This is a genomic window from Pseudomonas sp. HY13-MNA-CIBAN-0226 (assembly GCF_040310305.1).
Lineage (GTDB): Bacteria > Pseudomonadota > Gammaproteobacteria > Pseudomonadales > Pseudomonadaceae > Aquipseudomonas > Aquipseudomonas gregormendelii.
Genome location: NZ_JBEOPS010000008.1, coordinates 114,267 through 223,261, shown reverse-complemented (window position 1 = coordinate 223,261; position 108,995 = coordinate 114,267). Strand labels below are relative to the sequence as shown.

At 58.5% G+C, this 108,995-nt stretch carries 103 protein-coding genes and 1 pseudogene (1 of these 104 only partly in view); 63 read left to right on the top strand and 41 right to left on the bottom strand.

What is annotated here, in order from left to right; all coding sequences use genetic code 11:
* Window positions 1-146: 146 nt before the first annotated feature.
* From AAEZ05_RS11420 to AAEZ05_RS11400, 5 genes are all read right to left on the bottom strand, one after another.
* A complete protein-coding gene (locus AAEZ05_RS11420; RefSeq protein WP_350647422.1) occupies window positions 147-1,766 on the bottom strand; it encodes a DUF4145 domain-containing protein in 1,620 nt (539 codons plus the stop codon).
* Between the two features lie 28 nt (window positions 1,767-1,794).
* Window positions 1,795-2,619 (bottom strand): GIY-YIG nuclease family protein, encoded by an 825-nt coding sequence (locus tag AAEZ05_RS11415; protein ID WP_350647420.1) that lies wholly within the window; start codon window positions 2,617-2,619, stop codon window positions 1,795-1,797.
* Window positions 2,620-2,692: 73 nt separating this feature from the next.
* On the bottom strand, window positions 2,693-3,577 hold the full coding sequence (locus AAEZ05_RS11410) for a restriction endonuclease (RefSeq protein WP_350647418.1): 885 nt from the start codon (window positions 3,575-3,577) through the stop codon (window positions 2,693-2,695).
* A gap of 23 nt (window positions 3,578-3,600) precedes the next feature.
* Complete coding sequence (locus tag AAEZ05_RS11405) at window positions 3,601-4,071, bottom strand: hypothetical protein (RefSeq protein ID WP_350647416.1); 471 nt, start codon at window positions 4,069-4,071, stop codon at window positions 3,601-3,603.
* Between the two features lie 22 nt (window positions 4,072-4,093).
* Window positions 4,094-4,837 (bottom strand): abortive infection family protein, encoded by a 744-nt coding sequence (locus AAEZ05_RS11400; RefSeq protein ID WP_350647414.1) that lies wholly within the window; start codon window positions 4,835-4,837, stop codon window positions 4,094-4,096.
* Window positions 4,838-4,989: 152 nt separating this feature from the next.
* On the opposite strand from AAEZ05_RS11400, the gene AAEZ05_RS11395 reads away from it, so the two are divergent.
* From AAEZ05_RS11395 to AAEZ05_RS11385, 3 genes are read left to right on the top strand one after another with little or no spacing between them, the layout of a single operon-like run.
* A complete protein-coding gene (locus AAEZ05_RS11395; RefSeq protein WP_350647412.1) occupies window positions 4,990-6,501 on the top strand; it encodes a site-specific DNA-methyltransferase in 1,512 nt (503 codons plus the stop codon).
* Between the two features lie 2 nt (window positions 6,502-6,503).
* Window positions 6,504-9,143: a DEAD/DEAH box helicase gene (locus AAEZ05_RS11390; protein WP_350647410.1), complete on the top strand. Its 2,640-nt coding sequence runs from the start codon at window positions 6,504-6,506 to the stop codon at window positions 9,141-9,143.
* A gap of 46 nt (window positions 9,144-9,189) precedes the next feature.
* Entirely contained in the window at window positions 9,190-9,807 is a 618-nt protein-coding gene (locus tag AAEZ05_RS11385; RefSeq protein WP_350647408.1) for a hypothetical protein, read from the top strand.
* Window positions 9,808-10,102: 295 nt separating this feature from the next.
* On the opposite strand, the gene AAEZ05_RS11380 is transcribed toward AAEZ05_RS11385, so the two are convergent.
* Entirely contained in the window at window positions 10,103-10,978 is an 876-nt protein-coding gene (locus AAEZ05_RS11380; protein ID WP_350647406.1) for a WYL domain-containing protein, read from the bottom strand.
* A gap of 117 nt (window positions 10,979-11,095) precedes the next feature.
* On the opposite strand from AAEZ05_RS11380, the gene AAEZ05_RS11375 reads away from it, so the two are divergent.
* The 4 genes from AAEZ05_RS11375 to AAEZ05_RS11360 all read left to right on the top strand — a co-directional run bounded on the left by AAEZ05_RS11375 (window position 11,096) and on the right by AAEZ05_RS11360 (window position 12,829).
* Complete coding sequence (locus tag AAEZ05_RS11375) at window positions 11,096-11,305, top strand: hypothetical protein (protein ID WP_350647404.1); 210 nt, start codon at window positions 11,096-11,098, stop codon at window positions 11,303-11,305.
* Window positions 11,306-11,692: 387 nt separating this feature from the next.
* The gene (locus AAEZ05_RS11370; RefSeq protein ID WP_350647402.1) at window positions 11,693-11,980 is read left to right on the top strand and encodes a hypothetical protein; all 288 of its coding nucleotides are present in this window, start codon (window positions 11,693-11,695) and stop codon (window positions 11,978-11,980) included.
* Window positions 11,981-12,236: 256 nt separating this feature from the next.
* Window positions 12,237-12,449 carry a hypothetical protein gene (locus tag AAEZ05_RS11365; protein ID WP_350647400.1) on the top strand — a complete coding sequence of 71 codons (213 nt, stop codon included), beginning with the start codon at window positions 12,237-12,239 and terminating at the stop codon, window positions 12,447-12,449.
* A complete protein-coding gene (locus tag AAEZ05_RS11360) occupies window positions 12,446-12,829 on the top strand; it encodes a PM1101 family membrane protein (RefSeq protein WP_350647398.1) in 384 nt (127 codons plus the stop codon). Before AAEZ05_RS11365 ends, AAEZ05_RS11360 begins: the two co-directional genes overlap by 4 nt.
* 102 nt (window positions 12,830-12,931) lie before the next feature.
* On the opposite strand, the gene AAEZ05_RS11355 is transcribed toward AAEZ05_RS11360, so the two are convergent.
* Complete coding sequence (locus tag AAEZ05_RS11355) at window positions 12,932-13,507, bottom strand: hypothetical protein (protein WP_350647396.1); 576 nt, start codon at window positions 13,505-13,507, stop codon at window positions 12,932-12,934.
* Window positions 13,508-13,861: 354 nt separating this feature from the next.
* On the opposite strand from AAEZ05_RS11355, the gene AAEZ05_RS11350 reads away from it, so the two are divergent.
* Complete coding sequence (locus tag AAEZ05_RS11350; RefSeq protein WP_350647394.1) at window positions 13,862-14,035, top strand: hypothetical protein; 174 nt, start codon at window positions 13,862-13,864, stop codon at window positions 14,033-14,035.
* Window positions 14,032-14,313 carry a hypothetical protein gene (locus AAEZ05_RS11345; RefSeq protein ID WP_350647392.1) on the top strand — a complete coding sequence of 94 codons (282 nt, stop codon included), beginning with the start codon at window positions 14,032-14,034 and terminating at the stop codon, window positions 14,311-14,313. Before AAEZ05_RS11350 ends, AAEZ05_RS11345 begins: the two co-directional genes overlap by 4 nt.
* A 551-nt stretch (window positions 14,314-14,864) precedes the next feature.
* Here the strand turns inward: AAEZ05_RS11345 and AAEZ05_RS11340 are convergent.
* Window positions 14,865-15,146, bottom strand: a complete 282-nt coding sequence (locus AAEZ05_RS11340) for a DUF3077 domain-containing protein (protein WP_350647390.1) — start codon at window positions 15,144-15,146, stop codon at window positions 14,865-14,867.
* 401 nt (window positions 15,147-15,547) lie between these two features.
* Between AAEZ05_RS11340 and AAEZ05_RS11335 the strand changes: the two genes are divergently transcribed.
* The 5 genes from AAEZ05_RS11335 to gltS all read left to right on the top strand — a co-directional run bounded on the left by AAEZ05_RS11335 (window position 15,548) and on the right by gltS (window position 19,376).
* On the top strand, window positions 15,548-15,781 hold the full coding sequence (locus AAEZ05_RS11335) for a type II toxin-antitoxin system HicA family toxin (protein WP_350647388.1): 234 nt from the start codon (window positions 15,548-15,550) through the stop codon (window positions 15,779-15,781).
* On the top strand, window positions 15,778-16,110 hold the full coding sequence (locus AAEZ05_RS11330; RefSeq protein ID WP_350647386.1) for a type II toxin-antitoxin system HicB family antitoxin: 333 nt from the start codon (window positions 15,778-15,780) through the stop codon (window positions 16,108-16,110). Before AAEZ05_RS11335 ends, AAEZ05_RS11330 begins: the two co-directional genes overlap by 4 nt.
* A gap of 315 nt (window positions 16,111-16,425) precedes the next feature.
* Window positions 16,426-17,151, top strand: coding sequence for an IclR family transcriptional regulator (locus AAEZ05_RS11325; RefSeq protein WP_045058764.1), 726 nt, complete (start codon window positions 16,426-16,428; stop codon window positions 17,149-17,151).
* A 20-nt stretch (window positions 17,152-17,171) separates the two neighbouring features.
* On the top strand, window positions 17,172-18,110 hold the full coding sequence (hutG, locus tag AAEZ05_RS11320) for a formimidoylglutamase (protein WP_045058763.1): 939 nt from the start codon (window positions 17,172-17,174) through the stop codon (window positions 18,108-18,110).
* Between the two features lie 57 nt (window positions 18,111-18,167).
* On the top strand, window positions 18,168-19,376 hold the full coding sequence (gltS, locus tag AAEZ05_RS11315) for a sodium/glutamate symporter (protein ID WP_045058762.1): 1,209 nt from the start codon (window positions 18,168-18,170) through the stop codon (window positions 19,374-19,376).
* A gap of 212 nt (window positions 19,377-19,588) precedes the next feature.
* Here the strand turns inward: gltS and AAEZ05_RS11310 are convergent, their stop codons facing one another.
* The 3 genes from AAEZ05_RS11310 to AAEZ05_RS11300 form a co-directional block, all read right to left on the bottom strand.
* Window positions 19,589-19,879 carry a class I tRNA ligase family protein gene (locus AAEZ05_RS11310; protein WP_205891871.1) on the bottom strand — a complete coding sequence of 97 codons (291 nt, stop codon included), beginning with the start codon at window positions 19,877-19,879 and terminating at the stop codon, window positions 19,589-19,591.
* A gap of 112 nt (window positions 19,880-19,991) precedes the next feature.
* Window positions 19,992-20,579 (bottom strand): cupin domain-containing protein, encoded by a 588-nt coding sequence (locus tag AAEZ05_RS11305; RefSeq protein ID WP_045058760.1) that lies wholly within the window; start codon window positions 20,577-20,579, stop codon window positions 19,992-19,994.
* A 49-nt stretch (window positions 20,580-20,628) separates the two neighbouring features.
* Window positions 20,629-22,590 carry an oxidoreductase gene (locus tag AAEZ05_RS11300; protein ID WP_350647382.1) on the bottom strand — a complete coding sequence of 654 codons (1,962 nt, stop codon included), beginning with the start codon at window positions 22,588-22,590 and terminating at the stop codon, window positions 20,629-20,631.
* Window positions 22,591-22,867: 277 nt separating this feature from the next.
* On the opposite strand from AAEZ05_RS11300, the gene AAEZ05_RS11295 reads away from it, so the two are divergent.
* The 16 genes from AAEZ05_RS11295 to AAEZ05_RS11220 all read left to right on the top strand — a co-directional run bounded on the left by AAEZ05_RS11295 (window position 22,868) and on the right by AAEZ05_RS11220 (window position 42,540).
* A complete protein-coding gene (locus AAEZ05_RS11295; RefSeq protein WP_350647380.1) occupies window positions 22,868-24,148 on the top strand; it encodes an OprD family outer membrane porin in 1,281 nt (426 codons plus the stop codon).
* Window positions 24,149-24,188: 40 nt separating this feature from the next.
* On the top strand, window positions 24,189-25,487 hold the full coding sequence (locus tag AAEZ05_RS11290) for a Xaa-Pro dipeptidase (protein ID WP_122837832.1): 1,299 nt from the start codon (window positions 24,189-24,191) through the stop codon (window positions 25,485-25,487).
* Between the two features lie 103 nt (window positions 25,488-25,590).
* Window positions 25,591-26,238, top strand: a complete 648-nt coding sequence (locus tag AAEZ05_RS11285) for a TetR family transcriptional regulator C-terminal domain-containing protein (RefSeq protein WP_045058756.1) — start codon at window positions 25,591-25,593, stop codon at window positions 26,236-26,238.
* A 92-nt stretch (window positions 26,239-26,330) separates the two neighbouring features.
* Window positions 26,331-27,047: a response regulator gene (locus tag AAEZ05_RS11280; RefSeq protein WP_350647377.1), complete on the top strand. Its 717-nt coding sequence runs from the start codon at window positions 26,331-26,333 to the stop codon at window positions 27,045-27,047.
* Window positions 27,048-27,052: 5 nt separating this feature from the next.
* Window positions 27,053-27,826, top strand: coding sequence for a substrate-binding periplasmic protein (locus AAEZ05_RS11275; RefSeq protein WP_350647375.1), 774 nt, complete (start codon window positions 27,053-27,055; stop codon window positions 27,824-27,826).
* Complete coding sequence (locus AAEZ05_RS11270; RefSeq protein ID WP_350647373.1) at window positions 27,823-30,081, top strand: ATP-binding protein; 2,259 nt, start codon at window positions 27,823-27,825, stop codon at window positions 30,079-30,081. The genes AAEZ05_RS11275 and AAEZ05_RS11270 overlap by 4 nt, the downstream gene beginning before the upstream one ends.
* Window positions 30,082-30,289: 208 nt before the next feature.
* Window positions 30,290-31,702 (top strand): amino acid permease, encoded by a 1,413-nt coding sequence (locus tag AAEZ05_RS11265; RefSeq protein WP_350647371.1) that lies wholly within the window; start codon window positions 30,290-30,292, stop codon window positions 31,700-31,702.
* 289 nt (window positions 31,703-31,991) lie between these two features.
* The gene (locus AAEZ05_RS11260; RefSeq protein ID WP_225569018.1) at window positions 31,992-32,783 is read left to right on the top strand and encodes an enoyl-CoA hydratase/isomerase family protein; all 792 of its coding nucleotides are present in this window, start codon (window positions 31,992-31,994) and stop codon (window positions 32,781-32,783) included.
* A 45-nt stretch (window positions 32,784-32,828) separates the two neighbouring features.
* Window positions 32,829-33,989: an acyl-CoA dehydrogenase family protein gene (locus AAEZ05_RS11255; protein ID WP_350598569.1), complete on the top strand. Its 1,161-nt coding sequence runs from the start codon at window positions 32,829-32,831 to the stop codon at window positions 33,987-33,989.
* Window positions 33,990-34,007: 18 nt separating this feature from the next.
* The gene (locus AAEZ05_RS11250) at window positions 34,008-36,107 is read left to right on the top strand and encodes an acetate--CoA ligase family protein (protein WP_205891881.1); all 2,100 of its coding nucleotides are present in this window, start codon (window positions 34,008-34,010) and stop codon (window positions 36,105-36,107) included.
* A gap of 10 nt (window positions 36,108-36,117) precedes the next feature.
* Complete coding sequence (locus tag AAEZ05_RS11245; protein WP_045058802.1) at window positions 36,118-37,725, top strand: 5-guanidino-2-oxopentanoate decarboxylase; 1,608 nt, start codon at window positions 36,118-36,120, stop codon at window positions 37,723-37,725.
* Between the two features lie 37 nt (window positions 37,726-37,762).
* Entirely contained in the window at window positions 37,763-38,953 is a 1,191-nt protein-coding gene (locus AAEZ05_RS11240; RefSeq protein ID WP_350647368.1) for a pyridoxal phosphate-dependent aminotransferase, read from the top strand.
* Window positions 38,946-40,358, top strand: a complete 1,413-nt coding sequence (locus tag AAEZ05_RS11235; RefSeq protein ID WP_350647366.1) for an aldehyde dehydrogenase family protein — start codon at window positions 38,946-38,948, stop codon at window positions 40,356-40,358. Before AAEZ05_RS11240 ends, AAEZ05_RS11235 begins: the two co-directional genes overlap by 8 nt.
* 34 nt (window positions 40,359-40,392) lie before the next feature.
* On the top strand, window positions 40,393-41,097 hold the full coding sequence (locus AAEZ05_RS11230) for an NAD(P)H-dependent oxidoreductase (protein ID WP_045058746.1): 705 nt from the start codon (window positions 40,393-40,395) through the stop codon (window positions 41,095-41,097).
* A 93-nt stretch (window positions 41,098-41,190) separates the two neighbouring features.
* Window positions 41,191-42,117, top strand: coding sequence for a LysR substrate-binding domain-containing protein (locus tag AAEZ05_RS11225; RefSeq protein WP_045058745.1), 927 nt, complete (start codon window positions 41,191-41,193; stop codon window positions 42,115-42,117).
* Between the two features lie 57 nt (window positions 42,118-42,174).
* Window positions 42,175-42,540: a 5-carboxymethyl-2-hydroxymuconate Delta-isomerase gene (locus AAEZ05_RS11220; RefSeq protein ID WP_045058744.1), complete on the top strand. Its 366-nt coding sequence runs from the start codon at window positions 42,175-42,177 to the stop codon at window positions 42,538-42,540.
* Between the two features lie 82 nt (window positions 42,541-42,622).
* Here the strand turns inward: AAEZ05_RS11220 and AAEZ05_RS11215 are convergent, their stop codons facing one another.
* The gene (locus AAEZ05_RS11215) at window positions 42,623-43,555 is read right to left on the bottom strand and encodes a LysR family transcriptional regulator (protein ID WP_350647363.1); all 933 of its coding nucleotides are present in this window, start codon (window positions 43,553-43,555) and stop codon (window positions 42,623-42,625) included.
* An 89-nt stretch (window positions 43,556-43,644) separates the two neighbouring features.
* Window positions 43,645-44,829 carry a cyanate transporter gene (locus tag AAEZ05_RS11210; protein WP_350598583.1) on the bottom strand — a complete coding sequence of 395 codons (1,185 nt, stop codon included), beginning with the start codon at window positions 44,827-44,829 and terminating at the stop codon, window positions 43,645-43,647.
* Between the two features lie 383 nt (window positions 44,830-45,212).
* On the opposite strand from AAEZ05_RS11210, the gene AAEZ05_RS11205 reads away from it, so the two are divergent.
* The 5 genes from AAEZ05_RS11205 to AAEZ05_RS11185 all read left to right on the top strand — a co-directional run bounded on the left by AAEZ05_RS11205 (window position 45,213) and on the right by AAEZ05_RS11185 (window position 51,035).
* Window positions 45,213-46,595 (top strand): glutamine synthetase family protein, encoded by a 1,383-nt coding sequence (locus AAEZ05_RS11205; RefSeq protein WP_350647361.1) that lies wholly within the window; start codon window positions 45,213-45,215, stop codon window positions 46,593-46,595.
* 167 nt (window positions 46,596-46,762) lie between these two features.
* Window positions 46,763-48,412, top strand: a complete 1,650-nt coding sequence (locus AAEZ05_RS11200; RefSeq protein ID WP_045058740.1) for a phosphoethanolamine transferase — start codon at window positions 46,763-46,765, stop codon at window positions 48,410-48,412.
* A 152-nt stretch (window positions 48,413-48,564) separates the two neighbouring features.
* On the top strand, window positions 48,565-49,698 hold the full coding sequence (rnd, locus tag AAEZ05_RS11195; RefSeq protein WP_205891888.1) for a ribonuclease D: 1,134 nt from the start codon (window positions 48,565-48,567) through the stop codon (window positions 49,696-49,698).
* Entirely contained in the window at window positions 49,695-49,988 is a 294-nt protein-coding gene (locus AAEZ05_RS11190; protein WP_008036150.1) for a YcgL domain-containing protein, read from the top strand. The genes rnd and AAEZ05_RS11190 overlap by 4 nt, the downstream gene beginning before the upstream one ends.
* 114 nt (window positions 49,989-50,102) lie before the next feature.
* Window positions 50,103-51,035 carry a D-2-hydroxyacid dehydrogenase gene (locus AAEZ05_RS11185; protein WP_045058738.1) on the top strand — a complete coding sequence of 311 codons (933 nt, stop codon included), beginning with the start codon at window positions 50,103-50,105 and terminating at the stop codon, window positions 51,033-51,035.
* Window positions 51,036-51,128: 93 nt separating this feature from the next.
* Here the strand turns inward: AAEZ05_RS11185 and AAEZ05_RS11180 are convergent, their stop codons facing one another.
* The gene (locus tag AAEZ05_RS11180; protein WP_350647359.1) at window positions 51,129-51,722 is read right to left on the bottom strand and encodes a nitroreductase family protein; all 594 of its coding nucleotides are present in this window, start codon (window positions 51,720-51,722) and stop codon (window positions 51,129-51,131) included.
* Window positions 51,723-51,884: 162 nt separating this feature from the next.
* Here AAEZ05_RS11180 and AAEZ05_RS11175 point away from each other — a divergent pair, with 162 nt between their 5' ends.
* Together AAEZ05_RS11175 and AAEZ05_RS11170 are read left to right on the top strand one after the other, a co-directional pair.
* The gene (locus AAEZ05_RS11175) at window positions 51,885-52,334 is read left to right on the top strand and encodes a YcgN family cysteine cluster protein (protein WP_045058736.1); all 450 of its coding nucleotides are present in this window, start codon (window positions 51,885-51,887) and stop codon (window positions 52,332-52,334) included.
* Between the two features lie 26 nt (window positions 52,335-52,360).
* On the top strand, window positions 52,361-53,590 hold the full coding sequence (locus AAEZ05_RS11170) for a hypothetical protein (RefSeq protein WP_350647357.1): 1,230 nt from the start codon (window positions 52,361-52,363) through the stop codon (window positions 53,588-53,590).
* A gap of 58 nt (window positions 53,591-53,648) precedes the next feature.
* On the opposite strand, the gene AAEZ05_RS11165 is transcribed toward AAEZ05_RS11170, so the two are convergent.
* The 4 genes from AAEZ05_RS11165 to AAEZ05_RS11150 form a co-directional block, all read right to left on the bottom strand.
* Complete coding sequence (locus tag AAEZ05_RS11165) at window positions 53,649-54,026, bottom strand: YgaP family membrane protein (RefSeq protein WP_045058734.1); 378 nt, start codon at window positions 54,024-54,026, stop codon at window positions 53,649-53,651.
* Window positions 54,027-54,118: 92 nt separating this feature from the next.
* Window positions 54,119-54,589, bottom strand: a complete 471-nt coding sequence (locus AAEZ05_RS11160; protein WP_045058733.1) for an RNA methyltransferase — start codon at window positions 54,587-54,589, stop codon at window positions 54,119-54,121.
* Between the two features lie 120 nt (window positions 54,590-54,709).
* Window positions 54,710-55,084 carry a YajD family HNH nuclease gene (locus AAEZ05_RS11155; RefSeq protein WP_045058732.1) on the bottom strand — a complete coding sequence of 125 codons (375 nt, stop codon included), beginning with the start codon at window positions 55,082-55,084 and terminating at the stop codon, window positions 54,710-54,712.
* A gap of 50 nt (window positions 55,085-55,134) precedes the next feature.
* Window positions 55,135-55,821, bottom strand: coding sequence for a spermidine synthase (locus AAEZ05_RS11150; RefSeq protein WP_045058731.1), 687 nt, complete (start codon window positions 55,819-55,821; stop codon window positions 55,135-55,137).
* A gap of 106 nt (window positions 55,822-55,927) precedes the next feature.
* On the opposite strand from AAEZ05_RS11150, the gene AAEZ05_RS11145 reads away from it, so the two are divergent.
* Window positions 55,928-56,218 carry a hypothetical protein gene (locus tag AAEZ05_RS11145; RefSeq protein WP_045058730.1) on the top strand — a complete coding sequence of 97 codons (291 nt, stop codon included), beginning with the start codon at window positions 55,928-55,930 and terminating at the stop codon, window positions 56,216-56,218.
* 150 nt (window positions 56,219-56,368) lie between these two features.
* Here AAEZ05_RS11145 and AAEZ05_RS11140 read toward each other — a convergent pair whose 3' ends face one another.
* On the bottom strand, window positions 56,369-58,423 hold the full coding sequence (locus tag AAEZ05_RS11140; protein ID WP_045058729.1) for a S9 family peptidase: 2,055 nt from the start codon (window positions 58,421-58,423) through the stop codon (window positions 56,369-56,371).
* A gap of 214 nt (window positions 58,424-58,637) precedes the next feature.
* Here AAEZ05_RS11140 and AAEZ05_RS11135 point away from each other — a divergent pair, with 214 nt between their 5' ends.
* The 3 genes from AAEZ05_RS11135 to AAEZ05_RS11125 are packed head-to-tail and all read left to right on the top strand — an operon-like array spanning window position 58,638 to window position 60,498.
* Window positions 58,638-59,135 (top strand): hypothetical protein, encoded by a 498-nt coding sequence (locus AAEZ05_RS11135; protein ID WP_045058728.1) that lies wholly within the window; start codon window positions 58,638-58,640, stop codon window positions 59,133-59,135.
* A gap of 32 nt (window positions 59,136-59,167) precedes the next feature.
* Window positions 59,168-59,944, top strand: coding sequence for a class II glutamine amidotransferase (locus AAEZ05_RS11130; protein WP_045058727.1), 777 nt, complete (start codon window positions 59,168-59,170; stop codon window positions 59,942-59,944).
* Between the two features lie 11 nt (window positions 59,945-59,955).
* Window positions 59,956-60,498: a DUF2937 family protein gene (locus tag AAEZ05_RS11125; RefSeq protein WP_045058726.1), complete on the top strand. Its 543-nt coding sequence runs from the start codon at window positions 59,956-59,958 to the stop codon at window positions 60,496-60,498.
* A gap of 126 nt (window positions 60,499-60,624) precedes the next feature.
* Here AAEZ05_RS11125 and AAEZ05_RS11120 read toward each other — a convergent pair whose 3' ends face one another.
* The 3 genes from AAEZ05_RS11120 to AAEZ05_RS11110 all read right to left on the bottom strand — a co-directional run bounded on the left by AAEZ05_RS11120 (window position 60,625) and on the right by AAEZ05_RS11110 (window position 63,905).
* Window positions 60,625-61,803, bottom strand: coding sequence for a vWA domain-containing protein (locus AAEZ05_RS11120; RefSeq protein WP_045058725.1), 1,179 nt, complete (start codon window positions 61,801-61,803; stop codon window positions 60,625-60,627).
* A 32-nt stretch (window positions 61,804-61,835) separates the two neighbouring features.
* Window positions 61,836-62,681, bottom strand: coding sequence for an AAA family ATPase (locus tag AAEZ05_RS11115; protein WP_045058724.1), 846 nt, complete (start codon window positions 62,679-62,681; stop codon window positions 61,836-61,838).
* Window positions 62,682-62,828: 147 nt separating this feature from the next.
* On the bottom strand, window positions 62,829-63,905 hold the full coding sequence (locus AAEZ05_RS11110; protein ID WP_350647354.1) for a DUF748 domain-containing protein: 1,077 nt from the start codon (window positions 63,903-63,905) through the stop codon (window positions 62,829-62,831).
* Window positions 63,906-64,032: 127 nt separating this feature from the next.
* Here AAEZ05_RS11110 and cysK point away from each other — a divergent pair, with 127 nt between their 5' ends.
* Together cysK and AAEZ05_RS11100 are read left to right on the top strand one after the other, a co-directional pair.
* Complete coding sequence (gene cysK / locus AAEZ05_RS11105) at window positions 64,033-65,007, top strand: cysteine synthase A (protein ID WP_045058722.1); 975 nt, start codon at window positions 64,033-64,035, stop codon at window positions 65,005-65,007.
* A 290-nt stretch (window positions 65,008-65,297) separates the two neighbouring features.
* Window positions 65,298-66,236 (top strand): aspartyl/asparaginyl beta-hydroxylase domain-containing protein, encoded by a 939-nt coding sequence (locus AAEZ05_RS11100; protein WP_350647352.1) that lies wholly within the window; start codon window positions 65,298-65,300, stop codon window positions 66,234-66,236.
* Window positions 66,237-66,381: 145 nt separating this feature from the next.
* Here the strand turns inward: AAEZ05_RS11100 and AAEZ05_RS11095 are convergent, their stop codons facing one another.
* Window positions 66,382-67,275, bottom strand: a complete 894-nt coding sequence (locus AAEZ05_RS11095; protein ID WP_350598602.1) for a DMT family transporter — start codon at window positions 67,273-67,275, stop codon at window positions 66,382-66,384.
* A 129-nt stretch (window positions 67,276-67,404) separates the two neighbouring features.
* On the opposite strand from AAEZ05_RS11095, the gene aceK reads away from it, so the two are divergent.
* The 3 genes from aceK to AAEZ05_RS11080 all read left to right on the top strand — a co-directional run bounded on the left by aceK (window position 67,405) and on the right by AAEZ05_RS11080 (window position 74,678).
* The gene (aceK, locus tag AAEZ05_RS11090; RefSeq protein ID WP_350647350.1) at window positions 67,405-69,126 is read left to right on the top strand and encodes a bifunctional isocitrate dehydrogenase kinase/phosphatase; all 1,722 of its coding nucleotides are present in this window, start codon (window positions 67,405-67,407) and stop codon (window positions 69,124-69,126) included.
* Window positions 69,127-69,319: 193 nt separating this feature from the next.
* On the top strand, window positions 69,320-73,231 hold the full coding sequence (gene hrpA / locus AAEZ05_RS11085) for an ATP-dependent RNA helicase HrpA (RefSeq protein ID WP_045058718.1): 3,912 nt from the start codon (window positions 69,320-69,322) through the stop codon (window positions 73,229-73,231).
* 325 nt (window positions 73,232-73,556) lie between these two features.
* A complete protein-coding gene (locus AAEZ05_RS11080) occupies window positions 73,557-74,678 on the top strand; it encodes a beta-ketoacyl-ACP synthase III (protein WP_350598609.1) in 1,122 nt (373 codons plus the stop codon).
* A 241-nt stretch (window positions 74,679-74,919) separates the two neighbouring features.
* On the opposite strand, the gene AAEZ05_RS11075 is transcribed toward AAEZ05_RS11080, so the two are convergent.
* A complete protein-coding gene (locus AAEZ05_RS11075; RefSeq protein WP_045058716.1) occupies window positions 74,920-76,236 on the bottom strand; it encodes a putative porin in 1,317 nt (438 codons plus the stop codon).
* A gap of 281 nt (window positions 76,237-76,517) precedes the next feature.
* On the opposite strand from AAEZ05_RS11075, the gene AAEZ05_RS11070 reads away from it, so the two are divergent.
* On the top strand, window positions 76,518-77,642 hold the full coding sequence (locus AAEZ05_RS11070) for a GNAT family N-acetyltransferase (RefSeq protein ID WP_205891899.1): 1,125 nt from the start codon (window positions 76,518-76,520) through the stop codon (window positions 77,640-77,642).
* Between the two features lie 15 nt (window positions 77,643-77,657).
* On the opposite strand, the gene aqpZ is transcribed toward AAEZ05_RS11070, so the two are convergent.
* From aqpZ to AAEZ05_RS11045, 5 genes and pseudogenes are all read right to left on the bottom strand, one after another.
* The gene (aqpZ, locus tag AAEZ05_RS11065; protein WP_045058714.1) at window positions 77,658-78,353 is read right to left on the bottom strand and encodes an aquaporin Z; all 696 of its coding nucleotides are present in this window, start codon (window positions 78,351-78,353) and stop codon (window positions 77,658-77,660) included.
* Window positions 78,354-78,648: 295 nt separating this feature from the next.
* Window positions 78,649-80,481, bottom strand: a complete 1,833-nt coding sequence (locus AAEZ05_RS11060) for an ABC transporter ATP-binding protein (protein WP_350647347.1) — start codon at window positions 80,479-80,481, stop codon at window positions 78,649-78,651.
* An 81-nt stretch (window positions 80,482-80,562) separates the two neighbouring features.
* Window positions 80,563-81,120, bottom strand: a complete 558-nt coding sequence (locus tag AAEZ05_RS11055; RefSeq protein ID WP_205891902.1) for a peptidylprolyl isomerase — start codon at window positions 81,118-81,120, stop codon at window positions 80,563-80,565.
* A gap of 3 nt (window positions 81,121-81,123) precedes the next feature.
* Window positions 81,124-81,929, bottom strand: a pseudogene (locus AAEZ05_RS11050) (alpha/beta fold hydrolase).
* Window positions 81,930-81,943: 14 nt separating this feature from the next.
* On the bottom strand, window positions 81,944-82,867 hold the full coding sequence (locus AAEZ05_RS11045) for a PA3225 family LysR-type transcriptional regulator (protein ID WP_205891904.1): 924 nt from the start codon (window positions 82,865-82,867) through the stop codon (window positions 81,944-81,946).
* A gap of 49 nt (window positions 82,868-82,916) precedes the next feature.
* Between AAEZ05_RS11045 and AAEZ05_RS11040 the strand changes: the two genes are divergently transcribed.
* From AAEZ05_RS11040 to AAEZ05_RS11005, 8 genes are all read left to right on the top strand, one after another.
* Window positions 82,917-83,231, top strand: a complete 315-nt coding sequence (locus AAEZ05_RS11040) for a hypothetical protein (protein WP_045058709.1) — start codon at window positions 82,917-82,919, stop codon at window positions 83,229-83,231.
* Window positions 83,232-83,469: 238 nt separating this feature from the next.
* Entirely contained in the window at window positions 83,470-84,069 is a 600-nt protein-coding gene (locus tag AAEZ05_RS11035; RefSeq protein WP_350647343.1) for an FMN-dependent NADH-azoreductase, read from the top strand.
* Window positions 84,070-85,063: 994 nt separating this feature from the next.
* Window positions 85,064-85,462: a hypothetical protein gene (locus AAEZ05_RS11030; RefSeq protein ID WP_045058706.1), complete on the top strand. Its 399-nt coding sequence runs from the start codon at window positions 85,064-85,066 to the stop codon at window positions 85,460-85,462.
* A 426-nt stretch (window positions 85,463-85,888) separates the two neighbouring features.
* Window positions 85,889-87,754, top strand: coding sequence for a copper resistance system multicopper oxidase (locus AAEZ05_RS11025; RefSeq protein WP_350647340.1), 1,866 nt, complete (start codon window positions 85,889-85,891; stop codon window positions 87,752-87,754).
* Window positions 87,755-87,763: 9 nt separating this feature from the next.
* A complete protein-coding gene (locus tag AAEZ05_RS11020) occupies window positions 87,764-88,678 on the top strand; it encodes a copper resistance protein B (RefSeq protein WP_350647338.1) in 915 nt (304 codons plus the stop codon).
* A 75-nt stretch (window positions 88,679-88,753) separates the two neighbouring features.
* Complete coding sequence (gene copC / locus AAEZ05_RS11015; protein WP_045058703.1) at window positions 88,754-89,140, top strand: copper homeostasis periplasmic binding protein CopC; 387 nt, start codon at window positions 88,754-88,756, stop codon at window positions 89,138-89,140.
* A gap of 3 nt (window positions 89,141-89,143) precedes the next feature.
* The gene (gene copD / locus AAEZ05_RS11010; protein WP_350647336.1) at window positions 89,144-90,082 is read left to right on the top strand and encodes a copper homeostasis membrane protein CopD; all 939 of its coding nucleotides are present in this window, start codon (window positions 89,144-89,146) and stop codon (window positions 90,080-90,082) included.
* 343 nt (window positions 90,083-90,425) lie between these two features.
* A complete protein-coding gene (locus AAEZ05_RS11005) occupies window positions 90,426-91,292 on the top strand; it encodes a carboxylate/amino acid/amine transporter (RefSeq protein ID WP_045058701.1) in 867 nt (288 codons plus the stop codon).
* A 63-nt stretch (window positions 91,293-91,355) separates the two neighbouring features.
* On the opposite strand, the gene AAEZ05_RS11000 is transcribed toward AAEZ05_RS11005, so the two are convergent.
* Window positions 91,356-92,654, bottom strand: coding sequence for a mechanosensitive ion channel family protein (locus AAEZ05_RS11000; protein ID WP_205891905.1), 1,299 nt, complete (start codon window positions 92,652-92,654; stop codon window positions 91,356-91,358).
* A gap of 193 nt (window positions 92,655-92,847) precedes the next feature.
* Between AAEZ05_RS11000 and AAEZ05_RS10995 the strand changes: the two genes are divergently transcribed.
* Window positions 92,848-94,194, top strand: a complete 1,347-nt coding sequence (locus tag AAEZ05_RS10995) for a DEAD/DEAH box helicase (protein ID WP_045058699.1) — start codon at window positions 92,848-92,850, stop codon at window positions 94,192-94,194.
* Window positions 94,195-94,252: 58 nt separating this feature from the next.
* Here AAEZ05_RS10995 and AAEZ05_RS10990 read toward each other — a convergent pair whose 3' ends face one another.
* A complete protein-coding gene (locus AAEZ05_RS10990; protein WP_045058698.1) occupies window positions 94,253-94,528 on the bottom strand; it encodes a hypothetical protein in 276 nt (91 codons plus the stop codon).
* Between the two features lie 86 nt (window positions 94,529-94,614).
* Window positions 94,615-95,346: a DUF899 domain-containing protein gene (locus AAEZ05_RS10985; protein WP_350647333.1), complete on the bottom strand. Its 732-nt coding sequence runs from the start codon at window positions 95,344-95,346 to the stop codon at window positions 94,615-94,617.
* Between the two features lie 172 nt (window positions 95,347-95,518).
* On the opposite strand from AAEZ05_RS10985, the gene AAEZ05_RS10980 reads away from it, so the two are divergent.
* Window positions 95,519-95,908, top strand: a complete 390-nt coding sequence (locus AAEZ05_RS10980) for a transcriptional regulator (RefSeq protein ID WP_122837886.1) — start codon at window positions 95,519-95,521, stop codon at window positions 95,906-95,908.
* Window positions 95,909-96,056: 148 nt separating this feature from the next.
* Here the strand turns inward: AAEZ05_RS10980 and AAEZ05_RS10975 are convergent, their stop codons facing one another.
* The 3 genes from AAEZ05_RS10975 to AAEZ05_RS10965 form a co-directional block, all read right to left on the bottom strand.
* Window positions 96,057-96,926: a DUF6279 family lipoprotein gene (locus AAEZ05_RS10975; protein ID WP_045058695.1), complete on the bottom strand. Its 870-nt coding sequence runs from the start codon at window positions 96,924-96,926 to the stop codon at window positions 96,057-96,059.
* Window positions 96,927-97,025: 99 nt separating this feature from the next.
* Window positions 97,026-97,742: a TorF family putative porin gene (locus AAEZ05_RS10970; RefSeq protein ID WP_350647330.1), complete on the bottom strand. Its 717-nt coding sequence runs from the start codon at window positions 97,740-97,742 to the stop codon at window positions 97,026-97,028.
* 204 nt (window positions 97,743-97,946) lie between these two features.
* Entirely contained in the window at window positions 97,947-98,135 is a 189-nt protein-coding gene (locus AAEZ05_RS10965) for a PFL_1563 family small protein (RefSeq protein ID WP_177328536.1), read from the bottom strand.
* Window positions 98,136-98,486: 351 nt separating this feature from the next.
* Here AAEZ05_RS10965 and AAEZ05_RS10960 point away from each other — a divergent pair, with 351 nt between their 5' ends.
* Both AAEZ05_RS10960 and AAEZ05_RS10955 read left to right on the top strand, forming a co-directional pair.
* Window positions 98,487-99,323: a CvfB family protein gene (locus AAEZ05_RS10960; protein WP_045058693.1), complete on the top strand. Its 837-nt coding sequence runs from the start codon at window positions 98,487-98,489 to the stop codon at window positions 99,321-99,323.
* Window positions 99,324-99,366: 43 nt separating this feature from the next.
* Window positions 99,367-99,759: a DUF2177 family protein gene (locus AAEZ05_RS10955; protein WP_045058692.1), complete on the top strand. Its 393-nt coding sequence runs from the start codon at window positions 99,367-99,369 to the stop codon at window positions 99,757-99,759.
* A gap of 4 nt (window positions 99,760-99,763) precedes the next feature.
* On the opposite strand, the gene AAEZ05_RS10950 is transcribed toward AAEZ05_RS10955, so the two are convergent.
* Window positions 99,764-100,945, bottom strand: a complete 1,182-nt coding sequence (locus AAEZ05_RS10950) for an MFS transporter (RefSeq protein WP_045058691.1) — start codon at window positions 100,943-100,945, stop codon at window positions 99,764-99,766.
* Between the two features lie 101 nt (window positions 100,946-101,046).
* Here AAEZ05_RS10950 and ptrR point away from each other — a divergent pair, with 101 nt between their 5' ends.
* Both ptrR and AAEZ05_RS10940 read left to right on the top strand, forming a co-directional pair.
* Window positions 101,047-101,940, top strand: coding sequence for a putrescine utilization regulator PtrR (gene ptrR / locus AAEZ05_RS10945; RefSeq protein WP_045058690.1), 894 nt, complete (start codon window positions 101,047-101,049; stop codon window positions 101,938-101,940).
* A 139-nt stretch (window positions 101,941-102,079) separates the two neighbouring features.
* Window positions 102,080-102,208, top strand: coding sequence for a PA1414 family protein (locus AAEZ05_RS10940; protein ID WP_003184145.1), 129 nt, complete (start codon window positions 102,080-102,082; stop codon window positions 102,206-102,208).
* Window positions 102,209-102,627: 419 nt separating this feature from the next.
* On the opposite strand, the gene AAEZ05_RS10935 is transcribed toward AAEZ05_RS10940, so the two are convergent.
* The 4 genes from AAEZ05_RS10935 to speB form a co-directional block, all read right to left on the bottom strand.
* Complete coding sequence (locus AAEZ05_RS10935; RefSeq protein ID WP_205891911.1) at window positions 102,628-104,007, bottom strand: sodium:solute symporter family protein; 1,380 nt, start codon at window positions 104,005-104,007, stop codon at window positions 102,628-102,630.
* A gap of 146 nt (window positions 104,008-104,153) precedes the next feature.
* A complete protein-coding gene (locus tag AAEZ05_RS10930) occupies window positions 104,154-105,674 on the bottom strand; it encodes a purine-cytosine permease family protein (RefSeq protein WP_350647327.1) in 1,521 nt (506 codons plus the stop codon).
* A gap of 54 nt (window positions 105,675-105,728) precedes the next feature.
* Entirely contained in the window at window positions 105,729-106,151 is a 423-nt protein-coding gene (locus AAEZ05_RS10925; protein WP_350598630.1) for a YybH family protein, read from the bottom strand.
* Window positions 106,152-106,160: 9 nt separating this feature from the next.
* Window positions 106,161-107,111, bottom strand: coding sequence for an agmatinase (gene speB, locus AAEZ05_RS10920; protein ID WP_045058686.1), 951 nt, complete (start codon window positions 107,109-107,111; stop codon window positions 106,161-106,163).
* 263 nt (window positions 107,112-107,374) lie between these two features.
* Between speB and AAEZ05_RS10915 the strand changes: the two genes are divergently transcribed.
* Both AAEZ05_RS10915 and AAEZ05_RS10910 read left to right on the top strand, forming a co-directional pair.
* Window positions 107,375-108,268 carry a LysR family transcriptional regulator gene (locus AAEZ05_RS10915; RefSeq protein ID WP_045058685.1) on the top strand — a complete coding sequence of 298 codons (894 nt, stop codon included), beginning with the start codon at window positions 107,375-107,377 and terminating at the stop codon, window positions 108,266-108,268.
* A gap of 4 nt (window positions 108,269-108,272) precedes the next feature.
* Window positions 108,273-108,869 carry a tRNA-uridine aminocarboxypropyltransferase gene (locus tag AAEZ05_RS10910; protein WP_350647325.1) on the top strand — a complete coding sequence of 199 codons (597 nt, stop codon included), beginning with the start codon at window positions 108,273-108,275 and terminating at the stop codon, window positions 108,867-108,869.
* 76 nt (window positions 108,870-108,945) lie between these two features.
* Here AAEZ05_RS10910 and AAEZ05_RS10905 read toward each other — a convergent pair whose 3' ends face one another.
* On the bottom strand, window positions 108,946-108,995 hold the 3' portion of the coding sequence (locus AAEZ05_RS10905) for an HlyD family type I secretion periplasmic adaptor subunit (protein WP_045058683.1). 1,324 nt of this gene lie beyond the right edge of the window; 50 of the gene's 1,374 nt are visible here — the last part of the coding sequence; its start codon lies off the right edge, out of view; its stop codon occupies window positions 108,946-108,948.

The window sequence follows — 108,995 nt, the reverse complement described above, 5'->3', positions numbered from 1 at the left end:
GACTGCCTGGCCGGATGAGCGTGGAACGAGTGGCCGGATGTTGGTGGACTGGGTGGCCGGATGGCGTGGAATGCGCATTTACGTCAAGCATTTGGTTGTCCTTTAGCAAAAATGTACGGTTAGCTGTCTCTCAGATCTCTCAGATCTCACTGTCCATGACATAGCTTGTATTTCTTCTCAGAGCCGCAAGCACACAGTTCGTTTCTACCTTGCTTTGGATGGTCTTGTGAGATTCCTAGCGTTCTCAAATGACCCGAAATATCTTTTCCGGCACTGTGCTTTTTGGAAATATCCATAATCATTTCCATACGCTCTGCTCGGTTTTTGTATGGGTAGCCTTGGTCGTCATAATATGCCGAGATTATCAATGCAGCTTCGATGAGCTTAGGTTTGTTAATCAGTTTCGGAATCGACTGACGAATCTCAGTGATGGTTTTCCTGCCAAGCGTGGCAGACTCCTTGGAGAGATCTGAACCTGCAGGTTCGCTCTCAAAGCACTCTTGGAACAACGACGCTGCGACCATCATACCTTCTAGCCCCGGTTCGAATTCCAAGAGGTATTTCGCATAGCTGACCCGTGCATCGTTTTGAAGGGCAGGGACGTGCAGACAGTGGTTTAGGTAGTTCTTGGCGACTTCGATTTTGAAAGCAGTTGTTTGCCCGCTGGTAATGGCGTGAGCTAGGACAAACATCGCTTTTGGGTGGAACTGCTCTGCTGATTTAGCAAGCCACTCGAAGGCAAGTTCATCGTTTGGCTCCACGCCCATGCCGGTTGCATAGCAATTTGAAAGGTAGAACTGACCCTGTGGGTAGCCAGCCTCTGCCGAACGGACTGAACACTCAAAAGCCTTCTGCTTGTCCAATGGCGTTCCCCAGCCATTGGCGTGCATTTCTGCCAGTTCAGCGAGTGCTACTGGGTGATCAAGTTGAGCAGCTTCGGTGAAGTTGTACAGGGCTTCTGGAAGATCTACATCAAAACCGTGCGATCCATATCGTAGGTAAATACCTAGCTGAACCTGAGCTTCGGCGTAGTCCATTCCGGCAGATCGAGCGATGCAGCCTTGACCCATGCCTACCAATGACTTGTCTTGACCATTGGCAAGCGTCATACCGTATTCATAGAGGCTTTCGCGATGGTCTTGATGCTGGGCAAGCTTGAACCACATCTGAGCCTGTTCTAGGTACGAGTGGTACTCACGACCCAAAAAACCATGTCCGATTTTTCGAATGTCATCGTCGTATTTTGCAGCTCTGCCTTGGAAGTACCTGCCTGCGAGGTACTGAGACTCTGCATCACCTTCTACCATCGCCTTGTAGCTCATGGTTTGGAGGAAATCACCGACAGGCTCAGTGACCTCATAGGTAGGGACAGAGGCGGTTCCATGCATGAGCTGATAAGCGTGTTCGAGAAGGTTCAAGCAGTCCTTGATGGATGACTTGGTGATTTCAAGCTTCTCTGCATCTGTTAAATTGTATTTTTCAGGGTGTGCGCCGATGTTGCCGTTTTTTCTGACTGAGGTTAGGGAATCAGCAACGTCGAAATTAATTAGATGGGATCTTTTTAGCTTGCCAATTTTGTGGTCAAGGTCTTGCCAAAGGTCGATTTCGGCTGAGGTGCAATTTATTATAATGTTGCAGATGACCACTGCCAGCGAACGCTGGTTTATCAACGAGTGCTCAGGAAGGTCAACGAGCCGCGATTTCGCTTTGCGGTAAAATTTCCCAGCTTCGGCAGAAATGCTGTCTGCGAATTCGTAGTCATTCATTTTTATATTCCTCGATTCTGGAAACCAATCAATTGCCGTTCAGACCACTGTCGCGGGTGAGAAGGCGGCGCTTCCAATGAATTTCCTTCAACATCATTTCTTCCTTCCCTGTGTGTTTGTCTGCGATTTCAAGAATGCTGAACCTGAAATTCTCCGCGAAATCCTTGCCACGCTTGGTGTGCAGATCCCTGATGCGTGTGTTCCCGCCATGACCACTGTTCGCGTAGTTCGACCATCGATCCCATAGCCCACCTGTGCCAGTGGCTGAACCAACGTATAGCTGTTCTTCACCCTTGATGCGGTCGGAGATCAGGTAGACGCCTGCAACACTAGAAAGGGCTGTCTGCCATGACTCCAAGCCTTGTTTAACGATTATTTTTAGTTCTCGATGGCTTACGTCTAAGTCCTTGAAACCGGGGAATCTACCTACGGTCATCGGCTTTTCTAGAATCGACGAAACGACCATGGTGGGAGCGCAGGTTTTGAGATAGATATAGTTGGCTCGGGATTTCTTGTAATGCAACACCAGTCTACCCACCAGTTCCTCAAACTCGGGCAAACGGCTGTAATCGTAGATGTAATCGAAGCCGTTGCGTGTTGGGACTTTTCGATTAATTTTGAGGGAATCATACACACCAGCCAGTAGCCACTTCCGCGTACCCGGAATCTCCAGTAAGCCAATCACATATTTACATTCGAAATTCTTCTTCGTCTGCCACGACTGCCATTTGTCGAATCTGCCCTCAAGGTAAACGTCCATCGGGTGTTCATGCCCGTTATGTTGAGCCAGATGAACCTTCGTGTTTTTCAGTGTGAGGGACGGAAGGTAATTGTTTAACAGTTTCATCAGCATGAGGTGGCTCAGGTGGGTTTGTGGACGGCAATCGCTAAGTATTCAGTTGATTTGCATTGGGAATCATGCTTAATCATTTCAAAAAATCAAGCAATTGGTTGTCAGTCATAAGTTTTACGCCGGTGGAATGTGCTAGATCTTCTGCAGATTTAGTGAAGCCAGAATTCGAAACGACGAAAGCCATATCTGCCTTGTAGTGCTTTTGAGCTGCATACGCTTCCTGTACCGCTGAGTTCCCAATAGCAGCTTTATGATATTTAGTTTGTATTACGATATGGATTGGACCTTTTGTAAGTAGGAGATCCGCGCCTTGATCGCCTGTCGCTTTGGTCAATTCTGCTGACCATGATGTTTCAGTGTTAATAAGGGTAGCGATTTTTGATTCATATTCACTCCCAGAAATATCTAATGGTGTGCCTTGGTATTCCTTTCTGTTTAACTCAATGTACGCATTTAAATTTATATGCATAGCTTGCAATATTTTGGCTTTGTTCACTACCGTCCAAAAAATAAAATTCATTTTAGAGGTTTCGAACGATTGGAAATTATCCTCTGATAACTGATCTATTATTCCATTAATATATGGTTCTATTTTGCTTTTGTAATAGCTTTCAAGGTAAGAGTTCCAGTTCGTATTTACTGTTTCGCCAAATTCGTCTGTTCGAATTAACCTATCTTTCTTTGCTAATAAGACTGGTATGTGGTTTTCAAGCTTCTGTGATGCGGTTTTGAAAGCCGCGACGTATACCCCCAAGTTATATAGGAAGTTTTCATCAAGCTTGATTAATCCTAGAAAAATCTGATCGGGTTCAAAACTTTGACTATCAGTAAAACCATACGTCCATCCGCTTCCTTTTGTCGCTTGAATTCGGCTGATGGCATCGTTTCTAGGACCGATGCTTTCCACAGGTAAATCGCCACTATCGATAAGTTTTTGAAATTCTTCTTGCAAATTCATGTTTAAACTTTCCTTATAAGATTTTATGAAGCTTTTTTCGCAAGCTGATGGACGGCGACTGCCAAAGATTCACTGGATTCGCGCAGGGAATCAATGTCTAGATTCAATGATGGTTGGTTGATGCTTTTGAACGTCATACACGCGATTTCTTGAAGGATCTGAGGCTCTGCAGACTTGGTGATGACGTGGCTAATCGCAAGAGCCAGGTCTTGCTGTGATTCGTAGGTATAGACCTGAGTGCGAGCCTGACGAAGCCTGATGAGGGATCGAGGCTGATGACGCTCTACTGTGAAAGGCTGAGATAACACTCGCCTTGTCAGGCGGTAAGCGATGCTGGATATGACGTGTCCCGTCGCCTCTGGATACTGGCTGATGAGACTGAGAGTGTGGGAGGGTAGAGCATCGAAACCAGTTTTTGCCGGTTTGTCGTTTGGATAAAATGTTAGATAGAGACGATACATCGCGTCTTCAAGGTCGATCAGTCCGTTGTCCATTTCACGCTCCTTGTGTCAGTGCTCAGTCCGCTGGTGGCGCTTTAGCTTCCCAAGTGCTCAACAGGTAAAGGGCTAATGAACCGGCGAGATTCACTGCCAATTCCGCATGGCGGGGTGCCGGTTTGACGCCTGCTTTTCCTGTGCCGTGGGAATCGCTCAGTCGATTCCTTAAAGCCCCCAATCCTTCTACCACGGATGTGCAGCCGCCAAGGATCTGCTTGAAAACCTTCTCAGTGTGTTGGGATGGAGCAAGGTTGAGCAATTCAGCGGTTTGGCGGTACAGCTTGTTGAGGTCTGGCGTCTCGTCATACTCGGTCTCGGCTTCTTCCAAGATGTGCTTGCAGACAGATTCAAGAAGAGTACGCGCCATCGTGATTGCGCCTTCTGGATCTGTGGTTCGTCTCTCCAATGATTTGGTCCAAGCGACTCTCACATGCTCAGAGTCGAAGCGCTCAATCGCACCAGTGACCACATGATCTGCTGGTGATGAACCACCTTTCTCAACATAGTCGAGCAACGGGCGAAATTCGTCCCATAGGTAGGTCCGGCGTTCGGCATAGGTGCCGTACTTGTTCTTGATGAACTGCCAGAACTGACCAAGGCTGCGGCAGGTGTTCACGCATCGAGGCACCATCGTGGCAAGGGTAGGGTCATCCAGAATGGCGCGTCTGAGCATTAGATACGCCGTATCGTCCTCGTTACTGCCTGTAGCCTGTGAAACCAGAATGTTCTGGAGCGCTTCTGCTTCTTCGGATAGTGGATGCATTTCTGACCCTGTTACGCACTGAGAATTGGGCAACCCTTGCCCAGTCTATAGCATACCGGCGATCCGCTATCAGGGGGCTTTGGCGATGGCTAGCCGTCACCTAAAACGGGTAAAGTAGGGGATTGATTTTGCCGTCCTTGGAACCCTTCTGAATGCCTCTACTGTCTTGGTTCAACCGTGATGCCGACCTGACGCGGGCTGCCCTTGCGCCTTATCGTCTGCTTGAGCCGGTTGCTGAACTATCTCATGGAGAGCCGGACTCTCCGAACATGCTGATTGAAGGCGACAACCTCGACGCGCTGAAAGCGCTTCTCCCGTACTACGCCGGTCAGGTGAAATGCATTTTCATAGATCCACCGTACAACACGAAATCCGCCTTCGAACGCTACGATGACAACCTAGAGCATTCGAAATGGCTGTCCATGATTTATCCCCGGCTGGAGCTTCTACGAGAGCTGATGAGTCAGGAAGGATCAATTTGGATAACAATCGACGACAACGAAGCTCATTATTTGAAAGTCATTTGCGATGAGATTTTTGGTCGTAAAAACTTCATTGCCGAAATCATCTGGCAAAAACGTACCTCCCGTGAAAACCGTGCGGCGGTTGGCTCATCCCACGACACCATGCTGGTCTACGCCAAAATGGAAGCGTCGAAGTGGAAGAAATACAGAAACCTTCTTCCTTCCAACGATAAGGGCTACGGGAATGCTGACCAAGATCCTCGCGGTCCTTGGCGATCCATTCCTTTTTCAGCGCAGGGATTCCGACCTAATCAGATGTACCCAATCACCAGCGACTCAGGTGACGTTCATCTGCCTCCGAAAGGTAGGTGCTGGGGCGCGGTGGAGTCGGTATTCAATCGTTATCGTGCCGAAGACCGTGTTTACTTTCCAAAAGACGGCAAGGGTAAACCTCGCTTAAAACGCTTCCCTTGGGAAGACGAAGGTCTTGTTCCTATGACGTTGTGGCATGCCATTGACGCTGGAACGACCGAAGAGGCGAAGAAAGAAATTTTGGCTCTGTTTCAGGATGTAGAAGCCTTCGACACTCCGAAGCCTGAACGCCTTTTGAGGCAGGTTTTGGAAGTGGCAAGCAAGCCCGGTGATTTGGTACTGGATAGTTTTCTAGGATCAGGCACCACTGCTGCGGTTGCACACAAAATGAAGCGTAATTGGATAGGCATTGAAATGTCAGCCAACGCTCGGCTTTTCTGTGCCCCTCGACTGCAGCAGGTTGTTAACGGGGAGCAAGGTGGTATCTCCGAAGCGTTGGGTTGGATTGGTGGGGGAGGCTACCGATATTATAAATTGGGTGTTCCCGTTTTCGATGATTCAGGATACATCCGAGAAGGCATTTCCTTCGAGCAATTAGCCGCTCACGTATGGTTCGCAGAAACCGGTACTGCTCGTTCATCATCCGCTGAGAAATCTCCATTTCTCGGTGAGCACCATGGCACGTCCTATTACCTTCTGTTCAACGGCATTCTCGGGGATCTGACTGCGGCAGGCGGAAACGTCCTGACTAAGCGCATTCTCAAAGCTTTGCCTAAGACTGATGGTCCTATGGTGATTTACGGAGAGGCGTGCGCTATTCCATCTGAGCTTCTTCTGGAATCAAAAATCACCTTTCGGCAAACCCCATACGACATTAAGGCTCGCTAATCATGGCTCTCACGTTAAAGCTGTACCAGACCCGTGCATTGTCGAGCCTTGAGAAATTTCTCGACGTGGCACGTTTGGAAGGACCGTCAAAAGCATTCGAGCAGACCGTTGATGTAGGGCTGGTCAGCGATTACAAATTGATGCCGGGTTTGCCTGAAATCCCATACGTTTGTCTACGCATTCCTACGGGCGGCGGGAAGACGGTGATGGGTGCCCACATCATCCAAATCTGTGGCTCATCCTACCTAGAGCGTCAGTACCCTGTTGTTCTCTGGATGGTGCCAACGACCCAGATTAAGACCCAGACCATTGAAGCTTTTCGCGACCATCGTCACCCGTATCGGCAAGAGCTTGATGATGCTTTCGGAGGTCAGGTTGCGATTTTCGATGTGGCAGAATTCACGCGAATCCGTCCAGCGGATCTGGTCACAAAAGTCTGTGTGGTTATCTCCACTGTGGCTGCACTGCGTGTCGATAAAGAAGAGGGACGAAAGGTCTACGAGCATCATGAGGATCTAGAGGGTCATTTTACTGGATCTGCCAAACAGCTCGAACGCCTCGACAAAGGAAAGGACGGGAAAGCCGTTGCCTCCTTCGCAAACCTGCTCAAGCTTCATGGCCCATTGGTCATCATGGATGAGGCGCACAACGCGACTACGCCTCTTTCGTACACTGTATATGAGCGTCTTGGTCCAAAGGCAGTGGTGGAGCTTACAGCCACCCCTGATGTCTCCAGCTCGAACGTACTAGTCAGTGTTTCTGCATTCGAGTTGAAAGCAGAAAACATGATCAAATTCCCTGTGATTCTAAAAGAGCACAACGGGGAATGGCAGGTTGCAGTCAGCAGTGCCGTAGCACGGCGAAAAAGCCTCGCCAAAACGGCGCTGGATGAACCTGAGTACATTCGCCCAATCTTGCTCATACAGGCTGAAAACGCCAAGAGTGAAGCCACTGTTGAAGAGGTCAAACGGCATCTCATCGACACTGATGGTGTGGACGAAAAAGCGATTGCTATCGCGACTGGCACAACTCGGGAAATTGACGGAATCGACTTGTTTGCCAATGACTGTCCAATCGAAGTCATCATCACCAAACAGGCTCTGAAAGAAGGCTGGGACTGCTCCTTTGCCTACGTCTTTTGCTCTGTAGCTCAGGTGAAATCTGACAAGGATATTCAACAGCTTCTTGGACGTGTTCTGCGCATGCCGTATGCGGTCCCTCGTCGTCAGGAAGCGATGAGCAAAGCGTATGCACATGTCACTACGGATACCTTTGGACGTGCTGCAGGTGAGCTTACCCAATCGCTCATCAACATTGGGTTCAACCCAATGGAAGCTGCTGCCGCCATCCGAAAAGAGAAGACTCCTGAGCTGGCATTACAAGGTGGTCAGGTGGGTACTCCTGACCTTCCTGTTTCTAGGGTCGTTGTGGCAAAGGCTCCTGACTTTTCGAAGATTCCTGAGCGTGACCATGAGCGGGTTCTGTTCGTGCTTGATGCTGACGGACCTGGCGGAGTAGTTGAGTTAAAAGACGAACTCGATCTACTAACCGTTGAAGCCATCGTTTCGACAGTCTCAGGCAAGGATAAAAAGGCTGCAGTCGCTGCTGAGGTAGAGAGGCATCAGCAAGCAACGGTGGCTGCCAAAGCCCCGAGTGAAAGGGGTGTGGTGTTTCAGGTTCCACGCCTTTACTCGGTCGAGCAAGGTGAGCTTGAACTTGTTGACCGTGGCGCGCTTTCCGCATCGTTTAGCTGGGATCTGCTGTCGTCTCCACCTGACCTTTCATCCTTCCGGTTTGACGAATCAAGCATGACGTTTGAGGTGTATCTCGATGATAGGACGGTCCAGTTCCAGAACGTCAAAGACGATGTGGGTACGTACCTGCCGGGCTTCGCGCAGGACCGCACAGCATCAGATTTAATCGGCTGGTTAGATCAGGAGATTCGTGAGCCATCGATAAAGCAGCCCGTTCTTCGTGAATGGCTACGTCGGTGTGTGGCTGGTCTGATTGAAAACAGAGGCTTCTCGCTTTCTCAGCTCCTGAAAGGTCAGTTCATCCTGAGAAGAAAGCTTGGCGAACAGTTGTTGCTTGCAAAGAAGAAAGCATATGACCAAGGGTTCCAGCAGGCGCTATTCCATGAAGATTTAGAGCTGGTTACTTCATCCGAACCGGATCATGCATTCACCTATCCAGCGGACATGGCCCTGTACCCGGCTACCTCTTATTACGCAGGGTCATTCAATTTTAAAAAACACTACTACCCGTTTCCGGGCATGCTTCCTTGGAAAACACCTAAGGGAGAAGATGCTGAGGAATATCTCTGCGCTCAGGCGATTGAGTTATTGGATGAAGTCGATATTTGGGTGCGAAATCTGGTACACGCGACCCAGTTCTGGATGCCAATGGCTACCCAGCGTACCTACCCTGACTTTGTCGTCCGACTCAAGGATGGTCGGCTGCTGATTGTGGAGTACAAAGGCGGGGATCGTGTCAGCAATGACAACAGTAAAGAGAAGCGGATGGTCGGAGATCTCTGGGCTAAAAAATCAGGCGGAAAGGGTCTCTACTTGATGGCTCAACTCAAAGACGAGCAAGGGCGTGGTGTGCGTGAGCAGCTCCTGAATGCCATTGGTAAAAACTGAGTTTTGCTTTAATCGTAAACGATGAGTACAGGGAAGGTAGTGGAACATGGCTTACGTTTTGGATGTGTTTCTGACCTTTATTATGAAATCTGTAAAGGGGTTTTTCTACGCTATCGCTTTCGTGTTTGTTGCTCTTTTCTTGTTTGGGACGTGGCAGCTTGCCAAGGACTATACGATTTCAGTGACCCTAGTGTGCGGCATGATATTCGGGTTCTTCGCGATTGCTTCTGGACTTAATCCTTCGTCGTTAGCGCGTAGCCAGACGTGGATACGTCATGGCGATGGGACACTTGCTGGAATCTTCTTGCTGGTCGGAGTGCTCGTCGTGCTGGGTTACAAGGGTTATGGCGTTTACCAGCGTGACCACGATCCCTATGAGAAGCTGGTGAACCTAGCCAAGGCAGAGCCACCTATTCCAAAGCCAGTCGCTTCCAGCACCACTCAGTACCCAACATCTACGGCTTCTATCGCTGCTCCTGCAGTCGCACAATCTGGACCGTCATGCCAGCAGTTGGGAATGATGTATGGACGTGCCTCTGTGAAGGGAATGCGTGGTGAGTACGTGAACCCTGCTGAAGATCCTGAGATTCCGCCTCGTTGCCAGAATCAGGCGTCTACCAATGCCGGTATACGTGCCGGCATCGAAAGTGAGTCGCGTCGGTAGAGCCGCATCGCATGGCAAAAAACCGGCTTTATGGGACGTAACCTACGCCTGTCGTAAGGGCTCGAAAGAACACTCGCCTATGCAGGCGGTAGGCGCTACACGCTAGCAGGTACGATGTCGCCTCATAAGATTTGCTAGTGAGACTAATAGTGTGTCGTAGAAGAGCATCAAATCCAGATTTCACAGCTTGAACTGATAGGTAGGACCAAAGACACAGGGGATACATCTTGTCTTCTACGTCTATCGCCGTCACCAGAAAATGGCCGATGCTTTCTTAGAACATTGAGCTGGAGCATCAGTCATGCATGAGCCAAGGCCTCAAATCTTTGAGATTGGCTACAACGATCTGCTGGGCCTCCGGGCTTGTGGCTAGGTTCTTAGGGTCAATCTGGTAACGCTGCAAAACATACTTCACCAACGCCTTGCGGCTGGGCACCACCAGTTGGCTATCAATCATGCCGAAATCTGCTTCGATGATTGCCTGCTGTGGAGCGTCCAATCGCTTATCAGGAATGATGATTACCGGGATTTCTGAATTCCAGTCTTCATCCAACTCGCGGGTATTTTCCGACAAATCAAGTAGGTCCGGCTGACCTCGCAGGCGGCTGAGCACGAAGTCGCGGTATTGACCGTTCTTCTCGCAATACGCCCGCACATGCCAGCGCATCCCCGTGTAAACCAGAGTGTGAGGCGCTATGAGGCGGGTTTCCACATTTGGGGTATTAAGTGAAACGTACTCGGTTTCTAGTCGCAAGCCGTCTCGGCACGCCTTGAGCAACGGTCGCAAAATCTCGGGATGAATGGGTCGGTCCGGCACTTCCAGAACCTTGGTGTGAGCATATGCCAGCGCAAGCCCTTCGATGTGTTGGGCGCGTTCGTTATTTTGATAAAGCAGGTGCAAATAGGCACTGGCGCTGTCGTCAATGAACCTAGGTTCGAAGAATTTGCTGGGTACGTAACCCTTAAGCTTCTTGTCATATGTAAGGTTTTTAGGCGCATGGTCACTGATGTAGGTGTTGATGTCCTTGGAGGCTTGCTGTCGGCTGATGCCAAAGCTCTGCATCAGGTGCCCCGTGGTCAGCCTGCCTTCCCACCATGCTACGGTTTCGATCAAACGATAGCGAAGTGCCAGATCCCAGCGAACTTGCGTGATGTCTTTCGTGCGTTTCATGAGCCACCATGTGCTTGATTGCTTTACCTGTATAAGTCTACATCCTAGACGTGTCGTCAAACACTACATATCGTGATCCTGTCTTCGAGATTGCTCGGACTCACTAAGGAAGTAGATATGAACGCGTTGGACGCTATAACCACAGGGGCTTTGGTGTTGATGGTGGCAATCACGGTGGTGCTGGTTTTGCAGTACATAAAGCTGCGAGATGTCTGGCAAATGCTTCTTGGCTGCAAGGCAGCTTGCCGCTGGGCTCGGATTTGGGAAGCCGAAAACAAAGAGCTACGCTCGGCGCTGCGGGCAGAGAAAGCTCATGTAGAGCAGTAGAACAGGAAATTGGTCTTGCTGCAGGACCTGATTCCAATTGCTCAGGAGCGCAGCTGACATGCCGATAAAACCGAAGGCTCTCACTTTCATTTGCGGTGGATGCGGTTGGAAGAAAACCGTAGCCCCTAAAAGCGATGCCTTAAAGCCCGGAGACAGGTTTAGCCATTGCCCGAAATGTGGAAGCGGCGATCTCTCAATCAGGCGAGCTACCGGATGGGAAAAGCTCTGGATTGGAATCTGGCTTGAAAACTAGAACCTTCGATAGTGGGTGAGTGTTGAGGGATTTCTTCTAATTGGGCGAAGCTGAAACGCTCAAGAAATTATGAGACCGGGTACGTCTGTTCGAGTTTGAGCAGTACGGACATCCGGCTAGGACTCAGGCGGATCATGGGTATCATTTTTGGGGCCATTATTATTTTTGTTGTGCTGATCGCTTTGGTCGGCGTTGTGACTGAAGGGGCAAAGGGTGTCAGCTCACGGGTAATTCGTCCTTATGTAGGGCTGCTGCTGATCGCCGCTCTGATAGCCGTTATGGGCTTGATGCTAGGGTGGATGTTTCGCGGTATCGAAGACTATTTCCTGATGACGGCAAAAGGATTAGCAATTTTTACGGGCGTAATCTTGTGCCTGCACCTGATTGCCGTTATTGCCAAGCAGATTTTCGCTGCAGACTAACTTCGTTAGGCTCGATGCCAGATACAGATTGCAGACCCTTATCGCTAGGGAAAAAATGGCCCTTGCTGCCATTGCACTGCGCTATCTCGTTATCACATCCTACTTTGTTCACCTAATCACCTCTAAATCTGGCGAACTGGGTAGCAGCAACGCAGTTGTGATTTAGGGTTAAAGAACGGGAGCAAGCAGCCGATAAAACAGGCACAGGAGCTGAAAGCATATTTGTATACGAAACACAATGCCAAGGATGTGAAAGATGATTATTATTGTAATCGCTGCAATTATCGCAGCTGTGATTGTATTCAAGCTACTGCTTCCGCTATTGGGACAAATGGTCGGCGTCGTGATTGGCGGCGTTCTATTAATTGGCGCTATAGCTTTGTGCGTAGCTTTTCCACCCATTATTATTCTCATAATCATCGCAGGATTTTTTATGGCAGGTACAAAAAAATCCAAGGAGAAACAATGAGCGTTACGACAGAAGCCGAACTAGCAGATGCGGTAAACCGAAATGAAGACACCATCATAATTGAAGGTGATCTTGCAAAAAAAACTGTTCGGATTAAAGCTACAGGAACGGTTGCATGGGTCGTTGCGATTGGCTCTATCGGCATAGTTTTTTATGGTGTTGTCGCTACGCTTGGCACAGGAGGCGCAGCTGCACCAATTGCTACCGTAGGATTTGCTACTGGATCTGCCGCTGCAATTAGCGTTCTAGGGGCGGCAGCAACCACTGCCGCTATATCCATGGCAGTTTCTGTGAGAAGCCTCAGCGTACTGAAGAAACTTAGGGGCAATTATAAGATAGCGATTAACTCAGGAGATAAAGTTACGCTTAAGCGATGCTGATCTGCTAATGTATTTTCCTGAGTTTTGTAAGCTAATCGAGCACCGCCTGCAGCCGAAAGTTTTGTTGGCTACAGGCGGGATTTTATGACTGACTGAGCGTTTTTACGGCTTGTATTTCACTTCGAATACAGCCACCGCCATATGCTTTTCCTCACGCTTGGCATCATCCTTAGCCCAATGTGGCACTGTCTGGTATTTCTTCAGCTCATAGCTGATTTTACCTCGCGCACGCGGAAACTCTGCGCGGTGCTCAGCTTCTTGACTGGCAAGCATGGTCTTCAAGCCGTTTTCTGTCTTCTTCGTAGTAAATACAAGATAGTTAGTAACCAGCCTTGAATCCTCTCGAACTGTATTGCTTACATATGAAAGACGCACCAAATCTTCGTACAGATGAGAATTTCGAGACCCACGCTTAAACTCTATTACATGAACCGGCACACCTCTGCGCCCGGTGCGAAGGACCAGATCGAATCGACCGTTGCCACGCAATTTTTCATTGCTTAAAAGGTCATTTATCTCATCCTCGCTCACGCCTGCATCAATCAGTGTTTCTTTGACAGAAGCTTCGAGACGATAACCAAAGTTAGTGAACGAGTCAGCGAAATGGCGGGCGACATGAACAGCCATAAAATATTCCGGCATCCGGCTTAGTGGCATGTCACAGTGTTCGCGTGCCATTTCGCTCGCGTGGGTTAAGGCCTCTATGATTGCGTTTAGACGCCTATTCGATGAAGATTTTAGCAGTGATCCGGTCAATTGATTCTCCTTTAGATGCATCGTGCTACCGAGTGGATTGCAATCGGAATAGCATTACCAAATGTAGATCGGCAGTCGTCGTGTTTTCATGAGTCGGTGGTGGAAATAGCTTTCAGGCAAATGAGCAAGGCTGGAGGGGCAGGGTGTCAAATCCAAAAGTAGCCTAAGAATTTTTTGCTCCACGATCAAGTTTTGAATTTTGCAGCCGATATTGTGTAATTCTCCGCACGCTCGCCTTCTAGTAGCGTTCGGGTAGCATTGAGGGGAGATGAAGGTATGTGGGATAAATTGTTTTCGCTATTTGCTGCTTTGTTAAACATGTGGTCAAAGCTGAGTGAAGAAGATAAGCAAAAAATTATCAGCGCCATTGTAGATACCTTTACGGATTTCTTCCGTAAACAATATCAATCTTCCCAAGAAAATTCAGGCAGTGAAGAGAAAACCGTATGAATATTCTTGAATATTTGGTAAGCAGATCAGGATCGACGGTCTTAAATCGGACACTGAACGGCGTTGAATCCGCAGTAAACGTTGCCACGATTGGTTCGCTTGGAGAATCAAAGGCTGGTAAATTTGCTCACGATGTTCGAGCTTTGGTTTCAAGTGATGAGTTTGTTACTCAATTAAGCGAAGATATCGGTGAGCCAATACCAGCAGAGACTGAAGATGAATATGTAGAGCGTGCAAAACAGAAAATGCGCGATCTGCTTATGGCAAAGCTGAAATAGAGGAAGTATTTTCTTCGGTGAGTATAAACCGGCATTAAGTCGGTTTTTTATTGCCTGCCGAAAAGAGGTGTAGGAAGGTTTTAAAAGAGGGTGCCTGTACGTGAAATCTGGTGTGTTGGTGGACACTGAGAGCCACACAATCGGTCTGAGCGCGCAGAGCGTCTAAGTCGTTATTCAGGGATGGCTGGTTGACCGTCTCGAACGTCAAGCTCGCGAGCTGGTTGAGGATCTGGTGATTGGATTTGCTGGTGATGACTGTCTGAATCGCAAGAGCCAGGTCTTGCTGGGACTGGAAGGTGTGGACGTGTGTCTGTGCAGGACGAAGCCTCATGAGGTTGCGTGGCGTGTACGTCTCTATGGTGTATGGGTTAGAAAACACTCGCCTTTGCAGGCGGTAGGCGCTACTCGCCAGTCGGTCTGCTGTCGCCTCCGGGAATCGTCTGATGAGTCTGTTGGTGTGTACGTGAAGAGCATCAAACCCAGTCTTCACAGCTTGATCTGAGGGGTAGAATCTCAGGTAGAGGAGGTACATCAGGCGCCTGTAGCTACGATTAATCGGTATTCACCGGTGGCCACCTCCGCAACACCTTATGTACATCATCCACCACTGCTTTGCTCATGGTGGTCAGGTGGTGAGCTGCCCAAGCGTTTCTATCTGTCTCCTTGTCATTAGCAGCGTTGGCAGTCAACAGCTTGGCCAGGTACAACAGATCAGAAGCTTGGGCCAGAGCATTACCAATAGGAACGCCGGGGTTTACGCGAAACAGCGGCTGGTTGTCGCAATAGTGGAACGGAGTGAGGCCAATGGTCGTCAGTTCGGGTTTGTCGCTCATCTGCCACCTCCTTCAATGAGAGAGGTGAGAGCGAGCAGAGAGGCTTGATAGGATTTGGAACTGCGTGGAGGGGAAAGACTTCGTTTGTGCGGATTTACAGTTTCCATGTCTAGCTCCGTGACTTGGGGAGCGCAACTCGTCGGGTTACCAAGCCCGATCGCTGGATTTCCAGCGACCTCATGAGGGTATACCGATGCCCCTCGCGCCATCAAGACGCTAGCCTGCTCAAACACACAGCAAAGCAGATTCGTACGCAACTCTCGGATTTTGCCTACAACTACGCCGAGAGTCACCCCGATATGCTTAGGACCTAACAAGACGGTCGAAAGCCGAAGCAAAAAACGCCGACTTTCAACTTATGGAAAAGTGGTGTTTTTGCGCATGCGGTAGGGCGGCAGTTCATGCATCAGCGAGGTTACAAGCTGCTGCCCACCAACACTCTGGAGTGGGCCCGGGTCGAATCCTTGCTGGTCGCAGCTGGCGCCAGGATCGTTGAGGGCAGCGGGTCGCGGGTACGCTTTGAACTCAACGGTGTGGTCGGGACTTTTCATCGGCCGCATCCGGGCAACGAAGCAAAGCCCTACCAGGTGCGGGATGTTCGGGCTTTTCTTGAACAAGCAGGAGTTAACCCGTGAACGTTATGAATTATCAGGGCTACGCTGCCCGGAACGAATACAGCGATGAAGACGGCCTTTTTGTAGGTCACATTGCTGGCATTAGGGATGTCGTTGGGTTTCACGGCGAATCGGTCGGCGAGCTTCGCTCAGCATTTGAAGAGGCAGTCACAGACTATCTGGAAATGTGCGCCAAGCTCGGCCGCGCACCGCAGAAACCCTATTCGGGAAACCTGAGTTTGCGTCTCGCTCCAGCGCTGCACGCGACAGTCGCTGTAAAAGCACAGCTTGCTAACAAGAGTATCAATCAGTGGGTAGCTGATGTTCTTGATCGTGAAGCACGTGTCTGACGAGTCTTCTTCCCAGTGGTGAGCCGCAAGGCTCGCTCAAATTTATCATCGTCCAATTCAGAATCTCGTTGATCCAGAATGATCTCCTCGGCTTGTTTGAAAGCTCCACGGCCTCCATTCGATAAAAAGGTCCCTGTTTTTTTTCTCCTGTCCGTCCCCCCGCTGTGTTTTTCGCTCCCACATTTTTATGCTTGCAAGAATGCGAATGAGCGACCGCTGATCGTTATATGGCCGATTGTTCCCACTGAGTGGGAAACCTGTTTCAGTTAATGAGAAACATCGTGCCACCATGCAGGCAATAGCATGGGGCCAACAATGAACTACAACACGCCAACCGATCGCTTGCTGCAAATCCTCGTAACCTTGGGGCAGTCCGGTGAGGCGATCTCCGCCAAAGAGCTGTCCGAGCAGCTGGCCCAGCCGCTCAGCAGCATCTATCGCCATCTTAAAACCCTCCTGCGCTGGGGCCTGGCCGAAGAAAACGGCCACGGCCGCTACTTGCCGGGGCCTGCCTGTTTGCAACTGGCCAAAAAGTTCGACCGCGAAGCGGTGTTGGTGACGTTGGCCAAGCCCGAGCTCAAGCGCCTGGCCGAGCAAACCCAGGAAAGCGTTGCGTTAATGGTGCCCAGTAACGGTCAGGCCATTTGCATTGAGCTGATCGACAGCCCGCAACCGCTGCGCTGCTGCTACCAAAAGGGGTTGGCGCAACCATTGCTGGTGGGCGCTTCGGCGCGGGTGTTGCTGGCGCACATGGATGAGGCGCAAAGCCTGTCGGCGCTGCTGGCCCAAGGCGTCGACAGCGGCGAAGTTGCGACCTATCAGCGCAGTTTTGCCGAGATCCGGGCTGCCGGTTACGCCGTGAGTCAAAGTGAAATCGACGACGGCATCTGGGGGGTCAGTGCGCCTTTGATCGACAGCCGCGACCGCCTGCAAGGCGCTATCAGCCTCATGGCCCCTGCCTTCCGGGCTCAACAGCGCACTGAACGCCTGATCCGCTGGACCCGTGATGTGGCGCTGCGTCTGAGCGCCCGGCTCGACTGAATTTGACTGGAGTTTCAAACATGACCGTTGTTCCTGACATGCCATTGTGGACGGGTCGCATTGACGACGCCGAAGGGCAAGGCGCGCTGCGCTGGCACCAATGGGTCAAACCCTTTGCGCAAAACCAGCCTGCGGGTGTCGCACTGGTTGGTTTGGCCTGTGATGAAGGGGTCAAACGCAACCAGGGCCGCACCGGTGCACGCCAAGGCCCGACAGAACTGCGCAAGGCTTTAGCCAACCTGGCGTGGCACGGCCACGCGCCGCTGTATGACGCCGGCGATGTGAGTTGTACCGACAGCAACCTCGAAGGCGCACAGCAGAGCTACGCCCACCACGTCAGCGAGTTGCTCGACCAGGGACATTTACCGCTGGGGCTGGGTGGTGGCCATGAAATCGCTTTTGCAAGTTTTAGCGGTCTGGCCGATCACTTGCGCAAACGCACGGCGAAGGCCCGTATCGGTGTACTTAATTTCGACGCGCATTTTGACTTGCGCCTTGCCGAACAAAGCAGTTCAGGCACTCCTTTTCGCCAGATCGCCGAGTATTGCCAGCGCGCTGAAATGCCCTTCACTTACGGCTGCCTGGGTGTTAGTCAGCTCAACAATACTCAGGCACTGTTCGAGCAGGCGCAGCGGCTGAATGTGCGTTTTCGCCTCGACCGTGAGATGAACAGCTGGGACGTTACCGCCTGCGAAAGATTCATCGATGATTTTTTGCAAGACGTCGATTACCTCTACATGACCATCTGCCTCGATGTTCTGCCCGCTAGCCAGGCGCCCGGCGTCAGTGCGCCGTCTGCCCATGGCGTGGACATGCAAATCGTCGAGCATCTGGCGCGCTATGCCAAAGCCAGCGGTAAATTGCGCATGGCCGACATCGCCGAACTCAACCCCAGCCTTGATATCGAAAACCGAACCGCCCGCATTGGCGCGCGTCTGCTCGCAAGCCTGATTGATTAAGTTTTCCGAAAATCCCTGAAACCACTTGTTAAATCATAAGAAAAAGAGAAATTCGCCATGCTGACATTCGAACTGGATGCGCTGAGTACCCTTGCTCTCGCGTTGCTTCTCCTGGGCTTGGGTGCACAACTGAAAAAACGCAGTTACTGGCTGCGCCAACTGTGTGTTCCCGCACCGGTGATTGGCGGCTTTGGTTTTGCCCTGCTGATTTGGCTGCTACGCAGCCAACAGTGGCTGAACCTGACCCTCGACACCAGCTTGCAAACCCCGTTGATGGTGGCTTTCTTTACCACTGTCGGCCTGGGCGGAAGCCTGGGCTTGCTGCGTAAAGGCGGCAAGTTACTGTTTATCTACCTGGGGGCGTGCTGGGGCTTGGCGCTGGTGCAGAACGTAGTCGGCGTAAGCGTTGCCAAACTGTTGGGTATTGATCCGTTACTGGGAATCATGGCCGGTGCGGTGTCCCTGGAAGGCGGTTTTGGTGCGGCGGCGGCTTTCGGCCCGATTGCTGAAAACCTCGGTGCCGTCGGCGCGACTACTGCGGCGCTGGCGGCCGCGACCTTTGGTATGGTGGCGGGCGGTTTGTTGGGTAGCCCGCTGGCGCGCTGGTTGATTGAGCGCAACAAACTCACGGTTAAAGCGGAAGCGGTGGGCAGCCTGAAGGCGTTCGAAGACGTGGTCCATAACCCGCCTGCCGCGCTGGATGCACCGACCCTGTTGCGCTTGTTGACCTGCATCGTGGTGATCATGGTCCTGGGTTTCTGGCTGGGCACCAGCTTGCAGCAGCACTTGGGCATTGTGTTGCCCAGCTATGTGGGCGCGATGTTTGTGGCGATTATTTTGCGCAACCTCAATGACCGCAGCCAGGCGATCGACATGCCGGACCATGCTGTCAGCACCATTGGCGACGTGTGTTTGGGCATGTTTCTGACCATGGCCATGATGAGCCTTAAGTTCTGGGAGCTGGAAAAGCTGGGATTGCCGCTGCTGGTGATCCTGGTGGTACAAGTGGTGATCATGATTTTGCTGTGCGTATTCGTTTTGTTCCGCCTGTTTGGCCGTAACTACGACGCTGCCGTCCTTTGCGCAGGCTTCATGGGGCACGGGCTGGGCGCTACACCCAACGCCGTGGCCAACATGGGGGCTATCTGTGACCACTACAAAGTGTTCTCGTATAAAGCCTTCATCATCGTGCCGTTGTGCGGCGCCGTGCTGATCGACATTGTGGCCATCCCGATGATCACCTGGTTTATCAACGCCTTCAGCTAGAGGGCGGTCTCATTTGGACTGAGCGGGTGAAGTGCGTAACCTCCAGTCGATTTGGAGCAGCGGATGAGCCGCCATCGGCTATTTAATGATGATTAGTGGGAGCGGATGATCGAGGTGTTACTGCCGGTGATAACCGTCAGTTTGTCGACGCGGTAAATCCGATACCGCGTACGTCACCTCAGCCTGAATATCAACTCCAGTTCGGCTCAAACCTAATGAGCGCAGAGAAAATTCACGACCTGATTCGGCACATAGATCACCTTGGTTACTGCACGCCTTTCAAGGGCCTCGATGACTTTGCCCCGAGCCATATCGACGTCGACCAACTCCTCACCGGTCCCCTCCGGAAGATCATCCACATACTTGCCGTTAATGTAGATTCGTGTCGCCTTGACCGGGCGCACTCGAGCTTGGGGCCATGGTGCAGAGTCAATAGTATCGTAGCCCAACTGCTCCCAGATCTCAGAGCAGACGTGCGGAGCAAAGGGGAACAGGGCCTTCACAAAGTCAGCGCCAATTCGTTCGAAAAAATGTAGGAAAAACTCCCCGGCCTCCATTCAAAAAAAAGCCCCAAAGCTAATCAAACTTCGAGGCCTCTTCATCTCAAACATCCCATCAAAACGTTGGCGGCGTAATCACCCAAATCACCACCGCATCCACCTCTCCGGGATTGCCATACCGATGCGGCTCCTGACTCGAGAAGCTGAAACTGTCTCCCTCGCTCAGCAGAAAATGCCGTTGCCCAACCCACAACTCAAAACGCCCCGACAACAGATACCCGGCTTCTTCCCCCTCATGGCTGTAACTCTGCTGGCTATAAGTGCCAGGCGGAAACCGTGAATGCAACATCTCCAGTTGCCGATTCGGCTGCGGGGTCAGCAGTTGGTCGACGATTCCATCCTCGTAATGCACGCTCATCCGCGTGTTCTTGCGCACCACCACGCCGTGGTCTTCCGGGGCGGTGGCGGCTTCGCTGGCGAAGAACCACTGGATGGTCACGCCCAGGCTGCGGGCGATGTTGAAGAGGGCGGGGATGGAAGGGTAGGCGAGGTTGCGTTCGAGTTGGCTGATGTAGCCAGCGGTCAGCTCGCTCATGTTCGCCAGCTCGGCCAGGGTCATGCCCCGGCGTTTGCGCAGGCCGCGGATTCGGGTGCCGAGAAAACTGGGCTCTGGTGCGGCGCTGTCTTTACTGCCGTTGCTCATGCGTACTCCAGGCCGGGGTTTGGGGGAAAACCCCGGAGTATAAACAGGCTCAAAGCGCCCAGGCGACTTTCAAACCTTCGTAGATGGCCTCTTCGGCAGTGCGCGGCGCCAGGCAGTCACCGATCCGGCGAAACTCCACCAGGCCTTGCAGTTCTGCGCCCAGGGTGTCGACCGGTTGATGACCCTGGCAGAGCACCAGGGTGTCGATATTTTCCAGCAACATCGGCTCGCTGCTCGCGGTGTGTTGCAGGTAGACGGTGCTGTCATCGCAGCCGTAGAGGCGGGCGTAGGGGGTGATGGGGATACCCAGTTTGTGCAGTTCGCCGGCCAGTTGGTCGCGCACGTACAGCGGCAGGTTTTCCCCGCAATGGGTGCCGTTGACTGCCAGGTGCACCTGATGCCCGGCGCGCACCAGGCGCTCGGCGATGCCGGGGCCGATCCAGTCGCAGCGCCAGTCCACCACGACCACCGAACGACCTATCTGTACTTCATTACGCAGCACTTGCCAGGCGTCCACCACCTGCAGTTCGCCGCCACGCTCGAAGGTTGGCCAATAGGGCTCGGCGCCAGTGGCGATGATCACCAGGTCGGGGCGCTCGCGCTCCACCAGGGCGCGGTCGACCCGAGTGTTGCGCACCACCCGTACACCCGCCAGTTCCATCTCCCGCTGCAGGTTGGTGCTGGCCCCGCCGAACTCGCTGCGTCGCGGTAACAGCTGCGCCAGCAGCACCTGGCCGCCGAGTTGCGCTGCCGCTTCATAGAGGGTGACCTCGTGCCCGCGCTGGGCCGCTACCGCAGCGGCTTTCATGCCGGCCGGCCCGCCGCCGGCAATCATGATGCGCTTGCGTTGGCCGGTAGTTTGCCGGTTGCCGAAGATCAACTCGCGCCCGGTTTCCGGGTGCTGGATGCAGGAGATCGGCAAGCCTTTGTGGAAGTGGCCGATGCACGCCTGGTTGCAGGCGATGCAGGCGCGCACGTCTTCTACACGGCCGCTGTCGGTTTTGTTGGGCATTTGCGGGTCGCAGATCAGCGCGCGGGTCATGCCGCAGACGTCGGCCTGACCCCGGGCCAGGATCAGCTCCGCTTCCTGGGGCTGGTTGATGCGCCCGGTGACGAACAGCGGGATGGACAGACCGGCCTTGAAGGTTCCGGCTTCCCTGGCCAGATAGGCCGCTTCGATCGCCATGGGCGGCACGATGTGCACGGCACCGCCCAGGGATGCAGAAGTACCGGCGACGATGTGCACGTAATCCAGGCTGGTTTGCAATGCCTGCACGGCGAGCAGCGATTCGTCCTCGGTGAGTCCTTCCGGGTCGCGCTCGTCTGCGGAAATGCGCAGGCCGATGATGAAGTTTTCATCGGTACTGACCCGCACAGCAGCGATGATTTCCCGTAGCAAGCGCAGGCGCTGTTCCAGCTCGCCGTTGTAGCCATCGGTGCGGCGATTGACTCGCGGGTTGATGAACTGCGCGGGCAGATAACCGTGACTGGCGACCACCTCCACGCCGTCGATCCCGGCTTGAAACAGGCGCCGCGCCGCTGCCGCGTACCCGGCGACAATCTCGTCGATCATGGCTTGATCCATTGCCCGTGGCATCACCCGAAACCGCTCGTTGGGCACCGCCGAAGCTGAATAGGCCACCGCCAGCAGGCCGTCGCTGGACTCCATGATTTCCCGCCCAGGGTGGAAGATCTGCGACAGCACCACCGTCCCGTGCGCATGGCAGGTTTGCGCGAGCTTGCGGTAGCCCTCAATGCAGGCGTCATCGGTGGCCATCAACACGTGCGAGGTGTAACGCGCGCTGTCGTGCACACCCGCCACCTGCAGCACGATCAGCCCGGCCCCCCCTGCCGCGCGCGCCTGGTGGTAAGCGATCAGTTGATCATTGACCAGGTTGTCGGTGGGCATCGAAGTGTCATGTCCGCTGGACATGATGCGGTTTTTCAGGCGTTTGCCGCGTAGCAGCAGGGGTTCGAACAGGTGCGCGAAAGCGGGGGACGAGGTGCTCATGGTGGGGCTACTCCAGGCGGCCTGAAGCCGAAAGGGCCGGTTTTCGGCGTTATTATTTTTCTATAAGAATTTACCTTCAGTAAAAAATCAATAGTTTTGTTTACTGGATGTCGACTGGAAGCAGATGTAATGCCGATGTTACAAATCCGTTACTTCGATTGCGCAAGGCGAGCAATTCTCAACATATAAATTCTATTAATGGCAATGACAGGGTGCCTACCATTGGCCGGTACAGGCATTTGCAGAAAACAATAATAATCAAACTCTGAGGCCTACAATGAAGCTGCGTTCACTATTGGGTGTGGTTGTTCTGTCGGCATCTGGAAGTTATGTAAAAGTGCAGGCAGAAGATGTGGGCGAAGGATTGGTCGAGGGTGGCTCGGCAACTATTACCGCTCGCAATATGTATTTTAATCGTAACTCACTCTCGCATTATCCCGATGCCCGTGGTTGGGGGCAGGGTTTCCAGATGGATTACCAGTCCGGATTTACTCAAGGTGACGTCGGCCTTGGGCTGGATGCAAGTGCCTATACTGCCTACAAGCTGGATGGCGGTCGCGGTACGGTTGGCACGGGAATGTTTCCTGCTGAGGGGGATCGCGAAAGAACCGAGTCTGCGACACTCAACGCTTCGGTAAAGATGAAGTGGTCTAGCACTGTCATAAAGTATGGCGATCTGCGCCCATACAATCCGGTATTTGCGACTCCCGATTTACGCCTGATGCCGATGACCACCCGTGGCATACAACTGTTGAGTGATGATATCGACAAAGTCAGCATCGATATCGGGCATTTCCATTCCACCAGAGGTTATACCAGTACAGGTCACGACGGTGGCTTCATGGCGGGTTACGCCGGGGTGGACAGCGGCGATGTCGATTATGCAGGCTTCACCTACACGCCAGTAGAGCAGGGCGGCGTCGGCTTCTACGTGTCCCGGGCGCAGGACTTGTGGCGCCAGTACTATGTCAATGGCAACTATAGCTTTGTCCTGACTGCGGAACAGACTCTCGGCGTTGACTTCAACCTCTATCGATCACTGGATCAGGGCCAGGCCAATGCCGGCGATATCAATGTCAGCGCCTGGTCGTTGGCGACGTCCTATGCCAATGGCCCGCATACGCTGACGCTGTCTTATCAAAAGATCCATGGAGGTCAGCCATTTGATTATCTGATGGCTTCCGATGGGACTTACATGGACTCGATCTATCTGGCCAACTCTTCGCAATACGGGGACTTCAATGGCCCTGGCGAACAGTCAGTCGGCCTGGCCTATGAATATGATTTTGGTTCTACGGGTGTTTTACATACCACGCTGGGCTTCAAGTATATCTATGGATTTGATATCGATAATGAGCAAGTTGATCCGGACGGGTTGTACGCTTACTTCGCTCATTCGGATAAGCAGATAGAGCGAGACGTCGATATTAAAACCGTTGTTGAAGCGGGCCCGCTGAAAGATTTGTCGGTTCGGGTGCGTTACGCCGAACATGCCTTTACCGGTGACAGTGTTAAACAACTGCGGATCATCACTCAATACCCGATCACTATTTTTTGATGTGCGTTCATCCGTCCAATAACAATAAAAGAGGTATCCCATGAAGCTCTCGAGTATCGCGTTGGCTGTAACCCTCTCGTCGCTGTCGTTGTCCGCACTGGCCGACACGGTCTACATCCATGCCGGTCGCCTGGTGGACGTGGAGCGCGGCAAGGTGCTGACGGACCAGCGCATCAAGGTCGATGGCGAGCGCATCGTGGCCGTTGAGCCCTGGAGTGCACCGCCGGCTGACAGCACCGTTATCGACTGGTCGGGCAAGACTGTGCTGCCGGGCCTGATCGACATGCACACGCATATCGCCGACTGGGACATGACCAACAACGTTGCCGAACCCCTCCTGCATTCTGCCCAGGACTACGCGCTGCTGGGCGCCAAACATGCCTATCAGACCTTGCGCGCAGGGTTCACCACGGTCCACGACGTGGGGACCTACCGCGCGTTTACCGACGTCTCGCTACGTGATGCGATCAACGCCAATCAGGTGCTGGGGCCGCGGATGAATGTAGTCGGCGCTTATCTCTCAGTAGCGGGTGGCGGCGGTGAGGTGACGGGCCTGGCACCGGGCATCACGGTGCCGGACGATATGCGGGTGGGCGTCTATCGCGATACCAATGACGCAAAACTCAAGACCCGGTACCTGTTCCAGCACGGCGTCGACACCATCAAGATGGTCGGTACGGGCGCCGTATTGGCCGAAGGCACCGAGCCTGGCCAGATGGAAATGACCGAGGACGAAATGCGCGCGGTAGTGCAGGAGGCCAAGGTGCACAAGAGCTATGCGACCGTGCACGCCCATGGCGCCGACGGCATCAAGGCGGCTATCCGCGCCGGCGCAAAATCCGTGGAGCATGCCTCGCTGCTGGACGATGAAGGCATCAAGCTGGCCAAGGACAACGGCACTTATCTGGTCATGGATATCTACAACGGAGACTTCATCGACAAGATCGGGCGCGAGGAAAAGTGGCCGGAAAGTTACCTGCGCAAAAATACCGAAACCACCGAAGTACAGCGTGAAGGTTTCCGCAAGGCGGTCAAGGCCGGTGTAAAAATCGCCTATGGCACCGATGCCGGGATTTACCCGCACGGCAAAAACGCCCGGCAGTTCGCCTACATGGTCAAGTACGGAATGACCCCAATGCAGGCGATTCAGTCCGCCACCGTGGTCGCCGCAGACCTGCTCAATTGGCAGCAGGACGTAGGCGCTGTCAGTGTCGGTCGCTTTGCCGACATGATCGCGGTCGAGGGTGATCCGCTGGCTGACATTGCGATCCTGGAGAAAACCCCGGTGGTCATGAAGGGCGGCGCGATTGTTCCGCCTGACGTGCTGCCGGGTATGTAAAGCAGCGCGACGTCTGGAGTCGGCGAGGGCAGTTGCTGTACAGTCGTTCAGCTTTTGAATGGCTCGTACAGGGCTCAACCCTCGCCTCCAGGAAGGTCGTGCAATGACTCAGGAAGTCCGATTCTCCAGAATGGCGCCGGAACTGCGCAAAACCAATCTCATCGAGGCCACGCTCGTGTGCCTGCAGCGCCATGGCTTCCAGGGCGCGTCGATCCGCAAGATTTCCGCCGAGGCCGGTGTATCGGTCGGGCTGATCAGTCATCACTATTCCGGCAAGGACGAGCTGGTCGCCGAAGCCTATCTGGCGGTGACCGGCCGCGTCATGGCACTGCTTCGCGCGGCCATGGAACAGGCCGCGCCCAATGCCCGTGAACGTTTATCGGCGTTTTTTCGCGGCTCGTTTTCCGCCGAACTGCTCGACCCGCAACTGCTTGATGCCTGGCTGGCGTTCTGGGGCGCGGTCAAGACGGCAGAAGCGATCAACCTCGCCCACGAACAGTCCTATGGCGAGTACCGGGCCATCCTGCGCAAGGTGCTCAACGAACTGGCGGAGGAGGAGGGCTGGCAACAATTCGATTGCGACCTGGCTGCCATCAGCCTCAGCGCCTTGCTCGACGGCTTGTGGCTGGAATCGGGTCTCAACCCCGGGACCTTCACGCCGGAGCAGGGCATGCAGATCTGCGAAGCCTGGGTCGACGGTTTGCAGGCCGGTGGTCGGCAGCGATTCACTTTGCAGACGACGGGCTGTTGATCGATCGTTCAGTAGTGGCTACTCTCTGCCTCCAGTGGTAACCACAACTCTAATAAGAAACACGCCTTCGGGCATACGCGGGACACCTAGCGATGACTCCTCGGGTATTGATCGTCGACGACGATCCGTTGATTCGCGAACTGCTGCAGGCCTACCTGTCCCAGGAAGGTTATGAAGTGCATTGCGCCGCCACTGCTGAGTTGGCCGAGACCTTCCTGGCGAGCCAGAGCGTCGACCTGGTGATGCTCGATATCCGCCTGCCGGGCAAGGATGGCCTGACCCTGACCCGGGAGCTGCGGGTGCGTTCGGAGGTCGGGATCATCCTGATCACCGGGCGCAACGATGAAATCGATCGCATCGTGGGCCTTCAGTGCGGCGCCGATGACTATGTGATCAAGCCGCTTAATCCGCGGGAACTGGTGTCCAGGGCGAAGAACCTGATTCGCCGGGTGCGCCACGCCCACACGCCACATCCTGTTGCTGCGGTTGCCCGCCCGGTCAAGCAATTCGCCGCCTGGGCGCTGGACACTGATCGTCGGCGGTTGATCGACCACAGCGGCAGTGAAACCCTGCTGACCCATGGCGAGTACCAGTTGCTCAGCGTGTTTCTGCGCAACAGCGGGCACACCTTGAGCCGGGATCAGTTGATGGACCAGATCCGCAACCGCGAATGGGTGCCCAACGATCGCTCCATCGATGTGCTGGTGGGACGCTTGCGGCGCAAGTTGCATGACGACCCGGCCGAGCCTGAACTGATCATCACCATCCACGGTGCCGGCTATCTGTTTACCGCCAGCGTCGCGGCCTGAGCGGCATGTGGCGCGGGATCTGGTTGTTGTTGATGCTGGCATCCACCGGTGTGACGGCTGCGCAAAAAATTCGCTATTGCGATTACCCGGTCTACCCGCCGATCTCCTGGAGCGACGGCAAACAGATACGCGGGCTCGCTCCCGGCGTGGTTAAAAAACTGTTCGGGCAATTGGGCTACGAGGTCGAGCTCGTCGAGCTGGATAACTGGAATCGCTGCGTGCTGGATGCCGTTGAAGGTCGGGTGGATGTGGTGCTGGCCTATCGCACTGCAGAGCGTGAGCAGGCCCTGGCTTTTTCGACGGTGCCGGTACTGCGCGAGGAAGTCGCGGTGTTCATCAATCGCCGGCACCCGGTAACAATAGATCGGCTGGAGGACCTGGCGCACTACCGTGGTGGTTTCCTGTTCGGAGAAAGTTATGGCGAGACGTTCGACCGCTTTGTCGACCAGCACCAGAACATCGAACGGGTCTCTGATAGCCAGCAGAACTTTGGCAAGTTGATCCGCGGCCGCATCGACTTCGTCGTCTCCGAGCGGCGCACCGGGCAAATGCGCGTCGATACCCTGCCGGGCACCCAGGACATCGTGGCCCTGGCCGATTCCTTTGGTGTGGATTACCTGCGAGTGGCCGTGTCGCGGCGTTCGCCCCTGGCCAGTCGCATGGTCGATATCAATGCGCAGTTGCAGCACATGGTCGATTCGGGCGAGATCGACCGCTTGCTTCACGAGAGTGAGGTCATCTACCGCGACACGCTCCAGCAACCGGCGGATCGACCATGATTCGGGCCCGGCCCGGCGGCCTGTTGCGGCGCCTGCTGCTGTTTATCCTGTTTTTCAGCCTGTGTTTTACGGTGCTGGCGAGCAGCGTGCAGCTGTACTTTGAGTATCGACGCGAGATGCGCGAAATCGACTCGCGCATGGAGCTGATTCGCGCCGGCTACCTGGCCAGCCTGGAGCGCAGTCTGTGGGACCTGAACCAGGATCAGCTCAACGTGCAGTTGCGCGGCCTGGTGGACTTTTCCGACGTGGCGCGCGTGCGCCTGATCAGCCCTGATTTCGATCTGCTGCAAGGCACTGCCGAGCCGGTCGGGCCGCTGCGAATAGAACGTTTTGCCCTCGACTACCAGCCGCCATCGGGGGCGGTGCGTCATTTGGGGCAACTGGAGGTCACCACCGACCTGGGGGCGGTGCATGAGCGCCTGTACACCACCGGGCTGACCAGCCTGCTGTGGATGAGTGTGTTTCTGTGCGGCCTGGCGGTGGTGCTGTCGGGGTTGTTTTATCGCCTGGTTACTCGCCACCTGCAAGTCATGGCCGAGTTTGCCCGGCGCATCGCTGCGGGCGATTCCCACGAGCCGTTACGCCTGGACAAGCGTCGCCGTGCGGACGAAGACGAAGACGAAATCGACACCGTGGCCCATGCTCTGGACGACATGCGCCGGGCCATTCTCAGTGACATCGACCGCCGCGAAAGCGATCGGCTGGCGTTGCAGGATAACCGTGACGAACTGCTGCGAATGGTCGAGCGGCGCACCGCCAGCCTGATGCGCGCCAAGGATGAAGCGGAAGCGGCCAACCTCGCCAAGTCGCGTTTCCTTGCCACCATGAGCCATGAGTTGCGCACCCCGCTCAACGGCATCCTCGGCATGGCCGAACTGCTGCGCGATGCGCCGCTGGACGCACTCGGCGGCAAGCGGCTGGATGCGCTGTACAAAGCGGGCGAAGGGTTGCTGTCGATCCTCAATGAAGTGCTGTATTTCGCCCGGCTGGAGGAGGGCGCCAGCCATCCGGAGGCAGTGGAATTCTCGCTGCGGCAATTGCTTGATGAGGTAATGACACTGCTCGAACCCCGCGCGCTGGGCAACGACACGATCCTGCAATGCTACATCGACCCACGGGTAGCGCAGCGGCATCACGGCGCCGAACAATTCCTGCGCCAGGTGCTGAGCAACCTGCTGGCCAACGCCATCAAATTCACCGAGGGCGGGCAGGTCAAGGTGGAGGTAGCGCTGTTGCCTGGCGCCCCTGGACAACGGCTGCGCGTCAGCGTTACCGACGACGGCATCGGCATCGCGCCGGCGATGCAGCAGAAGATTTTTGAGCGCTTCACCCAGGCCAGTGAAGAGGTGGCGCAGCGCTTCGGCGGCACCGGCTTGGGGCTGGCGATCAGCAAGCATCTGGTGGAGCAATTGGGCGGGCGTATCGGCGTGGACAGCGAGGTCGGGCGCGGCAGTTGTTTCTGGTTCGAACTGGCGCTGCAAGCGGCCAACGGCGTGGCACCCGTTGCGGCAGACAGTGTTGCAGGGCAGGCTTTGCGCATTCTGGTGGTCGAGGACGTGGCGCTCAACCGCGAGGTGGTCGAGGGCCTTTTGCTGCGCGACGGGCATCAGGTCTGGTTAGCCGAGGACGCCGAGCAGGCATTGGTTCAATGTGCCGCGCGGTCTTTCGATCTGATCTTGCTCGACGTGCACCTGCCCGGCATCAGCGGCGTCGAGCTGTGTAAACGGCTGCGCGACACTCCGGGGCCGAATCGCCACAGCCGCCTGTTTGCCCTGACGGCCAGTGTGCAGCCGGCCCTGGTTCGCGGTTACCTGGATGCCGGCATGGACGGCATCCTCGCCAAGCCCCTGAAACTCGACACTCTGCGCCAGGCGCTGGCTGACCAGGCCCCCGTAGCCACTTCGCCACTCGATGACGCGGCCATGGATTGGCCGCTGCTGGAAACACACCGTACTTTGCTCGGTGAACAGAAACTGCTGGGATTGTTGAAGGTGTTGCGCGACTCGATTCAACAGCATAGCCATGCACTCGCCGAAGCGATCACGGCAGACGACTGCACCGAGGTCGCGCACCTGGCCCACCGCCTGGCTGGCAGCAGCGACTCCCTGGGATTTCGCGCGTTGGCCAACGTCCTGCGCGCATTGGAGCAAGCCGCAATGATCAACGATGAGGCTGCGTTACGCGGGTTGGCGCCGCAGGTGCACGAGCAGCTGCGGTGCTCGCGACAGACCCTGGCAGGCCTGTTGCAGGCCTGACGTACAAGTTTGTTACGACTTTTTACATCTTTGATCCTCAGGTTCAACTCGAACTTACATGCCTTTCCAATAATCGACGCAACCGCCACAGCGCGGTCTTCGAAGCTTATTGGAGATAATAATAATGAACTGCCGTAAAGCTCATCCTTCCTCGCGCCATGACGTCCTGTCAGCCGCCGCGCACCGCGCCGACTGCTGAGGTGCCGACATGAGCGAATCAATCGACCGCCAAGGTATCCACCTGACCCGCGCCCTGAAAAGCCGGCACATTTTCATGTTGTCCCTGGGAGGTGTGATCGGCACCGGGCTGTTCATGGGCTCCGGCGTGACCATCAACCAGGGCGGCCCGGTCGGGGCGATCCTGTGCTACCTGGTCGCCGGCTTCCTGATGTACCTGGTGATGGTCTGCCTCGGTGAACTGTCTGTGCAAATGCCGGTGTCCGGCTCGTTCCAGACTCACGCCACCAAATTCATCGGGCCCGGCACCGGCTTCATGATCGGCTGGGTCTACTGGATGAGCTGGGCCACCACCGTGGGGCTGGAATTCACCGCAGCGGGCATGTTGATGGAACGCTGGTTCCCGACCGTGCCGATCTGGTACTGGTCAGCCTTGTTCGTCGCGGTACTGTTCGGCCTTAACGCCCTGGCGACCCGTGCGTTCGGCGAAGCGGAATACTGGTTTTCCGGGATCAAGGTTGCTGCGATTCTGGGGTTCATCGTGGTCGGCGTGCTGGTGATCTTCGGCGCCATCCCGCTGACCAGTGGCGAGCCGGCGCCGATGATGACCAACCTGATTGGCGACTCACTGTTCCCCAACGGCCTGTCAGCTGTGTTCGCAGTGATGATGACCGTGGTGTACGCGTTCCAGGGTTGCGAAATCATGGGCGTGGCGGCTGGCGAAACCGATCAGCCGGAGAAAAGCATTCCCCGTGCGGTTCGCAACGTGGTGTTTCGCGTATTGATCTTCTACGTGCTGGCGATCGTGGTGCTCTCGGCCATCGTGCCCTGGCAGCAGGCCGGACTGATGGAGAGTCCGTTCGTGCAGGTGTTCGATATGGTCGGTATTCCCTACGCTGCCGACCTGATGAACTTCGTGATCCTGACGGCGATTTTGTCGGTGGGCAACTCCGGGCTGTATGCCTCGACGCGCATCTTGTGGGCAATGTCCAAGACCGGCATGGCCCCGAAAAGCTTCTCGCCATTGAGCAAGCGCGGCGTGCCGTTGCGGGCGTTGAGCATCACCCTGTGCTTTGCGCTGGTGTCGCTGATGACCAGTTTTGTCGCCGCCGATACTTTGTTCATGGTGCTGATGGCGGTGAGCGGCATGTCGGGCACGGTGACCTGGATTGTCATTGCCCTGGCGCAGTACAAGTTCCGCAAGGCCTACCTGCGTGATGGCGGCAAACTGAGCGATCTTAAATACCGTGCGCCCTGGTTTCCGCTGATTCCGCTGACGTGCATTGTGTTGTGCTGTTCGTTGTTTGTGTTCCTGGCACTGGACGAGACGCAACGGCCTTCACTGTATTGGGGCGGTGGCTTTATCGCGCTGTGTTACAGCGCTTACTTCCTGATTTATCGCAAGCGTCAGGGGGTGTTGGCGCCGAGCTTGCCGTCTGTTTGATGGCTTGAGGCGGACAAAGAACGCGACGGGTGACCGTCGCGTTTTTTTGTTTCAAGGCTGCGAACACGGTCATTCTCGCTGTAATGGGCAGGGGCATGTGCCCAGTTGTTCAAAGTTGTAACAAGCGCAGCCTTCTAGCCCGTTAAATAATCAATAAATCTATATATATCAATTAGATAATAAGAATTTAGCTCGATCTAGCCACCAATTGCCGCCTTACTGAACACTCGTTTAGTATGGCCTCAGTCGCATCACCTCATTCCAATCAAAAATAATCCGAGGCCCCGCAATGACTACTCAACCTTCACTGCTCAGCCAGGTCGAAGCAGGCGTTGCCTGGATCACCCTCAACCGCACGGCTCAGCGCAACGCCCTCGACATCCCGACCCTGAAAAACCTGCACGCCCTGCTGGACGAATTCAACGCCGACCCGGCCGTTCGCGTTGTCGTGCTGACCGGCAGCGGCCGCAGCTTCTGCGCCGGGGCGGACCTCGCGGAGTGGGCCGAAGCCGAAGCCCGTGGCGATCTGGAAACCTATGGCTGGACCGAAACCGCCCATGCCCTGATGAGCCGTCTGTACAGCCTGGAAAAACCCACCATCGCCGCCATCAACGGCACTGCTGTCGGCGCCGGCATGGACCTGACCTTGTGCTGCGACCTGCGCCTGGCCGCGCAGTCGGCGCGGTTCAAGGCTGGCTACACCAGCATGGCGTACTCCCCGGACGCCGGTGCCAGCTGGCACTTGCCCAGGTTGATCGGCACCGAACAAGCCAAGCGCCTGCTGTTCCTCGATGAACTGTGGGGTGCAGATCGGGCCCTGGCCACCGGGCTGGTAGGCGAAGTGTGCGCCGATGAACAACTGCTCGACGTCGCCGGCGAACTGGCAACGCGCCTGGCCAACGGCCCGACCTTCGCTTTCGCCCAGACCAAGAAACTGATGCGCGAAGGCGCCCAGCGCGACCTGCCACAGCAACTGCAAGCCGAACTGGCGGCCGGCCTGCTGTGTGGTCGCAGTGAAGACGGCGCAGAAGCGTTGCGGGCTTCCGTGGAAAAACGCCCGGCACGTTTCGTCGGCAAATAAGCCTGCACCACCCTCATACCCCGTGAACGAACAACAGGTAGCACCATGAATTTCCAACTGACCCAAGAACAAGAAATGTTGGTGGAAGCGGTACGCAGCTTTGTCGCCAAGGAACTGCTGCCCCACGAGGAAGCGGTCGACCGCGCAGACGAAGTCTCCCCTGAGTTGGCGGCAGAGATTCGCGGCAAAGCCATCGCCGCCGGTTTCTATGCTTTCAACATGCCGGAGGAGGTCGGTGGCGGCGGGCTCGACTACCTGTCCCAGGCGCTGATAGAGCGTGAGCTGTCAAAGGTTTCGTGGGCGCTGCACGTGTTCGTCGCACGGCCTTCGAAGATCCTCATGGCCTGTACGGGCAGCCAGATCGGCGACTACCTGCTGCCTTGCATCCAGGGCGAGAAAATCGACTGCTTCGCCCTGACCGAACCCGGTGCCGGGTCCGACGCCAATGCGATCAAGACCCGCGCCGTGCGCGACGGTGAAGACTTCGTCCTGAACGGCAGCAAGCACTTCATCAGCCACGCCGGGCACGCCGATTTCGCCATAGTCTTTGCGGTTACCGACACCTATGAACACAACGGCCGCAAGCGCAACGCCGTGACTTCGTTCCTGGTGGATCGCGACACCCCGGGCATGACCATTCGCCGCGGCCCCAAGTGCGTGAGCAACCGCGGTTACCACACCTTCGAAATGTTCTTTGACGACTGCCGGGTGCCGGCCAACAAAGTGCTCGGCGAAGTCGGCAAGGGTTGGGAAGTGGCCAACGCCTGGCTTACGGCCGGCCGGGTGATGGTCGCCGCCAACTGCGTCGGCCAGGCCCAGCGCGCACTCGACGTATCGCTGCAATGGGCGGCGGATCGCAAGCAGTTCGGCCAGCCGATCGGCACGTATCAGGGTATCTCGTTCAAGCTTGCCGATATGGCCACGCAGATCCGCGCGGCGGAACTGCTGACCTTGCATACCGCGTGGAAAATGGACCAGGGCACCATGACCGATGGCGAAGCCGGCATGGCAAAACTGTTCGCCAGCGAAGTGCTCGGACGCACCGCCGATGAGGCGGTGCAGATATTCGGCGGCATGGGCCTGATGGATGAAGGACCGGTGGAGCGCATCTGGCGTAACGCGCGGATCGAGCGCATCTGGGAAGGCACCTCGGAAATCCAGCGGCACATCATTTCCCGTGAACTGCTGCGGCCGCTGTTGCGCTGATCGTCCTGGAGAATTCCCATGTCGCAGACTATTCGTGACAACCTCAAGCGCCTGCTTGCCCCACGCCATTTGGCATTCGTCGGCGGTCGCAGCATGGCCCGTGCGCTCAAGCGCTGTGCCGAAGGCGGCTACCAGGGGCAGATGTGGCTGGTGAACCCGCAACATGAAAGCCTCGAAGGTGTGCCCTGTGTGCGCAGCATTGCCGAGCTGCCCTGTGGCCCGGACGCGGTGTTCATCGCGACCAATCGTGAGCTGACCCTCACCGCCGTGGCGCAGTTGGCCGCGAAGGACGCGGGTGGTGCGATCTGCTACGCCTCCGGGTTCGCCGAGACCGGGGCGCAAGGCCAGGCCTTGCAGCAACAGCTGCTGCAGGCAGCCGGCCAGATGGCCTTGCTCGGTCCCAATTGCTACGGCCTGCTCGACTACTTGCACAGCTCGGCCCTGTGGCCGGTGGCTCATGGCGGCAAGCCAGTGGAGAAGGGCGTCGCCGTGCTGACCCAGAGCGGCAACTTCGCCTACAACCTGTCCATGAGCGACCGTTCACTGCCGGTGGCCTACATGGCATCGGTGGGTAACCAGGCGCAACTGGGCGTCGCCGAATTGATGGACGTATTACTCGATGAGCCGCGGGTCACGGCCATCGGCCTGCACCTTGAAGGGCTGAAGAACGTGCCGGGTTTCGCCCGCGCCGCGCACAAGGCGCTCGAAAAGGGCATTCCGATCATCGCGCTGAAAACCGGCGTGTCGCAGATCGGTGCCGAACTGGCCCTCAGTCACACCAGTTCGCTGTCAGGTTCCGATGCGCTCTACGACAGCCTGTTTGCACGCTTGGGCGTCATCCGGGTCAGCGGGCCGGTGAGCTTCGTCGAAACCCTCAAGGCCGCCGCTTGCGGAAAACTCCCCGCGGGCGACAGCCTGATCGCCCTGGCCTGTTCCGGTGGTGACGCTGGCCTGATTGCCGACTACGCCGAACGCAATGACCTGACGTTGCCCAAGCTCGACGAGACCCAGCGTGAAGAACTCGCGCAGGTGCTGCCCAGCTACGCCAACCTGGTCAATCCGCTGGATTTCACCACTGCGATCTGGGGTGACGGCGAAGCCTTGAACCGCATGCTCGACAGCGCCCTGCGGACCGAGGCCGACGCGGCCATGCTGGTGCTCGATTATCCGGCGGAATCGACCGGTGAACGCAAGGAATGCGACCTGTTGCTTGAGCTTTATTGCGCCGCGCTGGTGCGTCACGGCAAGACCGGTTTTGTCACCTCGGCGTTCCCCGAGCTGCTGCCGGCCAGCGCCCGCGAGCGCCTGCATGCCCAGGACGTGGCGGCGCTGCAAGGGGTCGAAGATGGCCTGGCCGCCTGGGGCCGCATTGCCGGTTATCAGCGTAATCGCCAGGCACTGCTGGCGCTCGGCGAGTCGGCACTGGTACCGCTGTGCCCTCGAGCTTTGACGGGTGAAGGTCGCCTGCTCAACGAGTGGGATTCGAAACAGGCGTTGCGCGCATTTGGCCTGCCGACGCCCAACGGTGTGCTGAGCACGCCGGCGAATGCACTGGTCGATGCCAATGGGTTGGGTTACCCGCTGGTGCTCAAAGCCGTCAGTGCACAACTGCCCCACAAAACCGAGGCCGGTGCGGTCGCGCTCAATCTGAAGGACGCCGCCGCCCTGAGCGCCGCGTTGCAAAAAATGCACGCGAGCATCGCCGATTACGCTCCGCACGTGCCCTTCGATCAGGTGCTGCTGGAACCCATGGCCACGCCGCCCCTGGCTGAACTGATTGTCGGCATCAAGCGCGAAAATGACTTTGGCCTCGCGTTGGTTATCGGCGCCGGGGGCATTTTGGTGGAGCTGCTCAAGGACAGTCGCAGCCTGCTGCTGCCGACCACCGACGGCGCCATTCGCCGCGCGGTGCTGAGCCTGCGCAGCGCCGGTTTGCTGCAAGGTTTTCGCGGCCGTGAAGCGGCCGACCTGGACGCGCTGGTGGCGGCGATCCGCGCCGTGGCGGACTACGCCTGCGAAAACGCCGACGCCCTGCTGGAACTCGATGTGAACCCATTGTTGGTCGGCGCCCACGGCACGACTGCGGTCGATGCGTTGATTCGCCTCGGCCACGAGTGAGGATATGAACATGCAAACCAAGACATTGACCGGTGGCCAGGCCCTGGTGCGACTGCTGGCCAACTACGGCGTCGACACCGTGTTCGGCATTCCCGGCGTGCATACGCTGGAGCTGTATCGGGGCCTGCCGGGCAGCGGCATTCGCCATGTGCTGACCCGGCACGAACAGGGTGCCAGCTTCATGGCTGACGGTTATGCCCGGGTCAGCGGCAAACCGGGCGTGTGCTTCATCATCACCGGGCCGGGCGTGACCAATGCGGCGACCGGCATCGGCCAGGCGTACGCCGACTCGATTCCGATGCTGGTGATCTCCAGCGTCAACCACACGGCCAGCCTCGGCAAGGGCTGGGGCTGTCTGCACGAAACCCAGGATCAGCGCGCCATGACTGCGCCGATTACCGCGTTCTCAGCGGTGGCGTTGAGTGCCGAGGACCTGCCCGAATTGATCGCCCGCGCCTATGCCGTGTTCGATAGCGAACGCCCGCGCCCGGTACACATTTCGGTGCCGCTGGACGTGCTGGCGGCGCCAGTGAATCGCGACTGGAGCAACGACGTGGTGCGGCGTCCGGGACGCGGACCGGCCTCGAACACGGCCATGGAACACGCCGCGACCAAGCTGCAAAACGCCAAGCGACCGATGATCATTGCCGGTGGCGGCGCCCTTCACGCGACGCAGGAGCTGCAAACCATCAGCACCCGACTGGCCGCGCCGCTGTTCACCAGCGTCGCCGGCAAAGGGCTGTTGCCACCGGATGATCCGCTCAACGCCGGTTCGAGCCTGTGCGTCGAGCCCGGCTGGAACCTGATCGCCGAAGCCGACGTGGTGTTGGCGGTCGGTACCGAAATGGCCGACACCGATTTCTGGCGCGAGCGCTTGCCGTTGACCGCCGAACTGCTGCGGGTGGACATCGATCCGCGAAAATTCAACGACTTCTATCCCTGTGCGGTGGCCCTGCAAGGCGACGCGCAACAGACGCTCGCCGGCCTGCTGGAGCGTCTGCCCGCCACCGTCCGTGATGCCAACGCAGCAATCGCCAGCGTCGCGAAACTGCGTGATGCGGTGAAGAACAGCCACGGCCCGTTGCAGTCGATTCACCAGGGCATTCTTGAGCGCATTGCCGCCGAGCTGCCGGACAACGCCTTCATCAGCACCGACATGACCCAGTTGGCCTACACCGGCAACTACGCCTTCAACAGCCGCGCCCCGCGCAGCTGGTTGCACCCAACCGGCTACGGCACCTTGGGCTACGGCCTGCCGGCCGGCATCGGCGCCAAGTTTGGCGCGCCCAATCGGCCGGGCCTGGTGCTGGTCGGCGACGGTGGTTTCCTCTACACCGCGCAGGAACTGGCGACGGCGGTCGAGGAACTGGACAGCCCGCTGGTCGTGTTGCTGTGGAACAACGATGCCCTGGGGCAGATCCGCGACGACATGCTGGGCCTGGACATCGAACCCATCGGCGTGTTGCCGCGCAATCCGGATTTCGCCGCCCTCGGGCGCGCGTTCGGCTGCACCGTCACCCAGCCGCAAAGCCTGGCCGAGTTGCAGACCGATCTGCGCCATGGCTTCAAACGCAACGGCGTCACCCTGATCGAGCTCAAGCATGCCTGCGCGCATTGATTTTCATTTTTTTGGGCTTTTTTAAAAGGAGCAGGCCATGCGTTTTTCCGATCTGACCCAACGAATCGCCGGTGACGGCGCCGCCGCGTGGAACATCCATTACCGCGCGCTGGCGCTGCAGGAACAGGGCGAAGACATTCTGCTGTTGTCCGTGGGCGATCCGGATTTCGACACCCCGGTGCCGATTGTCCAGGCGGCCATCGACAGCCTGCTTAATGGCAACACTCACTACGCCGACGTGCGCGGCAAACGCACCCTGCGCGAAGCCATTGCCAGGCGGCACCAGCAACGTAGCGGCCAGGCGGTGTCGGCCGACCAGGTCACGGTGGTTGCCGGTGCCCAGTGCGCGCTGTTTTGCGTGGCCCAGTGCGTGCTCAATCCAGGCGATGAAGTGATAGTCGCCGAGCCGATGTACGTGACCTACGAAGCGGTGTTCGGGGCCTGCGGTGCGGTGGTGATCCCGGTGCCGGTGCGGCCCGAGAATGGCTTCCGGGTATTACCCGAAGACGTTGCGGCGCGCATCACCCCGCGGACTCGCGCGCTGGCGCTGAACAGTCCGCACAATCCATCTGGCGCCAGCCTGCCGCGCACCACCTGGCAGGCATTGGCCGGGCTGTGCATCGACCATGACCTGTGGTTGATTTCCGATGAGGTCTACAGCGAATTGCTGTTCGAGGGCGAGCACGTCAGCCCGGCCAGTTTGCCGGGCATGGCCGAGCGCACCGCGACGCTCAACAGCCTGTCGAAATCCCACGCCATGACCGGCTGGCGAGTCGGCTGGACGGTGGCGCCGCCGGCGTTGGCGCAGCACCTGGAAAACCTCGCGCTGTGCATGTTGTATGGCTCCCCCGAATTCATTCAGGACGCTGCCGTGGTGGCGCTGCAAAGCAACCTGCCGGAGTTGCAGGCCATGCGCGATGCCTATCGCCAGCGACGCGATTTAGTCTGCGCCAGCCTTGCCGACTGCCCCGGCGTGCGCCCCCTGATGCCCGATGGCGGGATGTTCGTGATGGTCGACATACGTGAAACCGGGCTCAGCGCCCAGGCATTCGCCGACCGTCTGCTCGACCGCCATGGCGTCTCGGTCCTGGCCGGTGAAGCCTTCGGCCCCAGTGCCGCCGGGCATATACGCCTGGGCCTGGTGGTGGGGGCAGAACACCTGAGTGACGCCTGCCAGCGCATCGCCCGCTGCGCCAGTGAACTGATGGAGACCCGACACTATGCATGATTACACAGCGCTGTTTATCGATGGCCGCTGGCAGGCGCCCTCAGGGCAGGGCGTCGCCCAGGTGATCAACCCGGCGACCGAGACAGCCGCCGGTTCAGTGCCGCTGGGCGATGAACGGGATGTCGACAACGCGGTAGCCGCGGCTCGGCGTGCTTTCGGTTCATGGTCTTGCACACCTTCAAGCGTGCGCGCCGGCTACATCCGCGCGCTGGCCGGGCAACTGCGCGAGCGTGCCGACGAAATGGCCGCAGTGATCACCGCGGAACTGGGCATGCCGGTGCAGTGGTGCCGTGCGGTCCAGGTGGACGGGCCCATCGAGGGGCTTGAGCAATACATCGAACTGGCCGGCCTGATGGATGAAGTCCGCGAGGTCGGCAACTCATGGGTGGTGCGCGAGGCGGTGGGCGTTTGCGCGTTCATCAACCCTTGGAACTACCCGCTGCATCAGTTGATCGGCAAACTGGCACCGGCGCTTGCAGCCGGGTGCACGGTGGTGGTCAAGCCGAGCCAGGAAACACCGCTGCATGCGTTCTTCCTGGCGCAGATGATCGAGGAAATCGGCTTGCCTGCGGGGGTGTTCAACCTGGTCAGCGGGCCGGGTGCGAAAGTCGGAGAAGCGCTGGCCAGGCATCCGGACGTGGACATGGTGTCGTTCACTGGCTCCACCGGCGCTGGCGTTCGTGTGGCCCAGGCGGCGGCGCCGTCGGTCAAGCGCGTGTGCCTGGAACTGGGCGGCAAGTCGCCGCTGCTGATCGCCGAGGATGCCGACCTGGCCGCAGCGGTGCGCTATGGCGTTCAGGACGTGATGATCAACTCTGGCCAGACCTGCACTGCACTGACCCGCATGCTGCTGCCGGCGAGCCGTTACGCCGAGGCTGTGGAAATCGCCATCGCCGAGGCCCAAAGCTTGCGCATGGGGGATCCGCTGGACCCGCAGAGCTTCCTTGGGCCGATGTGTTCTGCGGCCCAGCGGCGCACCGTGCGCGACTACATCCAGATCGGCCAGCAGGAAGGCGCACGGCTGGTGCTCGGTGGCGAGACTGACGAATTCGAGCGCGGGTTCTACGTCAGTCCGACGCTGTTCGCTGACGTCGACAACCGCATGCGCATCGCCCAGGAAGAAATCTTCGGGCCGGTGCTGTGCCTGATTCCGTACGCCGATGAAGCGCAGGCGGTCCAAATGGCCAACGACTCGCCTTTCGGCCTGTCCAGCGGCGTCTGGACCGGCAACCGGGAGCGGGCCCTGGGGTTGGCGCGGCAGCTGCGTGCCGGGCAGTGTTTTCTGAACGGCGCGGCGTTCAACTATCAGGCGCCATTCGGTGGCTACAAACAGTCAGGCAATGGTCGTGAATGGGGGGAGGAAGGACTTAACGAATTCGTCGAAGTGAAGGCGATCCAGGTATGACTCCCCCCAACGTGCCAGCATTCAAGGAATACCCATGAAAGTATTGATCGTTCACGCCCATCCCGAACCCAACTCGTTCACCGCAGCCCTGCGTGACCAGGCTGTCGCGACACTCCAGGCCCAGGGGCACGAGGTCAAGGTCAGCGATCTGTACGCGATGAACTGGAACCCGGTGGCCAGCGCCGATGATTTTTCCTCGCGGGACAATCCCGACTACCTGGTGTACGCCCTGGAGCAACGCCTGGGCGTCAAGAGCCAGTCCCTGGCGCCGGATATCCAGCAGGAACTCGACAAACTGCTGTGGGCTGACCTGCTGATCCTCAACTTCCCGATTTTCTGGTTCTCCGCACCGGCCATGCTCAAGGGCTGGATCGATCGGGTGCTGGTGTCCGGCGTGTGTTATGGCGGCAAGCGTTTTTACGACCAGGGCGGTTTGAGCGGCAAGAAGGCGCTGGTGACAGTCACCCTCGGCGGGCGCGAGCACATGTTCGGCGAGGGCGCGATTCACGGTCCGCTGCAAGACATGCTGCGTCCTATCCTGCGCGGCACCCTGGCCTACGTCGGCTTCGACGTGCTGCAACCCTTTGTCGCCTGGCACGTGCCTTACATCAGCGACGAGGCCCGCAAGGGTCTCCTGCACGATTACCAGCAGCGCCTGGAGCACCTGAGCGACGAGCAACCACTGACGTTCCCGCGCCTGGCGCAGTTCGATGAGGCCCTTTATCCGCTACCCGTGTGAGTGCAAGTCACGCCGCTGGCGTTCATGCCGATGGACGCCAGGCCCCAGGTCTTTCTACACTGCCCGCAGTTCAGGGGGACAAGGGGGCAATGGATGAATCGCAATGAGCTACGCAAGGCCGACATCAACCTGATGGTGGTGTTCGAGACATTGATGCTCGAACGCAACGTCACGCGGGTTGCCGAGAAGCTGTTTCTCGGTCAACCGACCATCAGTTCGGCGCTCAACCGCCTGCGCACGATGTTCAACGACCCATTGTTCATTCGGGTCGGCCATCGCATGGAACCCACCGCACGCGCCGAAGAGTTGATCAAGTATCTTTCGCCGGCCCTGGATTCGCTGTCGATCGCCCTGAGCCTGACCCACGATTTCGATCCCGCAGTGAGCACCATGACCTTCCGCATCGGCCTGTCGGATGACGTCGAATTCGGCCTGCTGCCGCCGCTGTTGCGGGCCCTGCGCCAGGAAGCGCCGAAAGTGGTGTTCGTGGTGCAGCATGTCGACTACTGGCGCATTCCCGACTTGCTGGCGTCTGGCGACATCACTGTCGGCATCAGCCAGACCCGCGGCCTGCCGGCCAACGCCAAGCGCAAATTGCTGCGGCACATCCAGCCCAGCATCCTGCGCGCCGATGCGTCCGACACCCCGCTGACCCTGGACGAATACTGCGCGCGTCCCCACGTGCTGGTGTCCCACACCGCCAACGTCAGCGGCTACGCCGATGAATGGCTGGCAGAGATCGGCCGCACCCGCCAGGTCGTGCTGTCCGTGCCGCAATACAGCTCCTTGCCCGCGCTGTTGGCCGGCACCGACCTGATCGCCAGCCTGCCGGACTACGCGGCCGAAGCCATGGCCGCGTCCGGTGCACTGTTCAAAGAGCCATTCCCGTTCAAGACTCCGACCCTCGACCTGTCGATGGTCTGGCTCAGCCACGTCGACACCGACCCGGCCGAACGCTGGCTGCGCAAACGCCTGGAAACCTTCATGAGCGCGACCGATCTTATGCCCCCAGCGCCGTGAGCCCGCAAACTCTGTGCTATACGTACGACCCTCCCGCCACTCCAAAGAGCATTCGACATGCCCCACCTGCACATGGAATACACCGCCAACCTGCCAGGCCTGAACGCCGACGTCGCCTTGATCCGGCTGAACAACACCTTGGTGGGCTCCGGCCAGTTCGCTGCCGAATTCGACATCAAAAGCCGCGCGATCAAAGTCGAAACCTTCAAGGTCGGTACCGCCATGGCCGAGCGTGGGTTTGTGCATGTGAAGCTGGCGCTGCTCAGCGGGAGATCGCCGCAGATCAAGAAGCAACTATCGGAGAGCCTGTTGGCGGTGGTGCAGGATTTGTGTGAATGGCCGGTGGGGGTGGACGTGCAGTTGTGCGTGGAGATTCTGGATATTGATCGGGAGTCTTATGCGAAGACGGCGGTTGGGCACTGATTGGGTTGGAGCTGTCAGCCAGTTATCTTCACTTGGGATTGGAACAGGCTCACCCATCACAGTGTGAGCCCTGGTCCTTGCGCTACTTGCTCTGCCGGTCACATGCCAGATCGATCTGCTCGCGTAACCAGGCATTAGCGCCATCTTTCTCCATTCCCTGATGCCACTGCATATCCAGGCAAAAACCTGGCAACCCAACCGGCGCTGCGCAACACCCCAACCCGCCATCGCCAGCAAGCAACTGCTGAATCCGCTTCGGCAACATCACAATGAACTCCGTCCCCTTGATCATCTTCAACGCCGCGCCATAACTGTTGGCCCGCGCTACGATCTGGCGACTGCGCCCCTGTTGCGCCAGCCAGCCGTCGACCATGTTGCTGCTGGAAGTCCACGGGGTGGGGAACACGTGGCGGCGTTCGACGAGTTCGTCCAGGCTCAACCGGGGCTCGCCGGGGGCGGCGGGTTTGTCGAAGACGCAGACCAGTTGATCTTCCAGCAGCGTCGCCGACTTGATGTCGCCGTGGCTGCGATGGAAGTTCGGGCCGAAGCCGATCACCAGGTCGAGGCTGCCGTCGCGCAGGGCTTGGGCCGGGATGTCGGATTCGAGTTTGTGCACGTTGACGGTCACCGGCCAGTCGGCAAACGCGAAGTGCTTGAGCAGGCGTGGCAGGATCAGTTGTTCGAAATATTCCGGGGCGCACAGGTTGAAGGTGGTTGGCCGCAGGGCGGGGTCGAAGGTCGTTGCGCCGGCTTGGCACAGGTTGATGTGTTCGAGGACTTTCAACACGTGCGGGTACATGCTGTCGGCTTTGTAAGTGGGCTGCATGCCGGAACGACTGTAGAGGAACAACTCATCGGCAAAAGCCGCGCGAAGTTTTTTCAGGCAGTAGCTCACAGTCGACTGGCTGACGCACAGGGCTTCGGACACGGCGGTGACGTTGTGTTGCTGGTACACGGCAACGAACACCATGAGGTCCTGCATGTCGAGCTTTCTAAGTACGTTGCTGTTGAGCATCCATTGCGTCTCGCAGTCCTTGTTGCGCAGGTGGGCGCAACGGTCTGCGAAGGATCCTAACGGATCGACGGATTCAGGAGAATCGTCCTTCAGTGAATGTGTCGAGCGTAGTGCCGGGGATCGAAGCGCAGGACCATCAGGATCATCAGTGCCACGACGGCAGTCAGGGCCCACCAGGCCCACTCGAAGCTGCCCAGATGATCGCGAATCATACCCGCGAGCAGCGGCGAGACACCGGCGATCAGGTAGCCGATGCCCTGCACGAACGCGGTCAGGCTTCCCGCACGTTGCGGGTTGTCCAAGTGATCCATGGACACGATCAGGCTCATTGGAAACAGCCCGCCAATGCCCAGCCCCAGCAGGCATGGCCACATCAGGCTCAGGTGCTGCGGGCTGAGGATCAGCCCGCAGAAACCCGCCATGATCAGTCCCAGCAACACCACCAGCACCAGGCGGCGGTCACGGCTGCGGTTGGCGATGGCCGGGGTGGCCAGGCCGGACAGCACTTCCATGGCTGTCAGGAAACCCAGAAGCAAGCCGGCGTCCTGTTCGCTCCAGCCTTTTTCCACATAGTACGGCGCCAACCAGGCCAGCACGCAAGTGTAGGACGCGGTGCCCAGGCCAAAGAAGATGGCGAGCAGCCAGGCGCGGGAATTGTTGAAAAAAGACTGCCTGGTGGCCGACTTTGATTCGATCAGCGATTGCTGCGCGGGCTGTGCCATCCAGAAAATCAGGGCGACCACCGCGAGCGCGGCCCAGACTGCCAGGCCGACTCGCCAGCTACCAGTGCGAATCATCACCAGCGGGGCAAAGGCGGCGGCGATGGCCGCGCCGCCCATGATCGAGGTGACATAGAGGCCCATGCACAGGGCGACGTTGTCCCTGAAGCGCGACTTGATCAGGGCTGGCATCAACGCCTGAATCAGGGCAATGCCCACGCCTGCCAGCACGGCGCTGAGAATCAGTTCGGCTGCGGAGTCGAGGAATAGTCGTGATGCGGTAGCCACACCGATGATCAGCAGGGAAAGGACCACGGTCCGTTGTTCGCCCAGGCGCTGGCTGACGCGGATGCCGAAGAACATCGCCACACCCATCGCCATCACCGGGAGCATGGTCAGCAGCGACGCCAGACTGAAACTCAGTTCAATGTCCCCACGAATCGCCGACAGCAACGGGCCGATGGCGGCCATGGAGGGGCGCAGGTTGAGCGCAACCAGGACGATGGCGAACATTAGTAGAAGGGCGGGGCGGGCGGTGGTGCGGACGGTTTCCATGGATCGGACCTTAAATGAGCAGGTGCCGATTAAGCAGGCGCGAGTTGGCGGGCGGCAAATCAGAAAGTCGGCTTTGGTATTTGGAAATTAAATAGTGCTGATTGTTTAGCCAACCCACACCCAAGGTTCTTCAAATGCCGATTTAATACCCCAACCACCCGTGTGACGCTGCTGTTATCTGTTTTGCACGGTTTGTCCTATGGACGGTTGCCCCGTCACACTTCCTTCCGAACTGGCCTTCTGGGCGCTGTGGCACTGCCGTCACGCGCGCCCGCCGGATTTCTGCGTTCTGCGTTGATTCATCAATAACCGGTCCCGGCTCGTTTCGGGATCAATCGGGCAGCGCGTGCGCGCTTGCCTGACACGCAAACAAGAGAAATCCCATGAGCAGTGCCACGACCGCCTTCGCCACACAGCAGGAAGCCCTGACCTTTCTGGAACAGAATCCGGACATCGAGATGTTCGAGCTGTTTATCCTCGACAACAATGGAGTACCGAGGGGCAAGTTGCTGCACCGCGATGAACTGCTGGCGGTGTACGCCACTGGCCGTCCGCTGCCGAGCACTATCCTTGGTCTGACCATCAATGGCGATGACGTGGAAAACTCCGGGCTGGTGTGGGACGTGGGTGACATCGATTGTCGCGCCTACCCGATCAGCGGCAGCCTGACGCGCATGCCGTGGCGCTTGATTCCGACGGCGGCGGTGCAGGTCAGCATGCACCCCACCGAAGGAATGCCGGCGACCATTGCCGACCCGCGCCATCTGCTGGCCAAAGTGATTGAGGGCTTGCAGGCCGACGGTTATTACCCGGTGATGGCGGCGGAACTGGAGTTTTATCTGCTGGATCAGCTGCGCGACGGTAACGGACGCCCACAGCCGGCGCGGGACGTCGACGGCGGTCGCCCACGGGGTACTCAGGTCTATGGCCTGCGCGAGCTCGAGCAGATTGAGCCGTTCCTGGCCGATCTCTACAGCGCCTGTAAACTCCAGGGCATTCCTGCGCGTACGGCGATTTCCGAATACGCGCCCGGGCAGGTGGAAATCACCCTCGAACACCGCACTGATGCGCTGCAGGCCATGGACGAAGCGGTGCGCTACAAGCGGCTGGTCAAGGGTGTGGCGCACAAGCACGGGATGACGGCGTGTTTCATGGCCAAACCGTTCGATGACCTGGCGGGCACCGGGATGCACATGCACGTCAGCCTGGCGGACTGCGAGGGTAACAACCTGTTTGCCAGCGAAGCGGCGGACGGCACGCCGCTGCTCAGGCATGCGGTCGGCGGCATGCTAAGCACCTTGCTGGATTCGTTGCTGTTGTTTTGCCCGAATGCCAATTCCTATCGCCGCTTTCAGACCAACAGCTACGCGCCGCTGGCCGCTACCTGGGGCGTGGACAATCGTACGGTCAGCTTGCGCGTGCCCGGCGGCCCGGCGTTTTCCCGGCATATCGAGCATCGCATTTGTGGCGCTGATGCCAACCCGTACCTGGCGGCGGCGGCGATCCTGGCCGGTATCCATCGCGGCATTCTTGAACAACTCGACCCCGGGGCGCCGGTGGAAGGCAATGGCTATGCCCAGGCCAAGGAATTACTCCCCACTGACTGGCTGACCACCCTGCGCGCGCTGGAAGCGTCGAGTTGGGCGCGGGAGGCGTTCGGTCCTGAGTTCCTCGGGGTTTACCTGGCGGTTAAACGCGCCGAGTACCGGCAATTCATGGGCGAGGTCGGCGAACAGGACTGGCGCTGGTACTTGCACCAGGCCTGAATCATTCTCAAATACACTGCAAGTTTGACCCCTGTGCCATTAGCCAACTAATCGTTGGCTAATTTTTCACAAAAAATTGATGGTTGGCTGCCTAGAGTTAACGTCGCCGGGATAAATGATTTTTTCACATTTGTCCCAGGCGCCTCTCTTCAGGAACTGCCGAAATCATGTTGAAGTTAAAAGCCGTTCGCCCCGAGTGGGTGACACTTGCTGCCAGTGTCTTTTTATTAACAGGTTTTAATTTCGTACTGTGGCAGCACCTGGCCGAGATTACCGCCAACGACGGCCAGGGGCTGGCGATGCGGATCGCGTTCGGGGTGATGATCCTGGCGGCCTTCAACATCGTGCTGACGTTGCTGGCGTTTCGGCCTGTCCTGAAACCTGCACTGACGCTGATCTTCCTGTGCAGCGCCGGGGTGGCGTACTTCATGAGTCAATATGGCGTGCTGATGGACATTGGCATGCTGCGTAACTTTGCCCAGACCAACGCAACGGAAGTTCGCGATTTACTGTCAATTAAGTTGCTGGCTTATATATTGTTGCTTGGCGTTTTACCCTCCTGGTTGTTGTGGAAACTGCCTGTCAATTATCGGCGTTGGCACCGCGAGCTATTAAGCAAAGGTTTGGTAAGTGTGGCCTCGGCTGCGGTCATTGGAGCGATTGCGCTTATCAACTATCAAGGCCTGTCCTCCTTGTTTCGCAATCACCATGAATTGCGCCTGATGGTGGTGCCAAGTAATTACATTGCTGCCTCGTTTGGCTTTATTAAGGAGCAGGTGGTGACGGCACAGCGCCCCTTTGTGAAGATTGGCGAAGACGCCCAGCGCAACCCTGCCTGGCAAACCCACGGCCGCAAATCACTGACGGTGCTGGTGGTGGGCGAAAGTGCCCGGGCGGAAAACTTCGGCATTCTTGGGTACGGTCGCGATACCACGCCCAAACTTGGTAAGGAGGCGGGCCTGATCGCATTCACTGATGTGCATTCCTGCGGCACTGAAACGGCTGTCTCCGTGCCGTGCATGTTTTCCAACATGGGCCGCAAGGGTTACAACGCAAGCCAGGCAAAGAGCGAAGAGGGCCTGCTGGATGTGCTCAAGCGGGCAGGGCTGGACGTAATCTGGCGTGACAATCAGTCGGGATGCAAAGGCACCTGCGACCGCGTCACCTTTGAAGACGTCAGCAATCTGCAGACGCCCGGCTTATGCGCCAGCAGTGAATGCCGCGACGAAATCCTGCTGCAGGGCCTGCAGCATTTCATCGACTCCCTGGACAAGGACACCGTGCTGGTGTTGCACCAGATGGGCAGCCATGGCCCGGAATACTTCAAGCGTTACCCCAAGGAATACGAACACTTCACCCCTGTTTGCGAAAGTAATGCGCTGAACAATTGCAGTCGCGAAAGTATCATCAACGGCTACGACAACACCCTGGTGTATACCGACCATGTCCTGTCTTCGCTGATCGACGTATTGCGCAGCAATCAGGACAAAGTCGACACGGCGATGCTCTATCTGTCGGATCACGGCGAATCCCTGGGTGAGTACAACCTGTTCCTGCATGGCACGCCTTACATGCTCGCACCGGACCAGCAAAAGCATGTGGCGATGCTGGCCTGGTTCTCCGACAGTTATCAGAAGTCGTTTTCGGTGGACACTCACTGCCTGCAGCTAAGTCGTGACAAACCCCTGAGCCAGGACAACCTGTTTCACTCGATGCTGGGCCTGCTGGAGGTCAACAGCAAGGTCTACGACCAGGACCTGGATATGTTTGCCGGCTGTCGCGGTGCGGTGATCGATGGAGTGCTGGCTAAACAGTAGGGCAAGCGAAGCGGCCTGCACCCCGTAAACCTCCGCCCGTCAGACATTTCTTGCCGTCATGTACATCTTTTCGCTAAAGCTCTTGTTCAGTGGAGGCGCGGAAATCGCCGGGGGCGATATATACTGCGCGCCATTCTTCAAGGGAGAGCCGTGTGGCCATCGATATTCATTGGATTCGCGACAACGATAGCCTCGGTCGCTTTTGCGCCGAATGGCAGCAACTGCCCTACGTTGCCCTCGACACCGAATTCATGCGGGTCGACACCTTTTACCCGATTGCAGGCCTGCTGCAGATCGGCGATGGCGTACGCGCTTACCTGATTGATCCGTTGACCATCGACAACTGGCAGCCGCTGGCCGCATTGCTGGAAAACCCGGCGGTGGTCAAGGTGGTGCACGCGTGCAGCGAAGACCTCGAGGTGTTGCTGCGCCTGACCGGCAGTCTGCCGGCCCCGCTGTTCGACACTCAACTGGCGGCCGCGTACCTGAACCTGGGTTTCTCCATGGGTTATTCGCGGCTGGTGCAGGAAGTGCTGGGGATCGACCTGCCCAAGGGCGAGACTCGTTCGGACTGGCTGCAACGTCCACTTTCCGACACTCAGATCAGCTACGCCGCGGAAGACGCCCTGCATCTGGCGGAAGTTTTCGTACGGCTGCGTCCGAAGCTGTCTGAAGACAAATACAACTGGGTTCTGGAAGATGGTGCCGAACTGGTCGCCAACTTGCGTCGGGAGATCGATCCGTACGAGGTCTACCGCGAAGCCAAGCTGGCCTGGAAGCTGTCCCGTGCCCAACTGGCCGTGTTGCGTGAATTGTGCGCCTGGCGCGAGCGCGAAGCCCGCGCCCGTGATCTGCCGCGCAACCGTATCGTGCGCGAGCATTCCCTGTGGCCGCTGGCGCGTACCCAACCGGACAGCCTGGGCGCGCTGGGCAAGATCGAGGACATGCACCCGCGTACCGTGCGTCAGGACGGCGAGTTTCTGCTTGATCTGATCAAACGCTCAGGCAGTGTGTCGCCTGATCAATGGCCGCCTGCCGTGCCTGAGCCCTTGCCGGTGGACGCTGCCGTGCTGGTCAAGCAACTGCGTGCGATCGGCCAGGCCGAAGCCGAACGCCTGAACATTGCGCCGGAACTGATGCTGCGCAAGAAAACCCTGGAAGCCTTGCTCAAGAGCGGCTTTCCCAATGGTCCCTACCAATTGCCTGATTCGCTGCGTGGCTGGCGCCGCGAATTGATGGGCCAGGCGCTGCTCGACAGCCTGGCCACCGCCGGAGAACAGCCTTGAAACGTATTTGCTCCATTTATCGAAGCCTGAAAAAGAACGAGATGTATCTCTATGTGCTCAAGAGCGATGCCCTGGAGCGCGTTCCGGAAAGCCTGATGGCGGCGTTCGGCAAGCCGCACCACGCGTTCGACCTGGTGCTCACGCCTGAGCGCAAGCTGTCGCGCGAGGACATCACGGTGGTGCTGGAAAACCTCGACAAACAGGGTTACCACCTGCAAATGCCGCCCGCTGAAGACGAGTACATCGAGCACCTTCCGGAAGAGTTGCTGCGACGCAACGACCCGATGTAATCGGCCAAGGCTGCGAGCTTCCCTGAAACACTGGAATTGATATCTGGCGATGACCGCGCGATGGAGGCTGACTCCAGCGGCGGTTGTCCGCACTGTTTTCGAAAGGTTTGAACCATGCGCGTTCTGATTGCTGAACACGACCATCCTGTGTACGCCCAACTGTTGCGCCAGGCCGCGCCTGAGCTGGAAGTGCTGACCAGTGGTGACTCCGCCGAACTGGCCAGCCAGGCTGCCGACTGTCCGGTCTGGCTGGGCCAGCCGGATCTGCTGGCCAACCTGCTGCGTCAGGGCCACCAACCACAATGGCTGCAGTCGACCTGGGCGGGAATCACACCGCTGCTCGCCGACGGCTTGCCACGGCACTATCGTCTGACCCGGGCGGTGGGGATTTTTGGCCAGGTCATGGCCGAGTACGTACTGACCTATCTGCTGGGTCACGAGCGCGAGGTGCTGCCGCGCCTGGTCAGCCAGGTCGAGCGCAAGTGGGACAGTCGCCAGGGCCAGAGCCTGGCGGGTCGCAAGGTGTTGATCGTCGGCACTGGCGACATCGGCCAGACCGTTGCCCGTTTTCTGCAGCCCTTTGGCGTCGAGTTATACGGCATCGCCAGCGAAGCCCGCGAGCAGGCACCATTTGTCGAGGTCGGCACCCTGTCGGACCTGCCTCGGCTGGTGGGTGAAGTGGATTACGTGATCAACCTGTTGCCGAACACGCCTCACACCCACGATCTCTACGATGCTGCGCTGTTCAAGCAATTCAAGCCCACCGCGTTGTTCCTCAATGTGGGTCGTGGAGTCGCGGTAGTGGATGCCGATCTGGTGGAAGCCTTGAAGGAAGGGCATCTGGCCGGCGCGGTCATCGACGTCTGCCGCCAGGAGCCATTGCCGCAGCGGCATCCGTTCTGGACAGCGTGGGGCTTGCTGCTGACCGGCCACAGCTCGGCACCGACCTCACCTTCGATGATGGTGCAACTGTTCGTCGAGAATCTGCGGGCGTACCAGGCGGGCGAAGCGTTGCGCGGGGAAGTGGATTTCAGTCGCGGGTATTGAGTCGTCTCCAAAAAGGTCGCAGCCTGCGGCAACTCCTACAGGGCCATGTGTTGTCCACCTGTAGGAGCTGCCGCAGGCTGCGATCTTTTGCTTTTAGAGGGTGAAATCACCCTCAGCCGCCAACTCGGCCAACGGCCGACGCGGGCTTGGCAACTCGCGTGCCTGCAGGTATTCCGCCAGGGTCGCCTTATCCCCCAACTTGCCCACAGCCACCGCCGCGTGCAGGGCATAACCCTCGGGGATGTTCAGTTCCTTGCGGGTCAGCGCCTGGTCAAACCCGGCCATGCCGTGAGTGTGCCAACCGCTGATGCTCGCTTGCAGGGCCAGATTCCCCCAGGCCGAACCGGTGTCGAACGTGTGCCACAGCGCCGGGGTTTCTTCACTGGCGCCCGGGGCGGTGAAGCTGGTCTTGGAGATCACAATGATCAGTGCCGAGGCGTGTTGCGCCCAGCTGCGGTTGAATTCGTTCAGCAGGCCGAGGTAACGCTCCCAGTTTGGCGTGTCGCGACGTGCGTACAGGAACCGCCACGGCTGCGAGTTGTAGGCCGAGGGCGCCCAGCGTGCGGCTTCGAAGAAGCTCAGCAGGGTTTCCTCGGGAATGGCTTCGCCGGTGAATGCGCGGGGCGACCAGCGGTCGGTGAACTGCGGGTGGATAGCGTAATCGGCAACACGCGGGTTGGCACTCATCGACAGATTCCTTGCTTGGTATGAAAGTGGGCGACGCAAAACCCTACGTGGCGGCGTCAAAACTGACAAGTGAGTTCTACCGGCAGTCGCCAATGCTTGGCCCGCAGGGCGTGTGGCACTAGACTGGCGGCCTTTTCACCACCTGATGTCGATGCTCGAACCATGGCCGCCAAAGTCGAACCGTTCTGGATAAGCAAAACCCTCGATCAACTCGATCAAGAGGAATGGGAATCGCTGTGCGACGGCTGCGGCCTGTGCTGCCTGCAAAAGCTCGAAGATGAAGATGACAACAGCGTCTATTACACGCGAATCGCCTGCAAGTTACTGGATTTGAAGACCTGCCAGTGCAGTGATTACCCGAACCGTCGAGCTTCGGTGCCAGACTGCATCCAGCTCACGCCTGGCAAGGCCGACGAGTTCAAATGGCTGCCGCCGACCTGCGGTTACCGCCTGGTCAGTGAGGGCAAGGACCTGCCACTCTGGCACCATCTGGTCTGCGGTGATCGCGATGCGGTGCACCATGAACGCATTTCACAATCAGGGCGCATGCTGGCCGAAGGCAGCGTGGCCGAAGACGATTGGGAAGACCATCTGATTTTCCGCGCGGGTTGATTGTCCGCTCGCCACAAGGAGAGTGTATGGCTGTGGGATTGCGCCAGGCGTTGGCGGTGGGGCTGCTGGCCCTGAGTTCATCGGTGTGGGCGGCGAAGAAAGTCGATCTCGATTACCACGTGCGCCTGTTGCCGCAAAGTGACGAGGCCGAGGTGCGGCTGACACTCGCCCAGGGATCTACCGTCCGTAGCCTGGATTTCGACCTGGGCGATGGCAGCCATTACAGCGACTTCAAAACCGACGGCCAGTGGCAACTCGTGCCGGGCAAGCAAACGCGCGGCATTTGGCGACCGGCTGCCGACAAGTCCAGCCTGACCTATCGTGTGCGCATCAGTAATGGTCGCAAGGGCGGCAGCTTCGAGACGCGCATGACGCCCACCTGGGCGCTGATGCGCGGTGACGATCTGGTGCCCGCTGCCAGGCTCGATCAGCAGGACGGCATCGAGCTGGTGTCTCGCCTTGAATTCGAGTTGCCGACGGGCTGGAACAGCGTGGAGACCGCCTGGCCGCGGATCGGCCGGAACAAATTCCGCATTGATAACATCTCCCGGCTGTTCGACCGACCCACAGGATGGATGCTCGCCGGCCACCTGGGGACTCGTCGCACACGACTTGGGGAAACCGAGGTCACGGTGGCGTCTCCCCAGGGGCAGGGCATGCGGCGTATGGATGTGCTGACGCTGCTGACATTCATCTGGCCCCAGGTCCAGGCGATGTACCCTCGGCATCCGACCAAACTGCTGATCGTCGTCGCCAGCGACCCTATGTGGCGCGGGAGTCTGGCCGCACGTGAATCCATATACCTCAACTCCCGGTTGCCGCTGGTCAGCGAAAGCGGCAGCAGTGCACTGGTGCGCGAATTGGCCCAGCTGTTTGCACGCATCAATGATAAGCAGCGCAGCGACTGGATCAGTGAGGGGTTCGCCGAGTACTACGCCATCGAACTGGTGCGCCGGGCGGGCGGTATGAGCGATGAGCGGTATGCCAGCTTGCACAAAAAATTGGCGCGAGAGGGTGAGAAGGTGAAGACCCTGCGCGGCGAGCAGGTCGATTCGGCGCAGATTGGCAGGGCGGTGTTGCTGCTGGGGGAGCTGGACCAGGAGATACGCATCAAGACCCGCAACAAGCGCTCGCTGGACGATGTGCTGCGCGGGGCGATGCGATTGGAAAGTGTGGATACCAGGGAATTTGTGCAGTTGGCCGAGAGTGTGATTGGCGAGCCTTCCAAGGTTTTGGATACTGAGTTGCTCCAGTAAATCTAAAGATCGTCCGGACGCGGTCCGAGCCTTCGGACGATCTTTTGCTCTTAAACCCTTAAACCCCAGTCTTCGGCGAAACCAGCGAATCATTGCCAGTCACAGTAGCCGTACTGGTCGCTGCCTCGGCGTTCTTCTTCAACTGGGTCAATTCTGCCCCGGCGCGCTCGATCTTCGCCCGCACGTTGTTCATGTCCTGGCGACTCTTTTCCAGCAGGCTCTTGGCCGAACTGTGCCCGGTGATACCGCGGGCCAGGGCCACGCCGCCGATCGCCACCTGGATCAAGCCAAAAATCCCGCCGCGACGCAGGCCTTTGCCCATCATCACCACGCCACCGGCGAGTGAGCCGATGCGTTCCCAACCGTGAACGTTCTGCTCGGGGTAGGTTTGGAACGGGGTGGATTCAATGCGCTGTACGCGTTTGAGTTCGCTCATGATCTGTCTCCTGGCTGGATGGACTGCTTCAAGAATAGATACTTAAGCTGACTGCCATCGCGGGCGGCTTGTTCCATCGGATGTGCAGCAATTTAGCGGAATTTCGCCCCGGAGCGGGTGTTCAGGCCTTTGGCCATGCGGTCGTAGAGCACCACGTTAACGGTTGCTGCGAGGTTCATGCAGCCGGTTGTCGGGATGTAGACCACGTCTTCACACCAGTCACGTATCTCTTTGTCCAGCGAGCCGTCTTCCGGGCCGAAAATGTACAGGGCGCGATCGGGATGGGTGTACTCAGGCAGGGCGCGGGCACCTTCGACCAGTTCAACCGCAACCGGGACGCAACCCAGGGGCAGGATTTTTTTCAGGTCATCGATGCCAATCAGCGGAATATCGTAGTGGACCCGCTTGGTGTCGGTGACGAAATCAGCGGCGCGTTCATAGCGCTTGCCGGTGTAGAAAACCGAGGCCACGCCATAGCAGCCGGCTGCGCGCATGACCGAACCGACGTTTTCCGGTGACTTGGGGTTATACAAACCAATGCAGCTGTACCGTTTGTCTGCCACGAGCGGGGTGCCTTCGGGAAAAAACGGCGATTATACGGGGATTGGGGCAGGGGTGCTGGTTTGGAGCACTGTGGTGGACGGGCTTGCTCGCGAAGGGGCCAGCCCAGTCTATGACTACCTTCAGTCTTCCTTCTTCATCAACCCTGCCAGCGCCGCAAACGGGTTATGCGTCGCCTTGGCGATTTTCGGCGAGCTCAACGAACCCTCGCTGAAGTACTGCTGGTCGGTGTACCGCGAGTGCTCATTGTCATGGCAATACAGGCACAGCAGCTCCCAGTTCGAGCCGTCCTGGGGGTTGTTGTCGTGGTTATGGTCACGGTGATGCACGGTCAATTCGCTAAGGCGCTTACCGGAAAATTCTCGGGTGCAGCGGCCACACACGTGCGGGTACATCTTCAGGGCCTTGTCGCGGTACCCCATTTCCTTGTCGCGCTGGTTATCGGCGAGGATGCGGTCCAGCTTCGAGGTGTTGGTCGGGGTTGTTGACGAACTCATGGGTTCACCTTTGTAAAAAAGACTGATGACGGTTATGAACAGAGTTTAGCTCAGCCCTTGAGCTTCTCGGCAATCCAGATGGTGTGGCGGGTGCCTTTGTTGCCGTGGGCAAAGACCTGGACTTCCTCGGCCTTGAACCCGGCCTTCTTCAGTTTGTCGGAAAACTGCCGGTCGGCACTCGCCGACCATACGGCCAGCACGCCTTTGGGCCGCAGGGCCTTGGCGCATGCGCTCAAGCCGCCAGCGGAGTACAGCCAGCTGTTGGCCTTCTGGGTCAGGCCTTCGGGGCCGTTGTCGACGTCCAGCATGATTGCATCGAAGCCCTGAGGTTCGGCCTGCAGCACTTTGGCGACATCTTCCAGGCGAATCACCGTGCGCGGGTCGAGCAGCGGGTTACCGGATTTTTCGCCCAGCGGCCCACGGTTCCATTCGACCACGCCTGGCACCAGTTCGGCGACCACCACTTCAGCCGTCTTGCCCAGGTGCTTGAGCGCCGAGGCGAGGGTAAAGCCCATGCCCAGACCGCCAATCAAGACCCGCGAATTCGGCCGTCCGGCGACTTTGCGGCAGGGGATTTCAGCCAGCGCATCCTCGGAGCCGTGCATGCGGGTGTTCATCAACTGGCCGCCGTCACCCCCCTGGATCTTGATGACGAAGTCCTCGCCGTACTCGAACAGGCACAGGGCACCGCCATTTTCAGGGATGGGGGTGGTGTCGAGCAGTACGAAACGTTTCATGTGGCTCTCTTGAAAAATTGGCTTGAGAAGAATTGGCATGGGGGAGGGCAAACGCGCGCAGTTGGGAGTAGCCTGAGACCAGACAACAAGGCTAACGGAGCCATTGATGAAGCGCACCATTCTAACGGTCATTGCCTTGGCCGCGCTCTCGATAACTGCAGTGCAGGCCCAGGAGCTGCAAACCATTCCCACCAGCCCTGTGCCAATGCCCGGTTCACCGGGCACCGCGACACCGACTCCCTACCCACAGATCACCCCGACCAGCGTGCCCAAGGCGGGCCCTGGCAGCGGCAGCGCGCCGTTGTTGCCGCCGATCGAAATGCCCAACCCGCCCAAGGACCAGACGTTGCCGGGCCTTGAGCAAAACAGCACCAAAATCAAATCCCCCGGCGGCTAACCAACGGTTGTAGCCGCTGGCCAACTGTGGGAGCCAAGCTTGCTCGCGATAGCGGGGTGACAGTCAGCATCAATGCTGGATGCGAAACCGTCATCGCGAGCACGCTGTGCTCCCACTTCGCCAGTGGCTACAGGAAAAAGCCCAGGGGTGTCAGGCGATGCCCAGCACCTTGAACACGAATGCGTATTCGAGCGCCACATCGCGCAAGCCCTGGTAACGCCCGCTCATCCCGCCATGCCCGGCTCCCAGCTCAGTCTTGAGCAGCAGTGGATTGGCGTCGGTCTTGGTGGCGCGCAACTTGGCCACCCACTTCGCAGCCTCCCAATACTGCACGCGGCTGTCGTTGTAGCCGGCAATCACCAGGGTGGCTGGATAAGCCTGGGCGGTAACGTTTTCGTAAGGTGCATAAGCCTTGATGCGTTCGTACACCTCGGGTTCTTCAGGGTTGCCCCACTCGTCGTACTCGGTGACCGTCAACGGCAGATCCGGGTCGAGCATGGTGTTAAGCACGTCGACGAACGGCACTTCGGCGATGGCCGCGCCAAACAGCTCGGGCCGCTGGTTGAGCACCGCGCCGATCAACAGGCCGCCGGCGCTGCCGCCGCTGATCGCCAACTGCGGGGCGGTGGTGTAGCCATTGGCAATCAAGTGCTCGGCGCAGGCGATGAAGTCGCTGAAGGTATTGTGCTTGTGCTCCTGCTTGCCTGCGCGGTACCAGGCTTCACCGAGTTCGCCGCCGCCGCGCACGTGGGCAATGGCGAACGCGACTCCGCGATCCAGCAGGCTCAGGCGCGCGTGGGAGAACCATGGGTCGAGGCTTTCGCCATATGCGCCGTAGCCGTACAAGTACAGTGGAGTCGGTTGGCCCAGGGCCTCACGCTTGACTACCAGGCTGATCGGCACCTGTGTGCCGTCGGGTGCCGTTGCCCACAGGCGCTGGCTGACGTAGGCATCGGCGTCGAACGGGCCGAGTACCGGGGTTTGCTTGAGCACCTGCTGCTCACCCGTGGCGAGATCCAGCTGGCGGATCTGCGCCGGCCGGTTCAATGCTTCGTAGCGCAGGCGGATCCGCTCGCTGGCGAACTCCAGGCTGTTCTGCACGTGAAGGCTGTAGGCCGCGTCGGGCAATTGCACGCGGTAGCTGGGCAGATCCTGTGGGTGCACTTCAATCACCGGCAGCCCGCCGACCCGCAGGCTCAAGGTCATGGCTGCGGCATTAAGGCTCATGCCATCGATCATCGTGAGGTGGCTGTGGGGAATCAGGTTTTGCCATTGTTCCTCGGTCGGGGCCACACCCGTGTCGTCAGCGTGGTACAAGGCGAAGTTGATGCCGTCGCGGTTGGTGCGGATAAACCAGCTCCACTGGCCATCAAGCGCGCCGTGGTCGACATCGTACTCATGGCCTTCCCGGCGCGGCGCCACGCAAGTGAAGCCTTGTTGTGGCTGCGCGGCATCCAGCACCCAGACTTCGCTCGTGGTCTTGCTGCCCAGCGCCAGGAGCAGTTGCAGCTCGGAACTGGAGCGGTAGCAATGCAGGAAGAATCGCCCGTCCGGTTCATGGAACACTTCTTCGGCCGCCGTGCCGTCGAGCCGGTAGCGGTATAGCTTGTGCGGGCGATGGGTGTCGTCAAGCTCGCCGAAGAACAGGGTCAGGCTGTCGTTGGCCCAGGTCATGCTGCCGTCACAGTCCTCGAACTCCAGTTCGCTGACGCGACCATTGGACAATTCCTTCACGAACAGCGTGTAGATCTCATCGCCCGTGGAGTCAATGCTGTAGGCCAGGCGCTGGTGGTCCGGGCTGATGCTGAACGCGCCCAGGGAAAAGAAGCCACCCTTGGCCAGTGCGTTGGGGTCGAGCAGCAGTTGTTCCTGGCTTTCGTCGAGCTGCAGGCTGTCATCGGCCGGGCGCGGGCAACGGTAATGACGCGCGTACTCGTCACCGGCAGTGGTGCGGGTGTAATACAGGTACGGGCCCCAGGGGGAGGGGAGGGACAGGTCGGTCTCGAGGATCCGGCCCTTGATCTCTTCGAACAGGCTTTCACGCAGCCCGGCCTGATCGGCGGTCTGTGCTTCCTGATAATGGTTTTCAGCCTTCAGATAGTCGAGCACCGGGCCGGTGTCGCGTTCCTGCAGCCAGGCATACGGGTCTGGACCTTCAGCCTTGTGGGCAATGGGTGCGTCTTGAATGTTGGCGGATGGCGGCATGAAGGGCTCTCGGACGATGTACGGAATAGGGCTGTGCAGGCACTGTCTGTTGGATTGCAGCACTGTGGGAGCAAAGCTTGCTCGCGATTGCGCACCAGCATTCACAATCGATTTCGATTGGGCTGACGTCATCGCGAGCAAGCTTTGCTCCTACAGGAGACAAGCCGGACGTGCGAAAAGTCGTTACTATAAGCGCCTCTTTGCCTGCCTTGCCATGGACACCATGACCGAGAACGACTATCTGATCGCCTGGGGCCTCTACGCCTTTGCCGCTTTGGGCTGCCTGCTGGTATGGATGCGCATGACCCGCTGGATGTGGCGTTGGCTGCGCGAGCCGCTGCGGCTGCTGGTGGCTGTGTTGCTGTTCAGCCCGACCGTGGTCGATCCGGTGAAGGCCAAAGTGGCCCCAGCCGTCGCCATCACCGCTCTGGACCTGATGTTCAAGGTGGGTAACAACGCCTGGCGAGCAATCAGCGACCTGTTTATGTACGGGATGCTCGCCTTCGGCGTCTATCTGGTTTACGTGGCGATCCGTTTCGCCATGGAACGCTCAGCCAGGGCCCGCAAGGCCCAGGCCGATGCTGCCAAGGCTGCCGCCCGGGCCGACGAGCCTGAAGACGAGCACCTGTTCGGTGGTGCCGGCGATGATCGCTATGGTCGGCCCCCGGTACCCGGCAACCCCCAGCGTTTGCGGGTCGAACCCCGTCTGTAGACGTGCCCCCGCTTTTCATCGAGAGTCCGAGCATGTGTGAGTTATTGGGCATGAGCGCCAATGTCCCGACCGATATCGTGTTCAGCTTTACCGGGCTGATGCAGCGCGGCGGGCGTACCGGCCCGCACCGTGACGGTTGGGGCATCGCTTTCTACGAAGGTCGTGGATTACGGTTGTTCCAGGACCCGGCCGCGAGCTGCGAGTCTGAGGTCGCCAACCTGGTGCAGCGCTATCCGATCAAGAGCGAAGTAGTGATCGGGCACATCCGCCAGGCCAACGTCGGCAAGGTCTGCCTGTCCAATACTCATCCGTTCGTCCGCGAACTGTGGGGACGCAACTGGTGCTTCGCGCACAACGGCCAGCTTGCCGATTTCCAGCCAATCACCAGCTTCTACCGCCCAGTGGGCGATACCGACAGCGAAGCGGCGTTCTGCGACCTGCTCAACCGGGTGCGCGCCGCGTTTCCGGAGCCGGTTGAAGTTGAAGCGTTGCTGCCCGACCTGGTCGCAGCCTGCGCCGAATACCGCAGCAAGGGCGTATTCAATTGCCTGCTCAGCGACGGCGACTGGTTGTTCTGCTATTGCTCGAGCAAACTGGCCCAGATCACCCGCCGAGCCCCCTTTGGCCCGGCGCGGTTGAAGGATGTTGATGTGATCGTCGATTTCCAGGCGGAAACCACGCCCAATGACGTGGTCACGGTGATCGCCACCGAACCGCTGACCGAAAACGAAACCTGGACCCGCTACGAACCGGGCCAATGGAGCCTATGGCGACGCGGTGAATGCGTCAGCCAGGGCAAGACCGCATAAGGATCTTCCCGATGTTGCTCAGTTATCTACGGCTGGTGTTGTTCGCGGCGGGCCTGTTGATCGGGGTGCAGGTGCCGGGGTTCATCAATGATTACGCCAAGCGGGTCGAGGCGCATCTGATTGAGGCGCAGACCGGCCTCAGCGGTTTCCAGGGCACGGCCAATCAGTTCTTCAAGGGCGACATGCAAGCGCTGGTGAACCACTACCGCGCCAGCGAAGACCCGATTTTCCGCAGCGATGCCGACAGTCTGAGCGCCATGCTCACTCGCCAGCTGGCCCTCGACAAGCAATTCCAGGCCATGCAAGGCCCGTGGTACATCCGCGTACTGCAGGTCGCCCTGGCCGCTGATCCGGACATCCGCAAGGAAACCTGGAACGGCTACAGCTACCAGATTCTGCTGACGCCGGAAGCGATGATCTGGGGCATGAGCGGCGCGTTGTTGCTGTCGTTTGGTATCGAGTGCCTGTTCCGGCTGATTGATTGGGTGGTGCTGGGCGGCAAGCGTCTGCGCCAGAGCCGGCCGATTGAAGACCGGGATGTGCGCGGGCTCTGAGATCAAGAGCTAGGCCCGGCAGAAAGCATCGCGAGCAGCCTCGCTCCTACACTGGATCTGCGATGCAGCAGAAGTCCAGTGTGGGAGTGAGCCTGCTCGCGATAAGGCCCGTTCAGGCAACACAAGCTACTTGGACAAATACCGCATCCCTTCCTCCAGCCCGCGCAACGTCAGCGGGTACATCTGGTCGTCGATCAGGTCCCGCACAATGTTGGTCGAAGACGTATAGCCCCAAGTGTCCTTCGGATACGGATTGATCCAGATGACCTTCTTGTACTTCTCCATGAAACGCTGCATCCACACGTAACCGGCTTCTTCGTTCCAGTGTTCGACGCTGCCCCCGGCCTGCGTGATTTCGTAAGGGGCCATCGCCGCATCCCCGATAAAAATCACTTTATAGTCGGCGCCGTACTTGTGCAGCAGGTCCTGGGTTGACGTGCGCTCGGAGGTGCGACGCATGTTGTTTTTCCACACCGACTCATAAACGAAGTTATGGAAGTAGAAGTACTCCAGGTGTTTGAACTCGGTCTTGCAGGCCGAGAACAGTTCCTCGCAGATCTTCACGTGGGCGTCCATCGAACCGCCGATGTCGAACAGCAGCAACAGTTTGACCGTGTTGCGCCGCTCCGGACGCATCTGGATATTCAGCAACCCGGCATCGCGTGCGGTGTGGTCGATGGTGCCGTCGATGTCCAGCTCTTCGGCCGCACCCTGGCGGGCGAATTTGCGCAGCCGGCGCAGTGCGACCTTGATGTTGCGCGTGCCCAGTTCCACCGAATCATCGAGGTTCTTGTATTCGCGCTGGTCCCAGACCTTGACCGCCTTGCCCTGGCGCTTGCCCGCATCCCCGACGCGAATTCCTTCCGGATTGAAACCGCCGGAACCGAACGGGCTGGTGCCGCCAGTGCCGATCCACTTGTTGCCACCGGCATGACGTTCTTTCTGTTCTTCGAGGCGCTTCTTGAATTCCTCGATCAGCTTGTCCAGGCCACCGAGGGACTGGATCGCCGCGCGCTCTTCGTCCGTCAGCGAGCGTTCGAACTCCTTGCGCAGCCAGTCCTCAGGAATCAATGCCTGCAGGTGGTCATCGAGCTTTTCCAGGCCGTTGAAGTACGCACCGAAAGCGCGGTCAAACTTGTCGAAATGCTTTTCGTCCTTCACCAGAATCGCCCGGGACAGGTAGTAGAACTCGTCCATGTCGGCGAAGGTCACCCGCTGTTTCAGCGCGTTGATCAGGTCCAGCAGCTCACGCACCGAGACCGGCACCTTGGCTGCGCGCATTTCATTGAACAGGTTGAGCAGCATGGCTATCGCCCTCTATCTTGTTAAAAGAGGGATCAGCGGGAGCCGCGACGGCTCATGAACGCCAGGCGTTCTAGCAGCTGTACGTCCTGTTCGTTCTTCACCAAAGCGCCGGCCAGGGGCGGAATGGCCTTGGTTGGATCGCGTTCGCGCAGCACGGCTTCGCCAATATTGTCGGCCATCAGCAGCTTCAGCCAGTCGACCAGTTCCGAGGTCGACGGCTTTTTCTTCAGGCCCGGCACCTTGCGCACATCGAAAAACACGTCCAGCGCCTCGCTGACCAGGTCCTTCTTGATGTCCGGGTAATGCACGTCGACGATCTTCTGCAGCGTGGTGCGATCCGGGAACGCGATGTAATGGAAGAAGCAGCGGCGCAGGAAGGCGTCCGGCAACTCTTTTTCATTGTTGGAGGTAATGATGATGATCGGGCGCTTCTTGGCCTTGATGGTCTCGTCGATTTCGTAGACGTAGAACTCCATCTTGTCGAGTTCCTGGAGCAGGTCGTTGGGGAACTCGATATCGGCCTTGTCGATCTCGTCGATCAGCAGGATCACCCGCTCATCGGACTCGAACGCCTCCCACAGCTTGCCCTTTTTCAGGTAGTTGCGCACGTCGTGAACCTTGTCGGTTCCCAGTTGCGAATCACGCAGGCGACTGACCGCGTCGTACTCGTACAGGCCCTGGTGGGCCTTGGTGGTGGACTTGATGTGCCAGGTGATCAGCTTGGCACCGAAGGATTCGGCCAGTTGCTCGGCAAGCATGGTCTTGCCAGTGCCCGGCTCGCCCTTGACCAGCAGTGGCCGCTCCAGGGTGATGGCGGCATTGACCGCCAGCTTCAGGTCATCGGTGGCGACATAAGCCTGGGTGCCTTCGAACTTCATCTACTAATCCTCGAACGGTGACGCCGGCCTGAGCTAAGCAGGGCGGGACGGGCGAATTAAATGTGATGCCCGACTATAACGCGCATGCCGGTCGACTGTGAACGCAGACGGCTTATTCAGTCTCTGAATGGAGAGTCACCGGATGACTCAACCCGCATCCGGCTTCGGTCGCTCATAGCGGGCATTAAACGCCTGGACGAATCCGTTGCGCAAAATCTGCAAAAACGCCTGGAAGGCGTTGATATCTTGCCGATGCACGTTGCCGCTCAGCTCGACCCGGGTGGCGAACTGGTTCTTGACCTGGTTTTTCAGCACCGTCTCCGAGCCGCCGACGATGGCTTCCCAGACAGAGCGGAACAGGCCCTTGTCCTTGTTTTCAACGTCCTGTTGCCAGTTGAACACGTCGACATCCTTGAGCAGTGGCTTGATGTAACCCTTGAGTCGACCCTTGTTGGCTTCGGCTTCGATGACCACGTCGCCATGGCCTGCATTGAAGTCGAACTTGCCATAGGCAGAGGCGAAATCGTTCATGCGCTTGAGTTCGATGTCCCGCGCCCGCAAGCGGAAGTCGAAGTCTTCGAAGTTGCTCAACGGGTCGAAGGTCGCCGTGGTTTCCAGCGGTGCATGGCCGAGCAGCAGGGCCTTGCCCTCGAAGCGTGCGTCACGCCGGCCATCGGTATCTACCACGTTGGTCAGGTTATAGATGCTGGCATTGACCTGGGTGGCGTTCATGTTCACCGGTGGCTTGGAATTGAAGTTGCGAAAGCTGATCTTGCCGTCGTTGATCTTTATTTCGTTAAAGGTGATGGGCGCCAATTTGCTCAGTTGAGCGCGCCAGTCAGTGCCCTGACCCGTCTGCGAGTTCTGTTTGTTGGCGCCGCCGTCGACGAAATTCACTTCGGGATTAAAGAACTGCACCTCGGCCACGACTGCGTGGTCGTACCACAACGAGTGCCAGCTGACGGACAGGTCGATCAGCGGCGCGTTGACGAACGGCACCGGAACCTTGCCGTCGACCTTGACGATTTTCAGCCCGTTGATCTTGTAGGCGCCGCGCCACAGCGCCAGGTCGACGTCGGTGATCTGGCCGCGGTAACCGCCCATGTCGGCCAGTTTCTCGTTCAGGTAGTCACGTACCATGTAGGGCAGGGCGATGTGCAGCGCAACCAGCAGCACCACGAGCCCGGCAATGATCCATAGCGGCCAACTGTAACGACGTTTCATGAGGACAATTCTCCAGCGGTGTAAAGCCATTGACTACTGTTGCAGCAGGACGTTCGACCCGACTGGACGACCACGAGCAACAGGCTTACCTTGGAGCGCTATTTCAATGCTGTATAAGGACCCAGCCATGAGCCGTATCTTCGCTGACAACGCCCATTCCATCGGCAATACGCCCCTGGTACAGATCAACCGGATCGCCCCGCGCGGCGTAACCATCCTGGCCAAGATCGAAGGACGCAACCCCGGTTACTCGGTCAAGTGTCGGATTGGCGCCAATATGATCTGGGACGCCGAAAGCTCCGGAAAACTCAAGCCTGGCATGACCATCGTCGAACCCACCTCGGGCAACACCGGGATCGGCCTGGCGTTCGTTGCCGCGGCCCGGGGCTACAAACTGCTGCTGACCATGCCGGCCTCCATGAGCATCGAGCGACGCAAGGTGCTCAAGGCCCTGGGCGCTGAACTGGTCTTGACCGAACCGGCCAAGGGCATGAAAGGCGCGATCGAAAAGGCCGCCGAAATCGTCGCCGGCAATCCCTCCACTCACTTCATGCCTGCGCAGTTCGAGAATCCGGCGAACCCGGCGATTCATGAGAAGACAACCGGGCCGGAAATCTGGAATGACACCGACGGTGCGGTCGACGTGCTGGTAGCGGGAGTGGGAACCGGTGGAACTATCACCGGGGTTTCGCGGTATATCAAGAATACTCAGGGCAAACCGATTATCTCGGTGGCCGTGGAGCCGATGGTCTCGCCAGTTATTACCCAGGCGCTGGCCGGTCAGGAGATCAAACCGAGCCCGCACAAGATCCAGGGAATCGGTGCCGGTTTTGTACCCAAAAATCTAGACCTGTCGATGGTCGACCGGGTCGAACTGGTGACCGATGAAGAATCCAAGGCCATGGCTTTGCGCCTGATGCAGGAGGAAGGCATCTTGTGTGGTATCTCCTGCGGAGCGGCGATGGCCGTCGCGGTGAGACTGGCCGAGACACCGGAGATGCAGGGCAAGACCATTGTGGTAATCCTGCCTGATTCCGGTGAGCGTTATCTGTCGAGCATGTTGTTCAGTGATCTGTTCACCGAACAGGAAAACCAGGCGTAACAAGCATCATCACTATTTTTTTGGAATGTGCCTTTGTGGGAGTGAGCAGGCTCGCTCCCACAGGTTGCAGGTTGCAGGTTGCAGGTTGCAGGTTGCAGTGGGGTGCGGGGCTTGACCCAAGTCAGCCCCCGTTCAGCAACCCTGTGCTACTAAGTAATTTGTTACTGAATCCTTAACACTGAATGTCGAAATTTGCGGGTGTTTCCCGAGGCCGGTAGTGACTATCATGGCCGGCTGCCACGTCGGGTAAATGGCGTTGTGCAGAGTTGCCTATTATCAAGGAGTTGTTGATGACCTTTTCCTTTGCCGCGAAGGCATCTTTGTTGCTGCTGTTCCTGGGCAGTACCCTCTATGTGCATTTGCGCGGCAAGGCACGACTGCCGGTCCTGCGTCAGTTCGTCAATCATTCGGCATTGTTCGCCCCGTACAACGCCTTGATGTACCTGTTCTCCGCAGTGCCATCCAAACCTTACCTGGACCGCAGCAAGTTTCCAGAACTGGACGTGCTCAAGGACAACTGGCAAGTGATTCGCGAAGAGGCGATGCACCTGTTCGACGAGGGTTACATTCGCGCCGCCGAGAAGAACAACGATGCGGGTTTCGGCTCATTCTTCAAGAAGGGCTGGAAGCGTTTCTACCTCAAATGGTACGACAAACCCCTGCCTTCAGCCGAGACGCTGTGCCCTAGAACCGTGGCACTGGTCAGCAGCATTCCCAACGTCAAAGGGGCCATGTTCGCCTTGCTGCCCGGTGGCAGCCACCTGAATCCTCACCGTGATCCATTTGCAGGTTCGTTGCGCTATCACTTGGGACTGTCGACGCCCAATTCGGATGCATGCCGGATCTTCGTCGACGGCCAGGAGTACGCCTGGCGCGATGGCGAAGACGTGATGTTCGATGAGACTTACGTGCACTGGGTAAAGAACGAGACTGACCAGACTCGGGTAATCCTGTTCTGTGACATCGAGCGACCGCTGAGCAACCGCCTCATGACCCGGATCAACCGTTGGATCAGCGGCTTGCTGGGCCGTGCTACCGCGCCGCAGAACCTGGATGACGAGCGGGTGGGCGGGATCAACCAGGCCTATGCCTGGAGCAAGAATTCCAGCGATAAATTCAGTGGCGTGATCAAGCAGTGGAAGCGGCGTAATCCCAAGGCTTACAGGGTGCTGCGGCCGGTGTTGGCGGTGGTGGTGTTGGGGTTGCTGGGGTATTGGCTGTTCGGCTGAAGCCGTCCGTGAAGCCCCGAACACTTTCATTTTGCAATGATGACCGGTCCCACAGGTGGCTTCAGTGATCCACAGGTATGTGTTCACAGGAGAACCAATGTGGGAGCGGGCTTGCCCGCGATGGCATCATCAGCCTTGAACAAATCTACCGGCCAGCCCCCCTGGCCGGTTTCAACACCAGCCACAACGCCACGGCAATCAACATCCCGCCATAGATATGCGCCATCGACAACGGCTCATCGAGCAACAACGCCCCCCACAACACCCCGAACGGCGGGATCATGAAGGTCACCGTCATCGACTTCACCGGCCCGACTGAGGTCAGCAGGCGGAAGTAAATGATGTACGCGAAAGCCGTGCACCCCAGGCCCAATCCCAGCAGCGATAACCAGACATTCCAGCCGCCCCAGCTCACCGGTGGTTGGGTGATCACGCTGTAGCCGAACAGCGGCAACAGAAACAAGGTCGCCCCGAGCATGCTGCCCAGCGCCGACAGACGGCTGTCGAGGCCGCCGGCCTGATCCAGCCAGCGCCGCGCGAGAAACCCGGCGAAACCATAGCAGGTGGTGGCGAGCAGGCAGGCGAGGGCACCCATCAGCAATTGCAGGTCGAACGCCACCGGCCCGGCACGGGTCAGGATGCCGACGCCGAACAGACCGAGAAACACTCCGCCCAATTTTGCCGAAGTGAGTTTTTCACTGAAGAAAAGCCCGCCGATCAGCACGCCCATCAACGGCGTGGTGGCATTGAAAATCGCCGAGTAGCCCGCCGGCAGCACCTGCGCTGCAACCGAATAGAGGGTCGCCGGAATGCCGGAGTTGATCACCCCGAGCAGCATCACCGTCTTGAGTTTGCCCTTGAAATCCCAGCTGATGCGCATCAGTCCCAGAATCACCAACAGCCCGGCGGCGGCGATCGACACCCGCAAGAACCCGGTGGGCACGGTGCCGATGACCGGGGCGATGATGCGCATGAACAGAAAGCTCGCACCCCAAATGGCCGCCAACGACAGCATGCGAAAAATATCGACGGGGTTCACGGCACGTTCCTTCCTTGATTGGCGCGCAAGTGTCGCGCCAGTCGGGGCACAAGGCAATGGTTGCGTTGCCTAACTAAGGGCCACTAAGCTCAGGCTCCAATGACAAGAACAGCCGCCGAGGTTTTACCTATGCCGCAGCAATGGCCAGCCGCCGACATCGCCCGAATGATCCTCGATGGCTTTGACGATTACCGCGAGCACTTCCGCCAGATCACCGACGGCGCACGCGCGCGATTCGAACAGGCGCTGTGGCAGGAAACGCAATCGGCGTCCGCCGCGCGGATCAATCTCTACGAAGACAAAGTCGGTGAGACGGTGGAGCGCCTGCGCGCGTCTTTCCAGGTCGATACGTTGATGGACGTCAGCTGCTGGCCGCTGGTCAAGAGCGCCTACATCAGCCTGATCGACCTGCGCTTCGACGATGAACTGTCCGAGACCTGGTACAACTCGATCTTCTGCGGGCTGTTCAGCCATGACCTGATCAGCGACGGGTGCATGTTCATCCACACCACCCGGCCGAGCCTGCGCCGGCCCCGTGCTGCGCAAACGCGCACCTACAAGCCCCAAGGCAAGCTCTCCGGCATGCTCGCGAGCATTTTTGCCGACTACAGCTTCAGCGAAGCTTACGCCGATCTTCCTGGAGACCTGCGCCGCCTCGAGGCGCAACTGCGCGAGAACCTGCCGGACTGGGTCTGCAAGGACCCTGAACTGGCCGTCGAACTGTTTTCCTCGGTGCTGTACCGCAACAAGGGCGCGTACCTGGTGGGGCGCATCTACACCCGGGACGAGCAATGGCCGCTGGTGATACCGCTGCTGCACCGCGAAGGTCGCGGGATCCAGATCGATGCGCTGATCACCGACGAAGCCGACGTGTCGATCATTTTCTCGTTCACCCGCTCATATTTCATGGTAGACGTGCCGGTGCCGGCGGAGTTTATCGGCTTCCTCAAGCGTATCCTGCCAGGCAAGCACATCGCCGAGCTGTACACCTCGATCGGCTTCTACAAGCATGGCAAATCCGAATTTTACCGGGCGCTGATCAACCACCTGGCCAACACCGACGACCAGTTCATCATGGCCCCCGGCGTGCGCGGCATGGTGATGAGCGTGTTCACCCTGCCGGGCTTCAACACGGTGTTCAAGATCATCAAGGACCGCTTCTCGCCGTCGAAGAACGTCGACCGTGCCACGGTGATCGAGAAGTATCGTCTGGTGAAGAGCGTCGACCGGGTAGGGCGCATGGCCGACACCCAGGAGTTCGCCGATTTTCGTTTTCCGTTGAGCAAGTTCGACCCGGCATGCCTGGAGGAATTGCTTGAAGTGGCGGCCTCCACGGTGTCGGTGGAAGGCGACACGGTATTGATCCGCCACTGCTGGACCGAACGCCGGATGACCCCGCTCAATCTGTATCTGGAAAACGCCAATGACGACCAGGTCCGCGAAGCGCTGGAGGACTACGGACTGGCGATCAAGCAACTGGCGGCGGCGAACATCTTCCCTGGCGACATGCTGCTGAAGAATTTCGGCGTCACCCGCCACGGTCGCGTGGTGTTCTACGACTATGACGAGATCTGCTTCCTGACCGAAGCCAACTTTCGCCACATCCCGCAACCGCGTACGCCTGAAGATGAAATGGCCTCCGAGCCGTGGTATTCGATCGGGCCGTTGGATGTTTTCCCTGAAGAGTTTCCGCCGTTCCTGTTTGCCGACTCGGGGCAGAGGAAGCTGTTTGACCAGTTGCACGGCGAGTTGTACAACGCCGATTACTGGAAAAGCCTGCAGGAAGCGATTCGCGCCGGCAAAATCATTGATGTGTTCCCGTATCGCCGCAAGGGCCTCGATAACGAATAACGCCACAACCCTTGTAGGCGCTGCCGAACGCTGCGATCTTTTGATTTTGTTTCTCAAAAGCAACGAAAAAATCAAGATCAAAAGATCGCAGCCTTCGGCAGCTCCTACGCATGCCCCGCTTTGAACATCCGCAATCCATAGTAAATCTGCGACAATTGGCCCCCTGCGCCACTAGACGACCTTTGCGTACCTGATGACTGACGAATCGCCCTCCATCGACAAACTGCTGAAAAACCTCGATCACGCCATGCTCGCCGACCGCCACCGGCTGCGTCGGCAGCTGCTTGAACTGCGCAAGAAGCCAGACGAGGCCAAGCTCGCCCAGTGGGTGACGCGCATGCAGGCATCCTGCGACCAGGTGCTGGCGCGGCGTGCCAGCCTGCCGGTGGTGCGATATGACGACAGCCTGCCCATCGCCGCCAAGCGCGATGAAATCAAGGCTGCGCTGCTCAAGCATCAGGTCCTGATCATCGCGGGCGAGACCGGCTCGGGCAAAACCACCCAGTTGCCGAAGATCTGCCTGGAAATTGGCCGTGGCCAGCATGGGCTGATCGGCCATACGCAACCCCGTCGGATCGCTGCGCGCAGCGTGGCGAGCCGGGTGGCTGAAGAACTGGGCACGCCGCTGGGGGCGCTGGTCGGTTATCAGGTGCGGTTCGAAGATCAAAGCGATTCCAATACGCTCATCAAGCTGATGACCGATGGCATCCTGCTGGCGGAAACCCAGAACGATCGCTACCTCGAACGCTACGACACGATCATCGTCGACGAAGCCCACGAACGCAGCCTCAACATCGACTTCCTGCTGGGTTACCTCAAAACCCTGCTGCCCCGCCGTCCGGACCTCAAGGTCATCATCACGTCGGCCACCATCGATCTGGAGCGCTTCTCCAAGCATTTCGATGATGCGCCGATCGTTGAAGTCTCGGGTCGCACCTTCCCGGTGGAAACCTGGTACCGCCCGCTGACCCTGGAGCAGGACGAAGAGGGCAATCGCGTCGAAGATGACTTGACCGTGGATCAGGCGATCCTCGCCGCCCTCGACGAAGTCGCCGCGTTCGAGCGCAGCGAGCGTAAAAGTCCCGGGGATGTGCTGGTGTTCCTGCCCGGCGAGCGGGAAATCCGCGACGCCGCTGACATGCTGCGCAAGGCCCAGCTCAAGCACACTGAAATCCTGCCGCTGTATGCACGGCTGTCACCGGCCGAACAGCAGCGCATTTTCCAGTCGCACCCCGGGCGCCGGGTGGTGCTGGCTACCAACGTCGCGGAAACCTCGCTGACCGTGCCCGGCATCCGCTACGTGATCGACAGCGGCACCGCGCGCATCAGCCGCTACAGCTATCGGGCCAAGGTCCAGCGCCTGCCCATCGAAGCCATTTCCCAGGCCAGCGCCAACCAGCGTAAAGGTCGTTGCGGTCGCGTCGAACCAGGCATTTGCATCCGCCTGTACAGCGAAGAGGATTTCATCGGGCGCCCGGAATTCACCGACCCGGAAATCCTGCGTACCAACCTCGCGGCCGTGATCCTGCAGATGCTGCACCTGCGCCTGGGCGAGATCACCGATTTTCCGTTTATCGAACCGCCCGATGGCAAGGCCATCAGCGACGGTTTTAACCTGCTGCAAGAGCTCTCGGCGGTCGATCGCAACAGCCAGCTGACACCGCTCGGTCGCCAGCTGGCGCGGCTGCCCGTGGACCCGCGCATGGGCCGCATGTTGCTGGAAGCGGCCAAGCTGGGCAGCCTGCAGGAAGTACTGATCGTCGCCAGTGCCATGTCGATCCAGGACCCTCGCGAGCGTCCACCCGAACGCCAGCAGGCTGCCGATCAGGCCCACGCGCAGTGGAAAGACGTGGACTCGGATTTCGCCGGGCTGGTCAATCTGTGGCGTGGTTTCGAGGAGCAGCGCCAGGCGCTGACCGCGAGCCCCTTGCGTAACTGGTGCCGCAAGAACTTTCTGAATTACCTGCGCCTGCGCGAATGGCGCGACTCCCATCGCCAGCTGAGCCTGATCTGCCGCGACATGCAGTTGAGCCTCAATAAAGAGCCGGCCGATTACCCGAAACTGCACAAGGCCGTGCTGTCCGGATTGCTCAGCCAGATCGGGCAGAAGACCGACGAAGGCGATTACCTTGGCGCGCGGCAGCGACGGTTCTGGATTCATCCATCGTCGGGCCTGGGCAAGAAACGTCCGCAATGGCTGATGACCGCCGAACTGGTGGAAACCACCAAGCTCTATGCGCGCATGGTCGCCAAGATCGACTCCGACTGGATCGAGCCGCTGGCCGGGCACCTGATCAAGAAAAACCACTTTGAACCGCATTGGGAGAAAAAGCGCGGACAGGTGGTGGCTTTCGAGCAAATCACCCTGTTCGGGCTGATCGTGGTCGGTCGCCGACCGGTGCACTATGGTCCGATCGATCCGGTGGTGTCGCGCGAGCTGTTCATCCGCGAAGGCCTGGTGCGCGGTGAGATCCAGTCCAAAGCCAAATGCCTGTCGGCCAATGCGCAGTTGCTGGAACAGCTCGACGAGCTGGAAGCCAAGGCCCGTCGTCGCGACATTCTGGCCGACGAAGAAACCCTGTTTGCGTTCTACGATGCGCGGTTGCCGGCGGAGATTCACCAGACCGCGACTTTCGACAGCTGGTATCGCGTCAACAGCCAGAAAGATCCGCAGTTGCTGATCATGCGCGAGGAAGACGTGCTGGCCCGGGAGGCCAGCGAAGTCACCGCACTCCATTACCCGGACACCCTGCACATTGGCGATCTGGAACTGGCCCTCAGTTACCATTTCGAACCGAACCATCCCCGGGACGGCGTGACCCTGCGGGTGCCGGCACCCTTGTTGCCGATGCTGCCACCGGAGCGTCTGGAATGGCTGGTGCCTGGCGTGATCGAGGCCAAGTGCATCGCCCTGGTGCGCAACCTGCCCAAGGCCCTGCGCAAGAACTTTGTACCGGTGCCGGACTTCGTCAAGGCCGCCCTGCAGCGCATGACCTTCGCCGAGGGCTCGTTGCCCCAGGCACTGGGTCGCGAATTGCTGCGCATGACTGGCGCGCGGGTCAGTGACGAAGCGTGGGCCGAAGCGGCGCAGCAGGTCGACAGTCATCTGCGCATGAACCTGGAAATCGTCGATGGCCAGGGCAAGTTCCTCGGCGAGGGTCGTGATCTGGCCGAGCTGACTGCGCGTTTTGCCGAGGCCAGCCAGGCCGCGCTGGCCGTACCGCAAACCGCCAAAAGCCAGCAGCCGGTAGAGGCGAAGGTGTTTGCCGCAGTGGCGGAGAAAACCCAACAGAAGATCGCCGGCCTGTCGATGACGGTGTACCCGGCGTTGGTGGAGGAGGCCGGCACGGTCAAGGAAGGGCGTTTCTCGACCCCGGCCGAAGCCGAGTTCCAGCATCGTCGCGCTCTGCAGCGCCTGCTGATGCAGCAACTGGCGGAGCCGGCCAAATTCCTCCGTGGCAAGTTGCCGGGGCTGACCGAGCTGGGGTTGATGTACCGCGACATGGGGCGCATCGACAGTCTGGTGGAAGACATCCTGTTGGCCAGCCTCGACAGTTGCATTCTCGAGGGCGAAGACCCGCTGCCCCGCGATGGCGCCGCACTCGCGGCATTGGCCGAGCGCAAACGCGGAGCCTGGACCGAACACGCCGAGCGCCTGGCGCGGTTGACCCTGGACATTCTCAAGCTCTGGCATGGTCTGCAGAAGCGCTTCAAGGGCAAGATCGACCTGGCGCAAGCCGTGGCCCTGAACGACATCAAGCAACAGCTCGGCAACCTGGTGTATCCGGGCTTTGTGCGTGAGACACCGATGCAGTGGCTCAAGGAGTTGCCGCGTTATCTGAAAGCCATCGAGCAGCGCTTCGAGAAACTAGGCGCCCAGGTGCAGAAGGATCGGGTCTGGAGTGGTGAACTGTCCGGCCTGTGGGCTCAGTACCAGACCCGTGCGAACAAGCACGCCCAGGAAGGCAAGCGCGATCCGCAGCTGGAGTTGTATCGCTGGTGGCTGGAGGAATACCGGGTTTCGCTGTTTGCCCAGCAGTTGGGCACCAAGGTGCCGATCTCGGACAAGCGCATGAGCAAGCAGTGGTCCCAGGTCGAGCCGTAGCCCCGGCAGCTCCTGCATGGGGCCGCCGAAGGCGATCTTTTGATCTTCCTGTGTCGCGACAAAAAATCAAAAGATCGCAGCCTGCGGCAGCTCCTACGTTGGGGCCGCGTAAAATCGTTCGGTCGTGCAATATAGGGCGAAAACTCGGTGTTTATGGCAAACTTCGCGCCTATAAACGCCGGCCCTGCGGTTTTGAGCCTTCGCGGCTACAGGCGGACCGGAATAAAGAGATGCCAGGTTTGCGTTCCACGGACGGGAATGAACCCTTTGTGTGTTGGTACGTCGGTGCCAATGCTTTCTGCCTGAACAGATTAGAGAAACGACCATGCATAATGTCGTCATCAGTGGCACCGGCCTGTACACCCCGGCCAACAGCATTTCCAACGAAGAGCTGGTGCAGTCTTTCAATGCTTACGTCGCGCTGTTCAACGCCGACAACGCCGAAGCCATCGCCCGCGGCGAAGTCGAAGCCTTGACCGAGTCCAGTGCCGCATTTATCGAAAAAGCCTCCGGCATCAAGAGCCGGTTTGTCATGGACAAGGATGGCATCCTCGATCCGCAGCGCATGGCGCCGCGCCTGCCGGAGCGTTCGAATGACGAATGGTCGGTGCTGTGCCAGATGGCCATGGGAGCTGCCGAGCAGGCCCTGCAACGCGCCGGCAAGACCGCTGCAGACATCGACGGCGTGATCGTAGCCTGTTCCAACCTGCAACGTGCCTACCCGGCCATTGCCATCGAAGTCCAGGAAGCGCTGGGTATCCAGGGGTTCGGCTTTGACATGAACGTGGCTTGTTCTTCGGCGACCTTCGGCATCCAGGCGGCAGCCAACAGCGTACAACTGGGCCAGGCTCGGGCCATCCTGATGGTTAACCCGGAAGTTTGCACCGGCCACCTCAATTTCCGTGATCGTGACAGCCACTTCATCTTTGGTGACGCTGCCACAGCGGTGATCATCGAGCGTGCCGACCTCGCGACTTCCCAATACCAGTTTGACGTTGTTAGCACCAAGCTGCTGACCAAGTTCTCCAACAACATCCGCAACAACTTCGGCTTCCTCAACCGCGCGGCGGAAGAGGGCATTGGTGCCAGGGACAAACTGTTCGTGCAGGAAGGCCGCAAGGTATTCCGCGATGTCTGCCCGATGGTGGCCGAACTGATCGCCACTCACCTGGAAGAAAACCAGTTGAACGTGGCTGACGTGAAGCGCTTCTGGCTGCACCAGGCCAACCTCAGCATGAACCACCTGATCGTGAAGAAGCTGCTGGGCCGTGAGGCGACGGAAGAGGAAGCACCGGTGATTCTGGACACCTATGCCAACACCAGCTCGGCGGGTTCGGTGATTGCGTTTCACAAGAACCAGGATGACCTGGCGGCGGGCTCGCTGGCAGTGCTCAGCTCGTTCGGTGCGGGTTACTCGATTGGCAGCGTGATACTGCGCAAGCGCTAAACGCCCACACCTGTAGGAGCGAGCTTGCTCGCGATGGTCGTCAACGATACCGCGGGGAGCCTGGCACCCCGCGGCGTCCTCACTACCATCGCGAGCAAGCTCGCTCCTACAGTGGGGCAGGGGAATGCGCGAGCGCAAAAAACCCGCTATGCACTATCGGACGGATGATGGGGACCGATAGCACAAAGCGGGTTTATAAACGCGACTCAGGCCTCCCTGCCCGAGCCGGACAGCGGGGTTATCAGAACTTGGCTTCAGCATCCAGTTGCAGGGTGTTGATTTTCGAGTCGCGCAAAGTGGCGTTGGTATAGTCGGATTTCGCCATCAGGTAAGTCGCGCCGAGGGAGAAGTTCTTGTCCAGCTCGTAGCTCACTTTCAACTTGCTGCCGCGCGAACCGGTGAAACCGTTGGCGAAGTCAGAGTCGGTGAAGGCGCCAACCACGGAGTTACGCTGTACATCGCGATAGTTGTAGTCCAGGCCGAAGCCGTAGACCTTGGTCTTTACACCCGCCAGCCAGCCCATGTCCTGGTCGTTGCTGGCATCCTGGTTATTGACCACCTGACCGTACAGCGACAGCGGCATCGGCAGGCCGCCGATGTCCAGCTGACCAAAGCCTTCGTACAGTTTGAACTGCTCGTTCGGGGTGTTGCCGTTGGTGGCCAGTACCGATGGGATGCTGGTGCCGCCGGCGGTGATGTCGTCGTCGTTGTCGTAGCCGTAGATGCTGCCGCCCAGGGTCAGCTTCAGGTTGTCGGTGAGGGCAAAACGCGCGCCCAACTGGCCTGCGTAAAGGCGCAGGTCGTGCTTGAATTGCACGCCTTCACCGTCGACGTTGTCCTTGAGGGTGTAGTGACCGGCGCTGCCGAACAGTTCGGTGCTCGCGCCCAACGGGTATTTGTAAGTGACGGCCAGGCCTTCGGGGCTGATATCGCTATCCCAGATGATGTCGCCCATGCTTACCCATTGCTGCGGCATCTTGCCGCCAACGATGTGCAGGTTCTTGATCGCATCGGGGTGGTAGTCGACGTAACCCTGATCCAGCCAGATCGATTTCTTGTCGAAGTAGTTGTCTAGGCTCTGGTTGGTGGAGCGCGCGTCGTCGTTGTTACCGGTAGCGATACGGATACCGGTGTCGACTTGCGGGTTGATCTCGGTGTAGGCACCCAGGCGGGCACGAACACGCTGACGATCGGAGTCGCGGTTGTTGGGAACGCCATCGTTCTTGATGGTTTCCTGGCGGAACCGCACATCACCCTTGAACTGGGTCTTGGCCGCCCAGGCCAGTTTTTGGTCGAAAGTACTCAGTGCGTCTGTTTTCTTCGCGGTGGCCGCGATCTGCTCGTTGGTCTCTTGCTGAGCCTGACGGGCAATCTGCTGGTCTTTCTGATCCCTGGCCAGCTCGGCTTGCAGTTCACTGTATTGGGCGGTGGTAATCGAGCCGTTTGCCTTGAGCATGTCGAGCAGTTTGGCGTCGACTGCGGCACTGGCCGGGACGCTCATGGCCAGCAACAGACCGCCACACAGGGCCGCCGCAGTTTTCGTGGAAGCAAGACGCATATCAATCTCCGAAGATGAGAGTGGATGACTGAGCCATCCAGGACACAACCGACCTTTGATGGACGGAAAACAGTGGCCGGGTAGAACCCGACGCTCTAAAAACAGGCGCCAGTATCGCGATCGTTTATGACAGAGCAGTGGCAAAGTGATGGCGATGCGATGACGATACGAATTCAACTGCAAGGCCCCGTCCAGAGCACTGCGGTCGGATAGGTCGTGTAGGTTGCGCCGCGATAAGCGATACTCGCGAAGCTTTCACGCATTCAGGTGAAGAGGAATTTATGCCCCTGCAGCGACTGGAAAATCTGTCCGACATTGCCCCGCGCACCTGGGATGCCCTGGTTCCGGAGGCCCAGCCGTTTTTGCGCCATGCCTTTCTCAGTGCCCTGGAAGACAGCGCCAGCATCGGCCCGCATTCGGGTTGGCAAGCCGAGCATCTGTTGCACGTAGAGGGCGACCGGCTAATCGCCGCGCTCCCCTGTTACCGCAAGTGGCACTCCTACGGCGAATACGTGTTCGATCACGCCTGGGCGGATGCCTGCGCACGGGCGGGCATCGACTATTACCCCAAGCTGTTGACAGCGGTGCCGTTCAGCCCGGTCAGCGGGCCGCGACTGCTGGCGGCCAGCGTGGAGGACGGCTTTGAATTGCTGCAGAGCCTGCCGGGTTACCTGGAAATCGAAGGCCTTTCCAGCGCCCACATCAACTTTACCGATCCCTTTACCGACGCCGCTCTGGCCCAGCAACCGGGCTGGCTGCAGCGAATCGGCTGTCAGTACCACTGGCAGAATCGCGGTTACCGGGACTTCCAGGATTTCCTCGACGCCCTCAGTTCACGCAAGCGCAAACAGATGCGCAAGGAACGCGAGCAGGTCGCGGGGCAGGGCATCGAGTTCGAGTGGCTGGAAGGGCGGCAACTGAGCGAAGCGCAGTGGGATTTTGTCTATGCCTGCTACGCCAACACGTACGCGGTGCGGCGCCAGGCGCCTTACCTGACGCGGGCGTTTTTCAGCTTGCTGGCCGAGCGCATGCCCGAGTCAATTCGGGTGGTCCTGGCCAAACAAGGTGCACGCCCGGTGGCAATGGCTTTCAGCCTGGTGGGCGGCGGCAGTTTTTACGGGCGCTACTGGGGCTGCCTGGCGGAATTTGACCGCCTGCACTTTGAGACCTGTTTCTACCAGGGCATGGATTACGCCATCGCCAATGGTTTTCAGCGCTTCGACGCTGGCGCCCAGGGCGAGCACAAGCTGATCCGCGGCTTTGAACCGGTGATCACTCATTCATGGCACTACTTGCGCCATCCCGGGCTGAAGGCTGCGGTCAAAGACTTCCTGCAACAGGAGCGTCTGGGCGTGCTGGCTTACGCCGAGGAAGCGAGGACCGCCCTGCCTTATCGACAGGAATGATCCTCGCTCCCGGTCTCAGCTGTCTTCCTTGCCCAGCCAGCGGTATGTCACCCCGCCGACCACCGCGCCGAGCAACGGCGCGACCCAGAACATCCACAGCTGTGCGATCGCCCAGCCGCCCACCAGCAGTGCCGGGCCGGTGCTGCGGGCCGGGTTGACCGAGGTATTGGTCACGGGGATCGAGATCAGGTGGATCAGCGTCAGGGCCAGGCCGATGGCGATCGGTGCCAGTCCTGCCGGCGCGCGCTTGTCGGTGGCACCGAGGATGATCAGCACGAACATCGCCGTCATCACCAGTTCGCAGACGAAGCCTGCCGCCATCGAGTACTTGCCGGGAGAGTGTTCGCCGTAGCCGTTGGAGGCCAGCCCCGTCGACAGATCGAACCCTTCCTTGCCGCTGGCGATGTAGTAGATCAACCCCGCAGCAATAATGGCGCCGACCACCTGGGCGATGATGTAGGCCGGCAATTCCCGGGCAGGGAATCGACCGCCGACGCATAAACCGACCGAAACGGCCGGGTTCAGATGACAACCGGAGATATGGCCAATGGCAAAGGCCATGGTCAGTACCGTGAGGCCAAACGCCAGGGCCACACCCAGTACCCCGATTCCAAGCGGAGAAGACGCGGCCAGGACCGCACTGCCGCAACCCCCCAACACCAGCCAGAATGTACCGAACAACTCAGTAACTGAACGTTTGAACAGAGACATGAGAGCGTCCTTGATAGGCTTGCTATCGAGACTGCATCGCGTGATGCATCCTGCAGATTTACGACAGGTTCGTCTCCAGAACCTTGGCTGAGTACAGCAGGGTTTTTGTGGAATGCCAATCTGGGAAAAACTGCCAGCGCCCGTGGTCTGGGGCCTGTGGCGGTTTAACAGGGTAGAGGGGGCCCTGTGGGAGCGAGCCTGCTCGCGATGGCGGAGTTTCAGTCAATGTAAATGCTGAACCTAAAACCGCTATCGCGAGCAGGCTCGCTCCCACAGGGGGATGGTGGCATTCAACTCAGTCGATCCCGACGAACCCACCCGTCTGGTGCTGCCACAACCGCGCATACAATCCGCCATGGGCGAGCAGTTCGGAATGGCTGCCGGTTTCGGCGATCCTGCCGTTTTCCAGGACCACCAGACGGTCCATACGTGCGATGGTCGAAAGCCTATGGGCGATGGCGATCACGGTCTTGCCCTGCATCAGGGTTTCCAGGCTTTCCTGGATCGCGGCTTCGACTTCCGAGTCCAGGGCCGAGGTGGCTTCGTCCATGATCAGGATCGGCGCGTCCTTGAGCAGCACCCGGGCAATGGCGATCCGCTGGCGCTGGCCGCCGGAAAGTTTCACGCCGCGCTCGCCTACATGGGCATCAAAGCCGGTACGACCTTCAGAGTCCGACAGCAGCGGGATGAACTCATCGGCGCGGGCCTTGCGCACCGCTTCCCAGAGTTCAGCATCGGTGGCGTCGGGTTTGCCGTAGAGCAGGTTGTCGCGAATCGAACGGTGCAGCAGCGAAGTGTCCTGGGTGATCATGCCGATGCGCTCGCGCAGGCTTTCCTGGCCGACTTCGGCGATGTTCTGGCCGTCGATGAGGATGCGCCCGCCTTGCACGTCATACAGGCGCAACAGCAGGTTGACCAAGGTCGACTTGCCGGCGCCGGATGGCCCGATCAGGCCGATCTTTTCCCCCGGCTTGATGGTCAGGTTGAGGTCGCCGATGATCCCGCTTTTCTTGCCGTAGTGAAAATCGACGTGCTCGAACCGCACCTCGCCATGGGGCACGGTCAGCGGCTTGGCCTGGTCGCGGTCGGTGACGCTGACCGGTTGCGCGATGGTCTGCAGACCGTCCTGGACCATGCCGATATTTTCAAAGATGCCGTTGACCACCCACATGATCCAGCCGGACATGTTGACGATTCGGATCACCAGGCCGGTCGCGAGGGCAATGGCGCCCACCGAGATCAGCGACTGGGTCCACAACCACAGCGCCAGGCCGGTGGTGCCGACGATCAGCAGGCCGTTCATGCTGGTGATGACCACGTCCATGCTGGTGACCACGCGCCCTGCGAGCTGGGCTTTTACCGTCTGTTCCTCGATGGCCTCCTTGGCGTATTGCTGTTCGAAGTTGGTGTGGGCGAACAGCTTCAGCGTGGTGATGTTGGTATAGCCGTCAACGATGCGCCCCATCAGTTTGGAACGGGCATCAGAGGACACCACCGAGCGTTCTTTGACCCGCGGCACGAAGTAGCAGAGCGCGCCAATGTAGGCCGCGATCCACGTCAGCAAGGGAATCATCAGGCGCCAGTCGGCTTCGGCGAACAGCACCAGGGAACTGATCGCATAGATCAGCACATGCCACAGCGCATCCACCGCTTGCACGGCGGAATCGCGCAGGGAGTTGCCGGTCTGCATGATGCGCTGGGCAATGCGGCCGGCGAAGTCGTTCTGGAAGAAATTCAGGCTCTGCTTGAGCACATAGCTGTGGTTCTGCCAGCGGATCAGGCTGGTCATGCCAGGGCTGAGGGTCTGGTGCACCAGCAGGTCATGCAGGCCGACGAAAATCGGCCGCAAGACCAGGGCGACCACCGCCATCCAGGCCAGCTCGATGCCGTGCTCCTGGAAAAAATTGACGTTGGGTGTGCCTTGGGTCAGGTCGATGATGCGGCTCAGATAACTGAACAGCGCCACTTCGATCAGCGCACCGATCAGGCCGACAATCAACAGGGCGGCGAAACTCGGCCAGACCTGCTTGAGGTAATAGGTGTAGAAGGGGAGAACCCGATCTGGCGGAGCCGCCGTCGGAGCATCGCGAAAAATGTCGATCAGTTGTTCAAAACGGCGATAAAGCATCGGTTCTCCGCCCGCGCACGGGCTCTCCTTTGACAGTGCGAACGGCGCCCTGAGGAGCGCCGCCCGGTATTTTCCTGCAGCTTAGTCGATGCGCTTGGCCGACTTGATGAACACAGGATCGGCAGGCACGTCTTTCATGCCGCCGCGCATGGTGGTTGGCGAGTTGACGATGATGTCGACCACGTCCATGCCCTTGACGACTTTCCCGAACACCGCATAGCCGTCGCCCTGGTCGAGGAAATCGTTGTCCTTGACGTTGATGAAGAACTGGCTGGTGGCCGAATCCGGTGCCGAGGTACGGGCCATGGAAAGGGTGCCGCGCACGTTGACCAGGCCGTTCTTGTGCTCGTTCTTGATGGACGCCTTGGTGTCTTTCTGCTGCATCTGTTGAGTGAACCCGCCGCCCTGGACCATGAAGCCGGGGATCACGCGGTGGAAAATCGTGTTGTTGTAGAAGCCGCTGTCGACGTACTCAAGAAAGTTCTTGGTACTGATCGGCGCCTTGACCGGGTCCAGTTCGATCTCGATCTGGCCATTGGTGGTTTCCAGCAGCACGTGCGGGGCCTTGGCAGGCGTGGCGGCCATCAGGTTGGCGGCAAACAGAACGGTGCCGGCGGCGAGGGCGATTTTTTTCAGCATGGGTCAGTGATCCTGAGTGTGGTGGTGTCGACTGCGGTGAGAAACTCGAGCAGGGTTTGATTGAAATGTTCGGGCTGGTCAAGCGGGGTGGCGTGGCGCGAATCGGCAATCACAACCATCCGCGCATCAGGCAGCAGTTTTACATAGTTTTCTTTCAACGCGACCGGGGTGTAGTCACGGTCGGCGCTGATGATGAGCGTTGGACAGGAGACTCTGGAGAGTCGTTCCTGAACGCCCCAGCCGACGATGGCATCAAAGCTGGCGAGATAAGCATGTTTGTCGTTTGTTGCCCAGCGCAGGGCCATCTTCTCACGCAGGTTTGCCTGCTCCGGCTTGGGAAACAGTTTGGCGCCCAAGGCTTTGCCGATGGTGCCCAGGCTCAACGCGCGCATCAGGCTCCAGCGCTTGAACCACTGCCAGTAATCGTCGCGGCTGCGCAGCTTGACCTCTGGCGCGCTGTTGACGATGCACAGGCTTTTGAGGAGCTGCGGCTGGTCCACGGCCAACTGGAAACCGATCATGCCGCCCATCGACAGGCCGACATAATGCACGGGGCCAAGATTCAAATGCTCGATCAGGGCGACCAGGTCGGCGCTGAACCCGGCGATGCTGTAGCGCTCCCGGGGTTTTTCGGAACGGCCGTGGCCGCGGATGTCCGGGACAATCACCCGGTAGCGGGCTGATAGCGCCGGGATCTGCATTTCCCAGTCCAGAGTGCTCGAGCCGAGGCCATGGACCAGCAGCAACGGGGTGCCGTGGCCATATTCCTCATAGTGCAGGTTGCAACCTTCATGTTCGAAATAGGCCATGCAGTCACTCCATGTCAGGCTTGTTCAGGGGCCGCGAAGGGCGCATCCAGCGGCGCGGTGTCGAAGGTACGCAGCAGGTCGATGAGGATCTGCGTCGCCGGGCCCAGGGGTTTGTCCTTGTTCGAATACAGGTAGAAGCTCGGATTACGACTGCCACCCTGATCCAACGGTAGCAGCTTGAGCGAGCCTTCCTTCAATTCGCGTTCGATCATGTGCCGGGGCAACCAGGCAAAGCCGAGGCCGCTGCTGACAAAAGTGGCGGCGGTGGCCAGGCTGCCTACCGTCCAGCGCTGCTCAGCCCCCAGCCAGCCGACATCCCGCGGCTGCTGGCGGCCGGAGTCGCGAATCACCACCTGCATCTGGCTTTCCAGGTCCTGAAAGCTCAATTCACGGTTCAGGCGATGCAACGAGTGATCGGGGTGGGCCACGGCGACAAATTCGACGTCGCTCAATTCCGCCCCCAGGTAGCCGGGAATGCTTAAACCGGTGATGGCCAGGTCGGCAACCCCTTCCAGCAATACTTCCTCGACGCCGGACAGCACCTCTTCGCGCAGCCGCACCCGACAGCCGCGACTTTGCGGCATGAACGCGGTCAGGGCGCGCACCAAGCGGGCACTTGGGTAGGCGGCATCCACCACCAGGCGCACTTCCGCTTCCCAGCCCTGTTCCATGTGGTGGGCCAGGTCTTCCAGCTGGCTGGCCTGTTTAACCAACTGCCGGGAGCGGCGCAGCAGCACGCCGCCGGCCTCCGTCAGCACGGCCTTGCGACCATCAATACGCAGCAGCGGCACGCCGAGCTGGTCCTGCATACGCGCCACTGTGTAGCTGACAGACGATTGCGAGCGATGCAGCGCCTCGGCGGCCTGGGCAAAACCGCCGTGATCGACCACGGCCTGCAACGTTCGCCATTGATCAAGGGTCACGCGGGGCGCTTTCATGTTGGGCTCCTGTTGTCCTAAGCTGGCAGCACTTATTGGAGACTGCCGAATGAAAAAATTCTGTTATCTGGTGCTGGCGATGTTGCCACTCACTGCGTTTGCCTATCCGATCGACGTCACCAAGCAGCTCAATGGCATGAGCATCGACTACGATGCCACTGATACCGATAGCGACATCGCCTCCATCCAGGTCAACAACTACGGCACTGTCGATGCAACCTGCAAGGTGGTCTTCACCAATGGCCCGGAAGCGCCGCGCACTCGCAAGATCGAGGTGCCCGCCGGGAAACACAGCTTCGCCACCGCCAAATTCACCCGTACCATTATCAAGATGCGCATTGAGCTGACTTGCTCCCCCAAATAACATCGTTTGGGAAACTCCTTTGGGAGCGAGCCTGCTCGCGATGGCGATTCGTCTGTAGAAACTGCTGAAACAGATACAGCGTTATCGGGGTCAGGCTCACGACCCCAGGCGCATGCCCTGAGGTTATAAACGAATTTATTGATGGGTTGTAGCAGTTATTTGCGCTTTTTCATCGATATGGTTCTGTTTAACCTTCACTCCATCGCCCTACAGCATTCTCAGATGGAGCCTACAAACCATGTCACGCGTCCTGATCATCGAAAGCAGCGCTCGTCAGCAAGATTCGGTTTCCCGCCAACTGACCCAAACCTTTATCAGCCAGTGGCAAGCCGCGCACCCGGCCGACCAGATCACCGTCCGTGACCTCGCCGTGAATCCGGTGCCGCACCTGGACAGCACGTTGCTGGGTGGCTGGATGAAGCCGGCTGACCAGCGCAATGACAGCGAACATGCCGCGCTGGCGCGTTCCAACCAGCTGACCGACGAGTTACTGGCCGCCGACGTTCTGGTGATGGCTGCGCCGATGTACAACTTCGCCATTCCAAGCACCCTTAAAGCCTGGCTGGACCATGTGCTGCGTGCCGGCGTGACGTTCAAATACACCGAGACCGGCCCCCAGGGACTGCTCAGCGGCAAGCGCGCCTACGTGCTGACCGCACGCGGCGGTATCTACGCCGGCGGCCCGGCGGATCACCAGGAACCGTACCTGCGCCAGGTGATGGGGTTCATCGGCATCAACGATGTGACCTTCATCCATGCCGAAGGCATGAACCTGGGGGGTGACTTCCAGGAGAAGGGCCTGAATCAGGCGAAAGCCAAGCTGGCCCAGGTTGCTTGATATGTTAATCGTCAGATAATCGCTGGATGTTCTAGTGACCTGGCGTGACCCCTTCAAGGCTTTTACGCGCATCGAACCTCCCTTTGCACTTCTGCTCCTGAGTGCTGCCGCCCGATTGAACGCTTTAGCGAGATCGGGCTTTTTTTTGCCTGTGATTTTTCGTGTGGTGACGGCTCTTTTGATATCCCGTACGCGCTGGTAGAAGCTGTCCCGTGGAACGAGGCGGCGATCTTTTGATCTTGGCTTGCGTACTTATCCATTTCTGCGGCAACGGCGGCCATTGGTTTTGCCCCTTACGGCTATCCCTTTAAAGGTCTTAAGTAAAACCCCCTGAAACTTCAGCCAGGATTACCAGACGATTTGGGCCAATGTGCTCGCGCGATTCGAGAAAATGCACCACCAAGCCTCGGCTACACAAGTTGATGTGGATCAACCTTGGCGCCTCCATGTGCTGTAAGTTGAAAAATCAAAACCCGCTAATCAGTACCGGAGATTCTCCATGTTCTGGTTTCGCCATCGTCACCCAGCGTTTATAGGCCTAACGATCGTGCTATGGGCGATAGCGTTTGATTTGGCAGCGAGCCTGGGGTGCCTGGCACAGCCCAGCCAAACTCCAGCGACAGCACAGGCCTTGATGAGCACCGTGCACAATCACGAAAGCTACGACGTCCATGCGCCAGCTTGCCTTCAGCATTGCGCTGATGCGGTGATAGCTGTAAGCCCTTCGCTCCATCTTCAAATATTTGAACTGTCCAGCTGGATGTTTCTGTTCCTGATCCCTGCGTTACTCATTCTTTATCCCTCCAACCCTTGCGCTTTTGCCTTTCTTGTCTTGCGGCGACCTATGCCAGCCAGGCGGCCTACTCGCCTGATTTTCGTCCGCTTTAACGATTGACCCGACCTTCTGCGCGCCAATTTTCGGCGCACTGTCTGACTGCGCCACCCCGGTGCGGCCTCGTGTTACCTGAGTTGTCCTCAACCTTTGGAGTTCGCCATGCACGTCTCATTTAAGTTTGTCCTCGCCACCCTGCTCCTGAGCAGCCCATTCGTCGCCTCTGCAGTCGATGAGCATCACCCGGAGTCGACGTCGACCACACCGGCCCAGACAAGCGAAGCAGGTACGTCGATGCAAAACAATGTGATGAGCAAGCAAATGCAAAAAATGCAGGTTGCACACGACAATGCTGCTGCGGCCAAGACCCCGGCCGAGCGACACGCCGCGATGCAGGAGAGCATGAAGACGATGAAGGACAGCATGGCCATGATGCATAAGAACTGTCATGGCATGGGCATGGCGGGCAATAGCGACGGTATGGAGAGCGGAATGATGAACATGATGATGAAAATGATGGATCAGCAATCGAGCATGATGAAGATGCCGATGAGCAAGTGACGCATACAAGCCTATAGGCAATCCAACGGCGGTTTTACCTTTGCCCATATGCCGAGGGTAAAACTGCCGCCCGATATTCCGCTAACACCTCCCTAACATTGTGGAGCCGAAATCCTGGCAGCCGTATCAGGTGATGGGTCAGACCCTGACGGGTACCGGCAGGCGCCGATTCTCTGGGCAATTGATGACCACGTCAGGGCCAACCAGGCACGGCTTATCACAACAGGAAATCTTTGGGTGCTGCTCAATCGCAGCGCAGCCAGATTGCTGTTGCCAACCTGACGGAAATGTAATCACGCGTCGCCCGGCGATGTGACATCGTGCTCGAAATATGGCTGGCACCGAATCTCTGAAGTAAGCCCTGACCGCACTTTGGCAGCGGATCCGTATCTCCCCCCCCCCGGATTCTGACTTAGGACACTCTCCATGCATTCCCGAACATCAAGACGCACTTTCGTGAAAGCACTAGCGGCAGGCGGGGTACTCGCAGGCTTTGGGCTATGGCGCAGCCCGGTGTGGGCGATTACCAGTCGGGGCCAGCCGAATGTGCTTGCAGGTTCAGATTTTGATCTTTCCATAGGTGAGATGGGAGTGAACTTTACGGGCACTCCGCGCACTGCGATGACAATCAACGGCAGCCTCCCAGGACCTTTGCTGCGCTGGCGCGAAGGCGACACGGTAACGTTGCGGGTCAGGAACCGACTCAAGGAAAACACCTCGATCCATTGGCACGGCATCATTCTGCCGGTGAATATGGACGGTGTTCCAGGCCTGAGCTTCCACGGAATTGAGCCAGGTGGCCTTTACGTGTACTCATTCAAGGTTAAACAGAACGGCACGTACTGGTATCACAGTCATTCCGGGTTTCAGGAGCAAGTTGGTGTCTATGGGCCTCTGGTCATTGATGCAAAAGACCCCGAACCCTTCACCTACGATCGCGACTATGTGGTGATGCTGTCCGACTGGACTGATGAAGACCCCGAGCGGGTCATGAAAAAGCTCAAGAAACAATCCAGTTACTACAACCTGCACAAACGCACTGTCGGCGACTTCATTGATGACGTCAGCAAGACCGGTTGGTCTGCCACACTCGCGGATCGAAAAATGTGGGCTGAAATGAAGATGAACCCCACGGACCTTGCCGACGTCAGTGGCGCCACCTACACCTACTTGCTTAACGGGCTGGCGCCTGACAGCAACTGGACAGGTATTTTCAGGCCCGGCGAACGGCTGCGCCTGAGGTTCATCAATGGCTCGGCGATGAGCTACTTTGACGTGCGCATTCCCGGTTTAAAGATGACTGTCGTCGCGGCAGACGGGCAGTACGTGAAACCGGTGAGCGTCGATGAGTTTCGCATCGCCGTGGCCGAAACCTTTGATGTGATTGTCGAACCGACTGAACACGCCTACACCTTGTTCGCCCAGTCGATGGATCGCACTGGTTTCGCGAGAGGTACGCTGGCGGTACAGGAAGGGCTCTCGGCCCCTGTCCCGTCCCTGGATCCACGTCCATTGATCACGATGAGCGACATGGGCATGGGTGATATGGCCGGCATGGATCATGGCGATACGAACGACATGACCCTGGCCTCGATGCAAGGCATGGAGGGTATGGATCACAGCCAAATGACGCCTGGCGACGATAAGAGCATGCAGGGTATGACAGGCATGGACGGTGCATCGATGCAGGGCATGGATAACAGCCAGACGCCAGACTCGTCAGGCATGTCTGCCCACTCGATGCAAGGCATGAACGGGATGGACTCGATGGAGCCCCATCCTGCCTCGGAAGCCAACAATCCGCTGGTCGACATGCAGGCGATGAGTCCCACGCCGAAACTCAACGATCCAGGCATGGGGCTGAGAAACAACGGCCGCCGGGTCCTGACGTACGCAGACCTGAAGAGCACCTTCCAGGATCCCGATGGCCGGGAACCAAGCCGCACCATCACACTTCATCTGACCGGGCACATGGAAAAGTTCTCGTGGTCTTTTGACGGGCTCAAATTCGCTGATGCCGAGCCGCTTCGACTCAAGTATGGAGAGCGCATTCGAGTGGTTCTAGTGAACGACACCATGATGATGCATCCCATTCACCTGCATGGCATGTGGAGTGATCTTGAGGACGAAAACGGTGACTTCATGGTTCGTAAACACACCATCGACATGCCGCCTGGCTCTAAACGCAGTTACCGCGTGACCGCCGATGCGCTAGGGCGATGGGCGTTCCACTGCCACCTGATGTACCACATGGAAATGGGCATGTTCCGTGAAGTCCGTGTGCACGAGTAGGAGCCTGACATGAACTTCGAACAATTCGCTAAATCGGTTTTCGTCAGCCTGGCCATCCTTGGAGTGGGGGTTACGCCATTTTCGCTGGTTTATGCGCAAACCGAGCCGATGCAAGGCATGGATTACTCGCAAATGAAGGGTATGGATCACTCTCAGATGCAGGGTATGGATGACGTTCAATTTCAAGGCATGAAGCCCGTGGCGTCCCAAGAAAGCCGTACACCGATCCCTGCACTTACTAACGCGGATCGCGCAGCGGTGTTTGAAAGTCAGGCCGGCCACCAGATGCACGACGATGCAATCAACTCGTTTCTCCTTATTGATCAACTCGAATGGCAAGACGCCGACGCTGGAAGCACCCTGAGCTGGGAGGCCAGCGGATGGATCGGAGGCGATGCTGATCGTCTCTTGCTTCGTACCGAAGGCGAGAGAACCAATGGCGTGACCGAAAGCGCTGAATTCCAGGCACTCTGGGGTCATGCCATCAGTCCTTGGTGGGACGTTGTCAGTGGCGTGCGGCAAGACTTCAAACCCGGTACACCTCAGACGTGGGCGGCACTAGGCCTGCAGGGCATGGCGCTCTATAACTTCGAAACGCAAGCCACCGCCTACTTTGCAGAGGGCGGTCAGACGGCGTTGCGACTCAAGGGTGACTACGACATTTTGTTAACAAACAGTTTGATTCTGCAGCCCACTGCTGAAATCAACTTTTATGGCAAAAACGACCCTCAACGGGCCACCGGTTCAGGACTTTCGGACACCGAGCTCGGCCTGCGGCTGCGTTACGAAATTCGCCCCGAATTCGCCCCTTACATTGGAGTGACCTGGAACCGTTCCTACGGAAAAACTGCGGATTACGCCCGTGAAGAAGATGAAGACCAAAGCGAAGCACGTTTTGTTCTGGGGGGGCGAATGTGGTTCTAATCCAGCCTCTCACGCACAGCCAAAACCTATTCAAACAATAAACACCCCCACGGCCCAGTCCGTCAGGAGCCTTGCATGTCATTTCTTAAAGCCTTTAGTGTTGCCGCAGCACTCAGCGCAGGTCTGTTGTTGAGCGCAGTCGCCCAGGCGCATCCCAAACTGCTGTCCTCCACTCCAGCAGAGGGCTCTACTGTTCGGGCTCCAGAAAAAATTGAACTGAACTTCTCGGAGAAACTCACCACCCAGTTTTCCGGCGCGAAATTGGTCATGACTGAGATGCCGGGTATGTCTGCACACTCTCCCATGGGCGTCAAAACGAGCGTTTCGGGCGGCACTGATCCGAAAATGATGGTTATCAGCCCCACAAAACCACTTACACCAGGCACCTACAAAGTTGAATGGAGGGCGGTCTCTTCCGACACCCACCCGATCACAGGCTCCGTGACCTTCAAAGTCCAATGATCCATGGATGACTCAATCAACATAATCCTACGCTTCGCGCTGTACATCGACTTGATGTTGCTCTTTGGCTTGGCGTTGTTCGGTATCTACAGTCTCAAAGGAAAAGAACGAGGCGGTGGAGTTGTTTTGAATTTTGAGTCGCTATTGGCCGCCACTGCCGTTATCGGCGTCTTATTGTCGATTGCCGCCATGCTGCAAATGGCCAAGACGATGAGCGGCGTATCTAGCTTCATGGAGCTTCATCATCATATTCTCGAGATGATGCTGATGGGGACTGATGCGGGGCTCACATGGATGGTTCGGATAGCCTCGTTGACGATGGCCGTGATCGCGGCCTTACTCAACAGACGAGCTCCTGCCATAAGCCTTTGGGGCGTCACGGTCTGCGGTGCTGTAGCACTGGGTACCTTGGCCTGGACAGGACATGGTGCGATGGATGAAGGCACTCGTCGATATCTGCATTTCACGAGCGATATCGTTCATCTTCTGGGTGCTGGGAGCTGGTTGGGCGCGCTCAGTGCATTCGTGATTTTATTGCGATCAAATAAGCTCTCAGGAGCTTTGCAGATCCAAGTGCTGGCTAGGGCCCTGACTGGATTTGAATCTGCCGGAGCGCTCATTGTCCTCACCTTGACCGTGACCGGCATAGCCAATTACCTATTGGTTGTAGGGCAGACATTGGAGACGTTGACCACCACTACCTATGGCGCACTATTATCTTTTAAGGTTTTTTTGTTTGCCGGGATGCTCATTTTAGCGGCCTTGAACCGTTTTCACCTGAGCCCGCTGCTGGAGCAATCCATTCAAATCGGCACTCACGCGGTCGCTATTAACGCCTTGCGGCGAAGCATGATTCTAGAGTTGTTGCTCGCGGTCATCATCATGGGTCTAGTTGCCTGGCTCGGTACTCTCAGCCCAGAGATAGAGATGTCTGTAGATTAGGCCGTCACGCGAATACTAATGTTCAGGCACTGCCTTTCCCTCTTCAGCGGTACTCAGCTTCACAGTGCCGACGATTGGAATGCGCAGGCATTAGTGATCCAGAGGAAACCAAGTGGCTGAACAACGCAACTTCGCCTCTGCAACTCTCAGAGACATCGGCCCGTATGCCGGCCACCTGCTCGCGTATCTGCTGCACCACCTTCGCATCGCGGATGCCACACGGCCTTAGCCGTGACGGCGGAACTACTGCCAGCCTTCCCCAAAATAATGAATTTGTGCAAATTCAAACTGCGACAGCCCCCAAAACCCGCTATCGTCGCCGCCATTCAAAACGAGGCGACCCATGGGCTATCTACTTTTCGTCACCCTGATCCAGGCGTTTTCCTTCAGCCTGATCGGCGAATACCTCGCCGGACACGTCGACAGCTACTTCGCCGTACTGGTACGGGTAATGCTCGCCGGCCTGGTCTTTATCCCCCTGACCCGCTGGCGCTCGGTTGAGCCCGCATTCATGCGCGGCATGCTACTGATCGGCGCCCTGCAGTTCGGCGTCACCTACGTCTGCCTGTACCTCAGCTTCAGGGTCCTGACCGTGCCCGAAGTGCTGCTGTTCACCATCCTCACGCCACTGCACGTGACCTTGATCGAAGACGCGCTGAACCGCCGCTTCAACCCCTGGGCCCTGGTGGCCGCACTGGTAGCCGTGCTTGGCGCCGCAGTCATTCGTTACGACCGCATCAACCCGGACTTCTTCATGGGCTTCCTGCTGCTGCAGTTGGCGAACTTCACCTACGCCGCCGGGCAAGTGCTTTACAAACACCTGGTCGCCAAACACCCCAGCGACCTGCCGCACTATCGGCGTTTCGGTTACTTCTACCTGGGCGGATTTGCAGTGGCACTGCCCGCGTTCCTGCTGTTCGGCAAAGCCGACTTCCTGCCCGAAGCGCCGCTGCAATGGGGGGTGCTGATATTCCTCGGGCTGGTCTCGACCGCGCTCGGCTTGTACTGGTGGAACAAGGGCGCGTGCATGGTCAACGGCGGGACGCTGGCGGTGATGAACAACCTGCACGTGCCAGTGGGGCTGCTGCTCAACCTGCTGATCTGGAACCAGCATGAAGAGCTGGGACGGCTGCTCTTTGGCGGCATGGTGATTCTGGCGGCGGTGTGGATCAGCCGGCTGGGTATCAGGCCAGACCCGAAACGGGCGTAGGAGCTGCCGAAGCCTGCGATCTTCTGATGTTGAAGATCAAAAGATCGCAGGCTGCGCCATCGCCTACATCACGTGTTTTTCCGGTTCTGGAACCGCGCTCGCGCCCAGCACAGCCGGCAACAAACCCGTGCGCAAATCCCCGCCACTGGGCTGCTGATAAAGACTCAAGCCAAACTCCGGCAGCACCGCCAGCAGATAATCGAAGATATCGCCCTGGATTCTTTCATAATCAGCCCACACCGTGGTGCGGGTGAAACAGTAGATCTCCAGCGGAATGCCCTGGGCAGTGGTTTGCATCTGGCGAACCATGCAGGTCATGTTCGGCTGGACTTCCGGGTGGCTTTTCAGATACGCCAGGGCATAGGCGCGGAACGTGCCGATGTTGGTCATCCGCCGCCGGTTGGCCGACATCGCCGCGACGTTGCCCTGGGCTTCGTTCCAGGCCTTGAGTTCGGCCTGCTTGCGACTGATGTAGTCAGTCAGCAGATGCACCTGGGACAGCTTCAACTCCTCGTCATCGCGCAGAAAGCGCACGCCACTGGCGTCGATGTACAGGCTGCGCTTGATCCGTCGTCCACCGGACTGCTGCATGCCGCGCCAGTTCTTGAATGACTCGGACATCAGGCGCCAGGTCGGGATCGACACGATGGTCTTGTCGAAATTCTGCACCTTGACCGTGTGCAGCGTGATGTCGACCACATCACCATCGGCACCCACCTGCGGCATTTCGATCCAGTCGCCTACCCGCAGCATATCGTTGCTGGTCAGTTGCACGCTGGCGACAAACGATAGCAGGGTGTCCTTGTAGACCAACAGGATCACCGCCGACATGGCGCCAAGACCCGACAGCAGCAACAACGGCGAACGGTCAATCAGGGTGGCGACGATGATGATGGCGCCAAACACGTACAGCACCATTTTCGTCAGTTGCACGTAGCCTTTGATCGACCGGGTGCGGGCGTGCTCGGTGCGCGCATAGATGTCCAGCAAGGCGCTGAGCAGGGCACTGATGGCCAGCAGCAGGAAAAGAATGGTGAAGGCCAGTGCGACGTTGCCAAGGAAGACCAGGCTGGTCTTGCTCAGCTCGGGCACCAGGTGCAGGCCGAACTGGATGACCAGCGACGGCGTCATCTGGGCCAGGCGATGGAAGACCTTGTTGTGCCGCAGGTCATTCATCCAGTGCATGGCGGGCTGACGCCCGAGCAGTTTGGCGGCGTGCAGGATCAGGTAGCGTGCCACTCGTCCGAGGACCAGGGCAACCACCAGCAACACCACCAGCGCCAGGCTGGAGTGCAGGAGCGGGTGCTGATCGAGCGCACCCCAGAGGTCTTGGACGTTGAGCCAGAGCTGTTTGATATCCATAAGCTAAAACGGTTCTTCTGTAAGACGCGACGGGTCGATTAGAGCATTTAAGACGCTTCATATTGCGACTGGAGACAAACAAGGCAACAAAAAAACCACTGATTAGCGCCGTTTGTATAAAGAAACTCGGCCTCGGCGCCCGAAACCGGTAACCTATGCAGCTGTTTTTTTGTATTTCTTCGAGGTAGCACCCGTGTTTTCCCAATTCGCCCTGCACGAACGCCTGCTCAAAGCCGTGGCCGAGCTTAAATTTGTCGAGCCAACGCCTGTGCAAGCAGCGGCTATTCCGCTGGCGCTCCAAGGGCGTGACCTGCGGGTGACTGCGCAAACCGGTAGCGGCAAAACCGCTGCTTTCGTTTTGCCGATCCTCAACCGTCTGATCGGCCCGGCTAAAGTCCGCGTCAGCATCAAGACCCTGATCCTGCTGCCGACCCGCGAGCTGGCCCAGCAGACCATCAAGGAAGTCGAGCGCTTTGCCCAGTTCACGTTCATCAAGTCCGGCCTGATCACTGGCGGTGAGGACTTCAAGGTCCAGGCCGCCATGTTGCGCAAGGTGCCGGACATCCTGATCGGTACGCCGGGCCGGATGATCGAGCAACTGAACGCTGGCAACCTCGACTTGAAAGAAGTCGAAGTGCTGGTGCTCGACGAAGCCGACCGTATGCTCGACATGGGCTTTGCCGAGGACGTCCAGCGTCTGGTCAAAGAGTGCACCAACCGCCAGCAGACCATGCTGTTCTCCGCGACCACCGGTGGTTCGGGCCTGCGGGAGATGGTCGCTGCGGTGCTGAACAACCCTGAGCACCTGCAGCTCAACAACGTCAGCGACCTGAACGCGACCACCCGTCAGCAGATCATCACCGCTGACCACAACCAGCACAAAGAACAGATCGTCAACTGGCTGCTGGCCAACGAGACCTACCAGAAGGCCATCGTGTTCACTAACACCCGCGCCATGGCTGACCGCATCTACGGTCGCCTGGTGGCGCAAGACTACAAAGCGTTCGTGTTGCACGGCGACAAGGACCAGAAAGACCGTAAGCTGGCCATCGACCGCTTGAAGCAGGGCGGCGTGAAGATCCTGGTGGCTACCGACGTGGCCGCTCGCGGCCTGGATGTCGACGGCCTGGACCTGGTGATCAACTTCGACATGCCACGCAGCGGCGACGAATACGTGCACCGCATCGGTCGTACTGGGCGTGCCGGTAACGATGGCCTGGCGATCTCGCTGATCTGCCACGGCGACTGGAACCTGATGTCGAGCGTCGAGCGCTACCTCAAGCAGAGCTTCGAGCGCCGTACCATCAAGGAAGTCAAAGGCACCTACGGCGGACCGAAGAAGGTCAAGGCTTCGGGCAAGGCTGTTGGCGTGAAGAAGAAAAAGGTCGACGCCAAGGGCGACAAGAAGAAAACCGGCGCCAAGGCTCCGACCAAGCGCAAGATCGCCAACCGCCCGAAGACCGACGCACTGTCGCTGGTGAGCAAGGATGGCATGGCGCCGCTCAAACGCCGCAAGCCGGAAGCGCCGGCCGCTGAGTAATAAGCGGTTCCAGCGCCACATGAAAAACCCGGATTAGCGTCCGGGTTTTTTTATGCCTTTAGCTTTCAGCTTTTTTCTCTGCTGAATTCAGCTCTTTGAGCCGCTGGTCAATCAACTGGCATTTGTCCGGCAAATCGGCACTGGCAGTACCCAGGTCCATCTTCTGCAACTCGTCGTTGATTTCCTTGGCCTTGGCCGGGTTCTGCTCGGTCAGCCGGGTCACTTCCTTGGCCAGCTGTTCGCGTTTGGCGGTGGCTTCTTCAGGCGTGCAGGCCCAGGCGGGCAGGGCGCAGGCAAGCGTGGCGGCAAGGGTGATTTTCAGCAATGTCTTCATGGGGCAGCCTCGTTTCCGGTGAGGGCGGTATAACGGGTTGAGCGTTTTGGTACGCAAAAAGTTCAGAAACACAGCGCGCCCTTCGTTCAACGATGGCAGCAGCTTGCCGGTGCTTGCGCCTCATAGCGGTCGTGGTGCCGCACCCACTCCATGATTTCTTCCTCATTACGGCCCTTGGGCGTGAGGTCCAGGTAATTGTATGCCCCAACCAACAGGTCGAGGCCCCGGGCATAGGTGGAGTAGGTGTGAAAAATATCCCCGGCTTCGTTGCGATAAAAGACGCTGAGGCCAGGCAGTTCTTCTTCTGCACCATCAGATTTTTCGTAGTTGTAGGTGGCTTTTCCGGCGGCAATATCCTCGGCCCGCGCGCAGACGCCAAAGTCGTAGTTAAAATCGCAACCTTCAGATGACACCCAGTCAAACTTCCAGCCCATGCGTTGCCGGAAGTCCTGGAACCGGGCATAAGGCGCGTGGGAGACCGCAACCACAGAGACGTCATGATGGGCCAGGTGCAGGTTGGCACCGTCGATGTGATCGCTCAGGAAGGAGCATCCAGGGCAACCTTCGTCCCAACCCTCGGCAAACATGAAGTGGTAGATGATCAGCTGACTGCGGCCGCCGAACAGGTCGGCCAGTTTCAGTTCGCCGCCTGGGCCCTGGAAGTGGTAGTCCTTATCGATCTTCACCCATGGCAAGGCGCGGCGTTCGGCGCTGAGTTTGTCGCGCTCGCGGGTAAAAGCTTTTTCATGGGCCAGGTGTCGCCGGCGCGCGGCGAGCCATTCTTCGCGGCTCACGACCGGATGGTTCTGAACGTTCATGGTGGGTTCTCCTTCAGGCAGCGATAGCGGGCACCCATTAGTCGTCCGGCCTTCGCCCAATTCGACATACCGCCGGTCAGTGCCGCTGAAAATCCAGGCTGAACGGCTGGGACCGGTGCAGGTCACACTCTATGAAGGCCAACTCACTCTCTGGCTTGGAGGTTGAATCAGGATGACGACTTATAATTGGGATTTGATTGAATGCTTGCTGCATGAAGTGCAGAGCGATGACACAAGCTTCGCGCCACGTGCTTATGCCGAAAAATACGCGGCGGCGAAGGCGGCAGAGGGCGGGGAACCCGAAAACCTTGATCACCTTAAAGCCGTGGCAGGAGAGTACGAAAAGCTATTGCTGGAGCGCGGTTACATCGAACCTCGGCCAGAAGAGCAGGGTGGCTCGGGGTCCAACTACATCTTGACGGCGCGAGGCTCGAGTTTGTTGAGCCTGATCGACAGCAGCATTCCGGGCAATGACCACCCGCGTCAGGTGCTGGACGAGCAGGAAGATGCGCTGGATGAAGTCACGTTCGATACGGTCGCGTCGAAAGCTCAGATTGCCTGAACGCCCGCGATGCCCGTGTGGCTCAACTCTGTGGGAGCGAGCCTGCTCGCGACGCGGTATAACATTCAACTTTGATGTTGGATGGGATGACGCTATCGCGAGCAGGCTCGTTCCCACATGCAATCGTGGTATCTGAACGGGTATTTGTTCAATTTTGCTGCGCCGCTTTCAGGCATTTCAAATCGTTGAAGTCTTTCCTCACACCCTCGATCTTCTTCAATAACCGCTCGCGCTGTGCTGGCGTGCTTTCGGCCATCAAATCCACAAACAGCGATCGAGCCTGTGCTTCGGTTGCAGCGAAGGCCTGGCGATAAGCCGGCGTCCACAAACTCTCCCTGTTCACCAGCAACGTCTCGATGCGTTGCGCAAACTCCGGACTGTGGCGCTGCGCCACGGCCGCGCTGAATTGCTTCTGCCAGTGGACCCGGTTGGCGATCCATTGGGTGTTCTGGTCACCCAGAGCCGTGGACCAGGCCACTACACGTTGCTTCTGGGTCGAACTCAACGGCCCGAGCCAATCATCCAGGCGTTTCTCCATGCGCCGTGTGCGGTCCTTGATCTGTTGGTCCAGGGATGGCTTGAGGTATTCCTCCTGACGCTTGCGCTGATCCTTGGCAAAGGCTTCATTCATCTCCGCCACTTGCTTGTCGTCCAACCCCTGCAACAGCACGATGGCTGAGGGGGTGATTTCCCGGGCAGTCTGCGCGATGGCTTCCTTGGCTTCCTGGGTCCGGGCTTGCAGCGCTTCGTCGGTTACCTGATTGTTTTCGACCATGGTCTGCAGGCGATCCAGCCAGTCCAGATACCCTGGCAGTTGTGTCGTGCAGTGCCAGCTCAGGTGTTCCTTGAGGCGTTCGTTGAACCAGCCTTTCTGCTCGCCATTCATGTCCAGGTAGTCGCTGAGCGTCCAGGGAATGATCACGTCGAGGTTGCGATAGGCCAGGCCCACGCGGCTGCACGCGCCGAGGGCCAGGCTAAGGGTGAGGATGACGGCGAGACATTTAAACCAGCGCGACATGGGCGAGTCCTTGCAAAAGCCTGGCTATTTGAGGAGATTCTTATGTGATCGCAGGATCAGCCTTGCAGTTCATATCATCGGCGCACACCACCTGGCCGCTCAGTAGAAGCTGCGCTCGGCCTTGAGGGTTACCAGCCCGTCGCACTGGCTGTTGTGTCCGGAATAGGCGGAGCAATCACTGCCGCTGAGGTTGGAATCGGTGTAGATCAGGTTCAGGTCGATGCCCATGAAGGGGCGGGAAAGCTGCACTGACCAGTCGGTAAAACTGCCGATATTGCCGCCGTCGACCGAGACCGGCGCGTTCAGCTGGTGGCTGGTGTACTTCATGCTAACCCCAATTCCAAACGGCTTGTTGCCGCCAAGATCGGCAAACACGGTGCTGTTCTGCTTGTCGGGGTCGTTGCTGAACGCGGCGCCGAAGCGGCTGCCCAGTAACGTCAGGCCGCCAAACAGCTCCTGGCTGTCGAGGGTGTCCACTTTCGGGTAGCTGTAGTGAATCATCCCGACCTCGTAACCGAGCGTCTGGTCGAAAGGCTGCTTGAAGCCCATGTAGGAATCGACTTCCAGGTTGTTACCTGTACTCAGGCCCATGCTGGGTGACCATTGGCCGACGTAGAACCCGCTGTCGTGGCTCAGGTCGAGGCCGCCATGGAATGAGCCGACGGCGGCCGGTTTGACCAGGCCCTGAGCCATGCTGCGCGAGGGCGAGGTGCCGAGTTTCAGGTCGAAGTCGCCCAACTCGCGCTGGAAGATCTGCGCATGGGCGAGCGAACACGACAGCAGGGTGCCGAGCAATATGAGTGGGGGCTTGAACATGCGTCACTCCATGAACAGCGCGAAGCAGAAACCTGAAAGCGGCTGAAACGCTTGATCTAGAGGTGTGCAAGGATACCGGCGAATACCCGGCGCTGGAGGCCGTTCGTCGATTTTTGAGAATTGGGAGTTTGTGCGGGTATTTCGGGAGGGTTCAGTCCAAGCGCTTCGAAGCTCAAAGCGCCTATGGACCAGTTGATGCCGGTATTACTTTTTGCCCAGCGTGATCTGCTTGGACGGGCCGAACGTCTGACCGCTGACGCCTTTGGCAATTTGCTGGATCTCGCCGCCGGACTTGAGGAATGCAGCGATCTGGTTGTTGATCGATTCGCTGGTTTCAACGGCTGGAGCTGGCTTTGCTTTGCTGTTGGATGCTTTTTGACGCATGGCGGCCATTAACCTATAGAAAATTAACTTGGCCATGAATAATACAGGAAATACTTGACAATTGCTTGGGAAATATCTCCCCAATTTAATCTTGGCGGCAGTGGGATTTAAACCGGATTAATAATCTCCCGGTCGCCCTAAGCTGCTGTTTTAACTACAGACGTGTGGATGAGAAAAGGTTTTTTGTGCAGGCGATGGGCGCTGAAGCTGGGTCGGTTCGTCGGACGAGCGGCTGGTGCCGGTGAGCCAAACCCATGAAAATCAAGCTTTTGAGCTAATTTTTCGGCGCCACCGGGCCGGGCGCAGAACGCTGGCCGCAAAACCGGGTAGAATGCCGCCCACGCAATGAGGGTATTGGACATGGCTTTAATCGGGCGTTACAACAGTTTGCAAGTGGTTAAACACACTAACTTCGGTTTATATCTGGACGGTGGCGCGGATGGCGAAATCCTGCTGCCTAATCGTTATATTCCCAAAGATATTCCCAGCGAAGATGAAGATTGGCTTAACGTTTTCATTTATCTGGACAGCGATGACAAACTCATCGCAACGACCGAAACGCCGAAAGTTCAAGTCGGTGAATTCGCCAGTTTGAAAGTTGTTGAAGTCAACAGCATCGGCGTATTTCTCGATTGGGGCCTGCCTAAAGACCTGCTGCTGCCGTACTCCGAAGAAAAACGCCAGATGACCGCCGGCGAATATGTCGTGGTGCACGTGTATCTCGACAAGCACACGCGTCGGATCACTGCCACTGCACGGCTGGATCGCTACCTGGACAAGACCCCGGCCAGCTACACTGCCGGCCAGGAAGTCGACTTGCTGGTAGCCGAAGCGACCGATATGGGTTTCAAGGCAATCATCAACAACAAGCATTGGGGCTTGATTCACAAGAACGAAATCTTTAAGTTCATGCGCGCCGGCAAGGAAGAGAAGGGCTTCATCAAGGAGGTTCGTCCCGACGGCAAGATCAGCCTGAGCCTGCAGCCGGTTGGCGAAGAAGCGGCCACCAGCCTGAACTCGAAGATCCTTGCCAAGTTGCGCGACAACAACGGTACCTTGCCGATCAGCGACAAGAGCGATCCGACCCTGATCAGCAGTATGTTCGGCGTCAGCAAAGGCAACTTCAAGAAAGCGATCGGCGCGTTGTACAAGAACGGCCAGATCGTCATTCACGCAGATCGTATTGAACTAAGCTGATGGCCGACCAGCCCCATGCTTATCAACAGGGGGATGGACGACCATGAAAAAAGAGTTATTTGCGTACGCGGGCACCTTGCTGGCGTTTCTGGTCCTGGATGGCCTTTGGCTCGGCGTGTTGATGGCGTCGAAGTACAAGGCACTGCTTGGCTCGCTGATGCTCGACAAACCGCTGCTGGGTCCGGCAGCGGTTTTCTATCTTTTGTATGTCTTCGGTTGCGTGATGTTCGTGGTATTGCCAGCCACCAGTTGGCAGCGCGCAGCGTGCATGGGCGCCTTGCTGGGCCTGGTGGCGTATGGCACGTATGACCTGAGCAACTGGGCGACGCTGAAAGGCTGGTCGGCCCAGTTGGTATTCATGGACATGGCCTGGGGCGCCTTTGCCACTTGCCTCGCCTGCACCGTTGGTTACTGGGCTGCCCGCAAGGCGCTGTGACCCTTCAACGTTGAACGATGGTTGTGCGGTCGCCCGCGCTGAATCTCGGTGCAGCATTGTCGGCGCTGCCCGACAGCGCACCCGCGATCAGCAAGCCGCTGCCGGCAACGATCAACCCAGGCTGCAAACTGCCGCTGTAATGGCTGCTTGCCGCAGCCAGCAGCGGGCCTGCGAGCTGACCTATTGCGAAGCACGCGGTCAGCAACCCCGCGTTGCGCTGAGTGGCGTGGGGTGCCAGTTCCCGCGAGCGTTGCATCACCAGTTGCATGCAGGCCAGGAACGGTCCGCCGCACAGCAGCACACCCAACGCCAGGCCCGTGCCACTGCCCAGCAGGCAGGCAAAGACGCCCGCCGCCTGCAGCCACAAGGTCGCCATCAGCCAGTGCCGGGTGGCGTTCGGATTGTGTCGGCGCAAACTCACCAGCACCACACCGGATGCAGCGGCCAGGCCGAAGCATGGCCAGAACAAATCGGCCTGCCATTGGCCCTGAAATTGCGCGCTGGCCATCTGTGAAAGGAAGGTGGCGGGAATGATGTAGCCCAAACCGTACAATCCATAGACCAGGCCCAGACGGCCGATGCCGCGGTGTGCGGTGCCTGCGTCGACGGGTGCGCTAGCCGCTGTTGCGGCTGGCCGGGGCAGGAATGGCAGGATCCCCAGCAACATCACCAGCCCGACTGCGGCATATACCAGCCACAATGTGGCCGAGGTCTGCCCCAGCAGGTTCGAGCCCAGCGCCAGCATCCCGGTCAGGAAAATGCCCAGGCCCGGTCCGGCAAATACCAGGGCACCCAGACGTGGACGACCGGCCGCGACGGCGAGGGGCTGACTCAAGGCGGTGATCATCACCAGCACCCAGGCGCTGGCCACACCGGTACCAAAGCGCAGCAACAGATGCGACCAGAAACCGTGGGCCCAGAACGACGCCAGGGTCAGCAGGACACATAGCCACAGCCCACCCTGCAACCGACTGCGGATCTGCGCAGGCCTGCGGGAAAACATCGCGTCCACGGCGCCGACGAAATAACCCAGATAATTTGCTGCAGCGATCAAACCCGCCGCAGTCAGGTCGATCTGACCTTCGCTGAGCAGGTGCGGGAGTTGGGGGGTCAAGGCGAAGCGGCCGATGCCCATGGCCATCATCAAGGCGATAAAGCTGGCAGACAAACGAATCAAGGGGTTCATGGTGGACTCCTGCTGAAGATCAATGACCGTCAGGCTAGGACTGATTGACTTTCTTTAAAAATGAATAATAGTGAGTAACTTATTCATTTTTGGAGAATGGCGTGGAATTCAGTCAACTGCGCATCTTCCAGGCAGTCGCCGAGGAGGGTTCCATTACCCGAGCCGCAGAGCGTTTGCATCGGGTGCCGTCAAACCTGTCGACGCGGCTCAAGCAATTGGAAGAGCAACTCGGTGTAGAGCTTTTCCTGCGCGAACGTCAGCGTTTGCAGCTGTCGCCTGCAGGAAAAGTTCTGCTGGACTACACCGGCAAGCTGTTCAGCCTGCACGATGAGGCGCAGGCGGCCGTGCAAGGCGGGCAGCCGGCGGGCGATTTTGTGCTCGGTACCATGTACAGCACGGCCGCCATTCACCTTCCGGCGTTGCTGGCGCGCTATCACCGCAGTTACCCGGCGGTGAACCTGCAGGTGCAGTCCGGTCCCAGCGGTGAGCTGCTGGAAGGGTTGTTGACCGGTCGGCTGGATGCGGCATTGGTAGACGGCCCGCTGGAACTCGCCGGCCTCGACGGCTTGCCACTGTGCGACGAACGACTGGTGCTGATCAGCGAGGCTGACCATCCGCCGGTGCGCAGCGCGCTGGATGTGCAGGGGCGTTCGGTGTTCACGTTTCGTCAGGGGTGTTCCTACCGCATGCGCCTGGAGGCCTGGTTCGCCCATGATCATGCAGCCATGGGGCGGGCCATGGAGATTGAGAGTTACCCGGGCATGCTCGCCTGTGTGATCGCAGGCTCTGGCGTGGCGCTGATGTCGGAATCCATGCTCGCCAGCTTGCCAGGGCGCGAAAGCGTGGCCGTGCACCCGTTGGCCGAACCGTTTGCCAGTGCGACTACTTGGCTGATGTGGCGCAAGGGCATGGTCGGGGCCAATCTGAATGCATGGATAGAACAGCAGCAGGCGGTCTACCCGGGGCTTTCGAAGGCGGAGCAGGCGTTTGCTTGAACTATCCGAGCGGGATTTGGATCAATTCAGTAACAGATCATTGTTTCTTTTGCCGAGCATTGCGCAGGACTTCGGACTATTATCAGTGCGAAGCGACTTCAGAATTCCGGTCGCTCGGCACTACCCTGAAGGGGGCACCATGAAAGAGAAAATCCAAAACTGGCTGCACGACCTGGGTGTCGCACTCGGTTTGATCGAACCGCCTCTGCAACCTGTGCCTATCCGTACAGACGACGAACAGCGTCGACGCCAGCCGCGCCGCCGTTAATCGTGGTTGCAGGCGCTCGCTTGCTCGCGATGGTCGCGAATGATCACACGGGCAGGCTGGCAGGCTGCATGCGCCGCTCGATCCATCGCTAGCAAGCTTTGCTCCCACGGACGCCCTCAGGTTTCCCATCGCCAGCAGAGCACCCGTAATCCTAGCTCCCGCAATCCTCTGCCAAGCAACCTGATGTATCCCCATCTCAATCAAAACGGCTCAGATCATTGGCCGTTTTTGCGTTTCTGAGCATCCAGCTTCCCGCCAGTAAACGCGGTCCATCCTGGTTTTACTCTTCCAGTACAGCAGGCCGATTCCGAATCCGCGCTGTCGCTGTTCTGCCATGATCTTTTCGGCGGGCGAAAAAAAACGGGTGTGGCAACCGACGCCACACCCGTCGAAGAAAACATTTAGTCAGTTGTGCGCTATCAGATCGCGCTCGCCACCACTGAAGGGCGACGGGACGCCAGGCTCACCACCACAAAGCTCACCAGGCCGACAGCCAGGCTGTAGTAGATCGGCGTGTTGGCATCCAGGCCATCCTTGAACATGAACAGCAGTGCGGTGGCAAAGCCCAGGCCCATGCTGGCAATGGCGCCGGCGGTGGTTGCGCGTTTCCAGAAAATGGCCCCCATCAGCGGGATCAGCATGCCACCCACCAGCAGGTTATAGGCGAGGGTCAGTGCGCTGATGACGTCGTTCACCACCAGGGCGATACCCAGCACGGCGATGCCGGTAAGCAGGGTAAACAGCCGGTTGATGCCCAGGCTCGACTGTTTGCCGCCACGCAGCTTTGGCAGCAGGTCTTCGGTCAGTGTGGTGGACGCCGCGAGGAGGCCGGCGCTGGCGGTGGACATCATGGCGGCCAGTGCGGCAGCGATGACCAGGCCACGGATGCCGTCCGGCAACGACAGTTTGACGATGGCGGCGAAGGCGTTGTTGACGTTGTCCAGGTCCGGGATCAACACGTGGGCGGCCATGCCGATCAGGGCGCAGGCCAGTCCGTAGAGAATGCAGTAGAAGCCTGCGAAAGTACCGGCGTACTGGGCAATCTTCGCGGTCTTCACGGTGAACACGCGCTGCCAGATGTCCTGGCCGATCAGGATCCCGAAGAAGTAGATCATGAAGTAGGTGATGATGGTGTCCCAGCCGATGGTGGTGAAGCTGAAGGCGGTCGCCGGCAGTTTCAGCACCAGTTCATCCCAGCCGCCAACGCGGTACAGGCAGATGGGTAGCAGGATGAACATCAGGCCAACGGTCTTGATCACGAACTGGACGATGTCAGTCAGGGTCAGGGACCACATGCCGCCGATCGCCGAATAGACCACCACCACACCGCCGCCCAGCAGCACCGAGATCCAGAAGGGCAGGTCGAACAGCACTTGCAGGACCGTGCCGATTGCCAGGATCGAGGTCACGCCGATCATCAGCGCGTACGCCAGCATGATCGCCGCACTCGCGGAGCGGGCCATCGGGTTGTAGCGTTTTTCCAGCACCTGGGTAACGGTGTAGATCTTCAGCTTGAGCAGCGGCTTGGCGAGGAACAGGTTCAGCGCCACGATCCCGCAGCCCAGTGCCGCGCAAAGCCAGAACCCGGAAATACCGTGGACATAACCCAGGCGCACGGTGCCGACGGTGGACGCACCACCCAGGACGGTCGCGGCCATTGTGCCCATGTACAGGGTCGGGCCGAGATTGCGACCGGCAACCAGGTAGTCTTCGTTGGTCTTGGCCTTGCGCATGCCGAAGTAGCCGAGGACCAGCATTGCGGCGGCGTATATGAGAACGACGAATAAATCCAAAGCCATGATGGCGTGTCTCCGATTGTCTTTTTTATGGTGAAACAAAAATGGTTCTGTGGTGCTGCTCGGTCCCCGCAGGCAACTCATTCCCTGTGGTAGCAAGGCTTGCCCGCGATAAACGATGACGCGGTCCAGCTATAAATCGCGGCGCCTCAATCGCGGGCAAGCCTTGCTCCCACATTTCTTGCATCAAGCGGCGCTATGCCTTCGCTGCGTAAATCATCCGGGCCAAACACCGCCTTGGGCTCCGGGAACAGGCTCAGCAGGACCAGGTACACCACCGACGCCAGGCCCAGGGTGACCGGCAGGCTAATGTCGATGCCGTCGGCCAGGTTACCCAGCGGTCCAACGAATTGGCCGGGCAGGTTGACGAAGCACAGCCCCACCAGCGCACTCGGGATCCAGGCCCCCAGGCCGCGCCAGTTCCAGCCGTGGGTGAACCAGTAGCGGCCACCTTTTTCGCCTCGGGTGAATACCTGCAGGTCATCCGGGCAGTAGAAACCACGGCGCACCACCAGGCCGATAATCATGATCACCATCCATGGCGTGGTGCAGGTGATGATCAGTACGGCGAAGGTCGATACGCTTTGCACCAGGTTGGCGGCGAAGCGACCGATGAAGATGAAGGCAATCGACATCACCCCGATCAGCAACGTGGCCTTGACCCGTGACAGCACTCGCGGAAACACACTGGACATGTCCAGCCCGGTGCCATAAAGGGAAGTGGTGCCTGTGGACATGCCGCCGATCACCGCGATCAGGCACACAGGCAGGAAAAACCAGCTAGGCGAGACCGCCAGCAGACCGCCTACATAGTTATTGGCCGCGATGTAATCCGGCGCCTTGATCGCCACGATGGTGGCAGTGGCCAGGCCGAACAGGAACGGGATCAGGGTGGCAAGCTGTGCCGCGATCACTGCAAACATGATCCGGCCTTTCGGGGTTTCGCGTGGGATGTACCGCGACCAGTCACCGAGAAACGCGCCGAAGGATATCGGGTTGCTCATGGCCACCAGCGCTGCGCCGATAAAGGCTGCCCAGAAGCCGGCCTGACCCAGGGCCACGGTGCCGGCGAACTGGCTGTCGAAGGTCGGGGCAAACGCGAAGATGCCGAGCAGGAACAGCGCGCTGGCCGCCCATACCGCAATGCGATTGACCCACAGCATGAAGCGGAAACCGTAGATGCACACGGTCAGCACCAGGATGGCGAACAATCCGTAGGCCAGGCCCAGACTCAGGTCGGTTTCCGGCAGGCCGATCAGGCGTTTGGCGCCACCGATCAGCGCATCACCCGAGCTCCACACCGACAGTGAGAAGAAGGCGATGGCGGTCAGCAACGACAGGAACGAACCGACGATCCGCCCGTGCACGCCGAAGTGCGCACCGGAAGACACGGCGTTGTTGGTGCCGTTGATCGGGCCGAACAGGCCCATGGGTGCAAGGATCAGCGCGCCAAGCACGACGCCCAGCACGATCGCCCATACACCGGCCTGGAAGGACAGGCCAAACAACACCGGAAAGCTGCCGAGCACGGCGGTCGCAAAAGTGTTGGCGCCGCCGAAGATCAGGCGAAACAAATCGCCGGGACGGGCATCGCGTTCGTGATCCGGGATCTGTTCGACCCCGTTTGTTTCGATGCTGCTAAGGCTTTTTTCGTTGTTGTTGTTATTCATGATCTGCTCCGATCATAAAGGCGCGCTCATCGTGTGTGAGCGTCACCTGTTTGGCTAAGGAGGTGGCAGCCCTTCCGGCATCGCGGATAAATGTTCGTGGCAGGCCAGCCAATGGCCTTGTTGTTCTTGGCCAGACGAGTGTTTTCTGAAAACAATCGTCTCGCGCTCCTGGCTGAAGTGTTGCTCCCCTTGCATGCGCAGCTCGGTGGCCACGTCATGGATGAAAATCGCCACATCACCCTGCAGGCTGACGAAAGCGTTGCTTGAAGTGCACGAAAGCACCTCGAAGCCATCCTCGCGGCGCCAGGTGTCCCACAACGCCTGATAGGCATCGCGCGACAGCAGGGGCTGTTCGAGGGTGTAGAAGACGAAGCTGGCATCGGCGCTGAAGGCGCCGAAATAGGCTTCGCGATCGTTACCGGCAAAGGCCGACACCAGATCGGCGGCGGCTTGCAATACTTGATCGCGTTCGTTCATGACCCGTCCTCAGCGATGAACCACGCCAGGCAGCACGCAAAGCATTTCGTACAGCAGGTTGGCGGCCAGCAGCGAGGTATTACCGGTGGTGTCATAAGCGGGCGAGACTTCTACCAGATCGCAGCCGACCAGGTCGAGGCCTTGGCAGCCGCGCACGATCTCGATCGCCTGAATGGTCGTCAGTCCGCCAATTTCCGGGGTGCCGGTGCCTGGTGCCCAGGCCGGATCGATGCCGTCGATGTCAAAACTCAGGTACACCGGGCCGCCACCCACTTTCTCGCGCACTTCAGCCATCAGCGGCGCAAGAGATTTGTGCCAGCACTCTTCGGCCTGCACGACGCGAAAGCCCTGGTTGCGGCTCCAGTTGAAGTCGTCGGCGGTGTAGCCCTGGGCGCGCAGGCCGATTTGCACTACGCGGTCCGGGTCCAGCAGGCCTTCTTCGACTGCGCGACGGAACGTGGTGCCGTGGGCGATTTTTTCGCCGAACATGTGATCGTTGACATCGGCATGGGCGTCGATGTGCACCAGGCCGACTTTGCCGTGCTTTTTATGGATGGCACGCAGGATCGGCAGAGTGATGGTGTGGTCGCCGCCCAGGGTCAGCGGGATCACGTCGTGTTCGAGGATGTTGTCGTAGGATTCTTCGATGATCCTTACGGCATCGAGCAGGTTGAAGGTGTTGATCGCCACGTCGCCGATGTCCGCCACCGACAGCGAATCGAACGGAGCGGCGCCGGTCGCCATGTTGTAAGGGCGAATCATGACCGATTCGGCGCGGATTTCCCGAGGTCCAAAACGGGTGCCAGGGCGCAGGGAGGTACCGATGTCCAGGGGCACGCCAACGAAGGCAGCGTCCAGACCGGCAGCGGTCGGCACATGGGGAAGTCGCATCATGGTGGCGATGCCGCCGAAGCGCGGCATTTCGTTGCCGCCCAGTGGTTGGTGAAGAATCTTGTCCACGGGTTCAGGCCTCATCATTTTTTTGTATTAGGCGCCGATTCTGCGAAATGTAGTGGCGGGGAAGAATCGCTACGCACAAATACTTAGTTCAGATTTTTCTAAACTAATGGAAAATGGCGGAGGTAAACTTAACGGCTGATGGTAGGAGCTGCCGCAGGCTGCGATCTTTTGATCTTGATTCTTTGCGCCCTAGTACCCCGAAAGTCAAAAGATCGCAGCCTGCGGCAGCTCCTACAGGTAGCTGCCGCGAATCCGGAGTCCCCATGGCCAACGCTTTACCCGACCTGAAACTGCTGCGCATTTTTGTCAGCGTGGTTCGCCATCAGGGGTTTGCCACTGCCCAGCAGGAGCTCAACCTCTCGACTTCGGCCATCAGCACTTACATGAGTCAGCTCGAAGCCGCCCTCGGCCTGGTGCTCTGCCATCGCGGGCGTGGCGGTTTCAGCCTGACCAGCAAGGGTGAGCTGTTCCACCAGGAAACCTTGCGGTTGCTGGCCGAGCTCGAAGGATTCGAGCAATATGCCGCCGCACTCAAGGGCGAGTTGCGCGGCACGCTGAACCTGGGGGTCATCGACTCCACCGTCAGCGACAAGGCCCTGCCGTTCGCCGAAGCCATCGGCGCCTACAGCCAGGAGCACCCGGCCGTGCATCTGCACTTGTCGGTCATGAGCCCCTACGAGCTGCAACTCGGCGTGCAGGACAATCGCCTGGACCTGGCCATCGGTGCATTTTCCACGCGCATGAGCGGGCTGGTGTACATGCCGCTGTACCGCGAGCAGCACTGGTTGTACTGCAGCAGCCGGCACCCGCTGTTTACCGAACGACGTATCCCCGAGCAGGTCATTACCCAGCAGCGCATGGTCGGCCGGGGGTACTGGAGCCAGGCGGAACTGGCGCGCCACGGCTTCAAACACAGCGCCGCCACCGTGGAGAGCATGGAGGCGCAGTTGATCCTGGTGCTGTCTGGCGCCTACATCGGTTACTTGCCCGAACACTACGCCCAGGCCTGGGCCGATAAGGGCGATTTGCGGGTGTTGCTGCCGGCGACTTTTGGTTATCAGGCGCCATTTTCCATGATCGTGCGCCGTGGCCGCAGCCGCGAACCGCTGATCCAGACCTTCCGCGATCTGCTCAAAGCGCAACTCAATCAGGCTTGAAATAATGTCCAGAATCCATTGCCCGCGCTGCCTGCGCCCAGAAGCCCATTGCCTGTGCCCATTGATCCCGAGCCTCGACAGCCGCACCCGGGTGCTGGTGCTGCAGCATCCGAGTGAAGTAAACCACGCGCTGAATACCGCACGTTTGGCCGCGCTTGGCTTGACCAATGCCGAGCTGATCGTGGGCGAAGTGTTCGCGGATCTGCCGGCGTTGTTGAATCAACCGGGGTACCAGGCGCGGCTGCTGTTTCCGGGCGAGGATACGCAGACGCTGCAGGGCTATGGCGCAGATGATCAGCCGCTGTTGCTGGTGGTGCCGGACGGTACCTGGCGCAAGGCGCGCAAGCTGCTGCACCTCAATCCGCTGCTGGCGACATTGCCACGGGTGACGCTGGCGCAGGGCGGAGTGTCGCGGTATCGATTGCGCAAGGCGCCGGGGCCGGGGGCTTTATCGACGGTGGAGGCCATCGCGCAGGCGTTGCAGGTGCTGGAAGCGCCGATGTCCTTTGAGCCATTGCTGAAGCCGTTCGAGGCGTTGATCGAGGGGCAGATCGCGGCGATGGGGGAGGAGGTTTTTTTGCGTAATCATGGGCCGAATTAGGCGTTGCTCGTGCCGGCCTCTTCGCGGGCTTGCCCGCGAAGACGGTAGAGCTATCACCACAACTCCAGGCCAGAACCTACCGCTCGCGCATCGCCTCGGTCCGCGCCTTCAGCACCGGCTTGAGCA

Excerpts from the sequence above, each read along its gene's own strand:
- AAEZ05_RS11420 (WP_350647422.1), bottom strand. The coding sequence starts at position 1,766 with ATGAATGACTACGAATTCGCAGACAGCATTTCTGCCGAAGCTGGGAAA.
- AAEZ05_RS11415 (WP_350647420.1), bottom strand. The coding sequence starts at position 2,619 with ATGCTGATGAAACTGTTAAACAATTACCTTCCGTCCCTCACACTGAAA.
- AAEZ05_RS11410 (WP_350647418.1), bottom strand. The coding sequence starts at position 3,577 with ATGAATTTGCAAGAAGAATTTCAAAAACTTATCGATAGTGGCGATTTA.
- AAEZ05_RS11405 (WP_350647416.1), bottom strand. The coding sequence starts at position 4,071 with ATGGACAACGGACTGATCGACCTTGAAGACGCGATGTATCGTCTCTAT.
- AAEZ05_RS11400 (WP_350647414.1), bottom strand. The coding sequence starts at position 4,837 with ATGCATCCACTATCCGAAGAAGCAGAAGCGCTCCAGAACATTCTGGTT.
- AAEZ05_RS11395 (WP_350647412.1), top strand. The coding sequence starts at position 4,990 with ATGCCTCTACTGTCTTGGTTCAACCGTGATGCCGACCTGACGCGGGCT.
- AAEZ05_RS11390 (WP_350647410.1), top strand. The coding sequence starts at position 6,504 with ATGGCTCTCACGTTAAAGCTGTACCAGACCCGTGCATTGTCGAGCCTT.
- AAEZ05_RS11385 (WP_350647408.1), top strand. The coding sequence starts at position 9,190 with ATGGCTTACGTTTTGGATGTGTTTCTGACCTTTATTATGAAATCTGTA.
- AAEZ05_RS11380 (WP_350647406.1), bottom strand. The coding sequence starts at position 10,978 with ATGAAACGCACGAAAGACATCACGCAAGTTCGCTGGGATCTGGCACTT.
- AAEZ05_RS11375 (WP_350647404.1), top strand. The coding sequence starts at position 11,096 with ATGAACGCGTTGGACGCTATAACCACAGGGGCTTTGGTGTTGATGGTG.
- AAEZ05_RS11370 (WP_350647402.1), top strand. The coding sequence starts at position 11,693 with ATGGGTATCATTTTTGGGGCCATTATTATTTTTGTTGTGCTGATCGCT.
- AAEZ05_RS11365 (WP_350647400.1), top strand. The coding sequence starts at position 12,237 with ATGATTATTATTGTAATCGCTGCAATTATCGCAGCTGTGATTGTATTC.
- AAEZ05_RS11360 (WP_350647398.1), top strand. The coding sequence starts at position 12,446 with ATGAGCGTTACGACAGAAGCCGAACTAGCAGATGCGGTAAACCGAAAT.
- AAEZ05_RS11355 (WP_350647396.1), bottom strand. The coding sequence starts at position 13,507 with ATGGCACGCGAACACTGTGACATGCCACTAAGCCGGATGCCGGAATAT.
- AAEZ05_RS11350 (WP_350647394.1), top strand. The coding sequence starts at position 13,862 with ATGTGGGATAAATTGTTTTCGCTATTTGCTGCTTTGTTAAACATGTGG.
- AAEZ05_RS11345 (WP_350647392.1), top strand. The coding sequence starts at position 14,032 with ATGAATATTCTTGAATATTTGGTAAGCAGATCAGGATCGACGGTCTTA.
- AAEZ05_RS11340 (WP_350647390.1), bottom strand. The coding sequence starts at position 15,146 with ATGAGCGACAAACCCGAACTGACGACCATTGGCCTCACTCCGTTCCAC.
- AAEZ05_RS11335 (WP_350647388.1), top strand. The coding sequence starts at position 15,548 with ATGCATCAGCGAGGTTACAAGCTGCTGCCCACCAACACTCTGGAGTGG.
- AAEZ05_RS11325 (WP_045058764.1), top strand. The coding sequence starts at position 16,426 with ATGAACTACAACACGCCAACCGATCGCTTGCTGCAAATCCTCGTAACC.
- hutG (WP_045058763.1), top strand. The coding sequence starts at position 17,172 with ATGACCGTTGTTCCTGACATGCCATTGTGGACGGGTCGCATTGACGAC.
- gltS (WP_045058762.1), top strand. The coding sequence starts at position 18,168 with ATGCTGACATTCGAACTGGATGCGCTGAGTACCCTTGCTCTCGCGTTG.
- AAEZ05_RS11305 (WP_045058760.1), bottom strand. The coding sequence starts at position 20,579 with ATGAGCAACGGCAGTAAAGACAGCGCCGCACCAGAGCCCAGTTTTCTC.
- AAEZ05_RS11300 (WP_350647382.1), bottom strand. The coding sequence starts at position 22,590 with ATGAGCACCTCGTCCCCCGCTTTCGCGCACCTGTTCGAACCCCTGCTG.
- AAEZ05_RS11295 (WP_350647380.1), top strand. The coding sequence starts at position 22,868 with ATGAAGCTGCGTTCACTATTGGGTGTGGTTGTTCTGTCGGCATCTGGA.
- AAEZ05_RS11290 (WP_122837832.1), top strand. The coding sequence starts at position 24,189 with ATGAAGCTCTCGAGTATCGCGTTGGCTGTAACCCTCTCGTCGCTGTCG.
- AAEZ05_RS11285 (WP_045058756.1), top strand. The coding sequence starts at position 25,591 with ATGACTCAGGAAGTCCGATTCTCCAGAATGGCGCCGGAACTGCGCAAA.
- AAEZ05_RS11280 (WP_350647377.1), top strand. The coding sequence starts at position 26,331 with ATGACTCCTCGGGTATTGATCGTCGACGACGATCCGTTGATTCGCGAA.
- AAEZ05_RS11275 (WP_350647375.1), top strand. The coding sequence starts at position 27,053 with ATGTGGCGCGGGATCTGGTTGTTGTTGATGCTGGCATCCACCGGTGTG.
- AAEZ05_RS11270 (WP_350647373.1), top strand. The coding sequence starts at position 27,823 with ATGATTCGGGCCCGGCCCGGCGGCCTGTTGCGGCGCCTGCTGCTGTTT.
- AAEZ05_RS11265 (WP_350647371.1), top strand. The coding sequence starts at position 30,290 with ATGAGCGAATCAATCGACCGCCAAGGTATCCACCTGACCCGCGCCCTG.
- AAEZ05_RS11260 (WP_225569018.1), top strand. The coding sequence starts at position 31,992 with ATGACTACTCAACCTTCACTGCTCAGCCAGGTCGAAGCAGGCGTTGCC.
- AAEZ05_RS11255 (WP_350598569.1), top strand. The coding sequence starts at position 32,829 with ATGAATTTCCAACTGACCCAAGAACAAGAAATGTTGGTGGAAGCGGTA.
- AAEZ05_RS11250 (WP_205891881.1), top strand. The coding sequence starts at position 34,008 with ATGTCGCAGACTATTCGTGACAACCTCAAGCGCCTGCTTGCCCCACGC.
- AAEZ05_RS11245 (WP_045058802.1), top strand. The coding sequence starts at position 36,118 with ATGCAAACCAAGACATTGACCGGTGGCCAGGCCCTGGTGCGACTGCTG.
- AAEZ05_RS11240 (WP_350647368.1), top strand. The coding sequence starts at position 37,763 with ATGCGTTTTTCCGATCTGACCCAACGAATCGCCGGTGACGGCGCCGCC.
- AAEZ05_RS11235 (WP_350647366.1), top strand. The coding sequence starts at position 38,946 with ATGCATGATTACACAGCGCTGTTTATCGATGGCCGCTGGCAGGCGCCC.
- AAEZ05_RS11230 (WP_045058746.1), top strand. The coding sequence starts at position 40,393 with ATGAAAGTATTGATCGTTCACGCCCATCCCGAACCCAACTCGTTCACC.
- AAEZ05_RS11225 (WP_045058745.1), top strand. The coding sequence starts at position 41,191 with ATGAATCGCAATGAGCTACGCAAGGCCGACATCAACCTGATGGTGGTG.
- AAEZ05_RS11220 (WP_045058744.1), top strand. The coding sequence starts at position 42,175 with ATGCCCCACCTGCACATGGAATACACCGCCAACCTGCCAGGCCTGAAC.
- AAEZ05_RS11215 (WP_350647363.1), bottom strand. The coding sequence starts at position 43,555 with ATGCTCAACAGCAACGTACTTAGAAAGCTCGACATGCAGGACCTCATG.
- AAEZ05_RS11210 (WP_350598583.1), bottom strand. The coding sequence starts at position 44,829 with ATGGAAACCGTCCGCACCACCGCCCGCCCCGCCCTTCTACTAATGTTC.
- AAEZ05_RS11205 (WP_350647361.1), top strand. The coding sequence starts at position 45,213 with ATGAGCAGTGCCACGACCGCCTTCGCCACACAGCAGGAAGCCCTGACC.
- AAEZ05_RS11200 (WP_045058740.1), top strand. The coding sequence starts at position 46,763 with ATGTTGAAGTTAAAAGCCGTTCGCCCCGAGTGGGTGACACTTGCTGCC.
- AAEZ05_RS11185 (WP_045058738.1), top strand. The coding sequence starts at position 50,103 with ATGCGCGTTCTGATTGCTGAACACGACCATCCTGTGTACGCCCAACTG.
- AAEZ05_RS11180 (WP_350647359.1), bottom strand. The coding sequence starts at position 51,722 with ATGAGTGCCAACCCGCGTGTTGCCGATTACGCTATCCACCCGCAGTTC.
- AAEZ05_RS11175 (WP_045058736.1), top strand. The coding sequence starts at position 51,885 with ATGGCCGCCAAAGTCGAACCGTTCTGGATAAGCAAAACCCTCGATCAA.
- AAEZ05_RS11170 (WP_350647357.1), top strand. The coding sequence starts at position 52,361 with ATGGCTGTGGGATTGCGCCAGGCGTTGGCGGTGGGGCTGCTGGCCCTG.
- AAEZ05_RS11165 (WP_045058734.1), bottom strand. The coding sequence starts at position 54,026 with ATGAGCGAACTCAAACGCGTACAGCGCATTGAATCCACCCCGTTCCAA.
- AAEZ05_RS11155 (WP_045058732.1), bottom strand. The coding sequence starts at position 55,084 with ATGAGTTCGTCAACAACCCCGACCAACACCTCGAAGCTGGACCGCATC.
- AAEZ05_RS11150 (WP_045058731.1), bottom strand. The coding sequence starts at position 55,821 with ATGAAACGTTTCGTACTGCTCGACACCACCCCCATCCCTGAAAATGGC.
- AAEZ05_RS11145 (WP_045058730.1), top strand. The coding sequence starts at position 55,928 with ATGAAGCGCACCATTCTAACGGTCATTGCCTTGGCCGCGCTCTCGATA.
- AAEZ05_RS11140 (WP_045058729.1), bottom strand. The coding sequence starts at position 58,423 with ATGCCGCCATCCGCCAACATTCAAGACGCACCCATTGCCCACAAGGCT.
- AAEZ05_RS11135 (WP_045058728.1), top strand. The coding sequence starts at position 58,638 with ATGGACACCATGACCGAGAACGACTATCTGATCGCCTGGGGCCTCTAC.
- AAEZ05_RS11130 (WP_045058727.1), top strand. The coding sequence starts at position 59,168 with ATGTGTGAGTTATTGGGCATGAGCGCCAATGTCCCGACCGATATCGTG.
- AAEZ05_RS11125 (WP_045058726.1), top strand. The coding sequence starts at position 59,956 with ATGTTGCTCAGTTATCTACGGCTGGTGTTGTTCGCGGCGGGCCTGTTG.
- AAEZ05_RS11120 (WP_045058725.1), bottom strand. The coding sequence starts at position 61,803 with ATGCTGCTCAACCTGTTCAATGAAATGCGCGCAGCCAAGGTGCCGGTC.
- AAEZ05_RS11115 (WP_045058724.1), bottom strand. The coding sequence starts at position 62,681 with ATGAAGTTCGAAGGCACCCAGGCTTATGTCGCCACCGATGACCTGAAG.
- AAEZ05_RS11110 (WP_350647354.1), bottom strand. The coding sequence starts at position 63,905 with ATGAAACGTCGTTACAGTTGGCCGCTATGGATCATTGCCGGGCTCGTG.
- cysK (WP_045058722.1), top strand. The coding sequence starts at position 64,033 with ATGAGCCGTATCTTCGCTGACAACGCCCATTCCATCGGCAATACGCCC.
- AAEZ05_RS11100 (WP_350647352.1), top strand. The coding sequence starts at position 65,298 with ATGACCTTTTCCTTTGCCGCGAAGGCATCTTTGTTGCTGCTGTTCCTG.
- aceK (WP_350647350.1), top strand. The coding sequence starts at position 67,405 with ATGCCGCAGCAATGGCCAGCCGCCGACATCGCCCGAATGATCCTCGAT.
- hrpA (WP_045058718.1), top strand. The coding sequence starts at position 69,320 with ATGACTGACGAATCGCCCTCCATCGACAAACTGCTGAAAAACCTCGAT.
- AAEZ05_RS11080 (WP_350598609.1), top strand. The coding sequence starts at position 73,557 with ATGCATAATGTCGTCATCAGTGGCACCGGCCTGTACACCCCGGCCAAC.
- AAEZ05_RS11075 (WP_045058716.1), bottom strand. The coding sequence starts at position 76,236 with ATGCGTCTTGCTTCCACGAAAACTGCGGCGGCCCTGTGTGGCGGTCTG.
- AAEZ05_RS11070 (WP_205891899.1), top strand. The coding sequence starts at position 76,518 with ATGCCCCTGCAGCGACTGGAAAATCTGTCCGACATTGCCCCGCGCACC.
- aqpZ (WP_045058714.1), bottom strand. The coding sequence starts at position 78,353 with ATGTCTCTGTTCAAACGTTCAGTTACTGAGTTGTTCGGTACATTCTGG.
- AAEZ05_RS11060 (WP_350647347.1), bottom strand. The coding sequence starts at position 80,481 with ATGCTTTATCGCCGTTTTGAACAACTGATCGACATTTTTCGCGATGCT.
- AAEZ05_RS11055 (WP_205891902.1), bottom strand. The coding sequence starts at position 81,120 with ATGCTGAAAAAAATCGCCCTCGCCGCCGGCACCGTTCTGTTTGCCGCC.
- AAEZ05_RS11045 (WP_205891904.1), bottom strand. The coding sequence starts at position 82,867 with ATGAAAGCGCCCCGCGTGACCCTTGATCAATGGCGAACGTTGCAGGCC.
- AAEZ05_RS11040 (WP_045058709.1), top strand. The coding sequence starts at position 82,917 with ATGAAAAAATTCTGTTATCTGGTGCTGGCGATGTTGCCACTCACTGCG.
- AAEZ05_RS11035 (WP_350647343.1), top strand. The coding sequence starts at position 83,470 with ATGTCACGCGTCCTGATCATCGAAAGCAGCGCTCGTCAGCAAGATTCG.
- AAEZ05_RS11030 (WP_045058706.1), top strand. The coding sequence starts at position 85,064 with ATGCACGTCTCATTTAAGTTTGTCCTCGCCACCCTGCTCCTGAGCAGC.
- AAEZ05_RS11025 (WP_350647340.1), top strand. The coding sequence starts at position 85,889 with ATGCATTCCCGAACATCAAGACGCACTTTCGTGAAAGCACTAGCGGCA.
- AAEZ05_RS11020 (WP_350647338.1), top strand. The coding sequence starts at position 87,764 with ATGAACTTCGAACAATTCGCTAAATCGGTTTTCGTCAGCCTGGCCATC.
- copC (WP_045058703.1), top strand. The coding sequence starts at position 88,754 with ATGTCATTTCTTAAAGCCTTTAGTGTTGCCGCAGCACTCAGCGCAGGT.
- copD (WP_350647336.1), top strand. The coding sequence starts at position 89,144 with ATGGATGACTCAATCAACATAATCCTACGCTTCGCGCTGTACATCGAC.
- AAEZ05_RS11005 (WP_045058701.1), top strand. The coding sequence starts at position 90,426 with ATGGGCTATCTACTTTTCGTCACCCTGATCCAGGCGTTTTCCTTCAGC.
- AAEZ05_RS11000 (WP_205891905.1), bottom strand. The coding sequence starts at position 92,654 with ATGGATATCAAACAGCTCTGGCTCAACGTCCAAGACCTCTGGGGTGCG.
- AAEZ05_RS10990 (WP_045058698.1), bottom strand. The coding sequence starts at position 94,528 with ATGAAGACATTGCTGAAAATCACCCTTGCCGCCACGCTTGCCTGCGCC.
- AAEZ05_RS10985 (WP_350647333.1), bottom strand. The coding sequence starts at position 95,346 with ATGAACGTTCAGAACCATCCGGTCGTGAGCCGCGAAGAATGGCTCGCC.
- AAEZ05_RS10980 (WP_122837886.1), top strand. The coding sequence starts at position 95,519 with ATGACGACTTATAATTGGGATTTGATTGAATGCTTGCTGCATGAAGTG.
- AAEZ05_RS10975 (WP_045058695.1), bottom strand. The coding sequence starts at position 96,926 with ATGTCGCGCTGGTTTAAATGTCTCGCCGTCATCCTCACCCTTAGCCTG.
- AAEZ05_RS10970 (WP_350647330.1), bottom strand. The coding sequence starts at position 97,742 with ATGTTCAAGCCCCCACTCATATTGCTCGGCACCCTGCTGTCGTGTTCG.
- AAEZ05_RS10965 (WP_177328536.1), bottom strand. The coding sequence starts at position 98,135 with ATGGCCGCCATGCGTCAAAAAGCATCCAACAGCAAAGCAAAGCCAGCT.
- AAEZ05_RS10960 (WP_045058693.1), top strand. The coding sequence starts at position 98,487 with ATGGCTTTAATCGGGCGTTACAACAGTTTGCAAGTGGTTAAACACACT.
- AAEZ05_RS10955 (WP_045058692.1), top strand. The coding sequence starts at position 99,367 with ATGAAAAAAGAGTTATTTGCGTACGCGGGCACCTTGCTGGCGTTTCTG.
- AAEZ05_RS10950 (WP_045058691.1), bottom strand. The coding sequence starts at position 100,945 with ATGAACCCCTTGATTCGTTTGTCTGCCAGCTTTATCGCCTTGATGATG.
- AAEZ05_RS10940 (WP_003184145.1), top strand. The coding sequence starts at position 102,080 with ATGAAAGAGAAAATCCAAAACTGGCTGCACGACCTGGGTGTCGCACTC.
- AAEZ05_RS10935 (WP_205891911.1), bottom strand. The coding sequence starts at position 104,007 with ATGGCTTTGGATTTATTCGTCGTTCTCATATACGCCGCCGCAATGCTG.
- AAEZ05_RS10930 (WP_350647327.1), bottom strand. The coding sequence starts at position 105,674 with ATGAATAACAACAACAACGAAAAAAGCCTTAGCAGCATCGAAACAAAC.
- AAEZ05_RS10925 (WP_350598630.1), bottom strand. The coding sequence starts at position 106,151 with ATGAACGAACGCGATCAAGTATTGCAAGCCGCCGCCGATCTGGTGTCG.
- AAEZ05_RS10915 (WP_045058685.1), top strand. The coding sequence starts at position 107,375 with ATGGCCAACGCTTTACCCGACCTGAAACTGCTGCGCATTTTTGTCAGC.
- AAEZ05_RS10910 (WP_350647325.1), top strand. The coding sequence starts at position 108,273 with ATGTCCAGAATCCATTGCCCGCGCTGCCTGCGCCCAGAAGCCCATTGC.